The 115,343-nt window shown below is 39.6% G+C and carries 103 protein-coding genes, 1 pseudogene and 1 riboswitch (2 of these 105 only partly in view); of the genes and pseudogenes, 60 read left to right on the top strand and 44 right to left on the bottom strand.

Features of this window, described 5'->3' with window-relative positions; all coding sequences use genetic code 11:
* The 3 genes in view from AC1PJP_RS03690 to fahA are tightly spaced (at most 17 nt apart) and all read right to left on the bottom strand, a layout consistent with a single transcriptional unit that may run on beyond the window.
* A protein-coding gene (locus tag AC1PJP_RS03690; protein ID WP_013196543.1) for a VOC family protein crosses the window boundary here: on the bottom strand, positions 1 to 122 show its start. Its footprint begins 427 nt before the window's first position; 122 of the gene's 549 nt are visible here — the first part of the coding sequence; it begins with the start codon at positions 120 to 122; its stop codon lies beyond the left edge, outside the window.
* A 17-nt stretch (positions 123 to 139) separates the two neighbouring features.
* Complete coding sequence (gene maiA / locus AC1PJP_RS03685) at positions 140 to 772, bottom strand: maleylacetoacetate isomerase (RefSeq protein WP_004790182.1); 633 nt, start codon at positions 770 to 772, stop codon at positions 140 to 142.
* Complete coding sequence (fahA, locus tag AC1PJP_RS03680) at positions 759 to 2,066, bottom strand: fumarylacetoacetase (protein WP_151988786.1); 1,308 nt, start codon at positions 2,064 to 2,066, stop codon at positions 759 to 761. The genes maiA and fahA overlap by 14 nt, the downstream gene beginning before the upstream one ends.
* Before the next feature lie 354 nt (positions 2,067 to 2,420).
* On the opposite strand from fahA, the gene AC1PJP_RS03675 reads away from it, so the two are divergent.
* The 3 genes from AC1PJP_RS03675 (at position 2,421) to zigA (ending at position 6,066) form a co-directional block, all read left to right on the top strand.
* Positions 2,421 to 3,809 carry an amino acid permease gene (locus AC1PJP_RS03675; protein WP_005300436.1) on the top strand — a complete coding sequence of 463 codons (1,389 nt, stop codon included), beginning with the start codon at positions 2,421 to 2,423 and terminating at the stop codon, positions 3,807 to 3,809.
* A gap of 165 nt (positions 3,810 to 3,974) precedes the next feature.
* Positions 3,975 to 4,652, top strand: coding sequence for a D-Ala-D-Ala carboxypeptidase ZrlA (zrlA, locus tag AC1PJP_RS03670; RefSeq protein WP_479766545.1), 678 nt, complete (start codon positions 3,975 to 3,977; stop codon positions 4,650 to 4,652).
* Positions 4,653 to 4,800: 148 nt separating this feature from the next.
* Positions 4,801 to 6,066 carry a zinc metallochaperone GTPase ZigA gene (gene zigA, locus AC1PJP_RS03665; protein ID WP_479766544.1) on the top strand — a complete coding sequence of 422 codons (1,266 nt, stop codon included), beginning with the start codon at positions 4,801 to 4,803 and terminating at the stop codon, positions 6,064 to 6,066.
* A gap of 32 nt (positions 6,067 to 6,098) precedes the next feature.
* On the opposite strand, the gene AC1PJP_RS03660 is transcribed toward zigA, so the two are convergent.
* Positions 6,099 to 7,211, bottom strand: a complete 1,113-nt coding sequence (locus tag AC1PJP_RS03660; RefSeq protein WP_479766543.1) for an acyltransferase family protein — start codon at positions 7,209 to 7,211, stop codon at positions 6,099 to 6,101.
* 353 nt (positions 7,212 to 7,564) lie between these two features.
* On the opposite strand from AC1PJP_RS03660, the gene hutC reads away from it, so the two are divergent.
* From hutC to murI, 10 genes are all read left to right on the top strand, one after another.
* A complete protein-coding gene (hutC, locus tag AC1PJP_RS03655; RefSeq protein ID WP_005066641.1) occupies positions 7,565 to 8,317 on the top strand; it encodes a histidine utilization repressor in 753 nt (250 codons plus the stop codon).
* Complete coding sequence (locus AC1PJP_RS03650; RefSeq protein WP_479766542.1) at positions 8,314 to 8,889, top strand: HutD/Ves family protein; 576 nt, start codon at positions 8,314 to 8,316, stop codon at positions 8,887 to 8,889. The genes hutC and AC1PJP_RS03650 overlap by 4 nt, the downstream gene beginning before the upstream one ends.
* A 259-nt stretch (positions 8,890 to 9,148) precedes the next feature.
* A complete protein-coding gene (gene hutU / locus AC1PJP_RS03645; RefSeq protein ID WP_081399456.1) occupies positions 9,149 to 10,816 on the top strand; it encodes a urocanate hydratase in 1,668 nt (555 codons plus the stop codon).
* Positions 10,817 to 10,903: 87 nt separating this feature from the next.
* Positions 10,904 to 12,442, top strand: a complete 1,539-nt coding sequence (hutH, locus tag AC1PJP_RS03640) for a histidine ammonia-lyase (protein ID WP_005300454.1) — start codon at positions 10,904 to 10,906, stop codon at positions 12,440 to 12,442.
* A gap of 64 nt (positions 12,443 to 12,506) precedes the next feature.
* Positions 12,507 to 13,919, top strand: coding sequence for an amino acid permease (locus AC1PJP_RS03635; RefSeq protein ID WP_107880410.1), 1,413 nt, complete (start codon positions 12,507 to 12,509; stop codon positions 13,917 to 13,919).
* Between the two features lie 51 nt (positions 13,920 to 13,970).
* Entirely contained in the window at positions 13,971 to 15,176 is a 1,206-nt protein-coding gene (gene hutI, locus AC1PJP_RS03630) for an imidazolonepropionase (protein WP_416716245.1), read from the top strand.
* A gap of 10 nt (positions 15,177 to 15,186) precedes the next feature.
* Complete coding sequence (hutG, locus tag AC1PJP_RS03625; protein ID WP_479766541.1) at positions 15,187 to 16,107, top strand: formimidoylglutamase; 921 nt, start codon at positions 15,187 to 15,189, stop codon at positions 16,105 to 16,107.
* Between the two features lie 252 nt (positions 16,108 to 16,359).
* Positions 16,360 to 18,186 carry a DUF885 domain-containing protein gene (locus AC1PJP_RS03620; RefSeq protein WP_479766540.1) on the top strand — a complete coding sequence of 609 codons (1,827 nt, stop codon included), beginning with the start codon at positions 16,360 to 16,362 and terminating at the stop codon, positions 18,184 to 18,186.
* Between the two features lie 88 nt (positions 18,187 to 18,274).
* Positions 18,275 to 18,913: an HAD family hydrolase gene (locus tag AC1PJP_RS03615; RefSeq protein ID WP_479766553.1), complete on the top strand. Its 639-nt coding sequence runs from the start codon at positions 18,275 to 18,277 to the stop codon at positions 18,911 to 18,913.
* A 23-nt stretch (positions 18,914 to 18,936) separates the two neighbouring features.
* Entirely contained in the window at positions 18,937 to 19,737 is an 801-nt protein-coding gene (gene murI, locus AC1PJP_RS03610) for a glutamate racemase (RefSeq protein ID WP_479766539.1), read from the top strand.
* Here the strand turns inward: murI and AC1PJP_RS03605 are convergent.
* Together AC1PJP_RS03605 and AC1PJP_RS03600 are read right to left on the bottom strand one after the other, a co-directional pair.
* The gene (locus AC1PJP_RS03605) at positions 19,724 to 20,347 is read right to left on the bottom strand and encodes a LysE family translocator (protein WP_479766538.1); all 624 of its coding nucleotides are present in this window, start codon (positions 20,345 to 20,347) and stop codon (positions 19,724 to 19,726) included. The genes murI and AC1PJP_RS03605 overlap by 14 nt on opposite strands.
* A 186-nt stretch (positions 20,348 to 20,533) precedes the next feature.
* On the bottom strand, positions 20,534 to 21,754 hold the full coding sequence (locus tag AC1PJP_RS03600) for a hypothetical protein (RefSeq protein ID WP_005300475.1): 1,221 nt from the start codon (positions 21,752 to 21,754) through the stop codon (positions 20,534 to 20,536).
* Between the two features lie 1,196 nt (positions 21,755 to 22,950).
* Between AC1PJP_RS03600 and AC1PJP_RS03595 the strand changes: the two are divergent.
* Positions 22,951 to 23,245 (top strand): annotated as a pseudogene (locus AC1PJP_RS03595) (hypothetical protein).
* Positions 23,246 to 23,483: 238 nt separating this feature from the next.
* Here the strand turns inward: AC1PJP_RS03595 and glmS are convergent.
* The 8 genes from glmS to AC1PJP_RS03555 all read right to left on the bottom strand — a co-directional run bounded on the left by glmS (position 23,484) and on the right by AC1PJP_RS03555 (position 31,745).
* A complete protein-coding gene (glmS, locus tag AC1PJP_RS03590) occupies positions 23,484 to 25,322 on the bottom strand; it encodes a glutamine--fructose-6-phosphate transaminase (isomerizing) (protein WP_479766537.1) in 1,839 nt (612 codons plus the stop codon).
* Between the two features lie 12 nt (positions 25,323 to 25,334).
* A complete protein-coding gene (glmU, locus tag AC1PJP_RS03585; RefSeq protein WP_250375007.1) occupies positions 25,335 to 26,699 on the bottom strand; it encodes a bifunctional UDP-N-acetylglucosamine diphosphorylase/glucosamine-1-phosphate N-acetyltransferase GlmU in 1,365 nt (454 codons plus the stop codon).
* Positions 26,700 to 26,714: 15 nt separating this feature from the next.
* On the bottom strand, positions 26,715 to 27,230 hold the full coding sequence (locus AC1PJP_RS03580; protein WP_013196559.1) for a phosphatidylglycerophosphatase A family protein: 516 nt from the start codon (positions 27,228 to 27,230) through the stop codon (positions 26,715 to 26,717).
* Positions 27,208 to 28,125, bottom strand: coding sequence for a thiamine-phosphate kinase (gene thiL, locus AC1PJP_RS03575; RefSeq protein WP_013196560.1), 918 nt, complete (start codon positions 28,123 to 28,125; stop codon positions 27,208 to 27,210). Before thiL ends, AC1PJP_RS03580 begins: the two co-directional genes overlap by 23 nt.
* A gap of 16 nt (positions 28,126 to 28,141) precedes the next feature.
* The gene (nusB, locus tag AC1PJP_RS03570; RefSeq protein WP_004790142.1) at positions 28,142 to 28,591 is read right to left on the bottom strand and encodes a transcription antitermination factor NusB; all 450 of its coding nucleotides are present in this window, start codon (positions 28,589 to 28,591) and stop codon (positions 28,142 to 28,144) included.
* A 3-nt stretch (positions 28,592 to 28,594) separates the two neighbouring features.
* The gene (ribH, locus tag AC1PJP_RS03565) at positions 28,595 to 29,065 is read right to left on the bottom strand and encodes a 6,7-dimethyl-8-ribityllumazine synthase (RefSeq protein ID WP_002119264.1); all 471 of its coding nucleotides are present in this window, start codon (positions 29,063 to 29,065) and stop codon (positions 28,595 to 28,597) included.
* Positions 29,066 to 29,076: 11 nt separating this feature from the next.
* Entirely contained in the window at positions 29,077 to 30,198 is a 1,122-nt protein-coding gene (gene ribBA / locus AC1PJP_RS03560) for a bifunctional 3,4-dihydroxy-2-butanone-4-phosphate synthase/GTP cyclohydrolase II (protein WP_003654193.1), read from the bottom strand.
* Between the two features lie 239 nt (positions 30,199 to 30,437).
* Positions 30,438 to 31,745, bottom strand: a complete 1,308-nt coding sequence (locus AC1PJP_RS03555) for a hypothetical protein (protein WP_479766536.1) — start codon at positions 31,743 to 31,745, stop codon at positions 30,438 to 30,440.
* Positions 31,746 to 31,804: 59 nt separating this feature from the next.
* Here AC1PJP_RS03555 and serB point away from each other — a divergent pair, with 59 nt between their 5' ends.
* From serB to AC1PJP_RS03540, 3 genes are all read left to right on the top strand, one after another.
* The gene (gene serB, locus AC1PJP_RS03550) at positions 31,805 to 33,028 is read left to right on the top strand and encodes a phosphoserine phosphatase SerB (protein WP_440206572.1); all 1,224 of its coding nucleotides are present in this window, start codon (positions 31,805 to 31,807) and stop codon (positions 33,026 to 33,028) included.
* A gap of 409 nt (positions 33,029 to 33,437) precedes the next feature.
* Entirely contained in the window at positions 33,438 to 33,773 is a 336-nt protein-coding gene (aciT, locus tag AC1PJP_RS03545; RefSeq protein WP_004704819.1) for a ciprofloxacin tolerance protein AciT, read from the top strand.
* A 251-nt stretch (positions 33,774 to 34,024) separates the two neighbouring features.
* Positions 34,025 to 34,504 carry a hypothetical protein gene (locus tag AC1PJP_RS03540; protein WP_013196563.1) on the top strand — a complete coding sequence of 160 codons (480 nt, stop codon included), beginning with the start codon at positions 34,025 to 34,027 and terminating at the stop codon, positions 34,502 to 34,504.
* A gap of 43 nt (positions 34,505 to 34,547) precedes the next feature.
* Here AC1PJP_RS03540 and dtd read toward each other — a convergent pair whose 3' ends face one another.
* Positions 34,548 to 34,991: a D-aminoacyl-tRNA deacylase gene (dtd, locus tag AC1PJP_RS03535; protein ID WP_005300497.1), complete on the bottom strand. Its 444-nt coding sequence runs from the start codon at positions 34,989 to 34,991 to the stop codon at positions 34,548 to 34,550.
* Positions 34,992 to 35,159: 168 nt separating this feature from the next.
* Here dtd and pncB point away from each other — a divergent pair, with 168 nt between their 5' ends.
* The 4 genes from pncB (at position 35,160) to AC1PJP_RS03515 (ending at position 39,868) form a co-directional block, all read left to right on the top strand.
* Complete coding sequence (gene pncB / locus AC1PJP_RS03530; RefSeq protein WP_005300500.1) at positions 35,160 to 36,374, top strand: nicotinate phosphoribosyltransferase; 1,215 nt, start codon at positions 35,160 to 35,162, stop codon at positions 36,372 to 36,374.
* Positions 36,375 to 36,521: 147 nt separating this feature from the next.
* A complete protein-coding gene (locus tag AC1PJP_RS03525; protein ID WP_107880422.1) occupies positions 36,522 to 37,370 on the top strand; it encodes a sulfurtransferase in 849 nt (282 codons plus the stop codon).
* Complete coding sequence (gene asd / locus AC1PJP_RS03520; protein ID WP_004790127.1) at positions 37,367 to 38,218, top strand: archaetidylserine decarboxylase; 852 nt, start codon at positions 37,367 to 37,369, stop codon at positions 38,216 to 38,218. Before AC1PJP_RS03525 ends, asd begins: the two co-directional genes overlap by 4 nt.
* A gap of 429 nt (positions 38,219 to 38,647) precedes the next feature.
* Positions 38,648 to 39,868: an acetamidase/formamidase family protein gene (locus AC1PJP_RS03515; RefSeq protein WP_479766535.1), complete on the top strand. Its 1,221-nt coding sequence runs from the start codon at positions 38,648 to 38,650 to the stop codon at positions 39,866 to 39,868.
* Between the two features lie 29 nt (positions 39,869 to 39,897).
* Here AC1PJP_RS03515 and AC1PJP_RS03510 read toward each other — a convergent pair whose 3' ends face one another.
* Complete coding sequence (locus tag AC1PJP_RS03510) at positions 39,898 to 40,659, bottom strand: AcfC family putative adhesin (protein ID WP_479766534.1); 762 nt, start codon at positions 40,657 to 40,659, stop codon at positions 39,898 to 39,900.
* Positions 40,660 to 40,900: 241 nt separating this feature from the next.
* Here AC1PJP_RS03510 and AC1PJP_RS03505 point away from each other — a divergent pair, with 241 nt between their 5' ends.
* Positions 40,901 to 42,097, top strand: a complete 1,197-nt coding sequence (locus AC1PJP_RS03505) for an alpha/beta fold hydrolase (RefSeq protein ID WP_479766532.1) — start codon at positions 40,901 to 40,903, stop codon at positions 42,095 to 42,097.
* Between the two features lie 111 nt (positions 42,098 to 42,208).
* Here AC1PJP_RS03505 and AC1PJP_RS03500 read toward each other — a convergent pair whose 3' ends face one another.
* The 4 genes from AC1PJP_RS03500 to AC1PJP_RS03485 all read right to left on the bottom strand — a co-directional run bounded on the left by AC1PJP_RS03500 (position 42,209) and on the right by AC1PJP_RS03485 (position 46,183).
* The gene (locus tag AC1PJP_RS03500) at positions 42,209 to 42,745 is read right to left on the bottom strand and encodes a hypothetical protein (RefSeq protein ID WP_192454660.1); all 537 of its coding nucleotides are present in this window, start codon (positions 42,743 to 42,745) and stop codon (positions 42,209 to 42,211) included.
* A 433-nt stretch (positions 42,746 to 43,178) separates the two neighbouring features.
* Positions 43,179 to 44,537, bottom strand: coding sequence for a phosphate regulon sensor histidine kinase PhoR (gene phoR, locus AC1PJP_RS03495; RefSeq protein WP_192454659.1), 1,359 nt, complete (start codon positions 44,535 to 44,537; stop codon positions 43,179 to 43,181).
* A 9-nt stretch (positions 44,538 to 44,546) separates the two neighbouring features.
* Entirely contained in the window at positions 44,547 to 45,257 is a 711-nt protein-coding gene (gene phoB, locus AC1PJP_RS03490) for a phosphate regulon transcriptional regulator PhoB (RefSeq protein WP_000650776.1), read from the bottom strand.
* Between the two features lie 254 nt (positions 45,258 to 45,511).
* A complete protein-coding gene (locus tag AC1PJP_RS03485; RefSeq protein ID WP_031949648.1) occupies positions 45,512 to 46,183 on the bottom strand; it encodes a TetR/AcrR family transcriptional regulator in 672 nt (223 codons plus the stop codon).
* 212 nt (positions 46,184 to 46,395) lie between these two features.
* Between AC1PJP_RS03485 and AC1PJP_RS03480 the strand changes: the two genes are divergently transcribed.
* Positions 46,396 to 47,229 carry an SDR family NAD(P)-dependent oxidoreductase gene (locus AC1PJP_RS03480; protein ID WP_005300520.1) on the top strand — a complete coding sequence of 278 codons (834 nt, stop codon included), beginning with the start codon at positions 46,396 to 46,398 and terminating at the stop codon, positions 47,227 to 47,229.
* 56 nt (positions 47,230 to 47,285) lie between these two features.
* On the opposite strand, the gene AC1PJP_RS03475 is transcribed toward AC1PJP_RS03480, so the two are convergent.
* The 5 genes from AC1PJP_RS03475 to AC1PJP_RS03455 form a co-directional block, all read right to left on the bottom strand.
* Positions 47,286 to 48,653, bottom strand: coding sequence for an MATE family efflux transporter (locus AC1PJP_RS03475; protein ID WP_479766531.1), 1,368 nt, complete (start codon positions 48,651 to 48,653; stop codon positions 47,286 to 47,288).
* Between the two features lie 105 nt (positions 48,654 to 48,758).
* Positions 48,759 to 49,913, bottom strand: coding sequence for a pyridoxal phosphate-dependent aminotransferase (locus AC1PJP_RS03470; RefSeq protein WP_479766530.1), 1,155 nt, complete (start codon positions 49,911 to 49,913; stop codon positions 48,759 to 48,761).
* 28 nt (positions 49,914 to 49,941) lie between these two features.
* The gene (locus tag AC1PJP_RS03465; protein ID WP_479766529.1) at positions 49,942 to 51,252 is read right to left on the bottom strand and encodes a DUF445 domain-containing protein; all 1,311 of its coding nucleotides are present in this window, start codon (positions 51,250 to 51,252) and stop codon (positions 49,942 to 49,944) included.
* Positions 51,253 to 51,265: 13 nt separating this feature from the next.
* Entirely contained in the window at positions 51,266 to 51,829 is a 564-nt protein-coding gene (locus AC1PJP_RS03460) for a CC0125/CC1285 family lipoprotein (protein WP_004790114.1), read from the bottom strand.
* 59 nt (positions 51,830 to 51,888) lie between these two features.
* Entirely contained in the window at positions 51,889 to 52,428 is a 540-nt protein-coding gene (locus AC1PJP_RS03455) for a DUF924 family protein (protein ID WP_005300536.1), read from the bottom strand.
* Positions 52,429 to 52,596: 168 nt separating this feature from the next.
* Between AC1PJP_RS03455 and gshA the strand changes: the two genes are divergently transcribed.
* From gshA to AC1PJP_RS03430, 5 genes are all read left to right on the top strand, one after another.
* A complete protein-coding gene (gshA, locus tag AC1PJP_RS03450) occupies positions 52,597 to 54,174 on the top strand; it encodes a glutamate--cysteine ligase (RefSeq protein WP_151767078.1) in 1,578 nt (525 codons plus the stop codon).
* A 16-nt stretch (positions 54,175 to 54,190) separates the two neighbouring features.
* Complete coding sequence (locus AC1PJP_RS03445) at positions 54,191 to 54,706, top strand: disulfide bond formation protein B (protein ID WP_005300544.1); 516 nt, start codon at positions 54,191 to 54,193, stop codon at positions 54,704 to 54,706.
* 165 nt (positions 54,707 to 54,871) lie between these two features.
* Positions 54,872 to 57,748, top strand: coding sequence for a type VI secretion system Vgr family protein (locus AC1PJP_RS03440; RefSeq protein WP_479766528.1), 2,877 nt, complete (start codon positions 54,872 to 54,874; stop codon positions 57,746 to 57,748).
* Positions 57,749 to 57,751: 3 nt separating this feature from the next.
* The gene (locus tag AC1PJP_RS03435) at positions 57,752 to 59,350 is read left to right on the top strand and encodes a glycoside hydrolase family 19 protein (protein ID WP_416704709.1); all 1,599 of its coding nucleotides are present in this window, start codon (positions 57,752 to 57,754) and stop codon (positions 59,348 to 59,350) included.
* A 15-nt stretch (positions 59,351 to 59,365) separates the two neighbouring features.
* Entirely contained in the window at positions 59,366 to 59,893 is a 528-nt protein-coding gene (locus AC1PJP_RS03430) for a hypothetical protein (RefSeq protein WP_416704708.1), read from the top strand.
* Positions 59,894 to 59,953: 60 nt separating this feature from the next.
* On the opposite strand, the gene AC1PJP_RS03425 is transcribed toward AC1PJP_RS03430, so the two are convergent.
* On the bottom strand, positions 59,954 to 61,297 hold the full coding sequence (locus tag AC1PJP_RS03425; protein ID WP_005300558.1) for an alpha/beta fold hydrolase: 1,344 nt from the start codon (positions 61,295 to 61,297) through the stop codon (positions 59,954 to 59,956).
* 210 nt (positions 61,298 to 61,507) lie between these two features.
* Between AC1PJP_RS03425 and AC1PJP_RS03420 the strand changes: the two genes are divergently transcribed.
* Positions 61,508 to 62,089: a YqiA/YcfP family alpha/beta fold hydrolase gene (locus tag AC1PJP_RS03420; RefSeq protein ID WP_479766527.1), complete on the top strand. Its 582-nt coding sequence runs from the start codon at positions 61,508 to 61,510 to the stop codon at positions 62,087 to 62,089.
* Between the two features lie 14 nt (positions 62,090 to 62,103).
* Positions 62,104 to 63,987: a DNA topoisomerase IV subunit B gene (parE, locus tag AC1PJP_RS03415; protein WP_151767075.1), complete on the top strand. Its 1,884-nt coding sequence runs from the start codon at positions 62,104 to 62,106 to the stop codon at positions 63,985 to 63,987.
* Between the two features lie 123 nt (positions 63,988 to 64,110).
* On the opposite strand, the gene AC1PJP_RS03410 is transcribed toward parE, so the two are convergent.
* Together AC1PJP_RS03410 and alc are read right to left on the bottom strand one after the other, a co-directional pair.
* A complete protein-coding gene (locus AC1PJP_RS03410) occupies positions 64,111 to 64,614 on the bottom strand; it encodes an ureidoglycolate lyase (protein ID WP_174739480.1) in 504 nt (167 codons plus the stop codon).
* Positions 64,611 to 65,621: an allantoicase gene (alc, locus tag AC1PJP_RS03405; RefSeq protein WP_479766526.1), complete on the bottom strand. Its 1,011-nt coding sequence runs from the start codon at positions 65,619 to 65,621 to the stop codon at positions 64,611 to 64,613. The genes AC1PJP_RS03410 and alc overlap by 4 nt, the downstream gene beginning before the upstream one ends.
* Positions 65,622 to 65,820: 199 nt before the next feature.
* Here alc and hpxO point away from each other — a divergent pair, with 199 nt between their 5' ends.
* On the top strand, positions 65,821 to 66,978 hold the full coding sequence (gene hpxO / locus AC1PJP_RS03400) for an FAD-dependent urate hydroxylase HpxO (protein WP_464849102.1): 1,158 nt from the start codon (positions 65,821 to 65,823) through the stop codon (positions 66,976 to 66,978).
* A 52-nt stretch (positions 66,979 to 67,030) separates the two neighbouring features.
* On the opposite strand, the gene AC1PJP_RS03395 is transcribed toward hpxO, so the two are convergent.
* The 5 genes from AC1PJP_RS03395 to puuE form a co-directional block, all read right to left on the bottom strand.
* On the bottom strand, positions 67,031 to 67,756 hold the full coding sequence (locus AC1PJP_RS03395; RefSeq protein ID WP_005300575.1) for an outer membrane protein OmpK: 726 nt from the start codon (positions 67,754 to 67,756) through the stop codon (positions 67,031 to 67,033).
* 121 nt (positions 67,757 to 67,877) lie between these two features.
* Entirely contained in the window at positions 67,878 to 69,245 is a 1,368-nt protein-coding gene (locus AC1PJP_RS03390) for a nucleobase:cation symporter-2 family protein (protein ID WP_479766525.1), read from the bottom strand.
* A gap of 24 nt (positions 69,246 to 69,269) precedes the next feature.
* The gene (gene uraH / locus AC1PJP_RS03385; protein ID WP_416717846.1) at positions 69,270 to 69,593 is read right to left on the bottom strand and encodes a hydroxyisourate hydrolase; all 324 of its coding nucleotides are present in this window, start codon (positions 69,591 to 69,593) and stop codon (positions 69,270 to 69,272) included.
* The gene (gene uraD, locus AC1PJP_RS03380; RefSeq protein ID WP_151821823.1) at positions 69,590 to 70,093 is read right to left on the bottom strand and encodes a 2-oxo-4-hydroxy-4-carboxy-5-ureidoimidazoline decarboxylase; all 504 of its coding nucleotides are present in this window, start codon (positions 70,091 to 70,093) and stop codon (positions 69,590 to 69,592) included. Before uraD ends, uraH begins: the two co-directional genes overlap by 4 nt.
* Positions 70,094 to 70,194: 101 nt before the next feature.
* Positions 70,195 to 71,160 carry an allantoinase PuuE gene (gene puuE, locus AC1PJP_RS03375; protein WP_013196584.1) on the bottom strand — a complete coding sequence of 322 codons (966 nt, stop codon included), beginning with the start codon at positions 71,158 to 71,160 and terminating at the stop codon, positions 70,195 to 70,197.
* Between the two features lie 252 nt (positions 71,161 to 71,412).
* On the opposite strand from puuE, the gene AC1PJP_RS03370 reads away from it, so the two are divergent.
* The 4 genes from AC1PJP_RS03370 to dsbD all read left to right on the top strand — a co-directional run bounded on the left by AC1PJP_RS03370 (position 71,413) and on the right by dsbD (position 75,087).
* A complete protein-coding gene (locus AC1PJP_RS03370) occupies positions 71,413 to 71,763 on the top strand; it encodes an HPF/RaiA family ribosome-associated protein (protein WP_001019316.1) in 351 nt (116 codons plus the stop codon).
* A gap of 153 nt (positions 71,764 to 71,916) precedes the next feature.
* Positions 71,917 to 72,462, top strand: coding sequence for an ankyrin repeat domain-containing protein (locus tag AC1PJP_RS03365; RefSeq protein WP_013196585.1), 546 nt, complete (start codon positions 71,917 to 71,919; stop codon positions 72,460 to 72,462).
* 12 nt (positions 72,463 to 72,474) lie between these two features.
* Positions 72,475 to 73,242, top strand: coding sequence for a transporter (locus tag AC1PJP_RS03360; RefSeq protein ID WP_023274357.1), 768 nt, complete (start codon positions 72,475 to 72,477; stop codon positions 73,240 to 73,242).
* 18 nt (positions 73,243 to 73,260) lie between these two features.
* Positions 73,261 to 75,087, top strand: coding sequence for a protein-disulfide reductase DsbD (gene dsbD, locus AC1PJP_RS03355; RefSeq protein WP_250375024.1), 1,827 nt, complete (start codon positions 73,261 to 73,263; stop codon positions 75,085 to 75,087).
* Here dsbD and AC1PJP_RS03350 read toward each other — a convergent pair.
* Entirely contained in the window at positions 75,082 to 76,275 is a 1,194-nt protein-coding gene (locus tag AC1PJP_RS03350; RefSeq protein ID WP_250375025.1) for a GGDEF domain-containing protein, read from the bottom strand. The genes dsbD and AC1PJP_RS03350 overlap by 6 nt on opposite strands.
* A 174-nt stretch (positions 76,276 to 76,449) precedes the next feature.
* The gene (locus AC1PJP_RS03345) at positions 76,450 to 77,361 is read right to left on the bottom strand and encodes an alpha/beta hydrolase (protein WP_151988755.1); all 912 of its coding nucleotides are present in this window, start codon (positions 77,359 to 77,361) and stop codon (positions 76,450 to 76,452) included.
* A gap of 152 nt (positions 77,362 to 77,513) precedes the next feature.
* On the opposite strand from AC1PJP_RS03345, the gene AC1PJP_RS03340 reads away from it, so the two are divergent.
* Positions 77,514 to 77,951 carry a DUF2147 domain-containing protein gene (locus AC1PJP_RS03340; protein WP_002121971.1) on the top strand — a complete coding sequence of 146 codons (438 nt, stop codon included), beginning with the start codon at positions 77,514 to 77,516 and terminating at the stop codon, positions 77,949 to 77,951.
* 38 nt (positions 77,952 to 77,989) lie between these two features.
* Here the strand turns inward: AC1PJP_RS03340 and AC1PJP_RS03335 are convergent, their stop codons facing one another.
* Together AC1PJP_RS03335 and AC1PJP_RS03330 are read right to left on the bottom strand one after the other, a co-directional pair.
* Positions 77,990 to 78,340 carry an arsenate reductase gene (locus AC1PJP_RS03335; protein ID WP_151827220.1) on the bottom strand — a complete coding sequence of 117 codons (351 nt, stop codon included), beginning with the start codon at positions 78,338 to 78,340 and terminating at the stop codon, positions 77,990 to 77,992.
* Between the two features lie 455 nt (positions 78,341 to 78,795).
* Positions 78,796 to 79,620, bottom strand: coding sequence for an exodeoxyribonuclease III (locus AC1PJP_RS03330; RefSeq protein WP_005300601.1), 825 nt, complete (start codon positions 79,618 to 79,620; stop codon positions 78,796 to 78,798).
* A gap of 38 nt (positions 79,621 to 79,658) precedes the next feature.
* On the opposite strand from AC1PJP_RS03330, the gene pyrE reads away from it, so the two are divergent.
* Complete coding sequence (pyrE, locus tag AC1PJP_RS03325) at positions 79,659 to 80,309, top strand: orotate phosphoribosyltransferase (RefSeq protein WP_049837532.1); 651 nt, start codon at positions 79,659 to 79,661, stop codon at positions 80,307 to 80,309.
* 51 nt (positions 80,310 to 80,360) lie between these two features.
* Here pyrE and AC1PJP_RS03320 read toward each other — a convergent pair whose 3' ends face one another.
* From AC1PJP_RS03320 to AC1PJP_RS03310, 3 genes are all read right to left on the bottom strand, one after another.
* A complete protein-coding gene (locus tag AC1PJP_RS03320) occupies positions 80,361 to 80,828 on the bottom strand; it encodes a surface-adhesin E family protein (protein WP_199945562.1) in 468 nt (155 codons plus the stop codon).
* 147 nt (positions 80,829 to 80,975) lie between these two features.
* A complete protein-coding gene (locus AC1PJP_RS03315; protein ID WP_479766524.1) occupies positions 80,976 to 83,165 on the bottom strand; it encodes a TonB-dependent receptor in 2,190 nt (729 codons plus the stop codon).
* A gap of 229 nt (positions 83,166 to 83,394) precedes the next feature.
* Positions 83,395 to 83,607: a DUF1737 domain-containing protein gene (locus AC1PJP_RS03310; protein ID WP_005066797.1), complete on the bottom strand. Its 213-nt coding sequence runs from the start codon at positions 83,605 to 83,607 to the stop codon at positions 83,395 to 83,397.
* Between the two features lie 160 nt (positions 83,608 to 83,767).
* Between AC1PJP_RS03310 and gshB the strand changes: the two genes are divergently transcribed.
* The 8 genes from gshB (at position 83,768) to lpxC (ending at position 93,003) form a co-directional block, all read left to right on the top strand.
* Positions 83,768 to 84,712: a glutathione synthase gene (gene gshB / locus AC1PJP_RS03305; protein ID WP_009391338.1), complete on the top strand. Its 945-nt coding sequence runs from the start codon at positions 83,768 to 83,770 to the stop codon at positions 84,710 to 84,712.
* A 237-nt stretch (positions 84,713 to 84,949) separates the two neighbouring features.
* Entirely contained in the window at positions 84,950 to 86,047 is a 1,098-nt protein-coding gene (murG, locus tag AC1PJP_RS03300; RefSeq protein WP_479766523.1) for an undecaprenyldiphospho-muramoylpentapeptide beta-N-acetylglucosaminyltransferase, read from the top strand.
* An 11-nt stretch (positions 86,048 to 86,058) separates the two neighbouring features.
* Complete coding sequence (gene murC, locus AC1PJP_RS03295) at positions 86,059 to 87,507, top strand: UDP-N-acetylmuramate--L-alanine ligase (RefSeq protein WP_003654096.1); 1,449 nt, start codon at positions 86,059 to 86,061, stop codon at positions 87,505 to 87,507.
* Between the two features lie 36 nt (positions 87,508 to 87,543).
* A complete protein-coding gene (locus tag AC1PJP_RS03290; protein ID WP_005300616.1) occupies positions 87,544 to 88,470 on the top strand; it encodes a D-alanine--D-alanine ligase in 927 nt (308 codons plus the stop codon).
* A gap of 2 nt (positions 88,471 to 88,472) precedes the next feature.
* Entirely contained in the window at positions 88,473 to 89,327 is an 855-nt protein-coding gene (locus AC1PJP_RS03285) for a cell division protein FtsQ/DivIB (RefSeq protein WP_005300619.1), read from the top strand.
* Between the two features lie 60 nt (positions 89,328 to 89,387).
* On the top strand, positions 89,388 to 90,650 hold the full coding sequence (gene ftsA / locus AC1PJP_RS03280) for a cell division protein FtsA (RefSeq protein WP_004790064.1): 1,263 nt from the start codon (positions 89,388 to 89,390) through the stop codon (positions 90,648 to 90,650).
* Positions 90,651 to 90,814: 164 nt separating this feature from the next.
* Positions 90,815 to 91,990, top strand: a complete 1,176-nt coding sequence (gene ftsZ, locus AC1PJP_RS03275) for a cell division protein FtsZ (protein WP_016139861.1) — start codon at positions 90,815 to 90,817, stop codon at positions 91,988 to 91,990.
* A gap of 110 nt (positions 91,991 to 92,100) precedes the next feature.
* Positions 92,101 to 93,003 carry a UDP-3-O-acyl-N-acetylglucosamine deacetylase gene (gene lpxC / locus AC1PJP_RS03270; protein ID WP_004790060.1) on the top strand — a complete coding sequence of 301 codons (903 nt, stop codon included), beginning with the start codon at positions 92,101 to 92,103 and terminating at the stop codon, positions 93,001 to 93,003.
* Positions 93,004 to 93,100: 97 nt separating this feature from the next.
* Here lpxC and AC1PJP_RS03265 read toward each other — a convergent pair whose 3' ends face one another.
* Positions 93,101 to 93,541, bottom strand: a complete 441-nt coding sequence (locus AC1PJP_RS03265) for a DUF721 domain-containing protein (RefSeq protein ID WP_479766522.1) — start codon at positions 93,539 to 93,541, stop codon at positions 93,101 to 93,103.
* A 107-nt stretch (positions 93,542 to 93,648) separates the two neighbouring features.
* On the opposite strand from AC1PJP_RS03265, the gene AC1PJP_RS03260 reads away from it, so the two are divergent.
* From AC1PJP_RS03260 to AC1PJP_RS03240, 5 genes are all read left to right on the top strand, one after another.
* Complete coding sequence (locus AC1PJP_RS03260; protein WP_005300632.1) at positions 93,649 to 94,341, top strand: M23 family metallopeptidase; 693 nt, start codon at positions 93,649 to 93,651, stop codon at positions 94,339 to 94,341.
* Positions 94,342 to 94,590: 249 nt separating this feature from the next.
* Positions 94,591 to 97,308, top strand: a complete 2,718-nt coding sequence (gene aceE / locus AC1PJP_RS03255; RefSeq protein ID WP_013196595.1) for a pyruvate dehydrogenase (acetyl-transferring), homodimeric type — start codon at positions 94,591 to 94,593, stop codon at positions 97,306 to 97,308.
* Between the two features lie 2 nt (positions 97,309 to 97,310).
* Positions 97,311 to 99,293, top strand: coding sequence for a 2-oxo acid dehydrogenase subunit E2 (locus tag AC1PJP_RS03250; RefSeq protein ID WP_192836163.1), 1,983 nt, complete (start codon positions 97,311 to 97,313; stop codon positions 99,291 to 99,293).
* A gap of 144 nt (positions 99,294 to 99,437) precedes the next feature.
* Positions 99,438 to 99,716 carry a hypothetical protein gene (locus AC1PJP_RS03245; protein WP_192836164.1) on the top strand — a complete coding sequence of 93 codons (279 nt, stop codon included), beginning with the start codon at positions 99,438 to 99,440 and terminating at the stop codon, positions 99,714 to 99,716.
* A gap of 28 nt (positions 99,717 to 99,744) precedes the next feature.
* Positions 99,745 to 99,930: riboswitch (yybP-ykoY riboswitch) on the top strand.
* Between the two features lie 15 nt (positions 99,931 to 99,945).
* On the top strand, positions 99,946 to 100,521 hold the full coding sequence (locus AC1PJP_RS03240; protein ID WP_013196598.1) for a TMEM165/GDT1 family protein: 576 nt from the start codon (positions 99,946 to 99,948) through the stop codon (positions 100,519 to 100,521).
* A gap of 60 nt (positions 100,522 to 100,581) precedes the next feature.
* Here AC1PJP_RS03240 and AC1PJP_RS03235 read toward each other — a convergent pair whose 3' ends face one another.
* Positions 100,582 to 102,720, bottom strand: a complete 2,139-nt coding sequence (locus AC1PJP_RS03235) for a TonB-dependent siderophore receptor (RefSeq protein WP_479766521.1) — start codon at positions 102,718 to 102,720, stop codon at positions 100,582 to 100,584.
* 227 nt (positions 102,721 to 102,947) lie between these two features.
* Here AC1PJP_RS03235 and AC1PJP_RS03230 point away from each other — a divergent pair, with 227 nt between their 5' ends.
* The 5 genes from AC1PJP_RS03230 (at position 102,948) to recJ (ending at position 109,260) form a co-directional block, all read left to right on the top strand.
* A complete protein-coding gene (locus AC1PJP_RS03230; RefSeq protein WP_416684853.1) occupies positions 102,948 to 103,745 on the top strand; it encodes an oxygen-binding di-iron domain-containing protein in 798 nt (265 codons plus the stop codon).
* Positions 103,746 to 103,939: 194 nt separating this feature from the next.
* Complete coding sequence (gene guaB, locus AC1PJP_RS03225) at positions 103,940 to 105,406, top strand: IMP dehydrogenase (RefSeq protein WP_004790042.1); 1,467 nt, start codon at positions 103,940 to 103,942, stop codon at positions 105,404 to 105,406.
* A 148-nt stretch (positions 105,407 to 105,554) separates the two neighbouring features.
* Complete coding sequence (gene glmM, locus AC1PJP_RS03220) at positions 105,555 to 106,892, top strand: phosphoglucosamine mutase (protein WP_005300649.1); 1,338 nt, start codon at positions 105,555 to 105,557, stop codon at positions 106,890 to 106,892.
* A 10-nt stretch (positions 106,893 to 106,902) separates the two neighbouring features.
* Positions 106,903 to 107,559: a pyridoxamine 5'-phosphate oxidase gene (gene pdxH / locus AC1PJP_RS03215; RefSeq protein ID WP_005300651.1), complete on the top strand. Its 657-nt coding sequence runs from the start codon at positions 106,903 to 106,905 to the stop codon at positions 107,557 to 107,559.
* On the top strand, positions 107,560 to 109,260 hold the full coding sequence (gene recJ / locus AC1PJP_RS03210; protein ID WP_479766520.1) for a single-stranded-DNA-specific exonuclease RecJ: 1,701 nt from the start codon (positions 107,560 to 107,562) through the stop codon (positions 109,258 to 109,260).
* Between the two features lie 48 nt (positions 109,261 to 109,308).
* On the opposite strand, the gene AC1PJP_RS03205 is transcribed toward recJ, so the two are convergent.
* Positions 109,309 to 110,076, bottom strand: coding sequence for a putative porin (locus tag AC1PJP_RS03205; RefSeq protein ID WP_004790036.1), 768 nt, complete (start codon positions 110,074 to 110,076; stop codon positions 109,309 to 109,311).
* Positions 110,077 to 110,468: 392 nt separating this feature from the next.
* Here AC1PJP_RS03205 and prfB point away from each other — a divergent pair.
* From prfB to AC1PJP_RS03180, 5 genes are all read left to right on the top strand, one after another.
* Positions 110,469 to 111,564, top strand: a protein-coding gene (gene prfB / locus AC1PJP_RS03200) for a peptide chain release factor 2 (RefSeq protein WP_107880456.1) whose coding sequence is annotated in 2 segments (ribosomal slippage) — positions 110,469 to 110,540 and positions 110,542 to 111,564 — 1,095 coding nt in all. Because the reading frame shifts where the segments join, the coding sequence is not laid out codon by codon here.
* Between the two features lie 221 nt (positions 111,565 to 111,785).
* A complete protein-coding gene (locus tag AC1PJP_RS03195; RefSeq protein ID WP_002121891.1) occupies positions 111,786 to 112,088 on the top strand; it encodes an ArsR/SmtB family transcription factor in 303 nt (100 codons plus the stop codon).
* Between the two features lie 28 nt (positions 112,089 to 112,116).
* On the top strand, positions 112,117 to 113,175 hold the full coding sequence (locus AC1PJP_RS03190) for an alkene reductase (RefSeq protein WP_144732563.1): 1,059 nt from the start codon (positions 112,117 to 112,119) through the stop codon (positions 113,173 to 113,175).
* Positions 113,176 to 113,331: 156 nt separating this feature from the next.
* Complete coding sequence (locus AC1PJP_RS03185; RefSeq protein ID WP_238612268.1) at positions 113,332 to 114,624, top strand: 3-deoxy-D-manno-octulosonic acid transferase; 1,293 nt, start codon at positions 113,332 to 113,334, stop codon at positions 114,622 to 114,624.
* Positions 114,621 to 115,328, top strand: coding sequence for a 16S rRNA (uracil(1498)-N(3))-methyltransferase (locus AC1PJP_RS03180; protein ID WP_323739858.1), 708 nt, complete (start codon positions 114,621 to 114,623; stop codon positions 115,326 to 115,328). The genes AC1PJP_RS03185 and AC1PJP_RS03180 overlap by 4 nt, the downstream gene beginning before the upstream one ends.
* Here the strand turns inward: AC1PJP_RS03180 and AC1PJP_RS03175 are convergent.
* Positions 115,308 to 115,343 carry the end of a mechanosensitive ion channel family protein gene (locus AC1PJP_RS03175; protein ID WP_009391447.1) on the bottom strand. 945 nt of this gene lie beyond the right edge of the window, so 36 of the gene's 981 nt are visible here — the last part of the coding sequence; its start codon lies beyond the right edge, outside the window; the stop codon is at positions 115,308 to 115,310. The genes AC1PJP_RS03180 and AC1PJP_RS03175 overlap by 21 nt on opposite strands.

Below are 115,343 nucleotides of genomic sequence, written 5' to 3'. Positions count from 1 at the left end.
TGGTCTTCAGCAAAAGCTAAAATGAAGTCCATGTTGAGCATTTTTTTATACCACTCAACAGTTTCTTTCGCATCCTTACAACGATATGCAACGTGATGTATTTTTTTAATGGCAAATGTCATATTAAAACTCCTTTTTACTATTCCCAATCTGGTTGTTGTTCTGGTGCCGCGTTATAGAAGGCTGGGATAGACAAACAATGGTGATAAATCGATTCAATTTTTGGAAACGCAGATAAATCAATCTTGAAGCGTTTCGCGTTGTAAACCTGTGGAATCAGACAGCAATCAGCAATTGTTGCTTCGTTTCCAAAGCAAAATTGTCCGTTTGAATCTTGAAGTAGCTGTTCGAGATTTTGAAAGCCTTCAATAATCCAGTGCTGATACCAATAATTTTTTTGTTCGTCCGAAACATTTAAGTCATTTTTTAAATATTTCAGTACACGTAAGTTGTTTAACGGGTGAATATCGCAAGCGATTGCTTGGGAAAAAGCACGGATTTTGGCTCTCTCTTGCACATCACTTGGAAGTAATTTGGTTTCTGGATATTGCTCATCCAGATATTCCAAAATACTTAACGATTGAGACAAGGTTAAATCGCCGTCAATTAATGTCGGAACTAGAGCACTACGGTTTAACTTTAAATAGTCTTCGCTTTGCTGTTCATTTTTTACCAGGTGAACTGGGACAGTCTCATAAGCTAAACCTTTAATGTTTAGACCAATCCGTACTCTGTAGGCTGCAGAGCTACGAAAGTAACTATACAGCTTCATAGTCTGGCTCCGAAGTTTCTGCAAAGTCGAACGTTAATGCAGGAAGAACCGTATTTCGAACTTCACCGAAGCCAATGCGAATACCATTTTTCTCACAGTGGCCTTTCATGATGAGCGTATCGCCGTCTTGTAAGAAACCACGAGTTTCACCATTAGCAAGTGTTAAAGGCTTGGTGGTGTTCCATGTAAGCTCAAGCAAGCTGCCATAAGAGTCAGGTGTAGAACCTGAAATGGTGCCTGAACCCATTAAATCACCAACTTGAACGTTACAGCCTCCAATAGTGTGGTGAGTAAGCTGCTGAGACATAGACCAATACATATATTTGAAATTGGTTTTGCAAATCACATCAGCTTGTGCCGATTTCGGACTTTGAATTTCAACACTCAAATTAATGTCGTAACTGTTGGCGATATTTTCTTGTAAATAAGCTAAAGGTTTAGGCTCTTGTTTTGGACCTTCAACTTTAAATGGCTCAAGTGCTTCAAGTGTTACCACCCAAGGTGAGATAGCACTGGCAAATGATTTTGAATTGAATGGACCTAGAGGCACATATTCCCATTGCTGGATATCACGTGCTGACCAGTCATTGAGTAATACCATTCCAAAAATATGGTCCCACGCATTTTCAATCGAGATTGGTTGACCAAGCGCCGTTGGTTTACCAATAACAAATGCTGTTTCAAGTTCAAAATCGAGTTTACGCGATGCAGAAAAAACTGGGCGCTCTTCATTTGGAAGTTTAATTTGTCCAGACGGACGCACGACTTGAGTGCCACTGACTACAACAGAGCTAGCACGACCGTTGTATCCGACAGGCAATTCAGTCCAGTTTGGCAGTAAAGCATTTTTTGGATCGCGGAACATACAACCCACATTGGTCGCATGTTCTTTAGAAGAATAGAAATCGGTATAACCAGGCACCTGAAGAGGTAAATGCAGAGTAACGCTGTCTTGCTTAACTAAAACTTCTTGGCGTAATGCTTCATTTTCTTGAAGTGTTAAATTTTCAACTGAAAGAAGAGACTGTAGTGTCTTACGAACTTTTGACCAGTTGGCTTTGCCAGACTCGATAAATTTATTCAGTGTCGGTTGATTAAAGTATGTGTCTTGTTCTGAGAGTTTTAAAAGACCGTGCTTTTCAAGAGCAGCGAGATCAATCACCCAATCACCAATAGCTACACCAACCTGACGCTCGCCATCAGCTGTTTTGCTAAAAATACCATAAGGCAAATTATGAATAGTGAAATCTGATTGAGGTGAAACTTCAATAAAAGAGTTTAGTTTTTGTTCCATTTTCGCGTCCTTGTCTTTATCTCGGGTCTTATACAAATAAAAGTTCGGTCTAGGACTGAGCTACTCAATAAGTTTTTAATCTTTGCTTAGATCATTTGTCTTATGAGTTTGATATAGACCGAGCACAACCAATTGCTTCATGTCTCTATAATACTGAATTCATAAAATTACGCAATACATAATTTAATTACACATTTCATAATAATTGTCATTTCTTGTATTTTCTGTTTTCATTCGCGGTCATGAGAAAAGTCACGCAATTATTTTTTCATGAATATCTATGAAAGTTTGATCAATTTATGATATACGTAATTTATTGGAAAAAAATTACGTGACACGGATGAGAATAATCATATGTCAGCACAAGAGCAAGGAAACCTGAAACATGGTTTGAGTAATCGGCACATCCAGCTTATTGCATTGGGTGGGGCGATTGGCACAGGGCTTTTTCTTGGTATATCACAATCGATTAAATTAGCAGGTCCATCGGTCATCCTCGGTTATGCTATTGCAGGATTTATTGCTTTTTTAATGATGCGTCAGCTTGGCGAAATGGTGGTTGAAGAGCCAGTCAGTGGGTCTTTTAGTCATTTTGCCTACAAATATTGGGGACCATTTGCAGGGTTCATGTCAGGATGGAACTATTGGGTACTCAATGTGCTCGTCTGTATGGCAGAACTAAGTGCAATTGGTCTTTATATTCAATATTGGTGGCCGCAAATCCCAACGTGGGCATCTGCTTTAACCTTCTTTGTCTTAATTAATGGCATTAATTTGCTACATGTTAAGTTTTTTGGTGAAATGGAATTCTGGTTTTCTATTGTCAAAATCTTAGCAATTCTTGCAATGATTGGTTTTGGTTCATATTTACTTGCAACAGGCACGGCAGGTCCACAAGCAAGCATTTCGAACCTTTGGGCACTTGGTGGTTTCTTCCCATTTGGTGTTGAAGGTTTAGTGATGGCAATGGCGGTCATTATTTTTGCTTTCGGTGGTATCGAACTTTTCGGTATTACTGCGGCTGAAGCACGTGACCCTGATAAAACTTTACCTAAAGCTGTGAATCAAATTATTTACCGTATTTTGATTTTCTATATTGCGACACTTTTTGTTTTATTCTCGCTATTCCCATGGAATCAAATGGCACAAGGCGGAAGCCCGTTTGTGATGGTATTTGCTTCTTTAGATAGCCAAGGGATCGCAACGTTATTAAACTTTGTGATTTTGACTGCTGCTGTTTCAGTTTATAACGGTACAAGTTATTGCAGTAGCCGTATGCTATTGGGCCTTGCGCAACAAGGAAATGCACCAAAAGTATTTGCACACATTAATAAACGCGGCATTCCAACCAATGCAGTGATCCTTTCTGCTGCTGTGACTATTTTATGTGTACTGTTAAATTATATTTTCCCTGAAAAAGCATTTGGTTTACTCATGATGCTCGTGGTTGCAGCCATTGTGATTAACTGGGTTGTAATTTCATGGACGCATTTAAAATTCCGCAAATATATGCAACGCCAAGGGCAAACAACGAAGTTCCCAAGCTTCATGTATCCATTTAGCAACTATTTATGCATCGTATTTATGTTGGGCATTTTAATTGTGATGTCTTTAACACCAGATATGCGTGTTGCGGTCATGATGATTCCTGGCTGGATCTTATGTTTGATGGTGGCTTATCAATTTAAACGCCGCAAACTAAAAGCTGAGCAGTCTTTAACTGCTGTAGAAGCTGATATTTAATAACAGCGTAAGTTGTAGGTATCAAAAGGACGTATCTCATACGTCCTTTTTTATTTTTAAAATTTAACAACAGAAATTAAAGGACTTTATTGTTGTTATAATATAACATTTGTTCAATTTAATGATGAGCAGTCTTCCCATTTTTGGCGAAGATAGAGCATATTTATGAAACGTTATTTAGGTTTAATTTTATTATCTCTTACAGCGTGTAGTACTCAAACTCCCAAGCCAACAACTCCTCTACACACCCACACTTTGCCGCAGCCTAAAAAAACAGTGGTCAGGATAAAACAGCAACCCGAAGATTATGTGGCTTGGATCGCAACCGCAGATCACGGACAGTCTGTACAAGCTTATAAGCAATTTCTTAAGCAAAAAGGGCTTGCCAATTTAGTTCCAGACCATGAGTTATTACGCTCGGCTCGCGATTGGCAAAAATGTGGAGTTGAACCCTATGCGGTGCCACCAAGAGAGATTTGGTCCAACATCGTTCCGACACTTAGCATTTTAAAAGCATTAGTTGACGAGGGTGTGATTAACGATTTTGAAGTGACATCGGCCTATCGAGCTTTATCTTTAAACCGTTGTGCGGGTGGTGCAGATGCTTCTCGACATGTCTTTAATGCAGCGCTTGATTTTCGAATTGGACCAGAACAGCCTACCGATTTAGACCAGTTTAATATTCAACAAACCAAAACCAAACTTTGTCAGTTCTGGGAAACCAAGGGCCAAGCACTTAATATGGGGCTGGGGGTTTATGCTTCGGGACAAATCCATATTGATAGCCAAGGATTCCGTTCATGGGGACCTGACCATCACTATAGAACCTCGATTTGTCAGTAACTATAAAAGCAATTTTTTCAAAGACTAAATGAATGGGCTTAAATAAAACTGGAATAAAAACTTGATCAATAGTTATGTTATAACATAACATTATTGTGGTTTAGAAATAGATTACGCCTGTGAACTGGCCATATTTAAATGGCCAGCCATGATCAGTTTAAATATTATTCAAAGAGATCAAGCCATGCGCATTGCAATCGCCAACTCATTTGCCAAGCTTCCCGTCACTGTTTTATCTGGCTTTTTGGGTGCAGGAAAGACCACATTACTCAACCATATTTTAAATAATCGTGAAGGCCGCCGTATTGCCGTGATTGTTAATGATATGTCTGAGGTGAATATTGACGCGGCATTAGTACGCGAAGGTGGGGCGGAACTTTCAAGGACAGATGAAAAACTGGTTGAAATGAGTAATGGCTGTATCTGCTGTACGTTACGAGAAGATTTACTGGTTGAGGTTAAACGTTTAGCTGATGAAGGACGCTTTGACCAATTGGTGATTGAGTCGACAGGCATTTCTGAACCGCTGCCTGTTGCAGAAACTTTTACCTTTGAAGATGAAGATGGAAACTCACTCAATGAATTCGCTCGACTCGACACCATGGTCACAGTAGTCGATGCTTTTAACTTTCTTAAAGACTACAGTTCAGTTGACTCCCTGCAACAACGTGGCGAGTCATTAGGCGAACACGATGAGAGAACTGTGGTCGACCTTCTTATTGACCAGATTGAGTTTTGTGATGTGATTATGCTGAATAAAATTGACCTGATTGATCAGGCTCAGCAAGACCAACTCATTGCAATTTTAAAAACTCTAAACCCGCGCGCTCGAATTGAAATTGCTCAATTTGGAAAGATCGCTTTAGATAAAATTTTAAATACACAGCTATTCGATTTTGATGAAGCTGCACAAGCACCGGGATGGTTAAAAGAGTTACGTGGTGAGCATACGCCCGAGACTGAAGAGTATGGAATCAGTAGCTTTGTTTACCGTGCCCGCAGACCTTTCCATCCAGAACGTTTTTATAATTTGGTGCAGGCTGAATGGCCGGGTATCGTTCGTTCTAAAGGCTTTTTCTGGTTGGCTGCTGAACCGACATTGGCTTACTCATGGTCACAAGCAGGTGCGATGGCACGGCACGGATTAGCAGGTTATTGGTGGGCCGCCGTTGCAGAAGAAGACTGGCCAAGTGACTTAGACAGCATCGAACAAATTAAAAAGGTTTGGGATGCTCAAACAGGTGATGCACGTCAGGAGCTGGTTTTAATTGGTATGCAAATGGATGAGCAAGCTTTAATAGAACGCTTAGACCGTTGTTTATTAAGTGATGAGGAAATGGCTTTAGGACCACAAGCTTGGCAGAACTGGTCTAATCCTTTTAAGCAAGAAGATGAAACCATGTTGATCGCTTAATTAAAAAAGCCCCTATTTTAAAGGGGCTTTTTTTATGATTTGTCTTTAATGAAAATCTTTCGAATGTAGCTGTTAAGCGGTGTGGAATAATATTTTTCAATCGCTGCGCTGATAATAAAGGTCAGAACCAGATAGCCAATTAAAAGCATAATTTTTATGCTAGAATCGGTTTGAGCCGGAACAAAAGCAACTTTCATAAGACCCAGCACAACTAGATGAAACAAATAAGTTTCATAACTTCTTTGCCCCAACCAAACCATGATTTTTGTAAAGAGGTTATGCGCTTGCGTTTCGGAAGGATGTTGAAAACACAAAATCAGTAAGCCTGTGGCAAGAGCAAATAAGCTAATACCCCATGTACTGACTTCTTTAATTGGCGCATATAAATATAGAGCAGTCATGCTCAAAATAATTAACCACGAAAGAGGTTTTTTATAGTGCCAATTTGGCTGATATTTATGAGAGAAAATGGCAGTTAAACAGCCAATTGCTATGCCGTCAAAGCTCGAAAAATAATGATATAAATAAGCGCCGCTTTCTTCTCCAAAATGGAGAGACCTAAAATAAGGTCCGTATAAAATGACCCCAATCAGTACAGCAATAAAGACCTTATTACTACGCGTGAACAGGCATAATAATGGAAAAACAAAGTAAAAAACTTCTTCTACAGAGAGCGACCACAACACGCCCAAAGTATAGTTTACCCAACCGAATTTAATAATCAGGATATTCATCCAGAAGGTTAAAGCCGCAAAAATTGTTAGCGGATAGGAAACCTCAATGCCATTCGGAGCTTGGTTCATAAAGGGTTTTAAGTCAAACGAACCGAGTATGCTTACACCTAAAATGAGTAATAACAGGCACGGTAAAATACGCGCTGCTCGTCGGATGTAAAGATGTTTGAGGTTAATTGCGGAGAATTGTTTGTCTCTTTTTAAGGTGTGATGGGTAATTAAAAAACCCGAAATCACAAAAAACATGGTGACGCCATAATTTCCATTTCTTGCGATGACTGTGCTAAATGCTTCACCTAAGAAATCAAAACCTAACCATGTATCTTTAAGTTTATAAGGAATATTAAAATGGTGTAAAAGAACCAAAAGGATAGACATTCCTCGAAGAATATCTATTTTATAATTACGCATTCGATGTGCTTCCAGTTTTATTAATATACTGTGTGGCAGAAGAATACTATCGATGAGTTATTTTAAATAAAAATTTTAAGCAGCATTTCGTAAATCAGAAAAGACAATACTTTTTACATCCTTGAATTGAGCACAGGCATAGCAGAAATAACTATTAAATAAATATTGATAAAGCCTTTATATATTTGAATTTCTCTACATAAAACTTTAAATTAGCTCTTATTGAGCTATGTTTATTTTTTTAACTTTTTAAAATCTATTTAATTCATAAATTAACATGTTGTATGTGGTTGTATATACATAGCATGTCAACTAAAATACCTTTTTGCCTGCCGCCTTTTTGAGTATTTGTTATGCCCAGAACATCAAAACAAGAACATGCTGAGCTTTCGATTGAAGCTGATAGTCCAGTTCCTTTATATCAACGCGTCAAACAGCTGATTTCACAAAAAATTTATGAAGGCTCGTGGGCTGTAAATAAAAAAATTCCTTCGGAAAGTGAGTTGGTCAATCAACTCGGTTGTAGCCGTATGACTGTAAACCGTGCGCTTCGTGAGTTAACGACAGAGGGCTTACTTGTTCGAATTCAAGGCGTTGGTTCGTTCGTAGCTGAAGGGCAAGGCCGAACTGCACTTTTTCAAATTAATAATATTGCCGATGAGATTATTGCACGAAACCATAAGCACCACGCTGAAGTTTTAGTCTTAGAACAAATTTATGCAAATGCAGAGCAAAGCGTGTTAATGCAAACTCGCGAAGGGCAAAGATTATTTCACTCGATTATTGTGCATTATGAAAATGATGTACCTGTTCAGGTCGAAGATCGTTTAGTCGACGCAGCGCTCATTCCAGATTATCTACAACAAGATTTTAAAACCATTACCCCAAATGCTTACCTCATGGCAAAAGCACCTGTCTCAGAAGGTGAGCATATTGTTGAGGCAGTTTTAGCATCACCGCAAGAGTGTAAATGGTTAAAGATCACCAAAGCTGAGCCGTGTTTACTGATCCGTCGCCGCACGTGGTCAAACAAACAACTCATTTCAAGCGCACGTCTGATTTATCCGGGTAGCCGCTATTATCTCGAAGGGAAATTTAACCCATGATTGAATTGATCAGGGCAGATCAATATACAAAAATGCTTTGGAAAAATGGTGCTGGCTTTACTTTAGAAATTGCTCGAAGCCAAGGTGAAGCTGATTTCGATTGGCGTATCTCGATAGCTGATGTGACCACTTCTGGGCCATTTTCTTTATTTCCCAATAAGCAGCGCATTATTAGCGTACTCGATGGACAAGGCATGATATTGCATGTCGATGATCTTCCTGCCAAAACGCTAAACCAAGGTGATATTTTTGCTTTTGATGGTGGGAGTCAGGTTCAAAGTGAACTGGTAGACGGTGCAATTCGAGATTTAAATTTAATTTATGATCCTGCAAAGTTTCATGCCCGTTTTCAGTGGTTGAATGATGCAGCGGAGCAGGCATTTATTAGCTCGGCAGACCTGATTTTCATTTTTAATAGTGGTTCTGAAACGGAAGTAAATGTTGATGATCATTCCGTTCAGCTTGCTGCTCACGAGACGTTAAAAATTGAGAAAACTACTGCGATTACCTCAGTTCATTTCCCTAAAAATTGGGAAAAAACTTGTTATGTTATTGAGTTAATTCAACGTTAAAACTAAATAAATTCTTTTTTAAGAGCACATGTCTAGTGAAAAGATATGTGCTTTTTTTATGCCTAATATAAAAATAAATTAATTTAATTCATAGGCTTATTTAGTTTTTTTAAAAAAATATGAGTAACCCTCTTCACGCCGGAAAATATTTGTGTAGTATATGGATGTATATACAAGTTAATACATTACTATACAAATGCAGAAACAAGTGATGTTCTGCTGATGTAAGCTCAAAGGAAGGAGTCCGCCTGTGACAACAATGACAACAAAATTTCGTGATGTAGAAATTCGTGCGCCACGCGGCACTGAATTAACGGCTAAGAGTTGGTTAACTGAAGCTCCATTACGTATGTTGATGAATAACCTTGATCCGGACGTTGCAGAAAACCCGAAAGAGTTGGTTGTATACGGTGGTATTGGCCGTGCAGCACGAAACTGGGAATGTTTCGACAAAATTGTAGATACTTTAAAAAATCTTGAAACTGACGAAACTTTATTAGTTCAATCAGGCAAGCCAGTCGGCGTATTTAAAACTCATAAAGATGCACCACGCGTTTTAATTGCAAACTCAAACCTTGTACCACACTGGGCAAACTGGGAACACTTCAACGAGTTAGACGCAAAAGCTTTGGCTATGTACGGTCAAATGACAGCGGGTTCTTGGATCTACATCGGTAGCCAAGGCATTGTGCAAGGTACTTATGAAACTTTCGTTGAAGCTGGCCGCCAACATTACAATGGTGATTTAAACGGTCGTTGGGTTCTTACTGCTGGTTTAGGCGGTATGGGGGGCGCTCAGCCTTTAGCTGCAACACTTGCAGGGGCGTGTTCTTTAAACATCGAATGTCAGCAAGCAAGTATCGATTTCCGTTTACGTACGCGTTATGTAGATGAACAAGCAACTGATTTAGATGATGCTTTAGCGCGTATTGATCGTTACACGAAAGAAGGCAAGGTCATTTCAATTGCGCTTCATGGTAACGCTGCAGAGATTTTACCTGAGCTTGTTCGCCGTGGTGTACGTCCTGACATGGTAACTGACCAAACAAGTGCACACGATCCACTCAATGGTTACCTACCAGTAGGCTGGACTTGGGATGAATACCGTGAACGTGCGAAAACTGAACCAGAAGCTGTTGTAAAAGCTGCAAAACAGTCGATGGCGAAACACGTACAAGCGATGCTCGATTTCCAAAAAATGGGTGTTCCAACATTTGACTACGGTAATAACATCCGTCAAATGGCGAAAGAAGAAGGCGTAGAAAACGCTTTTGATTTCCCAGGCTTCGTACCTGCATATATCCGTCCATTGTTCTGCCGTGGCATTGGTCCATTCCGTTGGGCAGCGCTTTCTGGTGACCCAGAAGACATTTATAAAACAGATGCCAAAGTTAAAGAATTAATTCCTGATGATGAACATTTACATCACTGGTTAGACATGGCACGTGAACGCATTAGCTTCCAAGGCTTGCCAGCACGTATTTGCTGGGTTGGTCTAGGCTTACGTGCAAAACTTGGCTTAGCATTTAACGAAATGGTTCGTAGTGGTGAATTGTCTGCGCCAGTTGTGATTGGTCGTGACCACTTAGACTCAGGTTCAGTTGCGAGTCCAAACCGTGAAACGGAAGCAATGCAAGATGGATCAGACGCAGTATCAGACTGGCCTTTATTAAATGCATTGTTAAATACAGCAGGCGGCGCAACTTGGGTATCTCTACACCATGGTGGTGGTGTAGGTATGGGCTTCTCTCAACACTCAGGCGTTGTGATTGTGTGTGACGGTACAGATGAAGCTGCTGCACGTATTGCTCGTGTACTGACCAATGACCCTGCAACAGGTGTTATGCGTCATGCCGATGCCGGTTATGAAATTGCGATTAACTGTGCGAAAGAGCAAGGCTTAAACTTGCCAATGATTACGCAATAAAAATACATGGAAGAACTGGCGGTGCTTTTTGCAATTGTGAAAAGCACTGTCTCAGCAGAATATAGTGCAAAAAATTAGGAAGCCAACATGGAATTACTGATCCAACCGGGAAAATTAACCTTAGCTGATTTACGTCAAGCTTACCTCAACCCGATTAAAGTTAAATTAGATGAAAGTGCTTCAGCTGCAATCAACGCAAGCGTGGCTTGTGTAGAACAGATTGTAAATGAAGGGCGTACAGCTTACGGCATTAACACAGGTTTTGGTTTACTTGCTTCAACCAAGATTGCTCCTGAAGATTTAGAAAAGTTACAACGTTCATTGGTTCTTTCCCATGCAGCAGGTGTAGGTGAAGCACTTGATGATGCAATGGTTCGTTTAATTATTCTATTGAAAGCAAATAGCTTGGCACGTGGCTTCTCAGGTATTCGCCGTAAAGTCATTGATGCTTTGTTGGCTTTAATTAATGCTGAAGTTTATCCGCACATTCCTCTTAAAGGTTCAGTCGGCGCTTCAGGTGACTTGGCACCACTTGCACATATGTCTTTGATTTTACTTGGTGAAAGTAAAGCGCGTTATAAAGGTGAGTGGTTACCAGCAGTTGAAGCTTTAAAAATTGCAGGCTTAGAACCAATTTCTTTAGCAGCGAAAGAAGGCTTAGCGCTTTTAAACGGTACACAAGTTTCGACTGCTTATGCTTTACGTGGCTTGTTTGAAGCTGAAGATTTATTTGCTGCTGCGACAGTTTGTGGTGGCTTAAGTGTTGAAGCAATGCTGGGTTCACGCTCACCGTTCGATGCACGTATTCATGAAGTACGTGGCCAACGTGGTCAAATTGATGTAGCGGCAGCTTATCGCGATTTATTGACGGATTCGAGTGAAATTGCACATTCACACGAAGACTGTAGCAAAGTTCAAGATCCGTATTCTTTACGTTGCCAACCACAGGTGATGGGTGCATGTCTAACTCAAATCCGTCAGGCTGCTGAAGTTTTAGAAATTGAAGCAAATGCTGTATCTGATAACCCACTTGTTTTCGCAGAACAAGGTGATGTGATTTCTGGTGGTAACTTCCACGCAGAACCTGTAGCAATGGCGGCAGATAATTTAGCATTGGCAATCGCAGAAATTGGTTCACTTTCAGAACGTCGTATTTCGATGATGATGGACCGCCACATGTCACAGCTTCCACCATTCTTGGTTGCAAATGGCGGTGTGAACTCAGGTTTCATGATTGCTCAAGTGACAGCAGCAGCTCTTGCGAGTGATAACAAAGCACTTGCACATCCAGCGAGTGTTGATAGTTTGCCAACTTCAGCGAATCAGGAAGACCATGTATCAATGGCTCCAAATGCAGGTAAACGTCTTTGGTATATGGCTGATAACGTCCGTGGCATTTTAGCTGTCGAATGGTTAGGCGCTTGTCAGGGGCTAGACTTCCGTGAAGGCTTAAAAAGCTCGCCTAAACTTGAACAAGCTCGTAAAATCTTGCGCGATCAAGTTCCTTACTACAGTGAAGACCGTTTCTTTGCTCCTGATATTGAACAAGCAAGTGAATTACTTTCGAGTGGCTGTTTAAACGAGTTACTTATTCCAAAACTACTCCCTAGTTTATCTGAAGTGTGATTGATAAAACGGTCACATGGAGTGGCCGAATCTAACTAAATTTCCTCAAGGATTGGAGATTATAATGTCACAAAACTCCACACTACAGCGGGGATTGAACACCCGCCATATTCGTTTCTTGGCATTGGGCTCAGCAATTGGAACTGGGCTTTTCTATGGTTCGGCTACCGCCATTAAAATGGCGGGGCCTTCAGTATTATTGGCGTATATCGTTGCAGGGATTGCAATTTATATCGTTATGCGCGCACTGGGTGAAATGGCTGTCCATAACCCAGTATCCGGTTCATTTAGCCACTATGCATCACAATACATTAGTCCTCTGGCAGGTTTTACGACAGGCTGGACTTATGTTTTTGAAATGGTGATTGTAGCGATTGCCGATGTCACCGCTTTTGGTATTTATATGGGGTTCTGGTATCCCGATGTGCCACGGTGGATCTGGATTTTATCTCTGATTATGTTCTTGGGTGCCATTAACCTGATTCACGTTAAAGTCTTTGGTGAACTCGAATTCTGGCTTTCCATCATTAAAGTCAGTGCCATTGTTGCCATGATTTTAGGCGGAATAGGGTTAATGTTCTATGGCTTCCACGCTGACCATAGCAGTGTGGTGCCGGGTATTCAAAACTTATGGATTTATGATGGCTTTATGCCGCATGGTATTGCAGGCTTAGTTGCATGTTTATCTGTGGTTGTATTTGCTTTCGGTGGTATCGAAATTATCGGTTTAACCGCTGGCGAGTCACAAGACCCTAAAACCACTTTGCCAAAAGCAATTAATGCTGTTCCAGTACGTATTTTACTTTTCTATGTACTGACCATTTTTGTTTTGATGTCGATTTTCCCATGGAATCAAATTGGTAGCCAAGGTAGCCCATTTGTACAAATTTTTGAAAATTTAGGCATTAAATCTGCCGCGAATATTCTAAATATTGTGGTGGTGACTGCTGCGATTTCGGCAATTAATAGTGATGTATTTGGTGCTGGCCGTATGCTTTACGGTATGGCAAATCGTGGTCAAGCACCTCGCATTTTCCAAAAATTATCACGTAATGGTGTGCCTTGGATGACTGTTGTGGTTATGGCTGGTGTGTTGTTAATTGGTGTGGTGCTGAACTACCTAATTCCTGAAAATGTATTCATGATCATTGCATCAATTGCTACTTTTGCAACGGTTTGGGTATGGCTCATGATTTTGCTTTCGCAAGTTGCGATGCGCCGTAAATTATCTGCTGCTGAAATTAAAGCACTTGATTTCCCTGTATGGGGTTGGCCAGTTGCACCTGCGTTCGCGATTGGTTTCATGGTGTTCATTTTAGTGATGATGGGTTATTTCCCTGATTCACGTCCTGCAATTTATGTCGGAATAACATGGCTTGCACTCTTAACTATTGCTTATCGCATATGGGTAAAACCACAGCAAAACTTGGGAAAGGAAAGTAATCCTATCCAGCAAAATGTTGAGATAGAAAGCTAACAAATGAACTGCCCAATGGTTTACCTATTGGGCAGTTTTGAGGAAAGGCTCATGAAAAAACTTTGGCAGAATTGCCACATTGCGACCATGCAAAATGGGCAATACTCCTACATTGAAGATGCTGCAATTGTCACAGAAGGGCATCTCATTCAGTGGATTGGAAAACAACAACAACTTCCTACCGACACATATTCCGAAACAGTTGACTTAAAAGGCGCTTGGGTCACCCCAGGGTTCATCGACTGCCATACGCATAGTGTATTTGGTGGCAACCGTAGTGTTGAGTTTGAAAAGCGCTTACAAGGTGTAAGTTATGCTGAAATTGCAGCAAGCGGTGGCGGTATTGCTAGTACAGTACGTGCAACGCGTGAAGCAAGCGAAGAACAACTATTAAATTCAGCACTTAAACGTATTCGTTGCATGCAACAAGACGGTGTAACCACCATCGAAATTAAGTCTGGTTACGGACTCAACTACGAAAACGAGCGCAAAATGCTGCGTGTGATCCGTCAAATTGGTGAAGCTTTACCAATGACGGTCAAAAGTACCTGTTTAGCTGCTCATGCTTTACCGCCAGAGTACAAAGACCAAAGCGATGCTTATATCGAGCATATCTGTACAGAAATGTTGCCTAAACTGCATGCTGAAGGTTTAGTCGATGCAGTTGATGCGTTCTGTGAGCATTTAGCATTTTCACCTGCTCAGGTCGAACGTGTTTTTAAAACAGCACAATCATTGGGTCTACCCGTTAAGCTTCATGCTGAACAGCTCTCATCATTAGGTGGCTCAAGCTTGGCAGCACGTTATCATGCTTTGTCGGCTGACCATTTAGAGTACATGACCGAAGATGATGTCAAAGCAATGGCAGAGTCGGGTACGGTTGCTGTGTTACTACCGGGCGCCTTTTATCTATTACGTGAAACACAATATCCACCGATTGAAAGTCTCATTAAACATGGCGTGCGTATTGCGCTTTCGAGTGATTTAAATCCGGGCACATCTCCAGCACTTTCTTTACGTTTAATGCTCAACATGGGCAGTACGTTATTCCGTTTAACGCCTGAGCAAGCCTTAGCTGGTGTCACCATTCATGCTGCACAAGCACTTGGTTTAGAGCAAACGCACGGCAGTCTGGAGCAGGGTAAAGTCGCTGACTTTGTGGCTTGGGATATTGAGCATCCATCTGAAATTGTTTACTGGCTGGGCGGAGATTTGCCTAAGCGAGTCGTTCAGCATGGACAAGAAGTTATTTTTTAAACGGTGTCACATGAATCACACATTTAAATGGCAAGGTCGCCATGATGGCGAGGGTGAAGCACACCAACGTATTCACCATATTATGAATAAAACCCAACATGCCGAATTTGCGCTGATTGGTTTTAGCTCTGATGAAGGCGTGAAACGTAATAAAGGTCGAGTCGGTGCTGCCGATGCGCCAGATGCAATCCGTAATCAGCTTGCTAACTTACCGATTCATCGTCCAGTCAGTATTGTCGATTTGGGTACAGTGACCTGCGAATATGACAATTTAGAGCAAGCCCAAACCGAGTTGGCGGAGCAAGTCGCAACTAGCCTACAAAATGGTTTAAAGCCGATTGTACTTGGTGGTGGGCATGAAGTTGCATTTGGCAGCTTTAGCGGTCTATTCCAATATGTACAAGCCCACGCACCAGATAAAAAAATAGGCATTATTAATTTCGATGCCCATTTTGATTTGCGTGAAGCAGAGCATGCAACTTCTGGAACACCTTTTTTACAAGCAGCGCGACTTTCAGAACAGCATCAAAAACAATTTAATTATTTATGTATTGGGGTCGCCAACCATGCCAATACTAAAGTTTTGTTTGATACAGCCGATGCTCTAAATTGTTCATATTTACGTGACCATGAGGTTAATATTTTTAACCTACCAAACGTGCTTGCAGCGGTTGATGCTTTTATTGCAAAAGTAGACTGCCTGTACGTTACGATTGATTTAGATGTCTTCGCGGCTGCGGTTGCACCAGGGGTCAGTGCGCCAGCCGTAAAAGGAATTGATTTAGCCACTTTTGAAGCAATTTTTAAGCATATTCAAGAGACTGGCAAAATCAAACTTTTAGATATTGCCGAGTGCAATCCAAAATTTGATTTGGACAATCGAACAGCAAAACTGGCTGCATACATTGTTTATCAATATTTGTTTTCTTGAGAAACAATTTTTAATTTAGAAATAAAAAAGTGCACTGAGATCGCTCATGTGCTCTTTTTTTGACTTTCTGGTAAATTAAAGTCAGATTCGGAATAAAGATAGCAACTATAAATAATTTAATTAAAAAGAAAATTAATTTATAAAATCATTGAGTTAAAAAATACTCGATTTTTACACCATTTTATATGCTGCTTGGCACGTAATTTGTTTTGTCTTTATTTTAAACTTCGTTAAATATTTCTGGATAATTAAATGAAAAACAGAACCTTACATTTTGCTTGTATCAGTGTTTTATTTTGGATGTCTCATTCTTCTAATGCTGCAAGCCCCGAAATAAATACAAATACCATCGAAAAATCACAATCTAAACAAAACAGTGATGTCTCTGTTCGGGTGAAAGCTTTAAACCAGCTTTTACAAGAACAATGGGAATATACTTTGAAAAATAACCCTGAAACTGCAACGACTTTAGGTGATTTACGCTACAACGATCGATGGACCGAGTCTTCAAAAAATCAGATTGAGAAAGATAAAAAAACTACTCAAATTTTTTTAAAACGTTTTGAAGCAATCGATAGCACAGGGTTTTCAGCAACTGATCAATTAAATAAAGATTTAATGATTTATCAGTTGAAAGAGACGCTTAAAAATTATGATTTGAAATTGTATGAGATGCCTTTCAATCAAATGTGGGGACTACATTTACAATTTCCGGGATTTATTAGTTCGATTCCATTTAATAATGCGAAGCAATATCAAGATTATATTGCTCGTTTAAAACAAATCCCACTTATTCTTGATCAAGGTATTCAGTTAGCAAAACAAGGACAAAAAGATGGTTTAATGCCACCGAAATATTTACTTGAAAAAGTGGTGAAGCAGGTTGATAGCATTGCAACTCCGGCAGGGAAAGACAGCGTGTTTGCTTCTCCATTAAAGCAATTTCCAAAAAACATTTCGAAAGCAGAACAAGAGCGTTTAAGCCGTGAAATACTACAGGCCATAGATCAGAATGTTCGCCCTGCTTATCAAAAACTCGGCACGTTTATTCAGAAAGATTACTTACCCTATGGACGACAGCACGAGGGTATATGGAGCTTGCCAAACGGTGATGAGCTCTATCGTTTTTATGTAGAAGATAATACGACAACCTCAGAAAGCCCTGAAACTATTCATCAGCTCGGATTAAAAGAAGTTGCTCGTATTGAAGCGGAAATGCTTAAAATTGCCAAAGCACAAGGTTTCAATGACTTAAAAAGTTTCCAACAATCTTTAAAAACAAATCCAGCTGTTTTCCCAAAATCTCGTGAAGAAATTTTAGAGATTTATCGCGGGTATATTGCCCAAATGCAACCAGAGTTACCGAAGCTCTTTGGTTTATTGCCCAAAAATAAAGTCGAAGTTTTGCCTGTAGAGCAATATCGAGAAAAAGAAGCGGCAGGTGCGGAGTATCACCAAGGCACGCCTGATGGTTCACGCCCCGGACAGGTATATGTGAATACTGGAGACTTCTCTGAACGTTCCAAAATATCAATGGAAGCGACCGCTTACCATGAGGCTATTCCCGGCCACCATATGCAGATTGATATTGCCCAAAACCTGCCAAATTTGCCGATGTTCCGAAAGCAACCCAACGACACCGCCTACATTGAAGGGTGGGCACTTTATGCCGAGCAATTGGGTAAAGACGTTGGTTTCTATAAAGATCCGCTTTCAGACTATGGAAGACTATCGAGCGAGTTGTTCCGCGCTTGTCGTTTAGTGGTGGACACTGGCGTACATTATAAAAAATGGACCCGTCAGCAAATGATTGATTTTATGAGAGATCACTCTGCTTTAGATGAACCTGATATTCAGGCAGAGGCAGACCGCTATATTGCTATTCCTGCCCAAGCATTGGCATACAAAATGGGACAACTCAAAATTTTAGAGCTACGGGAGTTAGCGAAGCATGAGCTTGGAGACCGTTTTGATATCAAAGCATTCCATGACATGATTTTAAATGCAGGAACATTGCCTTTAAATATATTGGATGCACGTATTAAAAATTGGATTAAGGAACAAAAAGCGGCAGCTTAAAATAAAATTCGAAATTTAGGTCAGGTCCTCTTTGGACCTGATTCAAAAACATAATATAATAATGAAAAATATACTTTTAAAATTAGAAATGGAAAAAACCTTCAAACAATATCAAGCGATTATTTTTGATTTAGATGGCACTTTAGTCGATTCCTTTCATTTTTTTCTAAACGTTTTAAATCAACTTTCCGCAAAGTATAAGTTTAAAACGGTAAGCCTTCACGAAATTGAGTACTACAAACAACTTACGCCTAGAGAAATTATGAAAGAGATGAATGTTTCTCGGTGGAAACTGCCTTGGATTGCGAAAGACTTTATTCGGTTAATGAAAGATAGAGATGAAGAAATTCATCTGTTTGAGGGTATGCGGGACCACTTAATTGAACTGCATAAGCAGGGGTATACGCTCGCAATTATTACTTCAAACTCTAAAGAAAACTGTCAAAATGTACTGGGTAAAGAACTCTGTGAGCTTTTTAGCCATATTGATGGTGGCTCGTCTATATTTGGCAAAGCTAAACGAATTAAGCATGTTCTCAGCATTTTGGATGTAAGTAAAAACCAAGCCATTTATGTCGGCGACCAAACCACGGATGGCGAAGCTGCACATAAAGCAGGTATTGATTTTGCTGCGGTAGGTTGGGGTTATACATCGGCTGAAAAATTAAAAACCATTCAGCCCAAAGTCGTGCTAACAGACTTAGCAACCATGAAAGAATTTTTCTAAATATATGAAATGCAGGATAAACCATGAATAACAATAACAACCCGATTGGAATGATTGATTCTGGTTTAGGCGGGTTGTCTCTCTTTAAGCACATTCGGCAGGCCCTTCCAAATGAAGATATTATCTATTTCGCTGACTCGAAATATGTCCCGTATGGAGACAAAGAAAGCGACTGGATTGTTTCACGAACCACGCATTTAATTTCAAACCTAGTTACTCATGGCAAATGCAAAGCGATCGTGATTGCGTGTAATACGATGACGGCTGTAGCGATTGAAACAATCAGAGCACAAATTAGTGTTCCACTTATTGCAATAGAACCGGCCGTAAAACCCGCAGTGGCAATCACTCAAAGTAAGCATATTGCTGTTTTGGCAACGGCAACCACGGTGAAGGGCAAAAACTTAAAAAGTTTAATTGAAACGTATGCGCAAGATATTAAAGTGTCTTTGGTGCCGTGTATTGGCTTAGCTGAAAAAATTGAAACAGGTAAAGCGCATACAGCGGAGGTTAAGGATTATTTAAGAAATATTCTGGCGCCGTTGGTCGAGCAAAAAGTCGATACGATTATTTTAGGATGCACGCACTACCCCTTTGTCTCGGATACGATTCAGGAAATTGTAGGTCGTGATATACAAATTATTGAGCCTTCGGAAGCTGTAACAGCGCAATTAATTCGGCAGCTTAATCAATATCATTTAAGTTCTGAAAGTCCAAATGAGGGAAATCATATTATTTGGACCAGTTCAGACCCGTTGGAAGTTGCGGATGTTACTTTTTCTTTGTTAGGTAAGCATTTACCTGTAGAAACTACTGGTTTTTAAAGCCAAGAAAAACGCCAAGCCCCATAAAAATGAGTCCACCCATCACGGACATAGATTTTTGGGGCTTGTTCGATTTAGTTAATTTTTGGCTAATGTAATTGGCTAAAAACACACAAACCACATCAGCAGAAACAAAGATCAGATTCACAATCAGCCCTAAAATAATGAACTGAGACCAAACTGGAAAATCTAATGAGGTATTAATGAATTGGGGTAAAAAGGCGATATAAAAAATAGCGGTTTTAGGGTTTAAAACTTCGACCAAAATGCTCTGCTTCAAAGATAACTGACCATTTTCAACATTTTGCTGAATAGTAGGGGATGAGGTCGATCTAATTAACTTAATGCCTAACCAAACTAAATACAAAGCACCTAAAATTTTAATAATATCATAGAGTTTTGGAATAATTTGAAAGATAGTCGTTAAGCCTAAAGAGGCCGCGATGATATGAAAACAACCTCCTAAGAAAATTCCAAATGCTGCCATCAAACCAGATTTTCTGCCGCGAGAAAGCGTCTGTGCAGCGGTATACAACATTGCTGGGCCCGGAATATAAGCAAAAATAATTGTAGTAATTAAAAAGGTAATGAAAAGCTCTAAAGAAATCATGTTTGACCTATCTTATTGTTACTATTTTTTGAATGAATTTTAAACAATTTAAAGTATAAGAAATTTATAAGTATTTCAATTTTATAAGCAGATTTATTTCTATAAAACTAAAAATCATCCAAAGAATGATTTAAATTCTTTGGATGATTGAAAATAAGCTTATTTAGCTTTTAGAGTCACTGTCTATTAAGCACTTTTAAGTTCCCAGCGCTGTTTTGGGTCATTAGATCGTTGACTAATACCTACAGATGAACCCCAAGTATGTGTCAGTACAGCATCTGGTTGGCCTTCCACAAAGATATAACCATCTTCAAATGCCCACTTAGTTTGGTACTGGCGACCCGCACCTTGCAAGAAAACACGGCCACTATGCCAATTAATTGGTTTTATTTCTTTACCATTGGTACTGTTTAATGCGGTTTGGAGTTGTTCAAAAGACTCATTTGACTGTAAACCTGTCTGCAAAATCTTTTTGACCGTATCCATATTTTTTTCATTCGTATGTAAATCTAGAGTTTTTCTAAGCTCTAAAAGAACTTTTACGGCTTCTTTTTTAAGGTCTTGAGTATTTTCATATTCTTTAAATACTTTTGCATGAAGCTCATGAATGCTCTCTTTCTTGATTTTTTTTAGAAGAGTATCAATATTTTGATGGTGTAAATGCAATCGGAACTCTGACCTTGAAGTCCAATCTTTTTGATCCAAGACATCTAATTGCACCGCGGCAAGAATGATCTTATAAAGTTGTTCATTATGCTGAGCGAAAGGATTCACAGACAAATTTTTAAGTTCAGGAATATCTAAACCTAGAAACGGAGATTTAGCATATTCATGGAACTTGTGTTCGATGCTACGAATTGAATTATGAGCCAGTACCGTATTTAAAGAATCATTCAGCTTAGTTTCATCAAGTTTGCCAATGAGTTCGGATTTAATTGTTTCTTCGCCGTTACTATGAATAAATGTTTTTAATAAACGAACAATATCAAGACCTTCACTTGTTTGTAAATGGGCTAGTGTTTCTTCATCTTGTTTTGGCAAAAGACTAAGGAAATGTTCTAAGTCTTTGTCTAATAATTTATATGCAACCGCATTTGTCTTAACATGAGCACCGAGCACCCAACGAGAACGGATATCTTTAACTTTGTTATAAAGCATATTCACTCTGTGACCCCAACTGTCTGCACTACTGTCAAAATACCAAAGCTCTTCGTCTATATTTTTAACCTTGTCATGTACCGTAAATTCACGGTCATTTGTATGAGAGTAAGCTAACTTACCCGTTTCACCACGCGCAGTTACTGCATCTTGTACACCATGGGTTTGACCACCATACAAACTTGAAATACATGCACCTGTTTCTTTGTTAACGATTCTAAAGTTTCCTTCTGGAAAGCCATTAGCCATGATATGTCGCTCCTTATAATTAGAAAGTTTTTGTAATAGTCGAAATTAATAGTTATCAAGTAAATTTCGAAGCGTGATTTATACCATAATTTTTCACATATAAATCCAAGTGTTTTTGTTGGTTTTTGTATTTAACATTTTGATTTTATTGTATTTATTAGAATTTCTTAATAAAAGCATGAGACTATACTTTAGAGCTATAAGAACACAATAAAAAAGTCCAATATGTATTTCAAAGACATATCTAGTTTTTTAATAGATGAGTTATCAAAGTTATGAATGCTTTGATAACGAAATACTTTTAAATTACTTAACGGTTACTGATTTAGCCAAGTTAGGCTGTTGGTTAACGTCTGTACTATGCAATATAGAAAGATGTTGACGGCCTAGGATTAGGACAGCATTCACCTGTAAAAGCTTAAAAATAAGCTCTCAAAAAGATGGTAAGAGGTGGGGCGCAGCATCTTTGGAGTAAGTGCTTTCTATAAGTTGTTTCTATGTCTCGCTTTTTCTCATCTTATATATTTATATAAACTGTTAAATTAAAATTAACGATCAATTTATTTTATTAACTAAATATATACAACCCAAGTTTTTATTTTAAATTTAATTAAAATCCGCAAATATAATAAAGACAATAATATTATTTAAATATGAATAAAATTATTATATTTAAACTTTTTCATTAAAATAAATTGACGTTCTTTATTATACCAATTATGATTTCGTTGCTGGCCTACATTGCCAGTCGGTTTTAGCAGACCGTATCCTAGCGAATGGGTTATACTTTCTGAGTATTTCCCATGTGGAACCTTTGTGCCCCCTTTTTCTCTATGGTAGGGCGGAAGGGGGACGCGTTCGCGCGTGCTGGTCGCTAGGTCAGTCTGCTAACCCTCTTTCGTTCTGCCACCCTAATCAATTGACGGTGATTTGGTGGTAGGACTCCATTTTTAAGGAGTTGGCCATGCCACAATTTAAACTCATTTTCTCTCTTATTTAACTATTTTATTTATTTAAAATTTGGGTTTCTTTAACCTGATTTTTTAAATTTATAAATTATTTTTATTTTAAAATCTTAATTATTTTATTTTCCTATTTTTTGTGGGAGGATTAATTATTATTTAAAAAATTATTTTAATATTTAAGCGAATAATATTTCTGTTTTATTTAAAGATATAAATAATCATGAGAATAATATGAAACTTCATAAATTTATATTGTTTTTAAACCTTGTGGTCGGTGCTTACAGTATTACAAATGATGATGCCAATGCTCAGCAGGAATTTAAAAGAATTTGCTTGTCAGGTGAACACATGCAAGCCAGTTGTAATTGTGTTTGCCAACAGCTTGCACAGGCGTATTCGCCTCAAATTGTACAACGTTTAAAACATGCCAGTTTGCAAAGTCCTGATCTCCCACAGGACTTTGCCCCTAATTTGTTTAGCAGCATTCAACGCTGCGACAAAAATGGAATGGGCTAAGTTCGCTTAGCTCCTTTATCTCTGTGTCGCAATGATCTCTCAAACTTTAAATCAGCGCAAAAGTAAAAGTCCATTGTGACATAGGGTCCTAGGGGATTTCTCTACTATCAAACTCGGTTTTCTTTCGTGGGAAAGCCTCTGTGTAGCGGTATGAAGGCAATAAAAAAGCCCGATATGCACTTACACATATCGGGCTTAATCAATCAGTTATTAAAGCAGGGGATGCCTTAATAATGATCTTTTTTGAATTACTCTACAGTTACTGACTTCGCCAAGTTACGTGGCTGGTCAACGTCTGTACCACGTAATACAGCAACGTGATAAGACAATAGCTGAACTGGTACGCTATAAACAATTGGAGCTAACCATTCGTTTACTGCTGGAATATGTACAACGTGTTGACGGTCTTTTTCACTGATTCCGCTATTTTCATCCGCGAAAACAAATAATTCACCACCACGTGCCTGAACTTCTTCCATATTTGATTTTAGCTTATCAAGCATTTCATCATTTGGAGCTAGAATCACGATTGGCATTTCAGTATCAACAAGTGCTAATGGACCGTGTTTTAACTCACCAGCAGCATAGCCTTCTGCGTGAATATATGAAATTTCTTTAAGCTTTAATGCGCCTTCTAATGCGATTGGATAATTCGTACCACGGCCTAAGAATAAGCAGTGATTTTTTTCAACGAATAATTCAGACAAACGCAAAATTTCTGAATCATGTTTAAGCGTATCAAGAATAACTTTCGGGCTGTGCCATAGCTCACGTGTAATTTCTTCAAGAAGAGCAGGGCTAATACGTTGTTTCACTTGACCAATTTTCAAGATTAACAACATAAGCGCAGCGAGCTGAGTCGTAAACGCTTTAGTTGATGCAACACCAATTTCAGGACCAGCAAGAGTCAATAAGTGATGATCAGTTTCACGAACCATTGAAGACGTAGCAACGTTACAGATAGTCAAAGTCTGAATATCGATATTGTTTGCTTTCGCACGCTTTTGAGTTTCACGTAGTGCAGCTAAAGTATCAGCAGTTTCACCTGACTGTGAAATACAAATATAAAGTGTATTTTCAACAATTACAGGGGTGCGATAGCGGAATTCACTTGCGATTTCAACTTGGCACGGCACGCCAATTAGTTGTTCAAACCAATATTTCGCAATCATTCCTGAGTGGTAACTTGTACCACAAGCAATGATTTGTACGCTTTGAATTTTGTTGAAATCTGCATCAGCATTTTTCAAGAAATCATCACGTAAACTATTGCCATCAAGTGCTTGAGAAATCGTTTGCTTGATTGCTTCTGGTTGCTCATAAATTTCTTTGAGCATGTAGTGCTTGTATTCACCTTTTGATGCACTGCTTACGGTTGCATCAAGCTCTCGTACTGGACGTTCAACGCGCTCGCCGTTTGCGAATACTTCAATTGAAGTGCGAGTAAGACGTGCAATATCGCCTTCTTCTAGGTACATAAAGCGGTTAGTCACTGGTAAAAGTGCAAGTTGGTCTGAACTAATAAAGTTTTCACCAATACCTACACCAATGACTAAAGGTGAACCTTCACGTACAGTAATGAGTTCATCTGGATAATCGCTGTGGATAATACCTAGCGCGTAAGCACCTTTAAGCTGAGGTACAACAGTTTCAACAGCATCTAAAAGGCTATCTGTGCTTTTTAGAGCTTCAGCAACTAAGTGTGCAACGACTTCAGTATCTGTTTGAGAAGTAAAAACGTAACCTAAAGCTTGAAGGTCGTCTTTTAATTCTTGGTAGTTTTCAATGATACCGTTATGTACAACAGCAACCTTACCCGACATATGTGGGTGAGCATTATTTTCAGTTGGTTTACCATGTGTTGCCCAACGGGTATGCGCAATCCCGATAGCCCCTGTAAGCTGGTGTTCAGCAACTGCATCGGCAAGATTAATAACTTTACCTACACGACGCTCACGTAAAATTTGTTGGTTATTCAGTAAAGCAACACCCGCAGAATCATAACCGCGGTATTCAAGACGTTTTAAACCTTCAATTAAAATCTCGGTTACACAACGCTCTGCAACGCCTCCGACGATACCACACATACTTCAATCCTCTTATTTTTTAACCTTTTGGGGACGTTGATAATTTGCTTTTGAAATTTGTTGCGCACGTTCAAAGGAGAGACTTTGTTCGGCTACATCTTTCGTAATCACAGAACCCGCACCAACTGTTGCGCCATTCCCAATGGTCACCGGAGCAACCAGCGAGCTATTAGAACCGATAAAAACGGCATCGCCAATAGTGGTTTTGTGTTTATTTGCACCGTCGTAATTACAAGTAATAGTACCTGCCCCAATATTTGATTCAGCACCGATTTCTGCATCACCTAAGTATGTGAAATGGTTAGCTTTACTACCTAGTCCAATCGATGTGTTTTTAACTTCAACAAAGTTGCCAATATGCACTTCATTTGCCAATTTAGCCCCTGGGCGTAAGCGTGCAAATGGTCCAATTTGAGCATTTTCACCTACAACTGCGCCATCAAAAACGCTATAGGCCTGAACTTTAGTGCCTGCTGCAATTTTGGTGTTCTTTAAAATACAGCCAGCGCCGATTTCTACAAAATCACCAAGCTCACATTCACCTTCAATAATAACATTGATGTCAATACGAACGTCTTGTCCAACTTTTACAGAACCACGTAAATCAAAGCGTGCAGGGTCAAAGAACATTACACCTTGCTGCATAAGCTTTTTGACTTGCTCTTGTTGGAACTGGCGTTCTAAAGCTGCAAGTTGTAAGCGGTCATTAACCCCTTCAACTTCAAAAGCAAGCTCTGGTTCAACAGAGGCAACTTCTAAGCCATCTGCAATTGCCATTGCAACGATGTCAGTTAGGTAATATTCACCCTGTGCATTTTCATTTGAAAGTTTAGGCAACCACTCATGGAGTTTTGCGTTGCTCACACAGTAAATGCCTGTATTGAATTCTTTAATTTGGCGTTGTGCTTCGTTTGCATCTTTATGTTCAACAATGGCTTGAATTTTGCCATTTTGGCGCACAATACGGCCATAACCTGTTGCATCATCTACAGTAAGCGTAACTAAGCCAATTCCTGTCTGAGTCGATGCATCTAATAATTTTTGCAACGTATTTGCATTAATACATGGTACATCGCCTGATAAAATCAGTGAAACACCTTCTTTAGGAAGTACAGGTAAGGTCATTTGTACTGCATGACCTGTACCAAGTTGTTCAGCTTGCTCAACCCATTGAACATTTTCTTGGGCAAATGTTTGTTGTACGCGGTCACCACCATGACCATAAATCGTAATAATATTTTTAGCTTGTAATTGTTTTGCTGTTTCAATGACATGCCCTAATAGTGGGCGACCCGCTAAAGGTTGTAATACTTTAGGAAGCTGAGAACGCATACGCGTTCCTTTACCAGCAGCAAGAATAATGACGGTAGTTGACATGAATAACTCTAATGATTAAGTCAAATGGATAATAATTAGTGTACAAAGAGCAGCCCATACACCGGCAATAATATCGTCAAGCATAATACCAAAACCACCATGCACTTGACGATCAATAACACGGATAGGCCAAGGTTTCCAAACATCGAAAATTCGAAATAATATGAAGCCGACGATCACCCACATCCAGTTCATTTGTTGTAAGTAAATGAGAGGAAGAAAGGTAATAGATTGCCCTGCAAATTCATCCCACACAATTCGACCATCATCGTGTACATTTATGACTTTCGCAGTTTGACCACAGATATAAATCCCGACCAAGGACATGATAATTATCGCGATTAAGCTTAAGTTAAATCCAAGCGATAACCAGATCGGAACGAAGAGTAGGGCAAAAGCAGAGCCAAAAGTACCAGGGGCTTTAGGTGCGAGACCAGATCCGAAACCAACTCCACAGAAAACGATGCAGCGGTTGAACCAAGACATGTCTTTAAAATGAATCGGCGGCTTATGCAAAGTGTTGGTATCCATGAATTTGCAATGGGTAATCCGAACCCAAATGCTCAAAAGTTAGTTGTGTTTGCTCAACGATCTGTCCGATCATTGTAAACTTAATGTCTAGTTGTTTTTGCAAAAGTTTTTCATAATTTTGCGGTGTTATTGTAAAACATAATTCGTAGTCATCACCACCAGCTAGCGCATATTGCCAACGCTGCTGTTCTGGTAGTTTCTCTAGCGTTGAATCAATCGGTAACTTTTCTAAAAATAATCGGGCACCGACCTTTGAAGCTTTTAAAATATGGCCTAAATCTTGGGCTAATCCATCAGAAATATCAATCATGCTAGAAGCAAGGCCCTTTAACTGTTGTCCAAGCTGACAACGTGGCGTCGGGTAGTCTAGTCTTTTTTGTAATGGATGACCTAGGTGTTGTAAACCATATGCTGCATCTCCAACTTGACCGCTCACACACACATAGTCTCCGACTTTTGCGCCCGAACGTAACACCGCTTGTCCAGCTTCAATCCAGCCCATAGCCGTGACAGTAATGGTCAGATGTGGACCTTGGGTCGTATCTCCACCAATGAGAGCAACACCAAATTGATTACAGCAGTCATAGATTCCCTGACTGAATCCTTCAAGCCATTCATGGTCAATGGTAGGGAGACTTAACGCAAGTAAAATACTATGGGGTTTAGCACCCATGGCAGCAATATCTGAAAGATTTACAGCCACACTTTTCCAGCCAATTGCATGCGCAGAGGTATTAAGAGGAAAGTGACGACCAGCAACTAGCGTATCTGCACAGATCACCAATTGTTGATTTTGGGGAGGGGTGATTAAGGCTGAGTCATCTCCAATACCTAAGGTGACATCTGTGTAAGATTGTCTGTTAAAGTATTGGTCAATAATAGAAAACTCAGCCATATCAACTTCAAACCTATTAGTTTGCTTGTTGTTTTTCAGCACTACGTAGTGTTGAACTTAAACGATCTAAAACGCCATTAATGTATTTATGGCTATCTGCTCCACCAAAGTGTTTGGCGAGTTCAATGGCTTCATCAAGAACTACACGATAAGGTACTTCTAAATGATCACGTAACTCATAAGCACCTAAACGTAAGGTTGCGAGCTCAACGCCATCAAGTGCACTAAGTTCACGGTCAAGTACCGGAATGAGTAATGCATCAAGATCGTCGCGCAGTGCAATCACTTGCGTTAGTAGTTCGTGATAGTAATTTAAGTCTACCTTGTGCATGGCATTTTCAGCACGAGTACGTGCTTCGATTTCATGTACAGGATTGTGACTCATTTGCCACTCATAAATACCTTGTACAGCAAAACGACGTGCTTTGCGTTTTGCTGCATAAGCGGCTTGCAGTGTTTGAGACATGCTTTAAATTGCCTTTAATAAATTAACCATTTCAATTGCAGTTAAAGCAGCTTCGCTACCTTTGTTTCCTGCTTTTGTACCTGAACGTTCGATGGCTTGCTCGATGCTATCAGTAGTTAATACACCATTGATGACAGGCAAGCTGCTTTCTAACGCGACTACACCTAAACCTTTTGCACATTCACCAGCAACGAAGTCAAAGTGTGGTGTGCTACCACGAATAACTGCGCCAAGTGCGATGATTGCATCAAATTGATTTGATGTAGCTAATTTTTTAGCAACAATCGGGAGTTCCCATGCGCCAGGAGCATGAATAACAGTAATGTTATCTTCATTTACACCATGACGTTTTAATGTGTCGATTGCACCATCCAATAAGTGTTCAACAACAAAACTGTTGAAACGACCCACTAAAATCGCATAACGACCTTCGCTTGCGAGATGTAATAAACCTTCAATACGGCGAATTGCCATAGCAACCTCGATTATTTCGTTGTGATTTGATCAGCAGTGACATATTCCACTACTTCTAAATTAAAGCCAGATAAAGCATTGAAACGTAATGGTGAGCTAAGAAGCTTCATTTTTTCAACACCTAAGTCACGCAAAATTTGAGCGCCTACACCAATGGTTTGATATTGGTGTGAAAGTGCTGCATTGGATTTCACCGGTTTTGGTTTATTTAAATCATCCAACGCTGGTCCCAAGTCTTGCAAATGATCTTGCCCGATCCAGACTAAAACACCGCGATCACTCGCTGCAATTGTCTGTAGTGCACGGTCTAGATTCCACGCAGGTTCACCATCAGCTTTATTGAGCTTAAGTAAATCGCGAATTGGACTGAAACCATGTACACGTACTGTTGTAACACCTTCTTTTGGCTCGCCTTTGACTAAAGCCAAATGGATGTCCGGGTTACCAATCTCACGATAACGATAGAGTTCAAATGAACCATATTCTGTTTGAATCGTTTTTTGATCCAGACGTTCAACCGTTTGCTCATTGGTCATGCGGTAGTGAATCAAGTCCGCAATTGTACCAATTTTTAAGCCATGCTTCTCGGCAAAAATTTCTAAATCTGCACGGCGCGCCATTGTGCCATCTTCATTGATGATTTCACAAATGACAGAAGCTGGTTCAAGACCTGCTAATCGTGTTAAATCACAGCCTGCTTCGGTATGACCTGCACGATGTAGAACACCGCCTGGTTGTGCCATTAACGGGAAAATATGGCCCGGTTGTACAATATCACTTGGCTTTGCATGCGCTGCGACAGCAGCTTGAATTGTATGTGCACGCTCTGCTGCTGAAATACCAGTTGTAATACCTTCAGCGGCTTCGATTGATAAGGTAAAGTTTGTACTATGCTGAGCACCGTTTTGGTCAACCATCAACGGAAGGTTTAACTGCTTACAGCGCTCACGGCTTAACGTTAAGCAAACTAGACCACGTGCATGGGTAATCATGAAGTTAATATCTTCAGGACGAACATGCGTTGCTGCAATGACAAGATCACCTTCATTTTCGCGATCTTCGTCATCCATCAAGATAACCATTTTGCCTGCACGAATATCGGCGACAAGATCTTCAACACGACTCAGCGGCATTCGCTCTCACCTTTTTTTGTCGTTAGACAATTTCTATTTAATAAATTTTGCATAGTTTACGCTGTTTAGAGAATTTTGCCTATGATTCTGATTTATCCAACTTTGCAACCAGATAGAATAGATCCAGCTTTATTTATACAAATAAATCATAAGAAAATGGAATAATTTAAAATAAAAACAATGAATTTAAATAAAAAAACCTAGCCAAAAGGCTAGGTTCTGATATGCGCAGTTATTTTTTATGAAGCTGCACTGCTTGGACTATCATTTTGTGGGATTGATTTTTTTCCCATCAAAATCTCAGTGCGAATATTTTGAGCAAGTTCAGCGCACTCTGCATTCATGCCATTGATCATAAATGCATGACGAGTCATGACATTGCTTGGGTTTGGCATTGCAACAAGTTGATAGCTGTCTTGAATTGCCTTGAGTTGATCATTCTCAAGATATAAAGCAGATTCTTTCGCATGAAGATGCTGTGCTAAACGTTGAGCAGCTTCTTTCGCATCAATTTGCATTGCTTCCACAGCATTACATGTTGCACTACGAGTTTGCAGCGCAAAGCGTTTATCTTCGCGATAACGTTTATATAAAACGTCAGAGAGCAACTGGAATACGGTTCCAACCATAAGCAGACACTCTACAGCGTGAGTATGCGAGGTTGAAATCGCAAGTGTAGCGCCGTCAGCATTAAATTCATTTACGACTTCAATGTCCGCTAACTTTAACTGGTAATGCTTCACGCATAACTCAATACTCTTGTTTAAAAAGAGCTGACAGAGTTTAAAGTACGGAACAGATACCGATTGGTTAACACTGCTTAATAACTGTTTAGGATCATAAAACTGAATATTGAGTGCCAACATATGTTGGTCAGCTGAATCTGCTGTTTTCTCTGGTTGAGGACGAGCCGCTGGTTTACCTTTCGCTTGTTGTTGAGCTTGAGCAACCAACGTTACTGTATTTTGTTTTTCTAAAGCCAATGCCTGAGTTAACTGCTGAATTTCATGTTTTAAGCGGTTTTCTTCGTTAATACGTGCCAAATATTCGCTACGGGTTGGGCGAGCAATCGCGCGATAGGCAAGCCATAATAAAACATGCAAAAACAGAGAAGCTAAAATTGCTAGCCATTGAGTACGCAGAATTTCACCAACACTTGGTTGAATCAGCGTAATTTCAATAGAGCCCACTTTCTTTTCATTTTGCAGAGCATCGCGAGCAAAAATCTCACCTTGGCGAGTTTTTGAAATTCCACTCGTTGCCAGCACTTGTTTGTTGGCATCAAGAATGCGAATAGACGCAACGCTTGGATTGGTCGCATAGCGATTAGCAATCAGAGCTAAAGACACCGTATTGGCAGGTTCTAGCTCAGATAAGCTATCTGCAACGAGTTGACTGGTCATGAGCTGACCTTGACTCGCACGGTTTTCATTGAGCTGGTGTGTCGTTGCAATCACCATTAAAAAGGTATGCAATGCAAAACTAACGATCAGTAGGCTAGCAAATAGCCCTTGTCTAGGCGCAATCAAGTTAAACTTCCAAGGCAATTATATTGAAATTCGATTATGATTCTTACAATAGTTGTCACTCAGACTAGAGTCAATTCATGCGAGAAATCATTCTTATATCCTTTTTAGGACCAGACCAACCAAACCAGTTTACCCGATTAATGCAAGTACTATCCGTACATTCATTGCAAATACTGGATGTAGGTCAGGCTGTTATTCATAATCAACTCACATTGGGCATTGTAGTCGCTTCCGATAATGAAACTGCGACTGCATTGGCAATGAAAGAAATTCTGATTTTAGCACATGATATTGGCTTAACAGTGCGCTTTAAACCAATCACAGGCGCAGAATACGATCAATGGGTAACTGAAGGTGGCCGTACTCGTTATATCGTCACGGCTTTAGCCCCTGAACTCACTGCTGCACACTTACAAGCCGTTACACAAATTGTGTCTAGCCAAGGCTTTAACATTGAAACTGTTACCCGTTTATCAGGCCGTGTCGACTTTGAAAAGGATAGCGCATTCCCGCGTCGTGCATGTGTACAGTTTGGTTTAAGCAGTGGCCCAACTCTAGATGCTCAAGCTATGCGTGCAGCATGTTTACTCCTTTCAAGTGAATTAAATATTGATGTCGCTGTTCAAGAAGACAATGCTTATCGACGTAACCGCCGTTTAGTTTGTTTTGATATGGACTCAACACTCATTGAACAAGAAGTGATTGATGAGTTAGCGATTGAAGCAGGGGTAGGCGTACAAGTTGCTGAAATCACTGAAAGAGCGATGCAAGGTGAGCTTGATTTCCAGCAAAGCTTCCGTGCTCGTGTTGCATTATTAAAAGGGTTAGATGCTGCTGTTTTACCTAAAATTGCAGAGCGTTTAACTATTACTGAAGGTGCAGAGCGTCTCATCTCGACCTTAAAAGCGCTTGGTTATAAAACGGCAATTTTATCTGGTGGATTCCAGTATTTTGCTGAATACCTACAAGGTAAACTTGGTATTGATGAAGTTCATGCCAACATTTTAGATGTGCAAGACGGTTTCGTAACAGGTGAAGTTAAAGGCGCAATTGTTGATGGCGCTCGTAAAGCTGAGTTATTACGCGAACTTGCAAATAAAATGGGTATTTCTCTAGAGCAAGCGATGGCGGTCGGCGATGGTGCAAACGATTTGCCAATGCTAGCGATTGCAGGGCTTGGTGTAGCTTATCGCGCTAAACCTTTAGTTCGTCAAAATGCAAATCAGGCTATTTCAAGTGTGGGCTTAGATGGGGTTCTATATTTACTTGGTATGCATGACAAAGATTTAAACCGTGCTTAATCTATAAGGCTAAGCTTTAAGCGCTACTTCAGAGTAGCGCTTTTTTTATGCAGAATCGTCATAAAAACAAGCATGTTATGCTCAAATCATGCACAGAAAAAAGGCAATAAAAAAATCTGAAAAAAACTTATTTTGGTCCTTAAAAACAGCATATTTTTTTGTAATGACACGCCAGAATTGATGCCATATAGGGAATCGAACTTTTTGAATTTTACAAAAATGTAATGACAAAAGAATGTTGCGACAAAGTATGTCGCATTAAGAAAAAACGGGTCTTTTTTTCTAAAAAAAAACATCCATAATGCATCCTAAGCTTCAACACAAATTATGAATTAAAGTTGTTTTTGGAATGAGGTCGGGTTTTTAAGACCGAATCTTTTTAGACGTTTTCATTAAGACGGAGGTTTCTATGGTAACAGCGAATTTTGCCGCTATCGCCGGATTCAGCTTGATCGCTGTCGCGCTTGTTGCTGTTTTCTTTTCTCCTTACCGTCGTTGGCTTGGTTTTATGCTTGCAGGGATGTTCTTTTGGGGGCTATTGGAAGTGGTCCGTTTTGGAGTTCAAGTCACTTTTGAAATGCCAGTCACATATAGTTATTTAACTGCACTAAGTCTAGCGATGGTAATGGTTACATTTGTTTTGTTACGTGAGGATAAACAGGCACAAAAGGCTTTGGCAAATCGCCAATATATAGAACACACGCCAGTATATGAAGATGATCAGCAGCAATGTTCTAGCCGATAATTAAATTGTTATCTAACGGTAAAAAGGTATGCACAGCATGCCTTTTTTATTTACGAAACGTGATTTTTATTATACAAAGCATTTATTAAAAAATAGCCAGTTATGCTACGATAGACGCGTCTGTTGACGTTTCATCTAGATTGCGTTGCCAGCTAAAAATTATCAGTTGATGCACAAAACACAAGCAATGGTATGTCCTTGTTGAGTTTTGCTCTAAAGTTTTCATAAAAATACAATAGGCGTGAATGTTCATGAAACTTTCTTCTATACCTGTAGTCAAGTTACCTCTCGTTGATGTCAGTACAGACCCGTTAGATTTATTGGTAGCAGGTTTAGTGCTGCGTATGAAGCAATTGGCACGTACTAGCCCTAAGTTTATTGAATTGATTCATGACCGCGCTTTCCGTATTCAGATTGGTACGGACTTAGGTGTTGCACGTCAGATCATTATTAATAATGGACAGATCGATACTGTTGCAGGTGCACCTGAAAAAGCTGACTTTATCTTACAGTTTGCAGATAGCGAACAGGGTGTAAAAACTTTAATTAAAGGTGACCCAACTGCATTTATGACAGGCATGCAAAACGGCAGTATTAAAATGGAAGGAGACTTCAGCCTACTTGTTTGGTTTAACCAAGTGGCTAGACTCATCCCACCTAAGTTGCCAAAACCAGTTAAAGAGAAAGTACGTCAAGCACGTGCTTTTATTAAAGAGAAAACTGGTCGCTAATCGCCAGATATAAAAAAACTCCCAAATGGGAGTTTTTTTATATCTATGCTTCAACTTCTAGATTGAACGTCACCGGACCATCATTAATGAGATGAACCTTCATATCGGCTGCAAAAATGCCAGTTTGAACTTTTTCAAATTGTGAATGGGCATATTCAACTAGCTGTTCATATAACGCTTTGGCATCTGCTGGAGGCATGGCTGGACCAAAATCTGGACGTAAACCTTTTTGCGTTTGGGCCATCAGGGTAAATTGTGAAACAAGCAGGATTCCTCCATTTGCTTGAGAGACATTCCACCCCATTTTGCCTTGTTCGTCATCAAAGATGCGATATTTCAAAATCTTATCAATAAGCTTCTGGCCAATTGCTAAAGTGTCATCACGGCCAATGCCTAAAAAAACCAGTAGTCCGTGTTGGATTTCACCAGTAGTCTCACCGTCAACTACCACTTTGGCTTCAAGAACTCGTTGTATTAAAGCGCGCATAGTTAAAGCAAATTTCTGCAATTAATTGAATTGGTTTAGTTTAGCAGAATTTAAATTAAATGATTTTTAAAAGGAAATTTCATGGAATTGCAACAATGGTCTAAAAGCTCGCAATTGATTTATAAAAATATGCTTTAATGCTAAGAAGCAAGCGAATAATCATTGACTATGTCTCCAATTATCCATTCTTTACTAGATACAGACTTGTACAAATTTACGATGTTACAAGTGGTTTTGCATAAATTCCCGCAAACCCATAGTGTCTACCATTTCCGCTGTAGAAATTTAGAAGATACTGTCTATCCACTAGTAGATATTTTGGATGATTTAAACGAACAACTCGACTATTTGTGTAGTCTTAAATATAAAGAAGACGAGCTTCAATATTTACGTAAATTGCGCTTTATAAAAAGTGACTTTGTCGATTATTTAGAACTGTTTCAACTGAAGCGACGCTTTATTCGAGCTAGCATCGATGCGGAAGGTCGTTTGGATATTCATATTGAAGGTCCAATGGTCCAAGCCATGATGTTTGAAATTTTTGTATTGGCAATTGTAAATGAACTTTATTTTAGCCGTATCAAAACCGATGAAGTATGGGCTGAAGGCGAGCGCCGTTTAAAGGCTAAGCTTGAATTGATTCAGGAATATGAAAAAACACAAAAACCGAATGACCCGCCATTCTTGGTTTCTGATTTTGGTACACGTCGCCGTTATAGCTTCGTATGGCAAAAACATGTGGTAGCAGCCTTTCATAAAACAGTACCAAATGTGTTCCGTGGTACAAGTAATGTCCTGCTTGCAAAAGAGTTAAACATTACGCCAATTGGAACCATGGCTCATGAATTCCTACAAGCTTTTCAGGCACTTGATGTACGACTGCGTGACTTTCAAAAAGCTGCTTTAGAGACGTGGGTTCAGGAATATCGCGGAGATTTAGGAATTGCCCTAACTGATGTTGTTGGTATGGATGCGTTCCTCCGAGATTTTGACTTGTATTTTGCGAAACTCTTTGATGGCTTACGCCATGACAGTGGTGACCCTTACGAATGGGGCGATAAGGCCTATGCGCATTATCGTAAATTAAAAATTGATACCAAAACCAAGATGCTGACTTTTAGCGATGGTCTTAATTTGCCAAAAGCATGGGAATTACATCAATACTTTAAAGATCGTTTTCAGGTGAGTTTTGGTATTGGAACTAATTTGACTAATGATATGGGCCAAAAGCCGCTCAATATTGTGTTGAAACTAGTCGAATGTAATGGTCAGTCGGTTGCAAAAATTTCTGATAGTCCCGGTAAAACCATGACTGATAACGATACTTTCTTGGCTTATTTACGTCAGGTTTTTGAAATCGAAGAACTTGAAGAAGTGGTTTAAGTAATAAATAGTCTCGCTATTTTGTATTTTTAAAAGTAAGAATGCTGATATCTGATTTTCTGCTAAAGAGTTGCAGAAAATCAGAGTTTGTTAGATATAAGCTTATGCTAATATGAAATTAAGCTGGTATAAAAAGAAACCATGACGATGACACTCCCGGATTTTAAACTCGATTTATTAATAGAAGCAGAAGAATTAGTGCCTTATCTAGGCAATGAATATATTCGCATTGTAGATTTGAGCCGTGCTTCTGTTTATGAGCAACTTCATATTCCGCATGCTATTCACTTACAACCTAAATGGTTAGTGTCTCAACACGAAGAAGCCACTGGCATTTTGCCAGATGAAGCAGGTTTACAAGCACTGATTGAAAAATTGAATATTTCACCTAATCATCATGTTGTGGTCTATGACGATGAAGGCGGAGCATGGGCTGGACGTTTAATCTGGAATTTGCATTGCTTAGGATTCACTCGTACCAGTTTAATTAATGGCGGTATCCATGCATGGTTAGGAGCAGGGTTACCAACGACAGCAGAAGTCGAAGAAGTTTCTCCTGTTGCAGACTTAATTCAGATTGATTTATCGCATGCCGCTCAGTTCCGTGTGAACTATGAAGAGCTACGCAAACAAGTAGAACAAGAAAATGTTCAATTGTGGGATTGCCGGACGAGTGATGAATATAGTGGGATCCGTTTAGCAGCGCGACGCGGCGGTCACATTCCAAATGCACTCCATTTTGAATGGAGTACTGCACTTAATCGTCAAAATCATCTAAAATTGCATCCGCTTGAACGCACGCGGCAGCGCCTTGAACAACTTGGGTTCGATTTACAGCAACCTGTAGTTGTGTACTGCCAGTCACATCACCGTTCCGGTTTGGCCTATATTTTGGCTAGGCTCTTGGGCTGGGAAGCAAAAGCCTATGATGGTGCGTGGAGTGAATGGGGCAATCGCCTCGATAGTCCTATTATTACTGGAGAATCACCGTCGTGAGTTTCACATCTCGATTAAAAAAAGAATTATTTATTAAGGCACAAAACCTTGTACCACAGCATCAATTGAGCCGTGTGGTAGGTAAAGTTGCTGCGAGTGAAAATCCAGTTGTGAAAACTGCTGTTATTCATGCATTTAAAACCAAATATGGGATTGATTTATCGATTGCTGAACAAGGCAACGCACTAAAATATAAATCTTTTAATGACTTTTTTACTCGTGCTTTAAAAGATGGCGTGCGTCTCGTTGACGAAAATGCAGATAGCATTGTGTCACCTGCTGACGGTGCTATTTCTCAGATTGGTAAAATTACTGCGGGTGAAGTATTTCAAGCAAAAGGCCAAAGCTTTTCTGTAGAGAAACTCATTGGCGACCCACAACTTGCTCAGCCATTTCAAGAAGGTGAGTTCGCGACAGTCTATCTATCTCCACGCGATTACCACCGTGTACATATGCCGTTTGCAGGGACATTGACTGAAACTTTGTATGTACCGGGTGAGCTATTTTCGGTAAATCAGGTGACGGCTGAAAATGTACCGGGACTATTTGCTCGTAATGAACGCATGGTGTGTTTGTTTGATACTGAACTTGGCCGTATGGCTGTTGTGTTAGTGGGTGCAATGATTGTTGCTGGTATTGAAACTGTGGCAACAGGTAAAGTGAAACCTTCAGGTCGTATCGAATTACAGCATCATCAGTTAAAGCTAGAGAAAGGTGCTGAGCTTGGACGTTTTTATTTAGGTTCTACAGCGGTTATTTTATTTGAAAAAGATAAGATCGAATGGGAACAACGTTTTAAAGCTGAGTCTGTGGTTGTAATGGGCGAGCGCATGGGACATACAGTTTAGTAAACGATATAGCCCCTATAAGATAAATAAACCCTGACTTTAATTATTCAGGGTTTATTTTTTTGATTTAAATTATATAAACGTAAAATATATAACTATGTTTGTATTTATATTATATGGAAATATAATTGTTATTAAGTGATCTGAAATAGGACATTATAGAAGCTGGTTCATAAATATGTGTCTGAAGAGAGCAAAAATATTAATATGATTGAAAATTAATAAATAAAAATAGAAAGAAATATTTAAGTTAGACTTAAGTCGTAATTTTAATTTTATTTGAAGATAAGTTATTAAATCTAAAAAAATTATTTAATTTTATAAATGTGAGGCGATTTTTAGATATTGCACAGCCTTTAGCCTTGGCACAATGCTTGCTAACTATTGAGGACCTTACTGTAATTTTCATATTTTTTAGGTTCTGAAATCATGTTAAAAGTTAAACGCCTGACAGCTTCGGTTTTATCTGTACTTTGTATTTCACTTAGCCATGCCAATGATTTTAAAGTTTTAAATCAAATTTCAAAACAGCCTACTCAACTTCAAAGTGGCGAATATAAAGGTAATTATTACGTTCCATCTACTTTAAAAACCATTACATGGGGTTATTTACCGAATCGGGATGCCAAACCCGTCCTTACCGTTCCGTCGGGTAGTATTGTGACATTTGATACGGTTTCTCATGAAGGTTTGCTTGAAGACCAAGGGCGTAATGCTGAAAAGTTCTTTCAATCGAAAGGTGTCAAATCTAATGAAATCTTGGAAGATGCAAAAACAATTACGCAGTCAAATTTAAAGCATGATTTTCATAAAGATGGGCCACATATTGTGACAGGTCCTGTTGCAATTGAAGGCGCACAGCCCGGTGATATTTTAAAAGTTGAGGTACTTAAAGTTGAGCCGCGTGTACCTTACGGTGTTATTTCAAATCGACATGGTAAAGGTGCTTTAGTAGGGGAATTTCCAAAAAAAGCAAAGCAAGAAAATGCATCGGCTGAACATCCTGAACGCTATGGAAATGTCTCAATTTTCACCCCAATTGAAAAAAATGCGAAAGGTGAGTACGAAGGTGTATTAAAAACAGAATCGGGTAAATCAATACGTTTCCCGCTTTATCCTTTTATGGGAATTATGGGGGTAGCAGCCAATACTTCTGAGCCTGTTCACTCTGTACCGCCTGCAATGTATGGTGGAAATATTGATATTAATGAACTAGGTGCAGGTTCAACAGCCTATTATCCTGTTCAGGTCAAAGGCGCATTATTCTATACGGGTGATAGCCATTTCGCGCAAGGGGATGGTGAAGTAGCATTAACTGCACTCGAAGCTTCAGCCCGCGCCACGCTGAAATTTACCTTACTCAAAACAGGTAAAGATAAAATACCGGGCAAAGATCTAAAACAACCTTTAGCTGAAAATGCTGAGTTTTGGATTACACCGGGTCTTGATGAAGATTTAGATGAAGCGATGAAAAAGTCTACACGTGAAGCCATTCGTTTCTTAAACCAAGAATACGGTATTGATGAAGCAACGGCTTATGCGTATTTAAGTGCCGCAACTGATTTTGAAGTTTCACAAGTTGTAGATAAAACCAAAGGGATCCATGCAAAAATTAGAAAAGCTGATTTTAAAGAGTTTGAGAGTAAATAATTAAAAAGGGAGCAATGCTCCCTTTTTAATTATTTAGTCCAACCATATTTTTTGAAAATAGTATTACCTTGTTGAGACGATAAGAACTCTACAAAACGTTTAGCTTCAGCATCTTTTAAACTATGCTTGGTTAAGGCTACACCTGTATCTCGATAGACAACTAGCTCTGGTTCAATCGGTATAATTTGCCCAACATCTGGGTTACTAATTCCCCAAATATTAAAAACTAACCAAGCATCATAGCTACTATTTTCTTCCCAGTTTTTCTTGGCAATTCCTGTGTTAGCTGCATAGGTGGCAATATTTTTTCGAACAGATTTGGTTAATTGAATATTGCCAGTTCTACCAGCGATATCCTCCCACATACCAACTTGACCTGCACCATGAGTAACTAAAACTTTAATGCCAGATTTAGCTAGGTCTTTAAATCCTTTAATATTTTTAGGATTTCCTTTGCGTACTAAAATGGCTGCAGGGCGTAAATATAAAGGTTCCACCGATTCTTTTATAATTTGTTCAGAAAAAGTATTTTCAAAATCAGACATCATGGCTTCTGAACCACTATAGATAACATCGGCATCTAGTTTCGCTTTGTCAGACCATTGAGAAGTAGGCCCAGACGTTACATGGACTGCTATGCCCGTTTTATTGGTGAATTGTTTGGCTGCTTCTTTCATGGCGGGTGCTGGTCCACCAGGACCATACACTTGTACATCTGCAAAGCTATGGATAGGTAGAGAACCGAGAATAAGACAAATCAGGTACGGTATAAATTTATATTGTTTTGACATTCTAATCGCTATATTAATTAAGAAAATATCAGCATATATTTTTTATTATTTAAACGGGATTAATTTTTGCAACGATATTTATAATACATTTCTTTAAAATATATTTTAATTAGATTTTAAGTGACTGTATAAATGTAAATTCTTTTGAAGTAAATATAACTATAGAAGTTTTTATGGTAATTTATATTTTATAAATTGATTATTTGAATAGATATATTGTAAATAATAGAGGAGTAATCCCTTGATTAAAAAAAGTAATTCTTTTTTAAAAATTTTATTTAGCAGCGCTTGTTTGGTTTCTGGTTCTGCTATGGCTGCTCCCATTACAGATTTGGGTAAGCAAATTGTGAGCGAAAAACCAGGCTCAATACTCTCTATAGCACAACAAGATGTGACAGATTTATTTCCTCATGCTGATCAGCGCTTGTTGGTTAATTATCGTAGTCGAGGTATTCAGGGCGAGCCTATTGTTGTATCGGCTTTTATTTTATTACCGAAAGGAACACCACCAAAAAATGGCTGGCCGATACTGGCTTGGGCGCATGGTACGACTGGAGTTGCTGATACTTGTGCACCTTCGGGTGACTATGTGGGTGGACCAGTTCACTCATATCAAGAAGTTGCTTCTAAAGCTTTAGATGGTTGGCTTGCACGTGGCTATGCAGTTGTTGCACCTGATTATCAGGGTTTAGGTACACCGGGTGGGCATCCTTACATGAATGCAAAGAGCCAGCTTCATACGGTTGTTGATGCAGTGCGTGCATTACATTTGCTTAAGCCCAAGAGCTTTAGTAAACAGTGGTTGGTGATGGGGCACAGTCAAGGTGGAGCTGCGGCAATTGCAGTGTCTGCCTATGGTCAAAAAGACGCTCCCGAATTAGATTTAAAAGGGGCAATGGCTCTTGCGCCAGGCGGCTATCAATATGAAGGCATCGCAGAATATGTGAAAACTAATCCGAACCCAGAACCTAGTGTGGCAGCATTTTTCCCGATTGTTTTATTAGGAGCACAAGCAGCAGAACCAAGTATTGTTCCTGAAAATTTAGTCAGTCCAGAAATGAATGCAGTACTGACTCAAGGGCGCAGTCGTTGTTTATCTGAACTTCAATCTGATTTGAAAAAATCTCCTTCTAGCATATTTCGATCTGATGCTGATTTAAAACCTCTTTTGGCTTATCTGAAACAACAGTCGATTGAAAATATGGTGCCTACCGTCCCATTAATGATTGTTCAAGGTTCTAAAGATCATTTAGTCGACCCGAGAGGCACATCTGCTTATTATCAGCAGCTATGTAAATTAAAAAAACCAACGGTATATCAAACGATTGATGGTGGAGATCATCGTGATGCACTACGCCAGAGCAATACTTTTGCTACTCACTTTTTAAATGTAATAAAGAAAAACCAAAGTAAATCCTATTGCTCGACTTCTAAGTAAATTGGTTTAAATGCTAAAAAAGCCGACTTTTCATGAGCCGGCTTTTTATATTTGAAGGGGTGACTTTAGGTCAGGTTATACAGTCTTTCTTTAGGGAAAACTGCGTTAAAATCAGCCTTCATATTCACGCCCATTTTTGCGCCATTTTCCATCAGCACCTTTATACCAGTCTGGGGCTACAGCTGGGCCTCGTGCTCCTGAGCCTTCTCGTGACTCATCTATATAATCAATTTTATCAATGTACACTGTATCTTCTCGGCCTTCATAAACTCTGCTGCGCAACAGTATTGTACGGTGCTTCCAATCAATACTTTTAAGTTCTCCCTGTTCACAAGTTTGATTTATTGAACCACCAAAATGTCCCCAAACCATTAAATACTTGCCCATAGGTATACATCTTAATTGATCATCAATAGTTTCTATATAAGGTTCTTCTTCGATTGGCTCAAGTGACTCAATTTTATCAAAAGAGATTAGTCCAATTGATTCACCTTCTATGAATACTCGAATTGATACAAGAATAGTCTGTTGATCTTTATCAATATGAAGAACTTTTACTTTTAATGATTCTCCACTTTTTAAACCGAGAATAAAGCAATCAGTTATTTCTGCATTATTCGATATTATTTCTACAGGGTTAATAGTCATTTAAGCCTCGCTTAATTATTATGTTAGCTGTTCTTATGGGTTAAGTTATTTGTAGCGATTTAATAATACTGAATTATTTTTAAAATAAAAGTTGTTTTTAAAATTGTTAATTTATTAATTAAATAATATTTTTTTATTTTAAATATTTTTTAAATTATCAATGATATTAATTATATATATTGTATAAATTGGGTGGTTTTGTATTTTAAAAGTACAGTTGGTATATCTATTTCATAAATTCTAATCTATGAAATAGATACGAGGAAAAAGAAGATTTATTAAATAACTTATATAGGCTGACCATAGGTTATATTTGATATTATCAATGACAAAAAATTAAAATCATGTCCATAATAAATTATATATAAAAAATGGCTAAGTATCTTTCACTGCGTCTATTTAATATCCACCCTTTATGTGGAATGAATACTTTTTAAGCCATGTTATATAGTCTTTCTTTTGGAAAAACTGCGGTAAATGTTGATCCCTCGTTTTCTTTAGACTGTACATCTAAATACGCGCCGTGTTGCATCAGCACGTGTTTTACAATCGCAAGGCCTAAACCTGTACCACCTGTTTGGCGACTACGGTCACTGTCAACTCGATAGAAGCGTTCAGTTAGTCGTGGCAAATGTTTTGGGTTAATTCCAATGCCTGTGTCTTGTACACTAAAGTACGCATGTTCACCGTCATCATGCCAGCCAATGGTAATGGTTCCACCTTTTGGCGTGTACTTGATAGCATTCGTAATTAAGTTACTAAATGCACTGGCAATTTCCATGTCAGAACCAATTAGGTCACAGTGGCTATCAATGTGTAAATTGAGCGTATGTCCATAATCGGCATTGTAGGCCTGAGCATCATCAAAGAGTTGACTCATTAAACTCGGCATTTCAATAATCTGATTCTTTGCAATTTTCTTATTATTTTCTAAATTCGATAACAGCAGTAAGTCATTCACCAAAGCATTCATACGCTTGGTTTGTGACTGCATCTGATCAAAGGCACGTTTCCAGCGCGGACTAATATCTTCTTGATCGGTAAAGGTCTCGATATAACCACTCAGTACAGTTAATGGTGTACGAAGTTCATGAGAAATATTATCGACGAAGTCTTTACGCATTTGTTCAAGGTTGTGCATACGCGTAACGTCGTAAGCCACCAATAAACGACTTTCTCCACCAAATCTTGTGAGTTTAACCTGTACATAGCGGTCATCATCAAAATTTGAATGAAGCTTAATCCCGTCGGGTGCCTGATCAATATTGTTAAAATATTCAATAAAGGTCGGCTGACGTAAAATCGTTAATAAGTTACGACCACGGTCAAGTGGGCTGATCCCTAACAAACGTTCAGCAGCAGGGTTCCACCATTCGATTTGATGTTGGTCATCAATTAAAACAACGGCTTCAGCAAGTGCAACCAAAGATGACTGAGCTCGATCAATTAAACCGACCATTTCCGCCTGAACAATTCGTTCTTGGCGCTGAGCACGGTAAACATTAAATAATAATGCCCCCCAAATCCCATTAAGATTTGGAGGAACGTCATAAGGTTTATTCGCAATCCAGTCATTGACCAGATATAAAGAACGCAACTGGAGTGCAAAAAACACCACGAAGGCGATAAAAATACAGCTCCAGAAATACCCAACGCCTAAACCGACTAAACCGGCAATAATTAGAAAAAATAATAAGAGCCGTAAATCTTGTTTGGCAAACGTCCATAAACTACTGTAGCGGGAAAGTTTTTGTTCACGTACCTGTTCGGGGACGGGGTAGGGTTCATACATAAATCTTGGTTAACCTGCGGCTAAATCTGCACGTGTTGAGAAACGGTAGCCAGTTCCACGCACAGTCTGAACAAATCGGTCTACACCAAAAGGTTCTAAAACTTTACGCAAACGGCGAATGTGCACATCGATAGTGCGGTCTTCGATATATACATTACCGCCCCACACCTGATCGAGCAACTGGGCACGTGTATATGCACGCTCTGGATGGGTCATAAAAAATGCAAGTAAGCGATATTCAGTTGGACCCATATCTAAAATGCTGTTGCCAAAGCTAACACGCTGGCTTACAGGATCAAGAATTAAGCCATTGGCATCAATGGTTTTTTCGCCACTTAATGCATTAGCACGACGCAGAACTGCCTTAATACGTGAAACCAGTTCACGTGTTGAAAAAGGCTTAGTCATGTAGTCATCTGCACCTGCGTCAAGACCTTGTACTTTGTGGTCTTCTTCTCCGCGGGCAGTCAACATAATGACTGGAATTTCTGCTAGGTTTTCATCTCGTTTTAAGCGGCGACATAAATCGACACCACTTACGCCTCCAGGTAACATCCAATCAAGCAAGATAAGCGCCGGACGTTGGTCGACGATAATTTGATGAGCTTGTTTGGCATCTTCTGCCTGTAAACACTGAAAGCCTGCCATGTCCAAAGAAGTATGGATCATTTCGCGAATAGGAAGCTCATCATCGACAATTAAAATATAGTCATCTTTCACAGCGCAATATCCTATAGATTTAACGGTGAACCGTTTTGTAGTTATGACAGGCTTATTACAAAGATTAATTATGACAATTTCATTGCAGAAAAGTCTATAAAATTAAATTTAGCAATAATTTGTGACAAAACTAAGGCAAAGGTATGACCAAATTGTGACATGAAGACTTTAATTTTCTTAAAATCATTCAATAGGTTATCACTTGAATCGCTTAACTCATTTTGCACATTTATGGCTGTCAAAAAACTTTAATATTATTTTGAAACTTGCGCTAATAAAGATAAGAAAACGATACGGCATGCGGTTAAAACCTGTTCAAGCGACTGTTCAAACCCTCCCATGACCCATCGAATCGCAATTTGAGTGACATATCCATTTAAGCCAGTTGCGATTAAAGAGAGCTCATTTTCATGGTGTTGAATTTGCGGCATGGTCAGCATAACAAAGGCTTGAATCATGCGATCAAATTGCGCAAGTGTTTCTTGAATTGTGGCCTGATTATGTAACTCTTGTACCAAAACGGCATCGACATAGATAATACGAGCTAATCTTGGGTCGTCTTTTAAGGTCGTCAGCAGTGCTCTTAAACCAGCATCCACCATTTTTTCTGGATCGGGTGCAGCTTTAATCACGGCTTGCATCAGATTTTGCTGTAATTCTTCAATCATTTTTAAAAAGATGGTTTGGAATAAATCTTCACTCTTCTTAAATGATTCATAAAAATAACGTTCTGTGAGTTTTGCCTCTTGGCAGACATCTTTTACCGTCACGGAAAAAAAACCGAGCGTTCCGTAAGTCGCAATACCTGCTTCAATCAGTTTTTCACGGCGGGCCTCTTTACGTTCTGATAGAGATAACCCTTTGAACTGACGTTCTTTACTCACACTTTTTGTTTTCTTTTTACTGGTTGAGTCGTTAGTCGCCATAAATAAGTCGTTTCCTAAAGATTGGTTTCCTAATTTATAGGTTTTGGCCAAATATGCTCACTATGATAAAGCTCTCAGAAGAATTGTGCCATTCTATCTGAAATTACAGTGTACTATATTGACAATGGATATTGTCAAAATTATATTGAAGATGTCTGAACTGCACATGCAATGAACCGGTTGTGCAAATATCGAAAAACAAAGGATGGACAATGAAAAATTTTAAAAACAAAGTCGCTGCAATTACGGGCGCAGGTTCTGGCATTGGGCAACAGTTAGCAATTCTTTTGGCAAAACAGGGCTGCCATCTTTCGTTGAGTGATATTAATGAAAAAGGATTACAACAAACTGTCGAGCTTTTAAAACCGTACAGCAATATTACGGTTACCACCAAAAAGCTTGATGTGTCGGATCGGGACGCGGTAAAGCAGTGGGCACAAGAAACTGTGCAAGATCACGGTTCTGTTAACCTAATTTTTAACAATGCTGGTGTTGCTTTAGGCTCAACTGTTGAAGGTGCGACCTACGAAGATTTAGAGTGGATCGTTGGGATTAACTTCTGGGGTGTCGTGTACGGAACTAAAGAGTTTTTACCGTTCATTAAGCAAACTCAAGATGGCCATATTATTAACATCTCCAGCTTATTTGGTCTGACTGCTCAACCGACTCAGTCTGGTTATAACGCGACTAAATTTGCTGTACGTGGTTTTACCGAATCATTACGCCAAGAGTTGGATATTGAAAAAAGTGGTGTAAGCTCGTTGTGCGTACATCCAGGTGGAATCCGCACCAACATTGCTAAATCTGCAAAAATGAGTGATAGCTTGAATAGTTTAGGTATGGACCCGACTAAATCAATTCAAAACTTTGACAAGCTACTACGTACTCCACCTGAAGAAGCAGCTCGTCAAATTTTACAAGCTGTCTTAAAAAATAAACGCCGTTTATTGATTGGTAGTGATGCAAAAATTCTTGATGCATTCCAGCGTTTATTCCCAACGGGATATCAACGTGCTTCAACCATTGTGACCAAATTAATGAAATAATTTTTTAATGTAAAAAAGCCATCAAATGATGGCTTTTTTATGTGGTTTAGTTAGTTCTAAATAAGAACTTTGATCTTCTTTTTCTTCCAGATAAATTGATAATACAGGCCTTGAATAATACATAAACTGACAAATGCCAAGGCATAAGCAACCCAGATTCCTTTAAGGCCCCATATTGAGCTGAACCAGTAAGCACATGGAATTTCAATAAATAAAATAGCAGAAATATTAAGTAGCATTGGAACAGTCACGGTTCCGCTGGCACGCATGATTGATGCAAAAATGGCACCTGCACCAAAGAATAAAATTGCCCACAGCACAATAAATAAAAGTTGCTGCCCTAACACCACCACAGTTGGGTCGGTAATGAATAAAGCCATTAAATATTTTGAAAATAGATAGCCAAGTGCAATTAAGGTACCTGTAAATAAAAAGTTCATTCCCAAAGCTGTGCGGGTTACCCGTGCTAACAGATCTGATTTGCCAGCACCAATTGCTTGTGCTGCAAAAATTGAAGCTGCAATTGATATCGACAAGGCAGGGAACTGAATGTAGTTGAGCACCTGATTCACTGCACCATAGGCTGCTGTAGCATGCGATCCGTAATGGTTAACCAACCCAACAATAACCAAGCCAGCCATTGAGGTAGTAATCATTTGAATGCCGGTTGGTACGCCTAAGCGCAAAATGATTTTGCTCAGTTCTGGATTGTGACGGATATGTTGCAGAAGCTGCCGATTCGGCCGAAGTGGATGATTTTTCTTGTTGAGATAAATTGCCAGAAAAATCAAAATAGCAACATAACCCGTGATCGTTGCAATTGCAGGAGCGATAATTCCCAGAGCGGGTAAGCCAAAACAACCTTTAAGCAATATCGGGGTAATTACTAAGCCAATTACACTGGTTAATGCCAATGCAAGTAAAGGCGTGGTACTGTCGCCTACACCACGTAAAATTGAGGTATAAATAATATAAACAAACAGAAGCGGGCTACCCGCCAGCATCCATTGCACATAAGGCAAAGCAAGATGCATTACCTTAGGGTCAGTACCTAATAACTCTAAAATATCATGGGCAAAAAACACGCCGATAATCGCGGTAATTACCCCACCAATCAGTGTCATAAACAGGGTAGAACCGACCACACTTTGGACTTTCTCTATATTTTGTGCGCCCCACGCTTGCCCTACTAAAACAGTAGTACCCGTTGAAATCCCGATAATAAAAGCGAGAAGCAAGAATAAAATAGGGAAGAAAACCGAGACGGCAGCAATCGCATCAACTCCCATCATTTGGCCAACAAAGATGGTGTTAATCGTTCCCGACAAGTTCTGCAAAATATTGGTTGCAATGAGAGGCAGTAAGAAAACAAAAAATGTTTTCCATAGATTTTGCTGGTGAATTAAAGACTGTCTTGGTGGCATGTGTTCTCCATCGCCCATCTCTTTGATGAGCGGGGCAGACATTCAACTTAGCATATTTAGGTGAAATTTCTTGTAGTGTTTTACTATGCTAAGTTTCTAAATTTATTAACATTCATTCAAGATTTCTCCTGCTTTTTGCAATGTCTCATCATTTTTAGCAAAGCAGAAGCGAATCAGGCGTAAAGACTCTGGCGCTTGCTGGTAGAAAACTGAAACAGGAATAGCCACAATTTTATGTTGCTCGGCAAGAAACTGGCACATTTCTACATCGTTTAAGTCAGGTCTAATCTGACTGTAATCAAGATTTTGGAAATAGGTCCCTTGAGATGGTTTTAGTAAAAAACGGCTATTGTGAATTGCCTGATTAAAACGATCTCGCTTAGTTTGGTAAAACTGCGAAAGCTCTTGAATATGTTCCGGATGTTGCTGCATATATTGCGCTAGGGCAATCTGACAAGGTGTCGTACCACAGAAATTCGCATATTGGTAAATCTGGCGAAATAAACGCATTAACTCAGGTGAAGCCACGCAATAACCTGTTTTCCAGCCGGTCACATGAAAGGTTTTCCCAAAAGACCCAATCACAAAACTACGCTCTCTGAGTTCTGGAAAATGCAAAGCACTAAAGTGTTGTTGACCATCAAACACTAAGTGTTCATAGACTTCATCAGATAAAACCACAATGTTTTTATCTTGAATTAGTGCAATAAGCTCTAACCAATCCTGTTTTGCCCAGATGGTACCTGTTGGATTATGGGGAGTATTCACCACAATCATACGGGTTTTGTCATTAATCAAATCTTTAACTTGCTGCCAGTTCACTTTAAAGTCTGGAGCTTCAAGAGCGATATGGATGGCTTTACCACCAGCTAATTGTACTGAAGGACCATAACTGTCGTAACTTGGATCAAAAATAATGACCTCATCGCCCGCATTAATACATGCCTGTATGGCACAAAAAATTGCAATGGTTGCGCCGGGAGTAATGGTAATTTGCGTGACAGGATCAAGTTGAAGTTGGTCGCGTTGCTGAAATTGTAAAGCAAGCTGTTCACGTAAAGCGAGAATACCATCGCCGGGTGGATATTGATTATGCCCAGCTAAAGTCGCCTGAGATAAAGCTTCCAGTAAGGCTTGTGGTGCCGGAAAATCTGGAAAGCCTTGTGACAGGTTGAGAGCACCTAAACGATGTGCCATTGCCGTCATGGTACTAAAAATAGTCACGCCTTGAGTGGCCAGTTTTGACTGTAGCTGTAGCATATTGTTCTCTTATTAAAAATATTTAAAGTTATAAAATTGATTCAATCACTGCTCGAATTACACCGAGGGTTAAACCAATAAATGCACCGACTACAACGCCATTTACTCGGATCATATGTAGGTCGCCACCGACTTCATTTTCAATTTTCCCGATCATTTCGCGTGAATCCCATTCATGAATGCGTTCACTGACATAGCGTATGATTTTATGGCTATATTGATCTGTAAAAGTCAGCGCAAGTCCTGTCATTTCTTTGTTGAGTACTTCACGTACTTTGGCATTTTGAACAAGGTTTTCACCTAGTTGCTGAATAGCTGCTCTTAGGTTCATTGCAATGCCAGAATCTTCTTTCATTAAATCTTCTTTAATGGCATTACACAAAATCGTAACAGCGCCACTGATGAAATTGAGGACTTGTGGACTATCGAGAAGGGCATCTTTACCGCTGTTGAGACGTTGGCTAGTAACGCTGTCTGGTTTTGCCAGCTCAAGCATGAGAGAGTGGGCAATGGTTTCAATTTCTTGTCGCCATGGGTGTTCAGGGTCTGCCAACATCGATTCTACTTTTTCAACGAGTGAATCGATGGTGCGTTGTTGAACATCAATACCAATCCAGCTTGCGCCTTTTGCAAGTGACCAGACACCAAGTGCTTTAAACATTTTTCGGGTTAATTCACGGGTTTTATCTGGGTTTTGTACCACCCATTCATGCGCGATATCGAGTCCACGCTGTAAAACGTCTTGATGGAAATCATTTTCCAATACTGCGCGTAGCATTTCACTTGCGAGTTTATTGACCTCGGTATTACGCACCCATTGCACACTATTGTTTTGCACAAAATTGGCAATTTGATCTTGACTAACAAACTCAAAAATTTTCGGAACAGTTTGCTGAATAAGCTGTACCACTTGCGTGTTGTTTTGTGGACTTGCTAACCATTGACCAATTGCGAGGCTTAAGTCAGTTTTTTCTAAGCTTCGTTCGACCACTTGAGGCGAAAGAAAATTTTCCTGTACAAAACGGCCCATTGACTCTGCAATGCGTGCTTTGTTGCGTGGAATAATCTCGGTGTGGTCCCTTAAAAATTTAGGAATGGGTAACTTACCAAATGGGTTCCGAAACAGAACCGTAATCGCGTACCAGTCGGCTAAACCACCGACTACACCGGCTTCTGCCCCTAACATTAAAATATGAATAAAACCCGTGTACTCTGGCAGAAAACGATCAGCCACCATCAGTGCAATCCACAGCACAACGACAATAATAAGCGCCAGAGTAGCAAAATATTTGCTACGTTTTAGACTGGGCACGTGGTGAACTTCTTCTGCCATGTTCATAAACTTATCCTATTCATTTTTGTTTTACTGGAGGCTCAGGCGGTGGCAACAGCTCTCCTGTCGGACTCAATCCATATTTTTGTCCGATTGATTTCAAGATCAAGGTTGCATCAAAAGCATCCTGTGGAGCCTGCTTTTGATCCCGATAACATTCAATAGTATACGACACTTGAACAGGGTCGATATTGACCACTTGTGGGTAATCATAGAACGGATCATGCCAGAAACCTGGGTAGCGACGACCATAACCATATGGGTAAAAGCTTGGAGCTGATGGATAAACCACAGCCTGACGTGGCGGTTTCTGGCTTTGATTGCTTGGATCATTTTGCACTTTAAAAAAGCGGAAACCTTTTTGTATCGTCGTTTGTGCCGCTTTCACCAAGGTAATTTCTTCAGCTCTGCCATAACTCATATTTGGGTCGGCTTGAAAACTAATACGGAACGTTTGAGCATTTAGAGGATATGCTGAAAACTGACCAAGCTGATCAAAGGTTCTTGGTTTACTTGGAGTCGTTGCACACGCAGTTAAAGTTAAGGCAGTGCCTAAGGCTAAACAAAGAGAGAGATATTTCATGATGAACTCCCAGCTGAGCATTAAAAAATAGATGACTCAGCATTAAAAATTAAGAAGTTTTAAAAACTACTGTTCGGTTCTAATAAAAATTCGGTTTCCTCTGGAGTGGAAACACGCCCGAGAATGGTATTTCGATGAGGATAGCGTCCAAAGCGATCAATAATAACTTTATGCTTTTTCTCAAAACTTAAATTAATTTCATTGCCGAGGCGTTGAAAGAGTTTTAAGGCAAATTCATGAATCAATTTTGATTCACTATGCATAAACGGCATATATAAAAAAGAACGTTGCTCTGGATTAAGCTGTGCATCGAGTTGTAAGCTAATCGTTTCTTGTGCCAAAGCTAATGCCAAACTGTCATAGGCAAAAGATTCGGGTTGATCACGATAAATGTTGCGAGAAAACTGGTCTAGTACAATAATCTCTGCCAAACGGCCTTCCGCTGTTTTTCGCCAAGACCACAGTTCTGCTTGAGTTGCCTGTCGATGAACGTCAGAAAAATTTTCACGGATTTTTTTGTCAAAATCATCACTTTTTGCAAACCAAAGTGAACGGTGTTCAGGAGAAAACCAGAAGTTTAAAATGTCTTGTTCGTTCATGATATTGACAACTCTTTAGCAATTATTCTTCAATAAAATCACAATTCTTTCGTGTCTTAAATAACAAGATTGTGATAAAAATTGCCAAACTGGAATGATGTGAGTATATAAATAGCCGTATCATCTCACGATTTTGTATATAGTGATCTTTAATAAGCGAGCAAATGCATGAGTCAACCCACTACACCCTCTCAATCAGTTATTCCTGCTTGGGTGGATTCGTCGCTACTACAAGGCATGTTACGTGGAATAGAGCGTGAAAGCCTACGTATGCAAAGTAATGGGTTCTTATCACAAGAGTTACATCCAAAGGCATTGGGTTCGGCTTTAACACATCCACAAATTACGACTGATTATTCAGAAGCATTAATGGAGTTTATTACCTCACCTAAGCCAACCATTGGTGAAGCTTTGAATGAGCTTACCGATATTCATGCGGTTGTGCATCGTCATTTAGAAAATGGTGAGAAACTCTGGCCGCTGTCTATGCCATGTATGTTAGATGACAATGAAGAACGGATTCGTCTAGCACAATACGGCACCTCTAATATTGGTCGTTTTAAAACACTATACCGCCGTGGGCTGGGAATTCGATATGGTCGCCGTATGCAGACCATTTCAGGCGTGCATTACAATTTATCTTTTCCAGATACGCTTTTCGCCGAGCTACAAGCTCATGAAACTGACGAACAATTAAAATCATTAAGTTTGCAGGATTATCGTAGCCATCGTTATTTTGGTCTTATTCGTAATTTTATCCGTTTAACACCGTTAGTTATGTTTTTAGTGGGTGCTAGCCCAACAGTATGTCGTTGTTTCTTAACTGGACATAAACATCAGTTGTTGCCTTTAATCAAAGGTTCATACTATTTACCGTATGCTACAGCACTCCGTATGGGACGATTGGGCTATCAAAACTCAGCTCAAAAAAGCTTGGGTATTCATTACAACAATTTGTCTGGCTATCTGGATGGTTTACAAAAAGCCGTTCATTCTCCTTACCCACCATTTAGCCGTTTAGGGTTAAATGATGCCTCTGGTGAGCCGTTGCAAATTAATGATCATGTTTTGCAGATCGAGAATGAATATTACAGTCTCGTACGTCCAAAACAGGTGCCTCAAAAAGGTGAAACGCCGTCTCAAGCTTTGAAAAATCGAGGAGTGGGATATGTTGAGCTACGTGCTGTTGATGTAAACCCATACTCGGCAATTGGCGTTGATGAAACGACAGCAGGCTTCCTTGAAGTGTTGGCACTTTATTGTCTGTTAAGTGATAGTCCAGACTTGTTAGGTCCTGAGCAAGACTTGGTTGAGAAAAATCAGACCGAGGTGGTAAACCGAGGTCGAGCCCCCAACGCAACCATTACAGATTTAACAGGGTCATATCACATCGAAGATTGGGCACGTTTATATATTGCAAAAATGCAAGATTGTGCACAGCTACTCGATCAGACCTACGCAACGGACTTGTATGGTTCAGCATTAGCGATCATGCAAGCACGAATTGATGAAGTTGATGAGACTTTATCTGCCCATGTTATTGACGATACGTTAAAACATGGTGGAACTTGGAGTTTTGGTAGCCACATGGCGCAATTACATGCTGAAAGTTATGAAGAGCATGAGCTTAGTGTGGAAACCTTGAAACATTTTGAACAATTGGCTGCACAGTCGTTACAGCAGCAAGAACAACTTGAGCAAGATACTCAGGTCAGTTTTGATCAATATCTTGAACAATATCGATAATAAAACGAGGTTTTACATGCGATTAAGTTACCGTTTGGTGAGTGGGCTACTTGTTTTAGCAAGTATTGTCGGCATGTCTTTTGCGTTGTATCTGGAACATGTAAAAGGTTTAGAGCCATGTCCGCTCTGTATTTTTCAACGTGTTGGCTTAATGGCGATGGGTTTTGTGGCGCTCGTCGCTTTTTTGCATAACCCAGTTTCCAATGCGATTAAACGCTTTTATGCATTTTTGGCTGGCATCGCAATTTTATGGTCAGTCGGTGTCGCAGGGCGTCATGTGTGGATACAGCATTTACCCGCAGATCAAGTACCGAGTTGTGGACCGGGTTTAAATTATTTAATTGATGCTTTACCTATGAAAGCAGTTTTGCAAGAAGTGCTTTCTGGTTCAGGTGAGTGTGCTGCAATTGATTGGACCTTTTTAGGTCAATCTTTACCAGTTTGGTCGTTGGTTTATTTCGTTTTGCTCTTACTGGTCTGCTTATGGCAGTTATTCCGTTTTTATCCAGTGTTTAAGACTGCTAAAAAGTAAGTTTAAACAGATTAAAAAAAGCCCAAAATTATATTGGGCTTTTTTTATTGTTTTATAATTAATCAAACTATAAAAAAACAAATTGAAAAAAAGAATAATGATGTAGACAGATAGGTCTGTTTTTTATAAAGTGCAGCCGTTTATATATCCTTATGATTATAAAAAATGTTTTTTAATATCTTTAATGTTTTGGAAAAAATAGGGTTAAGTGCACAGAAACGCGCGATTCACGTGCAATTTTCTAATGAACTACTCAATAACCAGGTTTTTTTACAGCGTATCGAAGGCCAACACCAGCTAAATGGGGAAATTGAAGCTGAGTTGATTTGTCTTTCAACGAGTGCACAAATTGCATTGAAGCAGTTTATAGGGGTGCAAGTTGCTGTTGATCAGGTCACCGATTCAGGACAATTATTCCGAACTACAGGAATTGTAACGGAAGCCAGTTATGGCCAAAGTGACGGTGCTTTAACGCTTTATAAACTTACCATAAAAGACGCGACAAATTTATGGCATAAACGCCGTAATAGCCGTGTTTTCATGAATAAAAGTATTATTGAAGTCACGGAAGTTTTATTTAAAGAGTGGCAAGAAAAAAGTCAGCTTTTTGCGACAAGTTTAAGTCTCGATCTTAGTGGGTTAAGTCAGAGTTATGATATTCGCCCATTTATCATGCAGCACAATGAGTCTGACTATGACTTTCTGACACGCTTATGGCGAAGTGAAGGCGTTAGCTGGCTAATTGATGAATCTGAGCTTTTTGTACCTCATTTTACTGCGCCAATACAGGCTCAAAAACTAAGACTCATTGATGACAATAGCCAGTACCAAGCTTTAGCACGTCGTAGTATTCGCTACCACAGAAGTAGTGCAACAGAATATCAAGATAGCATTACGGGTTTTGTAGCGGTGCGGACTTTGCAGCCGACTGCGGTACATGTGCAGCGCTGGCAACCCGATGCTCTGGCACACGAAGAAGGTGTAGGTTCAGTTATTACTACACACATACATTCAGACCAGTTTGATTCAGCGAGTTTGAGCCTTGAACAAGCATGGCACATGAGCCCAGCTTGGATGCAAGATTTAAAAGGGGAAGATCAGGCTACTGCTTCAAGTAGTAATCAGCTAGAGAAATTAAATCAGCACTTCACGAATATGTATGCGAGTCAGGCCAAATACTTTAAAGCCTATAGTAGTGTCCGTGATAGCCAAGTTGGTTATTGGTTTAATCTACAGGAGCATCCTGAAATTGATCAGCATGAAGGGGCTGATCAAGAGTTCCTGATTATTGCTAAAAATTTCTATAACCAAAATAACCTACCGAAAGATTTGCATCAGCAAGTTAGCCAGTTGTTAACCCAAAGTCGTTGGGATAAACATGGTTATGAAGATATTGAGCGCCAAGGTAATGAGCTGACCTTAATACGCCGTCAAATTAAAACTGCACCTGAATATAATCCAGAAGAGCATCGACCAATTGCCTACCCACAAAGAGCGAAAGTCGTGGGGCCAGAGGGAGAGACTATTCATGTCGATGAATGGGGGCGTATCAAAGTACGTTTTCTATTTACCCGTAGTGATGATCATGGACATGACGGTGGTGCAGGGAGCAATGACAACGATACCGACTCGGCTTGGGTTGATGTACTGACTCCTTGGGCAGGTGAGGGCTATGGAGCACGGTTTTTACCACGTATTGGTGAAGTGGTTGTCATAGATTTCTTTGATGGCAATATTGACCGTCCATTTGTGACAGGGCGTATCCATGAAGCGCAGCGTTCGCCAACCAAGTTCGATGTAAAAGGGCAGCTTCCTGCGACTAAAAAACTAAGCGGGATTCGCAGTCAGGAAATCAGCGGTAGTGGTTTTAACCAATTACGTTTTGATGACACAACAGGGCAAATCAGTACCCAACTACAAAGTAGTCATGCAGCGACGCAACTGAACTTAGGTAACTTAAGCCATCCGAAAGAACAAGCGACGAGCCAAGGACGTGGAGAAGGTTTTGAGCTGAGAACAGATGCTTGGGGAGCCGTGCGTGCTGGAAACGGCTTATACATTAGTACTCACAAACAAGATCAAGCTCAAGGACTTCACCTTGATGCGAATGAAACCAAACAACAGCTTGAAGGCGGGTTAAACAATAGTAAAGCTCTAAGTGAAGTTGCTAAAAATCAGCAGACAGATCCGTTGGAAGTTCTTGATGATTTAAAAAACTTTTTAGATCAGATTGAACAGCAAGACAAAGATAAAGCTACTGCATTTAAACAAGCGATTATGGTGTTAAGTGCGCCAAATAGTATAGCGGTTGCAAGTAATGAAGATATTCATCTGAGTGCAGATGGACAGATTAGCCAAACTGCTGGTGATAGTATTAACCTGAGTACTCAAAAGAATTTGATTGCTTATGCCCAAAATAGGATAAGTTTTTTTGCAGCTCAAGATGGAGCAAGAATGTATGCGGGTAAGGGCAAAATTGAGTTACAAGCACAAAGTGATGGTACAGATATCATTGCACGAAAAGGGATAAAGATTATTTCAACAGAAGATAGAATCGAAATAATTAGCCCAAAAGAAATTATACTCACTGCGGACGGTTCACAACTCAAGATTAATAGTTCAGGTATTTTTCCTGTAACTGGGGGCAAGCTTGAGGTTAAGGCAGGTCAGCATTTATTTATTAGCGGCGCGAATATTGTTGTTCCAAAGATAAGCTTACCTACTATAAAAACACCTTTTAGTAATAAAATTAACTATAACTGGAATATAAATTCGGAAGATAAAAAAGAACTATTTATTATAAATAAAAAGAATAATAGCCTTATAAAAGCCCATAAAAATGAGCTTGATAATAAAAATAATTTAAGTTCATTACGATTTTATACACCAGAAGAAGCAGACTTTACTGCAATGATTTTTAATTCGGATTATATTCAGTTAAAGCAAAATATGCCTGATAGTGAAAATATTGATGAGCTTTTAGAAGAAACACTTCTGTATGACGAAGAAAATGATGATGTTTATACAGAAGAGGAGTTTTGATTAATGAGTAAATTAGTCACTATTACTACTAAGTTTTATGATAAATCTGGAAAGCAGATTATTAACTTAAATGTACAATCTAGGTATAAAGATTCATTAAATGCTAATACCCAAAAAACTGATAAGCTCGGTCTGTTTGTATTTCAAGCTTCGCCAAATAGAATTGTTGAGATATTAGCAAAGCCTCCTAATCAAAAAGATTATGCAGTATTTAAAACGATAAACTCTTCTATTCATTCCTCAGAAAAAAATCCTATTAAAGTCCAGTTACCAAAAACAATTGATGAATATCAACAAGTAAAGAAAACCAGTTCAATCAAAGGAATTGTAAGCACTTTTTTTAAAATTGTTGATATGAATGGAAAAGTTATGAAAAACTTTCCTGTTCAATCACGACCAAAAGGTAAAGGAAATTCACCCGATAAATATACAAATGATGAAGGCATAGTAGAAGTATGCTCATCACCTAATAGAGATATAGAGGTCTTAGTATTAACATCAAAGGATACATTTGTTTTAAAAAGCTCAATAAATTCTGCTAACGGTAGTTCCCAACCAAATTTTATTAAATTAGATGAGCCTTATGAAAAATTTAAAAGTGCATCTACGATTAAAATTTTAGATCGAGATGGAAGTGACTACATTATAGAAAAAACTAATGTGGAAATATTAGTTGTAGAGAATGGTAAAAAACAGCTTTTTAGTATATCGAATGGAAAATTACCATTACAAAGCATGGTAGGGCAGAAACTAGAATTTACGGTGTATAAGCCTGATGGTAAGCCTTTAAAGACACAAACCTATATGGCAACACGAGTTAAAAACAACCCTGTTGAATTCCATTTGGATGTAGATATAACAAAAGGCAGTACGGCACAGAATGATCCAGAGATTAATAAGAAAGTTAAAGTTGATATATTAATTACAATGGACCAAATGAGAAAAATGTGGCCAAAAGCTTCAGCTACAAAAATTCAACCAATTTTAGATGAATTAAATAGCGATTTAATGGGCTATAAATTGGATACTAGATTGAGACAAGCCCATTTCATGGCTCAAGTTAGGCAAGAAGTTGGTAGCTCTTTTTCATTGAGAGAACAAGTGGAATATATGGGGCCAACAGCATTGAAACAAATTGGCTATTATAGAACTCATCATAAACAAGCAGATATTGATGGATATAAAAGAGGACAAGGACCAGCAAATGGAGAAGTAATTGCTAATCGCATGTACGACGACAATTATCGTAGTGCTAAATATAAATTAGGTAATACTTCTCCTGGTGATGGTTGGAAATATTTAGGCCGAGGACTAAAACAATTAACAGGGAAGAATAATTATCAAGATTTAACTAATATGTACTCAACTATATGGCCTGGAGAGAAAGTCGATTTTGTGAAGAATCCTGAATTAATTGAACAACCCAAGTATGCAGTTAGATCTGCTATTAGATTCTGGTTGAAATTTAAGCTTTATGATGTTGCTGATAAGGGTGCTAATGGAGAACAGGTAGATGCCATCACAAAAGTAATTAATGAAGCTACAAATTCATATGCTGATCGACGAGCACATTTTGTTCAGGCAAGAAAGATTTTTATTTAAAATAGTGTTTATGAAATGAAAAAATATTTTACTATTATTCTGTTTGTCATATCATCTCTAATATATTCTCAGAATTTATTTGCAAGGGATCAATGTAATATTGACCAACAAGTAAAATTAAATATATTTAAGAAAAATGATTATAAATTTTATAATTATATATGTGAGTCTTCAGAAGGTTCATATCTTAAAGGTTATTTTGGAGATCAAGAGAAGAAAATATTCGTTGGTGATTACTCTGATTTTGCAGCTAAAGAAAGTCCTAAACTTTTAGCTGTCAGTATCTATAAATCAACTAAAAGAAAACCTCCAATATTGATTACTATTAATTCAGCATATTACTGTTGTACTCCACAAATAGAAGGGGAAATGTATCAAGTTAACCTATATCAAATTAGTGAAAATAAGATTTTAAATCTGAAAAATATAACAAATATATTAGGTAGTAATGCAGAGGGTTTTGAAGGGATTGCGGAAGGGAAAGTCTATTATAAATATAAAACCATTTCTGAAATTAAAAAATGGTTAGATAAAAATTATTGATGGACTTATGATCTTGAAAATAATTTAAATTAAAAAGCCCAACTTAAGTTGGGCTTTTTTTTATGTCTCTACAATTCCTTCTAAATCTTCGAGCGTATAGTTCGGCATATCAATAATATGAGTTTGAATACCTTCTTGCACATAATCATTAACATTAGGGTAGAGCCAGCGAGTAATCTGTTCCGCAACACTCGAGTGATACTGAATTTCAAAGTGATTTAAGCCATAAAACACGGCTTTATGAGAGTCTGGAACTTTGAGCTGAAAACGTGGATTTGGATGTTCGCCTAGCGCGCTTTTTACACTCACCAAGTAATCGCCAATTACGGTCAACGCTTTGTTGCGTACTTTTTCAAATTCGAGTGTACCTGCCACTAAAAAGGTATTGATATGGGAAGGTAACGGAGCTGGGGCACGGTTATCATCCATCATGCCAATTCGGGCATCCATATATTCCCAGTCGTCATCACGCACGCTACCGTGGCGTAAGTCTAAAATGCCATTACTACGAATATTAACCAGTTGACCGAGTAAACCCACAAAAGGGAAGGCCCCGAGTTTATCTTGTATGGTAAAGCCAAAGCGCTCCAACACTGCACCATGATGTGGAGAGCCAATGCAGACTAGATTCTCGACCATGTGAATCCATTGATACATATTTTGTTTGCCATAAAACAAGGCGCTGCGAGAAACCAGTCCGCCCATACTATGGCCAATGATATCAATACTGGTAATTCTTGGATTACGTTGTACCAAATCTTCTAATAAATTTGAAAAACTGCGTCCATTGGCTGAAATGCGTCGACCTGTGTTGTAATTTAAATATAGCATCGTGTTATGGTCGCGCTGTGCTAACAGACGCTCCCCAATACCGCCATAATGTGCATTTGACCAACTCAGATGATTCATACACAAACCATGAACCAAAATTACAATACGTCCTGCAAGTTCCCCTTGTTGTATTGCACCGTAGTGATCGTATAGCACCATTGGTAAAGCGAGTGGACTATGCTGTTTAAGTAGGTAATCCCCAAAAATTCCATTCAAAATTCCGACTAAAAAATGTAAGCTCGGGGTGAGTGGTTTTTCGTGAAGTGTGGGATATTTTTCAATAATGTGACGTAAGCTTGGCGCTAAAAAGTGGCTACCATATTTTTGTAATGCGCCATAAGAAAATTGATATGCCTTTTGCACAAATGGTCGTTTTTGAAAGTTTTTAGCATTTTGTGTGCTTACACCAAAAGCATTTTTTAATACTTCAATATTAATAACTTGTATTAATTCATGTACACCATTTAAGCTGGTACTGAACAGTTGAGCTAAACCTTCTAGTACGTCTGCCTGACTCGGTGGCGTACGATCCCATTTACAATAAGTTTCATGTAGTGGTGTTAAGCTCGGCATATCTTTTCCCCATATACGTTATAACCGACGTTTTAAGCTGTACTTTTTATCAACGGCAGTAAACGTTTCCATCTTAGTAGTTTAAATAACACATGTTTTTAAAATACTGATGAATGGTTAGTTGAGTGGTTTTTCTTGTCTGACAATAGTGTTTTTATATACAAACTGAGAACAAAAATGTGAGTTTATTCTCAATTTAGAGGGAAATATATGAATATTATCTACCTCCATGGCTTTAATAGTAGCTCTCTTTCAATTAAAGGGCTAAGCCTTAAGCAGTATTGTAGCGAATTAGGCATAAATGTGCATTTGCCAGACCTAAACAGATCTCCTAATCTAGTGGTAGAGCAAGTTTCAGCGCTTATTGAATCGTTGCAAGACGTGGCTTTAGTTGGTAGTAGTCTCGGCGGGTTTTTTGCGACATATTTTGTCGCGAAATATAATATTCCGGCTGTACTGATTAATCCTGCTATGCAACCATGGAAGTTGTTTGATGAGTTATTCCAAGTTGAAAGCATGCCCTACATGGTGAATGATCAATGGTCAATTGACCATATTCAGTTGCGACAATTACAACACTTGGAACTGAAACAACCTGAAAATGCTGACAAAATACTCGTCTTGTTGCAACAAGGCGACGAAATTTTGGATTATCGTCAAGCACAACGCTATTATAGTGCTGCAACGCCATCCTCATTGATTTTGACGGATGCTCATGGCAATCATGCTATGGAAGATTTTGAAGAAAAATTACCGTTAGTGATCGAATTCTTTGCGCACACCATCAAATAAGGAAAACGTACAACGTGACACAATATACGGCTCAATCGCTTGAAGTCCTTTCTGGTTTAGACCCTGTTCGTCGTCGTCCAGGGATGTATACCGATACGACTCGACCTAACCATTTAGCCCAAGAAGTTATTGATAATGCTGTTGATGAAGCATTAGCTGGTCATGCCGACAAAATCTGTGTCACGGTTTATAAAGATGGTTCATTGTCTGTTGAAGATAACGGCCGTGGTATGCCAGTGGATATTCACCCTGAATATGGCCAAAGTGGTATCGAAATCATTCTGACCAAGCTCCATGCGGGTGGTAAATTCAGTACCGATAACTACCAGTTTTCAGGTGGTTTGCATGGTGTAGGTATTTCAGTTGTAAACGCGTTATCAACACGTGTTGAGGTCGAAGTTCAACGTCAGGGTAACCTATACCAAATGGCCTTTGAGCAAGGTGAACCAGTGGCACCTTTAGCTGTTCTCGAAGGTAAAGCTCCAAAGCGCGCGACAGGTACAACGGTACATTTTTGGCCAGAAGCGAAATATTTTGATAGTCCAAAATTTGCTTTAAAAGCACTTAAACACAATTTAAAAGCCAAAGCTGTTTTAGCGGCTGGTTTAAAAATTATCTATATCGATCAAATTAACGATGAAAAAATCGAATGGCAGTTTGAAAATGGCCTTGTCGATTATTTGATGGATGAGTTGCAAGACCGCGAAATTTTGCCAAATCCCGCTTTTGTGAGTAATGGTCAGGCAGACCGTGCGGCGTGTGAATTTGCGATTTGCTGGAATGTAGAAGGCGGTGAGCAGGTTCAAGAAAGTTACGTCAACCTGATTCCAACCGCACAAGGCGGTACTCATGTGAATGGTTTACGTTCAGGTGTAACAGAGGCATTACGTGAGTTCTGTGAGCTACGTAACTTGTTGCCACGTAACCTTAAACTTTCGGCAGAAGATGTTTGGGATGGTGTGAACTATATTTTGTCACTCAAGTTCCAAGAACCGCAGTTTTCAGGTCAAACCAAAGAGCGTCTTTCTAGTCGGGAAGCATCCAATATTGTTTTAAATATTGCTAAAGATGCTTTCGCACTCTGGCTAAATCAGCATGCTGAAATTGCTATGCAATTGGCAGAAATGGCGATTTCTAAAGCAGGTCGTCGTTTAAAAGCCGCGAAAAAGGTTGAGCGTAAAAAGATTGTTTCTGGCCCAGCTTTACCGGGTAAGTTGGCAGACTGTGTGGGACAAACTCGTGAAGACAGTGAGCTATTCATTGTCGAGGGTGACTCTGCGGGCGGTAGTGCCAAGCAAGCACGTGATAAAAACTTTCAGGCGATCATGCCAATTCGTGGAAAAATCTTAAACACCTGGGAAGTTTCTTCAGATGAAGTATTGGCTTCTCAAGAAGTTCACGATATTGCGATTGCCATTGGTGTAGACCCTGGCAGTGATGATTTATCAGAGCTGCGTTATGGCAAAATCTGTATTTTGGCCGATGCTGATTCGGATGGTTTACACATTGCGACTTTGCTTTGCGCTTTATTCGTAAAACACTTTCCAACATTAGTTGAAGAAGGGCATTTGTATGTGGCAATGCCACCATTGTTCCGTATCGATATTGGTAAAGATGTCCATTACGCACTTGATGAAGATGAGCTTGAAGTCATCTTGAAGAATGTAAAAGGCAATCGTAATCCGCAAATTACCCGATTCAAAGGATTGGGTGAGATGAACGCGATTCAGCTACGTGAAACGACCATGGATCCAAACACGCGTCGTTTAGTTCAGCTCGATCTAGATGATGCTCATTTTACAGCTGGTTTACTCGATAAATTGCTTGCTAAAAAACGTTCAGCAGATCGTAAGCAGTGGCTTGAGCAGAAGGGTAACCTAGCTGATATCACTGTTTAAAATAGAATTAAAAAATCCCCGCTCAATAGGTGGGGATTTTTTTATGTAAAACTAAGTTATTGGAAATCACCACAACGGTTTTTGCCATAAAATTAAAAAATATACAGATCTGTATATTTTAATTTAGGTCGTAATTTTTATAGTCTGTGGAAATTGAAAAACATCACAATTCGCTCCACCTCCAATTCGATCTACCACTGCAAAATCACTTGGTGCCTCAAAGGTAAGCAAAGGATGATGCCATGTGCCTGCCCGATAATTGATACTTTGCTTCCCATTTGAAACAAATGCACATAGCTTTGAAATGTCGGGAGTATTCTCGTCTAAAGCGGGCGCGACAATAATTAAAAACTTTTGTTGCTGTAATGGAATAAATGCCTGAGACCCCTTGGGATGGCGCTCTAGCATTGAAATTTCCAGAGGTAGCACACTGGCCTTAATATTACGGAAAATACTAATTCCTGCCTTTGCTTCCCCTTCAATTTCAGTTTCAACGAGCGCATGGTAGCGCTCGGTGTGGGCATCGTTAATATGAAAAAAGTCATGCCCGTCGCAACAGATGACCTCTCCGAAGGGCTGAAAGTTTTCAATTGTTAAGGGCTGAATTTGAACATTCTTCATGATCATGACTTGGCAATTTTTCCCCATAAACGAACACGACTAATACCACCGTCTGGAATCATGTTAATGCGAATATGAGAGATTTTTTCATGCTGTAAAATCTCATTCACATATTCATGAATATGGTCCATTTGCATCGGTTGAGCTTCAAGTAAATAAGACCAGAACATACTTTGTGGAATTAGTTGTGCATCGGTTGCATTTTCAAGGTAAACCGCTTGAATGGATACTTGGGCAGGGAAGTTCCCTTTAAAGTGAGCCGTATCAATTTCAAGTTTCTCAATTTTTCCGCTTTTACCCAACGCAAGAATACACCAGTCATAACCCGGAGCTCGGCGGCGTTTGGTTTCCCATCCATCGCCCATGTTGACGCCACGACCGGGGTTAATCAAATTACGTGGATGTCCAAAGTGCGCATCGCTATAGGCAATTACACGACCACCATTTTCAAGGGCTAATAAATCCAGAGTTTGTTCGCTATCAGTCACCTGAATATGAACATCTCCATAGACACGTAAACGAGCAATACCACCATCTGGGAAAATATTGAGGCGTATATGAGTGAAAAGTGCATCATTATTGACCATAAAAATATGATGCTGGCTTGGGCCGAGTTCCGTATTTCCTAAAAGGCTCTCCCATTTTGCCCCTGTAAGGTCACCATTTGGTGCATAACAAGCTTCTAATGATGCAGATGCAGGATAATTTCCTGTAAAAAAGCTGGTATCAATATCAAGTGCACTGATTTTTCCACTTACACCTAGTTTTACGATGCACCAGTCATAGCCCGCATGACGTTTACGACGCGTTTCCCAACCGTCCATCCATTTGCCGTTGTCATCGAATTTATCTTCAACAAAAATAGGTGCATCAAATTGCAGCATACGCTTTGCTTCTGCAAAGAAATCATCTGAACACTCAATGACTTGTGCACCAATTCGGGCATCAGCCAAATTGGTTTTCGTATTCAAAATTTCAGGAAGTTCAAATGCTGGAGCGTGCAATGTTGCCATAGTGGATTATCCGTATTTCTTGTTAAAAACATGATTTTTCATTTAAAACTGCGCCAACACGGAGCGTGCTGAGACGAGTTTTACACGTAAATATATAAGCATGGTGCATGCCAGTTTTGTGGAAAAGCTAAATAAATTTTGAAGGATGGCATGTTTTTAGCATAAGCACTCTATAGGTGAATATCTATAGGAGCGTGTTATGAATGTGGTGATTATTGGTGCGGGAATGGGAGGTCTAACCACAGGCATTGCATTAAAAAAATTTGGTCACCAAGTTCGTATTTTTGAGCAAACTGAAAAGATTCTTCCAGTCGGTGCTGCAATTTCGCTGTGGTCGAATGGTGTCAAATGTCTAAACTATCTGGGATTAACTGACAAAATTGCCAAACTTGGTGGACAAATGGATGATTTGGCCTATGTGGATGGTCTAACTGGAGATGTGATGACACAATTCAGTTTACTACCATTAATTGAAGAAGTAGGCCAAAGACCTTATCCAGTTGCACGTGCCGATTTACAAAATATGCTGATGGATGAATTTGGCAGAGATCAGATTTATTTAGGCAAAAAAATGGTCAGCCTTGAAGACAAAGCTGATTATGTTGAGGCCCATTTTGCAGATGGTAGTTCAACACAGGCTGATCTATTAATTGGGGCTGACGGTACTCACTCACTTACACGGACCTATGTATTGGGCCAACAGGTACAGCGCCGTTATGCGGGTTATGTGAACTGGAATGGCTTGGTTGAAATATCTGAAGATTTAGCTCCAGCTCAGCAATGGACGACTTATGTGGGGGAAGGCAAGCGAGCTTCTTTAATGCCAGTTGCAGATGGTAAGTTCTATTTCTTTTTAGATGTGCCTTTGCCAGCAGGATTAGACAATAATCGAGATGACTATAAAAAACTTTTAAAACAATATTTTGCGGATTGGTGTTTGCCAGTACAGCAACTCATTGAGCGCCTAGACCCGCAAAAAACCAATCGGGTAGAAATCCATGACATTGAACCGTTTACTCAGTTTTATAAAGGTCGTGTAGTGATTTTAGGTGATGCTGCACACAGCACGACACCTGATATTGGTCAAGGCGGTTGCCAAGCGATGGAAGATGCGATTTATTTAGCGCGTTCTCTGCAAATTAACACTTTAGGTGTTGAAGATGCTTTACGTCGCTATCAAAACAAGCGTAATGAACGTGCAAATGAGTTGGTACTTCGTGCGCGTAAACGCTGTGATGTGACCCATATGAAAGATGAAAGCGTTACACAAGCATGGTATGCAGAATTACGCCGTGAACAAGGTGGACATATTATGCAGGGGATTATTAGCAATATTGTGGGTAATCCACTCGATTAAAACAAAAACAGCAAGGAATTACCCTTGCTGTTTTATCTTCTAAATCATAATTTTAGAAGTGGTATTTAACCAATGCGCTGACGTTATTTTCGTCTGCACCTTTAATACCGAATTTGTTATTCCACACAGAGTGCTCAATACCGAGGTATAGGCGTGTGTCAGGAGAAATGTGTTTACCTACATTCCATTTCCATTGTGTTGTCCAGTTCAACTCGCTGGCATGGTCGCCTTCAGCAGTTGACCAGTCAAGGAAACCATCTACCAAGAAATCTTCAGATCCTAATTTTAATGGAACGCCGTAAACGAATGTCATTTGATAATCGTCGTCAGTTTTCTCATTATTCGCGCGGTAGAAGTTTAAATTCGCATATTGGAAATATGGGATATCTAAGTCAACTGCAAAACCATAAAGGAAGTTGTCGAAGTTATTGCCGTTTTCACTGTTACTTTCCCAAGTGGTACTAATTAACACATCTTTAATTGGACCATACGCCAGTTTTTTCCCAGACACTTCGCCTAAGCTTAAACGTGGTGATAACTCAAAGTAAGTACTCTTGTGGTCATTTTCACCGCGCATGCGGTCCATGAAGAAAAATACATCAGCGTATTTAACTTTCGCAGCATATTCCAAAGTAATCGTGGTTTCTTTGTCATCTACAACTTCATAGTTCTCACCATAAAGTCCAGTCACACTAAAATCTTGCCAAATTGGTTTTGCCTGAACCATGGCAGTTGCAGATAACAAGGCACAAGTCGCCGCAAGTTGCTTTAATTGCATTTAAATGATCTCCCCCCAAATAAAGCACGCTAAGGATACAGGGTCTTAAGCAAAAATGAAGCCAAATTTGATCAACGGTTAAAAAAAAGCCCACCGAAGTGGGGCGCTAAAGACTAAATCTTTAATGAGTATTTCTTGTGTTTATTGTTTGGGTTAAATGCGGGGTACGCGAGCTGCGAAATGAGGGTAAATGATTAAATAATAAATTCAACAAGATAGCAAAGATACATGTTGAACTAATGCCCGAATGGAACAAAGTTTGTACCCAAACTGGAAAATGAGCATAAAACTCATGGTTAATAATTGGGATCATCCCTGCTGATAAAGCAGTCGCGACAATAATCAAATTTTTCTGATCGTTATAATCTATTTTTGCCAAAGTGCGAATTCCACTCGCTGCAACCGACCCAAACAAGACCAAACCTGCACCACCAAGTACGGGCATTGGAATCGCGGCAATCAAACGACCCATAATGGGGAGTAGGCCCAAAATAATGAGAATGACACCACCTGCTGCGACTACAAATCGGCTTTTGATGCCCGTAATTGCAACTAACCCAACATTTTGGGCAAAAGCACTTTGCATGAACGAACCAAAAATAGGCGCAAAAGCACTCGAAAACATATCGGCACGAACACCATCGGCGATCCGTTTCGAATCGACTTCAGTTCCTACAATGTCTCCGACAGCAATAATATCGGCTGTGGTTTCAGTCATAATCACTAAGGTAACGATCAACATCGACAAGATTGCACTAAGCTCGAAAGTCGGCAAACCAAATGCAAATAAGTGTGGGAATTGGAGCCATGCGCCTGAACTGACCTGAGTAAAATCACCAAAACCCATAAAGTAGGCGAGGGTGGTACCAGCAACAATAGCCAACAAAATCGATAAGCGTCGGATGCTTGCTTGCGGCAGCATATTTAGAAAAATCACAATACCTAAGGTCAGTAAGGCTAAAGAGATATTTTCTACACTACCCCAGTCAGGTGCTTTGTTGTTACCACCCATCATCCAGCGAATCGCAACGGGTAACAGAGATAGCCCAATAATCGTGATGACGCATCCAGTCACAACGGGTGGAAAAAACCGAATAATTTTTGAAAAGTAAGGCGCAAGGCACAGTCCAATCAGAGATGCGACAATCACCGCACCATACACAGCAGGTAAGCCGCCACCTGTAGTAATAATGGCGACCATGGTAGCCACGCCAGCAAAAGATACACCCTGAACCAAAGGTAATTTTGCACCTAAATATTTCGTTCCAATGGTCTGAATTAGTGTTGCCAATCCCCCGACAAATAGGGCAGCTGCAATGAGCATTCCGACTTGTGCTGAGCTTAAGCCAGCTGCTGTTCCAATAATGAGAGGCGGGGCTACAATGCCACCATACATGGTCAGCACATGCTGTAAGCCGTAAGCAAAACTTTTGGAAATTCCTAAATATTCATGCTCTGGAGAAATCGCATTTTTTTGCTGATGATTCATATTTTTCTCCTAATTATATTTGAATTAACTACCGCGATAAGTGGAGTAAGCAAACGGGCTGATTAGTAATGGAATGTGATAATGCTGATTGACGTCTTCTACAAAAAATTGAATACAAACACGTGGGAAAAAAGTTTTAATTTGCAGCGATGAAAAATAAGGTGCAATTTCAAATTCAAGTTGATAAGCACCTTCTGCAAAGTCGGTTATTCCAAAATCACCCACTCGACCGTCTGGATTAGTGGTTGCGGTCGCAATCAGTTCATGGGTTTCTGCATGAAACAACTTCACTTCTACGTGTGCAGCTGGTTTGCCTAAATTCGTATCTAAAATATGAGTGCTGATCATGCTTGTATTTCCTGAGATAGACGTAATAGAGCAATCGCTGAGAGTTGCTGATGTACAATTACTTTTTCGATAGCTAAGTCATGTTGTAAACGTTCGTGCAGCTTTTTTAAAATCTCATTGCTACTGAGGCCCGCTGCTTTAATTAAAAAAATAAAGCCAAACTTTTGTTCATAATCGAGGTTGCCTTGTAGCAGCGCTTGTTGCGTTTGTTCATCTAAAGAAATGCCAGCTTGTTCCTGATTTGAAAAATGTTGCTCTCTTGCATTGAGTTGCTTTTCTGCTTGCCGCTCACCAATTTTTGGGTGGGTTGCTAAAGCAGTTTTAATGTCTTGCCATGACCACATTTGACTTAAATTTTCTGCATGCTCTAAAAGAGATACTTTTGATGAATACGGACGTCCTGAGATGATTTTCTCGGCCCATGCTGGAATGTGGACACAGTTTTTTAACAAAGTCTTGAGTTGTTCGGGTGGGGCTTGATTAAACTCGGCTAAAAACACTGTTATTCCTAAACTTGTTGTCGTGATACAGAGTTTTAGCAATAACAGTGCCAATAGGGGTTCATGATTCGTTTATGAATTTGGAAAATTAAAAAAATCAATTATTTAGTTATGTGATTTTTATACCAATGTTCAGCAATGTCTTGACGACTACATATCCAGACTCGATCGTGCATTTGAATATAGTCGAGAAACTTTTGTAGTGCTTTAAAACGGCCTGGGCGCCCTAAAATACGGCAATGCATTCCAATCGACATCATTTTTGGTGCATTTTCTCCCTCTGCATACAGCACATCAAAACTATCTTTTAAATATTGAAAAAATTGTTCTGAACTATTAAATCCACCCGGTGAGCAGAATTTCATATCGTTACATTCCAGAGTATACGGAATAATCAGATGAGGACGTGATGCACCCGCAGCATTGGTGAGAGTCGTCCAAAAAGGCAGATCATCGCCATAATAATCAGAGTCGTATTGAATTTGTGGGAATTCTGCAAGTAATTGACGTGTATTAGGGCTATCACGTCCGGTGTACCAACCGATCACTTTATTTCCAAACAAGTTTTCTAAGACAGATAAAGCTTGTTCTATATGCTGTTTTTCTAACTCAATATCAGCATCTTGATAGTGAAGCCAACGGTAACCATGAGAAACCACATCATAATCAGCTTGCTTAATCGCTTCCACAATATAAGGATTGCGGACAAGTGCCATTGCAACTCCAAAAATGGTCATTGGAAGTTTGCGCTTTTGGAACTCATTATGAATGCGCCAAAAACCAGCACGTGAACCATATTCGTACATCGAGTCCATCGACATATGTTTGGCTGGGTAACTTGCAGCGCCAATAATCTCCGATAAAAACTGTTCTGAGCCATCATCGCCGTGCTCAATATGTTTTTCGCCACCTTCTTCATAATTAAGAACAAATTGCACTGCAATCTTGGCATTGTTAGGCCATTTAACTTGTGGAGGCTGTCCGTGATAACCGATCAAATCACGTGAATAAGGAGACTTTTGAATTTGCTCAATGAGCTCGGCTCCAGATAGATAAGATTTGGACACGATTGCTCTCCTTTTGTTCAATTTTTCATAAATATTTAAAAAATCAGCTTGCATATTTTTATAGATGGACTGATATTGAAGATATGAAGATCTTCAAAATAAATTAAAACCAGTACGTTTAAGTCAGGAGATAACAAACCATTACACCATCAAAATGTACAATTGAAGTCAGTTCATGCATGCTTAAAACATGCCAACATAAAAAAGTTTTGCATAGAAAAGATCCACAGTAAGAAAGAGAGGATGGTATTTATGAATATTGAAATCCGCACAGATAAAAACATCCATAACAGCGAACGTTTAATTACTTATGTACGTGCAGAACTTACTCAAGAATTCCAACGTCATAGCGAACGTATTACGCATTTTTCGGTTCATTTTAGTGATGAAAATGGGGACAAAGGTGGTGACAAAGATATCCACTGTATGATTGAAGCGCGTCCTTCAGGTTTAAAACCGGTTGCAGTGCACCATAAAGCAGGAAATATTGACGCTTCAATTCATGGCGCGATTGAAAAATTAAAACGTAGCCTCGAACATACTTTTGAGAAAAAAGAACACCCGAGAGGTGGGCAACCAGAATTCATTGATGATGAAGTTTAATTGAAAATGCTAAAAAGCCCTTCGGGGCTTTTTTTATATTTGATGAAAATAAAACTATTCACAACATTAGGTTTGCAATGCGATGCAATCAACCTCTAAAATCTGGAGAAGAGATTAGGCATAATAGCCCTAATATATTTTTGAGAGATGGTCATGTTAACCACCCAGCAGCAAGCTTTAATTAAAGCCATAGAAGAATTAGAACTCGCGCAAGTGCAGAAATTACTTGCTGACGGACTTGATCCGAACTTTATTGATCCAGAGCAAGGGCCACCTGTATCAATTATCTGTGACGGAATTTTTAAATGGTGGGAAAATGTATCGGAAGCTTATGAAGCTGGTACACCATTATCAAAAGAAGAGAAGCAACAATCGTTACAAGTTTATCTCGATATTCTTGAAGCCCTAATTCAAGCTAAAGCCAATGTACACCTTTGGGATGCAGAAGAGTTTTATGGCCCGTTATGGGATGCAGCAAGCTCGGCATGTGCTCCTGCTGTTCAACGTTTACTCGATGAAAAAGTTGATCCAAACTCACGTGATGAAGAAGGACTCACCGTTTTATCTTCAATCAGTCAGTTGTTCTTTGATTGCGATTTTGATGAAATAGATTGGTCAGAATCACTTGAAGAAGAGCGTGAAACATTAGAGTTATTGCGCCGTCATGGGGCTAAAATGACAAAAGAATTAACTACTTGATTGGACATTAAAATGAAAATAGTACAAATTTTAACTTTTGCCCTTACAACTGTTGCTGCTGGAAGTACTTTCGCAGCAGAGTTTTCCTTTGACCGTCCTGGAGCAGGCTTCGGAACAGGTATTACACCAGTGGGTAAGTTAGCTTGGGAACAAGGTTTACCTAGCGCGACTTATACAGAGTCGACTGTCGACGGCGTTAAAGAAAAGACCGTAACTGTAAGTGAAGATATGCTATTCCGTACAGGTTTGGCTGATGGCTTAGAATTACAATTAGGTTGGCAAGGTCCAGCATGGACTCAAACCAAACGTGCTGGCAAAAAAACTGACAATTCAGGCTTTGGTGATGTAAGCATCGGTTTGAAAAAAGCAATTGATCTAGATGATGAAAACTTATCAATGGCTGTGTTAGCTCAGGCTGTCATTGCAACTGGTAATGATGAATTTACTGCGCATGATGATATTTATAGCCTAAGCTCAGCAGTGGCTTATAAGTATGATGACTTGATTGATACCTCAATTACCATGCGTTACGAAGTGCAAAACAGTAATTGGGCTGTGACTGCAATTCCAGCAATCAACTATAAGATAGCTGGTAAACTTTCTGGATATTCTGAATTCATTTACCGTAAAGCTGAAAGCCAAGACTATGAATACGGTTTAGGTACAGGTTTAGTTTACGCTGTAAATAATCGTACTCAGCTTGACGCAAGTATCGGGGTCGATTTAGAGGGTCAAGACAAGAGCTACAATGGTGGCTTAGGCGTGGCGTTCTTGTTCTAATCGAAGCAATTTAAATTTATGTTAATGAAAAAGCTTATTCATCAGGGAATTCTTTATTTTCTAGCAGTCGCTGTTTGTGTGTTTAGCCAGTTGGTTTCCGCACAAGATAAGCTGCTCTCGCCCGAACAAGCTTTTTCATTTTCGGTTGAATCTTCTGAGCCGCATACTGCGAGTTTATCTTGGCAGATTCAGCCAAATTACTATCTATATCAGCATAAATTTACCGTACAACAAGGTACTCAACCTTTAGCTTTAAAATTACCTAAAGCGATTGCTCAATATGATGAAAATTATGGGCAAAGTCAGGTTTACTACCATCAAGTTAATTTCAAAATTAAAACAAAGCCTTCAGAGCACTATAGTGTGACTTGGCAGGGCTGTGCCAAAGATCGTATTTGTTATCCGCCACAAACCATTGAGTTTCAAACTGATGCAGATGGCTTGGTCGGTGTGCAAAACCAAGCAGGAACAGCGCCAAAACGATTGCTAGATTTGGCAAATACTCAACCGGAAGCTTCCTCAGATTCAAAACTTTTAGAAAAAGAGCAGAGTATAGAGCCTGTAATAGATCCATCTACGCCACAAATTGCACAAGATCAGATCTGGTCAGCTAAGTTAATTGAGCACTCGCTTTGGTATGGAATTTTATTATTTCTCGGTTTAGGCATGTTGCTCGCATTTACGCCATGTTCTTTACCGATGTTGCCTATTTTAACTTCGCTAATTATTCGAGAACATAAAGGTCTAAAAGCTTGGACCATTGCACTTACTTTTGTTTGCAGCATGGCATTGGTCTATGCAGGTTTAGGTTTAATTGCTTCTTCAGCAGGCTTAAATTTTCAACGCTGGTTACAACAGCCTGCGACTTTAATTGCTTTTAGTTTGTTGTTTATTGTATTCGCTCTGAACTTATTTGGCTTATTTGAAATTCGTTTACCACAAACATGGTTAAACAGACTTGACCGTATTCAGTCAATGCAACAAGGCGGCACTTTAGTCGGTGCGGGAGTCATGGGTGTGGTTTCTGCACTCTTGGTCGGTCCTTGTATGACTGCACCTCTCGCTGGAACTTTATTATTTATTTCTCAAACACAAAACCAATGGCAAGGTGCTTTGCTTTTATTTTGCCTAGGTTTTGGAATGGGAATTCCGCTACTGCTGGCAAGTATTTTAGGGGCAAAATTTTTACCTAAAGCGGGTGACTGGATGCATCAGATTAAAGTGATTTTTGCTTTTCTGATGTTGGGGTTAAGTCTCTACTTTATTCGTCCTTTATTGCCAGATTGGAGCATGCAAGTACTTAGTCTAGTACTAGGCCTCGCTTTTATAGCATATGCTGTTTATCAGTTTTTCTGGAAAAAAGGACAGCTACAATGGCTCTACGCGATCTTATTGTTAGTCGTTACCCCTTTTGTAGTCTATAACCAATATCAACATATTCAAAATCGAAATTTGCAAAGTTCCGAGCACATGGCCGAGTGGCATGTTGTGACTAGCGCGGCAGACTTCCAAAAGATTTTAGCAGCAGCGCCTACTGATCGAGCTATTGTGGTTGATGTATATGCCGATTGGTGTGTTGCTTGCCAACCAATTGAGCACCGTATTTTAAAAGCACCTGAGGTTCAGTCTGCTCTTGCACCTTACTATTTAATTAAGCTTGATTTGAGTCATTATGACCAGTCACATGAAGCGCTACTCAAGCAATGGAATATTTTGGGACCACCGACCTATCTATTTTTAAGCCCAGAGCAAAAAGAGATTCGTGCTCTACGCTTAACGGGTGCTTTTAGTCAGCAAGAACTTTTGCAACAACTTGCGAGTTTGGCAAAGCTCAAAGAATCATAAGGTATCAATAGTTTCGGTCTGATGAAATGTACGTACCTGATTACGGCCTGAAGCTTTTACCGCATAGAGAGCTTGGTCAGCCTGTCGAATAACAAGATAAGGGTCCTGTGCAAAAGCTGAACTGCTTATTCCAAAACTTGCACTAATATGAATAGGACTATTTTGAGCACTACAAACAGGTAATTCTTGTAAAGCACAGCGACAACGCTCAGCAATTTTTTCTGCTTGAATAATATCGGTGTGGGGGAGTAATAAAATAAATTCCTCTCCACCAAATCGACCAATAATATCCTCGCTACGCAAGTTCTCAGAAAGACATTGAGCGATTTCAATTAAGACCTGATCACCTTGGTGATGGCCATATATGTCATTAATTTTTTTAAAATGATCGATATCAAGAAGTACCACAGCATAATCAAATTGCTGTTGGTGTAGCGACTCTAAATGCGTATTTAAACTACGTCTATTTAATACATTAGTTAATGGGTCGATTTGGCTTAAGCGTTGAATATAAGTTTCGCGCTGACGCCATTGGGTGAGTAATATTTCAAATAAAATAAAACATGCCAATAAAATGGGCATAATAAAAAAAGCCATGCTTCCTAACCAAAAAGGATTGGTTTGAGCACGTTGCATGGCAATCAGATTAAATAAGGGGGCGTAAGGCACAACACCTTTCATACTCAAATAAGTACATACGATTAAAATAATTGTTGCAGGTATAAGGGCGCTATAAACAATTTTTCGGTCAAATAACACCAGACCTACCCCAATCGTGCCGACATAACCGACCATAGTGGCGGGGCTAATGCTGCCAATTAAATATCCATCGTGGCATAGCATGAGCGTAAAAAATTGCACGCTCACTAAAGGAATAATTCGTTGAGCCCATTCATCATTTTTGTAACGATAGCAGGGGATAATCAAAAGAGCCAATAAAAATAAGGTTAATAAATTGAGCCAGATTTGCGACTCAACTAAAGGTAAATGTGTCCATTGCCAGACACTCGGAGTAATTAGAATATAGCCTTTCCATAAAATCCAACTGAAATTCATTGCACAGGCAAGTGTAAGCATCAGTGCGCTTTTTTGTAGTGGTGTCCAGTTGATGATGTGATTATTGTAGATGAAATCGATTATCACCTGTTTTATTCTATGTATTGGCTGAGTGATGAAACGACTTTTCATAATAAGTAAGGCCTCCTAAATATAGATGCCTCTTTGTTGGACCATCCTAAAATTGGATTGTTTAAATAATTTATATTTTAAACATAACATGATTTTCATTTTATATATGATGACTTTTTATAAAGAAAATGATGTGAAAAGTTTTATTCACTGTTCACACCATTTATAGATAAATTAAGTTTTATCAAGTTCGTGAGCAAATTCAGCAATATCTGCCAATGCTTGTTTAGCCTCATCAAACCATGCATTAAACATCTGGAAGTTATGCCACATGCCTGTATAAAGTTTGAATTGAACTTTAACGCCAGCATCTTCAGCTTTCTCTCTAAAACGTTTGGCATCGTCTAATAAGATTTCTTTAGACCCCACTTGAACCAAAGTGGGCGGTAGACCATGCAAGTCATCGAAAATAGGCGAAACACGTGGGTCATCAGCTGCAATATGATTGCCTATATAGTACTGAGTTCCTGTTTGCAGCGCTTCAATAGAGAGTAAGGCATCATGTTTTTTATTAAATCTGAGCGACTCGCTGGTTAGGGTTAAATCTAAAAATGGAGATAGCAAAATCAGGCCACTTGGCATGAGCTCAGGTTGTTCTTTTAAACGTAAGCAAAGTGCTAGCGCTAAATTTGCTCCACATGAATCACCTGACAAAATAATATCTTTAGGCTGAACACCTTGTACTACTAAAGATTGATAGATGTCATATAGGGCTTCAGTTGCCTCAGGATAAGGATGCTCTGGTGCAAGTGGATAGTCCACATGAATAATCTGCATTTGAGTACGGGCAGCTAAATCCGTCATGAAAGCATGGTGTGTTTTGACACTGCCAAGAAAAAAAGCGCCGCCGTGAATATGAAAAATCAGTTGAGTGGCAGAATCTTGTGGTTTGATTTCTTCACCTTTAATGCCTGCTAACCGAATTGGGCGTACAGAAACATTTTTTTGCCTTGGGAAAGCACGACAGATCTGATCTAGAACGGGACGTAAGGCGGTAGCCGGCAAATTTAACTGACTTGGCTTGCGAATTGTTGTTTTAAGAAAAGTTTCTGTAAAATAATATTTCCAAACATTTGATATATTCATAGAGCATCCATTTTTATGCTAGTTTCTTGTTTTCTTGTAAATTTTATTTTGCAAGATTACAAGGTTACACGAAACAGTCACATTCAAAAATTGCAATATCTTTGCGACTTCTGAATACTAAAAATCTTGAAAGACCCAAGGATATTACAAAAATGAAAAAGATTGCTTTAGCTTTAGGACTCATTGGTATGGCTGCATTTGCCAATGCGGCTGATTCACTCAATGGAACGGTATGGAAAACGATTGATGATCAGACCAACAAGCCAAAAGCCGTAGTGAAATTTACGGAACAGAAGGACGGAACCTTAACTGCAACCATTCAAAACATTTTGACACCGGGCGAAGAAAACGCTTGTACAAAATGTGAAGGTCCGTATAAAAACAAACCACTTAAAGGTGTCACCATTGTACATAATTTAAAAAATGTAGGTGGTAACAGTTATGAAAACGGTACGATTTTAGACCCAAAATCTGGTAAAACTTACAAACTGAAAGGTGAGTTAACCGATGGCGGCAAAAAGCTTAAATTACGTGGTTATATTGGCGTTTCTGCACTTGGTCGTAATCAAACATGGATTCGCGCTAACTAAAAGTTTTAATAAAAAAACGAGCCATATGGCTCGTTTTTTTATGCTTGGATGTTTTGATAGGTAGATTCATCAAAACCTACAATGAAACCTTGTGAGGTTTGTAAAACAGGTCTTTTAATTAAACTAGGTTGAGCAATAAGTGCTTCAATAAGGTTATCTTCACTGCTTAAAGCACGATTTTGTTCTTCTTCTGAAAGCTTACGCCAAGTCGTTCCTTTTTTATTGAGAACTGTATCTTGCCCAATTTCTTTTAACCAGATCTTTAGAGTATCTGCATCAATGCCTTGTTTTTTATAATCGTGAAAATCATAGTTAAGCGATTTGGCTTGCAAAGCATCAAATGCTTTTTTCATTGAATTACAGTTTTTAATTCCATAAATTTTTAACATTTTATCGGACCATGTCAAAAAGAGAGAGCACACAGCCTAACCCAAAAAGCTTTTAAGCACTACTTTATACCGATACTTTTAAAACAAATGAAAATTAATGATTAATCGAAAGAGAAATGTCATGTTATTGTCATAAGACAAAGCGATAATGAGCTTAATAAGAAGAAATTAAAACTAAAAGAACTTAGCGCAAAAAATAAGAGACTTAAAAAGAGAAAACCCGCATTTAATCATCCTGATCATGCGGGTCTCATTTCAACGTCCAATGTCACATCCTTGCAAATAAACTTATCATAAGTTTATTTTATCTTCCTACGGCGTCCTATCCTTTTGCGTCATCCTGACTGCTTCCCTGTGCCGTGCAGCTATAATGCCGTTAAAGCTGTGTAAGAAAAATACTCAAAAACGACATATGCTGTAAGCGAAAACGACAATGCAAGTGAACAAGTGTTCACTTACTCTTGAATTTTATAGTCGATGATAACAGGCGCGTGATCGCTAAACCATTGATCTTTAAAGACCCATGCATTGGCTACACGTGTTTTCCAGTCTGGTGAACACGCTTGATAGTCAATACGCCACCCTACATTTTTTGCACGAGCTTGACCGCGATTTGACCACCATGAATAAAGTTCTGCTTCGGCGCGAACTACACGGAAAGTATCGACATAGCCAAGCTCATCGTAAATATGGTCAAGCCAAGCACGCTCATGTGGTAAACAACCAGATGATTTCTGGTTACCTGACCAGTTTTTGATATCAATTCGTTTATGAACAATATTGTAGTCACCACAAATGATGACTGACTTGTTTTCATCACGCCATTGTTTCAAGATTTTTGCGTATTCACCTAAAAATAAATCTTTACGTGCTTGCGCTTCTTCACCACTTGAGCCTGAAGGTAAGTATAATGATGCAATATGTACCGGATGTGACAAACCTAAATCGAATTCCGCAGAAATAAAGCGGCCTTGACTGTCAGCTAGTTCAAACCCTAAACCATCTTTAACAGAGACGAAGGGTAGGCGGCTATATATCGCAGTTCCCGCGTAACCTGCACGCTCTGCTGGAAAGAGATGGGTATGCCATCCTTCGGGTCTAAATTTTTCAGTCCATTGTTCATGGGTAATGCGGCTTTCCTGCATGCATACGACATCGGCATCTGATTGTTCTAACCATTCAAGTAAGCCTTTCGTTACTGAAGAACGTAAGCCATTTACGTTAATGGAAACGACTCGAAGAATTTTTACATCACTTGGATACTGATCCTTTGGTATCATGCGAAAATTTAACCTCAATTGTGAATTTGGAGCACCTCATGACAACGCCTGTGTCATTTCACCCGCAAGCATTTATCGAACTCGCATTATCACGCGGTGTGCTTAAATTTGGTGAGTTTACTTTAAAATCTGGACGCGTGAGTCCTTATTTTTTTAATGCAGGCCTACTCAACGATGGTGAAGCTTTATCTCTTTTAGCGCAAGGCTATGCCGATAAATTAACACAATGCCAAAATGTTGATGTGATTTTTGGACCAGCTTACAAAGGTATTCCTTTTGTAGCAGCGACTGCTGTTGCTTTGTCGCAAGTCCATAACAAAAGTGTGCCATGGGGCTTTAACCGTAAAGAAGCGAAAGATCATGGTGAAGGCGGTGTTCTAGTTGGTGCTGCGGTTGAAGGTAAAAAAGTCTGGATTATTGACGACGTAATTACCGCAGGTACAGCGATTCGTGAAGTTGTAACGATCTTGAAAAATGCTGGTGCAACTATAGCGGGCGTTTTGGTGGCATTAGATCGTCAAGAACGTGGTCAAGGTGAGCTTTCTGCAATTCAAGAAGTTCAAAAAGAATTAGAAATTCCTGTACACGCACTGATTACCATGAAAGATTTAATGGATTATTTAGAAGCGAAAGGCGAAACAGAAGCGCTAGCAAATATGCAAGCTTATCGCGAGAAATACGGGATTTGATTTTTAATAATATAAAAGGAAGGAGCGCTTGAGCTCTTCTTCCTTTTATGACTAATTATTTTTTATGTAGTTCAGAACACATGCCATTTCTAAAATTCTATTTGCCATAGAATTAGGAATAGCTGGTACTTCTTTTGGAAATTCTACTTCTTCTATCGAAAATATTTTAGAATTCGTAATTGAATAAGTTGCTGTAGACAACAACATCATTTTTTTATTTTTGCAGTCAAATTGCCATAACCCTATAGAGTTTAAATCTCCTAGATTGACTGATGTAGTTTTAACTGGGGCTACTACGATGGAATCTGAAATAGATTTAATTAGTTGATAACTCAAATAATGAATTTTTGTATCATCTCTAGCATAACTGATCCATCCTTTATTGAGGTTGTCTTTAATACTATTTTGCTGTTGTTTTGATAAGTCTTGATATGTATCAATTGAAAGAGTAATGATTTTTGCCTCTGTTGATAGCGATAAAAAAAATAATAAAAAAGTTAAAATAAACTGTTTATTCATATTGTTGATTTAATTGGTATCTTTAATGAGAAAAGTATAATCTAAAAATTAAATATTTTATTTATTGAAGATAAAAAACTTGTTTCTTTTATTATTAAAAACAAAAGGCATACCTCTAAATAGAGGTATGCCTTTTTAATATTTTACTTAGAACTGATAATTTAAACGCAATAACACATTACGTGGTGTGCCTGGCATGCTGTCTGAACGCCAGTACTCTTTATTGGTTAGATTATTCACCGCAAGTGTGACATTCCATGGGTCTGCACTATAGCCAATTGCCGCGTCGACACGGTTAAAGCCTTCCATTTTTACTTGATTATTAATATTTGGATAATAAGAGCCGACATAGGTCACGCCCACCTCGGTATACCACTGCTCGGTTGGTAAATAACGAACAAATAAATTACCAGTGTTTTTAGATGTGTTGGCTAAATAGTTGCCTTCTTGTTCAGGCTTTTGTTTGTCTTCTTTTACTTTTGCATCTGTGTAGCCATAACCACCGCGAACAAAGACATTATCTAGTACACGGCCAATAAAGCTAAATTCAAGACCACGAGATTGATGTTGACCTGCAGTTGCCCATACGTCTGGTTGCTCATTAGGGTTTGGTTTATAGCGGATATTATTTTTACGAATATCAAAGACAGAAAATTGAGTATTTAAACGATTATCTAACCATTCGCTTTTTACCCCAACTTCATATTGCTCGTTATATTGAGGTTCTTTATCCATTTTTGTGACATCGGTGCTTCCAGTAACTTGGTTAACACCCATTTGTCCGCCAAATGGTGCAAAGCTCTTAGAGTAAGATGTATAAAAGCTATGTTCAGGAAGCGGTTGCCATACCAAACCAACGTTTGGGCTAAAGCTGCCATCTTTTACATTACGGTGTTCATTAGTAAGTTTGTTGGTGGTTGAAAAATCGAAGTAATCGTAGCGGACGCCCATCATCAGTTTAAGTTGGTCATTTAGACCAATTAAATCTTGAATAAATACACCATAAGTTGTGCCTTCATTATAGTTATGCTGTCTCATCTTTAATGGGCCATTGCCACGGCTATATTCACGTTCGCCTGTGAATGGATTAACGTAGCCGTAAATAGAACCATTCTGAGCTTCATTTGCTAAGCGTGGCTCTCGTTGTTCATATGTCCAGTCTGTACCCATCATGATTTGATGTTCAAGTGAGCCTGTTTTGAACTTGCCCTTAATATCAAATGTATTGGTGGTGGTCTTATTGCTGGTTTGTTGCCAGTAGTAAATTTGATTGATGTAGCCTTTTTTAGTGTTGCATTCTTTACCTTTTAGGTCGTTTCCATCTAACCCACAATAAGTTCCAAAGTAAAAGTGATCAAAGTTTTGTTCTGCTTGTCGGTAACTTGCTGCCCAGTGAAAGTTCCAATCAGGCGCATATTGATAATTCACATCGGTGCGGACTACTTGCAAAATATCATCAACATAATCGCCGTCTTGGGCAAATCCCATTTTAATGGAGGTTCCCGCAGGCAAGTTTTCATATGCTGGACCACGATCAGGCACACGACCTAATTTGTCATAGGTATATTGTGTAGTCCAAGTGAGAGTTCCATCATCATTTTTATAAGTGAAACTTGGTGAAAACATTTCAATTTTATTTTCAATGCCAGAGCGGAAGCTCCCTGACTCACCATATTCTCCAGTCAAACGTATTGCTAAATTGTCATTAATGACTTGGTTAATGTCAGCCGTTGTTCCGTAGTTGTCGTAAGAACCTGCGTATGCACCAACTGAACTTTTAGAGTCAAAATTGGCGAACTTACTCACCATATTCACAACCCCACCACCAGCGCTACGACCATATAAAACAGAAGCGGGGCCTTTTAAAATTTCAATACGCTCGATATTTGCTGTACTACGACGTACTTGTCCGCTTTCACGTATGCCATCACGGTAAATATCACCTGTATCGGCACCAAAGCCACGAATCGTGATCCCATCACCGCGCATATCGTAACTGGTTGATACGCCTGGGGTGCCTTGTAACATAACGCTTAAATCATTTGATCCATAAATTTTATATTTCTGAACATCAATCGTATCGACGGTTTGAGGAATATCTTTTTTGTCTAAACCATTGCGTGTGACATTGGCTTTGTCATAGTCGATATAACTTTTAATTGGGTCGAGTTCACTCATGGCCTCAATTTTTATGGTAGGCATAGTGGCTGCCACTTTCGATGATGAGTCACTCAAGTCTTCTGCGTAGGCACCTTGAATATTCAAGATCATTAAACTGAGTAAGCTCAGCGGGAAAAGACGCTTAATTTGGGGAGATGATATAGAAATTCTTAACATAAAAATAAAAGCAGTTAACAAAAATAAAAGTATAAATGATAATTATAATCATTTAATTGTTTAGAATAAAAGAACTATTGCCTTAAAAAATGACATATTTATTTTTTAATAACTATTTTTTAGGAATGTAATGAGTGAATTAAGCAAACTATGTGAATTAACTCATTAGTTTTTCTTGTTAATTTGGTTTTGGAGAGGGGCTTTTACCAATAAAAACTCCTCCTTGGAATTAAGTGTTATTTTTCAGAACATCTAAAATATCCATTTCTGGATCATAATTCTCGTCAATTGTTTTGCAAATTGCTTGTCCAACAATGACATGCGTGCCATTAAAGGTCATGGTTGGTGCTTCATATAATTCCCAACCATGATTCAGTGCTTTAGTCACTCTTGCACAAAAAGCAGAGTCATCAGGACCAGTTAAATAGCGATAAAGTTTCATGTTTAGCCTTTAAATATAATGTTTTATGGTCATAGTTTAACTGAATTTACTTAAATTCCAGATCAAGAAATAACAGATAAGGTTTTACTGAAATTAAGAAAAACCAGTGAAAAATCTCAGCTATACTCATGTTAATTTAAATTTTAAGAAGAGCTTGAGCATGCGTGTACTTGTCGTCATGGATCCGATTGAAACCGTAAACCTTAAAAAGGATTCAACCATGGCAATGTTGTGGGCGGCGAGCCGTCGTGGACATGAATTAGGTTATGCATTACAGCAAGATTTATATATCGATCAAGGTAAGGCTTACGGTCTAATTTCACCGTTAAAAGTTTTTGAAGATTACAATCATTACTATGAGCTTGGCGAAAAGAAAAAAGAATCTATCGCGGCTTATGATGTAGTACTCATGCGTAAAGATCCGCCATTTGACATGAATTTTGTCTACACGACTTACGTGCTTGAGCAAGCTGAGCGTGAAGGTTCATGGATTATTAATAAGCCTCAATCATTGCGTGATTGCAACGAAAAACTTTTTGCAACGCAATTTCCAGAGCTACAAGTGCCTACACTTGTGACATCACAGCAAAGTTTAATTCGTGAATTTATTAAAGAACATGGTGATGTGATTGTTAAGCCGCTTGATGGTATGGGCGGTATGGGGATTTTCCGTTTATACCAAGACGGTGTAAATATTGGTTCTACCTTAGAAATGCTTACAGAGCTAGGCAACCGTCCAATTATGGCTCAGCGCTATATTCCTGAAATTGTAGAAGGGGATAAGCGTATTTTAATGGTAAATGGCGAACCTATTCCTTACTGTCTAGCTCGTATTCCACAAAATGGTGAAGTGCGCGGTAACTTGGCGGCAGGTGGTTTAGGGCAAGCGCGTCCGCTTACTGAAAACGATAAGCTGATTGCTGCTAAAATTGGCCCTTTCCTACGCGAAAAAGGTTTGATTTTTGTGGGCTTAGATGTAATTGGTAATTATGTCACTGAAATTAATGTTACTAGCCCAACCTGTATTCGTGAAATTGATGCTCAATTTGGTACATCAATTGCAGATGATCTATTTGATGTTTTAGAAGCTGGTCGTACAGCTTAATTAGTTATTTCAGGTGGTTTTCCACAGTATTTATGGGAAATCACCTGAAAATATATGAATTAATAAAATAACAATACTAAATACACCACAGCTTTGTAGGCATATTTTCAAAAAAGCACATCTTTCTGTTATAAACGAGTGAAATTAGCTTTTCGTTAATGAAGCTTTAGGATTAAAATAAACGGCTACAAAAATAGATGACAATTTCCATTGTTTTTTGAGTTGAAGAATTAGACCGTGACCGATTCACAGCAAAGCAAACCTAAACATGTCATGATGATGGCTGCCGGTACAGGTGGACATGTTTTTCCAGCCCTCGCCGTAGCCAAAAAACTTCAACAACAAGGTTGTCAGGTTTCATGGTTAGCCACGCCAACAGGTATGGAAAATCGATTATTAAAAGATCAAAATATTCCAATATATCAAATTGATATCCAAGGTGTTCGTGGCAATGGATTAGTCCGTAAAATTGCTGCACCTTTTAAAATTTTAAAAGCCACTTTAAGCGCAATGCGTTATATGAAACAGCTTAAAGTTGATGCAGTTGCAGGCTTTGGCGGTTATGTTGCGGGACCGGGTGGTTTGGCAGCACGCTTGTTAGGTATTCCTGTACTTATTCACGAACAAAATGCGGTTGCTGGTTTTACCAATGCGCAGTTGTCTCGTGTTGCTAAAGTCGTGTGTGAAGCATTTCCAAATACATTTCCTGCTGGTGGAAAAGTCGTTACAACAGGAAATCCTGTACGTCATGAAATCACAGATATTTTAAGCCCAAAGTGGCGTTATGATGAGCGTGCGCAAGCAGGGCAGCCTCTAAATATTCTAATTGTTGGTGGTTCTTTAGGTGCCAAAGCACTCAATGAACGCTTACCTCCAGCATTAAAACAATTACAAGTTCCACTTAATATTTTTCACCAGTGCGGTCAGCAACAAGTTGAGGCAACTCAAGCACTCTATGCAGATGCTCCAACTAATTTAACCGTACACGTTTTGCCGTTTATTGAAGATATGGCAAAGGCTTATAGTGAGGCAGATTTAATTATTTGCCGAGCTGGAGCACTCACGGTAACAGAAGTTGCAACAGCAGGTGTGGCCGCAGTTTTTGTACCACTTCCTATAGCAGTTGATGACCATCAAACTGCAAATGCCAAATTTCTGGCGGATTTCGGTGCTGCAAAAATTTGTCAGCAATCGACTATGACACCAGATGTTCTAAATGAATTGTTCACTTCGCTGATGAACCGCCAGTTACTTACAGAAATGGCAGTGAAAGCGCGTCAACATGCCCAACCAAATGCGACTCAGCATGTGGTTGATCTTATCCAAAAAATGTAATCGGATTTACTATGTCTCCATCAACAGCTGCGAACCAAGCAAAAAAACTGATTAAAGTGCCTGAAATGCGCCGTATCAAACACATTCATTTTGTGGGGATCGGCGGTGCTGGGATGTGTGGCATTGCAGAGGTATTGGGTAACCAAGGTTATAAAATTTCCGGTTCAGACATTAAAGCATCTAAAACTACAGAACAATTAGAGCAAAATGGCATCAAGGTTTATATTGGCCATCAAGCGGAAAATATTAAAAATGCCAATGTGCTTGTAGTTTCTACAGCGATTGATCCAGAAAATCCGGAAATTAAAGCAGCGATTGAGCAACGTACTCCTATCGTACGCCGTGCAGAGATGCTAGGTGAGCTTATGCGTTACCGTCATGGTATTGCTGTAGCGGGTACACATGGTAAAACGACAACCACAAGTCTTTTAACGACCATGTTGGCTGAAGAAAACCTTGATCCAACTTATGTTATTGGTGGTTTACTTAATAGCACAGGCGTAAATGCTGCATTAGGTGAAAGCCGTTTCATCGTAGCTGAAGCTGATGAATCAGATGCATCTTTCCTTTATTTGCAACCAATGGCAGCGATTGTAACGAATATCGATGCTGACCATATGGATACCTATGAAGGTAGCTTTGATAAGTTAAAAGATACGTTCGTACAGTTCCTTCATAACTTACCATTTTATGGTTTGGCTGTCGTTTGTGGTGATGATGCCAACATTCGTGAAATTATGCCACGTGTAGGCCGTCCAGTCATTACCTATGGTTTTAACGAAGACAACGACATTCGCGCAATTGATGTTGAACAAGATGGTATGCGTTCACACTTCACTGTGTTACGTAAAGGACGTGAGCCGCTACGTTTAACGATTAATCAACCGGGCATGCATAATATTTTGAATGCTTTGGCTGCGATTGGTGTTGCGACTGATGAAGGTGTTTCTGATGATGCAATTAGCCGTGCTTTAGCAGGCTTCAGTGGAGTTGGTCGTCGCTTCCAAGTACAAGGTGAATTCGAACTTGCCGATGGTAACGTTAAGTTAGTTGATGACTATGGACACCATCCGAAAGAAGTAGAAGCAACTATTAAAGCTGCTCGTCAGAGCCATCCAGATCGTCGTTTGGTGATGTTATTCCAACCACACCGTTACTCTCGTACCCGCGATTGTTTTGATGACTTTATTGAAGTGCTTTCTCAGGTCGATCAATTATTATTATTGGAAGTTTATCCTGCCGGTGAAAAGCCTATTGTAGGTGCAGACAGCCGTACTCTAGCGCGTAGTATTCGTTTACGTGGACAGGTGGAACCGATTTTGGTTGATCCGGTTGAAGGTAATTTGCAAAACATCATGCAAAATGTGTTACAACCAAATGACTTGTTATTAACGCAAGGTGCGGGTAACGTGGGAGCAATTTCTGTAGAACTTGCACAACATCATTTGTATGTGAAATAAACAAAAATATTGAATTATCGGGTTAAGGATTTAAACGTGTCAAATGCTACAAAATTCGGCAAAGTTGCCGTGCTATTTGGTGGGAAATCGGCTGAGCGTGCTGTGTCTTTAGATAGTGGTCAGGCAGTTCTGGATGCTTTATTGCGTTCGGGCGTTCAGGCTGAAGCATTTGATCCGCAAGACCGCAGTGTGACTGAGCTTGTAAATTATGATCGTGCATTTATTGTATTGCATGGTCGTGGTGGTGAAGATGGCCAGATTCAAGGCGTACTTGAATGGTTAAATCTGCCTTATACAGGAACTGGTGTACAAGGTTCTGCGATTGGCATGGATAAAGTCAAAACCAAGCAAATCTGGCAAGGTAGTGATTTACCTACAGCGCCATATCGCATTATTACTAAAGAAACAGATTTAGATGCGGTGATTGCTGAGTTAGGCTTACCTGTCATTATCAAACCTGTACATGAAGGCTCAAGTGTCGGCATGAGTAAGGTTGAGAAAGCAGAAGATTTTGCAGCTGCAATTGAGAAGGCGACTCAGCACGATGCTGTTGTGATGGCAGAAAAGTGGATCACAGGTCGTGAATTCACAATCTCATTCCTAAATGGTCAGCCTTTACCGGTTATTCGTTTACAACCACCAGCAGATGTTGCTTTCTACGACTACGAAGCGAAATATCAACGTAATGATGTAGAGTATGGTATTCCTTGTGGTCTAAGTGAGACAGAAGAGAAAAACCTGCAAGCATTGTGCTTACGCGCTTTTCAGGCAGTTGGTGCAGAAAGCTGGGGCCGTATTGATGCGATGCAGGATGAGCAGGGTAATTTCTGGCTTTTAGAAGTAAACACTGTACCAGGTATGACCAGCCACTCTTTAGTTCCAAAAGCTGCGAAAGCTGTTGGCTATAGTTTTGATGAATTGTGTGTTGCCATTCTTGAGCAAACATTGGAAGGTACGGCTTAAATATGGCACAACTTCCGGCTTCCATGCGCCGTAAACGTGCGGCCATCACCTCTATTCATGATAAACCACCTACACGTAAGCAGAAGCTTGCAAATGCTGGTGGATGGGTGCTGTTGGTTATTGCTTTTGTAGTGCTGGCAGTCGGAATTTATGGGCTATATAAAGTTATTACAGATGCAACAGTTGCAAAGCTAGAAGTTGTGGGGTCGACGTCTTCAGTTGAAACACAACAAGTGATGCAGCATGTTGCTCCAATTATAAAAGCGAATTATTTCACATCTGATTTAGAACAGATTCGAGATAAAACATTAGAAATTTCGTGGGTAGACCGAGTTGTCGTTTCTCGTGCTTGGCCCAATGGTATTCGTGTTCGTGTCATGCCTCGACATGCCATCGCCCGTTGGGGAACAGGTCGCTTGTTAAGCGATGGAGGCGATGTATTCAGTGAGGCAGAGCCGACAATTCATCCTGAGCTTCCGTTACTCCATGGTCCGGTAAGCCAGTCGAAAATGATGATGCGACGCTATAATGAAATCAATCAATTATTCCACCCTGCCAATTTGCGTCTAAAAGAGTTATATCTGACAGAGCGAATGACTTGGTTTATGCAGTTTGACTCAGGTTTACGAATTATTGTTGACCAAGATCAAACAATGAATAAGTTGCAACGTTTAAGCCATCTGGCACAATCTGACTTAAAACCGGTGTGGTCGAAAATCTCAGCCATTGATTTGCGATATCGTAATGGATTATCTATTCAATGGAAGAACGCAACACCACCTAAAATTGTGAATGGTCAGTTTGTTGTAACGATTGATGACACAAGCATTGCAGGTGGAACAAAAGCAAAGCCATAATACGTGGCTTTAAAATAGGCAATTTGCCTGGTATTAAACAACAAAGAAATGGTATGAGTGATGAATGAAGCTGTTCCCTCAGTTGTTGCGATTGACATTGGGACGCATAAAGTTTCAGTTTTGATTGGAAAAATTCATGCGCCGGATAACATTCAAGTTATCGGTATGGCAACTGCTCGCAATCGTGGCATGAATAAAGGAAAAATCGTAAGCCTCGATAAAGTTATCGCTGCGATTAAAAATGCTGTCGCTGAAGCGGAAAATATGGCCGAATGTCGCATTCATAGCGCATGGGTATCGATTCCGAGTACCGAGTTGCAAAGTTTTTATGCCTCTGGCCGCACACCAGTTGCTAATCCAGCACATGTTATTACAACAAATGAAGTCGTGCGCGCGTTAGAATTGGCAAAAGCAAGTCATGTGACTTCTGATTACTATTTAGCAAGTGCAGTGCCGTTAGGCTTTGAATTGGGTGATTCTGCTGAATGGGTGCAGAATCCAATTAACATGACTGCCCATAGTATGACCGGACATTATCAGTTAATGATGATGCCGATTGCGACTATGCAAAACCTTGATCGCGCTATGAAAGGTGCAAATATCGGGGTTGAAAAAATGGTGGTATCTTGTCTGGCAACCGCTGAGGCAAGCTTGCTTAAAGATGAAAAAGAGTATGGTGTTTGTCTAGTCGATATTGGCGCAGGCATTACCAATCTTGCAGTTTATCTAGATGGACGTTTGGCTCTGGCACGTACATTGCAACGCGGTGGTGAGCATGTTACGCGTGATATTGCTGCTGTATTGCAAACTACGACAGAAGAAGCTGAACGTATTAAAATTCTGTATGGTTGTGTTGATTTAAGCGCTGTTAAGCCAGATCACATGATTCAGGTAGAAGGAATTGATGGCCCTCAAACGATTAGTCGAATTGAGTTGTCAGAAATTATTATTGCCCGCTATGAAGAGATCTTTAGCCAGATTCGCGATGAGCTCGAGAACAGCGGTGCAATTCATGGTTTATACCATGGTGTAGTGTTGACAGGGGATGCTTGTCAAATCGAAGGTATGGTGAGTTTGGCTCGCCGTATGTTGGGGGTATCTGCCCATTTGGGTAATCCGCCGTTACAGGTTTATGCTGATGATCAACATCAGGCAGCATTACGTCGTTCGATGTATGCAACAGCAGCTGGTTTGCTCATGTTTAGCCAAAGTGAGTTGCAAGAAGCTGTTGAAGAGCCTGAAGAGGCAAATGACCGTTCGGTATGGGAGCGAATGGTAAATGGCTGGAATGCATTTAATAGCAAGCTAAAAGCCATTTTTTAGGATGTATGGATTTATTGGTAGAATTGTTAGGAAGTTGTAAGAGAAAACCACTGTACTTGACAAGGTTTGTATTGCACAGCATTCTTAAAATTAGTTATTTTTGAAAATCAAGGCAGTATACGGGCTGAAGTGACTGCCATAATGTATTAGGAACCCTAAAGGTCATGGCCTCATTTGAATTTATAGAAGATGAACTAAACGATGGCAACGGTCAAGCCCGTTTCACTGTATTTGGTGTAGGTGGTGGTGGCGGTAATGCCGTTCAACATATGGTGCAGTCTGATATTCAAGGTGTTAAATTCGTTTGTGCCAATACAGACAAACAAGCACTAGACTGTATGAATGCACCTTTCAAAATTCAGTTAGGCGAGCAAAGTACGCGTGGTTTAGGTGCTGGTGCTAACCCTGAAGTTGGGCAAGTTGCAGCAGAAGAAAGCCGTGAAATTATTCGTCACCATCTTGAAGGTACGGATATGGTGTTCGTTACCGCTGGTATGGGTGGAGGTACGGGTACGGGCGCGGCTCCTGTCGTGGCTGAAGTTGCCAAAGAAATGGGTATTTTGACTGTTGGTGTTGTAACAACTCCATTTAACTTTGAAGGCCGTCGCCGTTTAAAATCTGCTGAGCGCGGTATTGAAGCGCTTGAAGCACATGTTGATTCATTGATTATTATCCCGAACCAACGCTTACTTAGCGTATATGGCGATATTTCAATGAAAGATGCTTATAAAAAAGCTGATGATGTATTGTTAAACGCTGTACGTAGTATCTTTGACTTGGTTGTTAACCGTGGTCACATTAACCTTGACTTCGCCGATTTGAAAACTGCAATGAGTACTCGTGGTTACGCAATGATGGGTGCTGGTTTAGGTCGTGGTGAAGACCGTGCACGTCAAGCAGCTGAACAAGCGATCCGTAGTCCATTACTTGATAACGTTAATATTATTAATGCCAAAGGCGTGTTAATTAATATTACGGGTGGTGATGATATTACTCTACGCGAAACTGAAATCATTACTGATGTTGTGAACCAGATTGTTGACCTTGATGAAGGTGAAATTTTCTACGGTACAGTATTTGATCCAGATGCGCGTGATGAATTACGTGTAACAGTGATTGCGACTGGTTTAACTCGTAATGCAGCAGATGCAGAGCCGAGAAAACGTAATACAGTAAGTCATGCATCGTCTCAAGCAGCTCAATCTGTTGATGAAGACGACGTTCCTGCGATTAATAAGCGTCAAAATGCAGACAATGAAGTGAGTAGCAACGCAAGTTCTTCTCCACGTTCTTCTCCGATGAGTATTCAAGATTACTTGAAAAATCAGCAACGTAAGTAAAAAATTATTAAATTTAAAAAAAGGCAGTGTTTAAACGCTGCCTTTTTTTGTTTTTGATCAATGACTAAATATGCTAACGTATAGCGGTTTTAAAAAAGAAGTTACAAAGCATGGTGAAACAACGTACTCTCAATCGTGTGGTAAAAGCGAGTGGAATAGGTCTTCATAGCGGTCAAAAAGTGATGATCAATTTCATTCCACATACCGCGGATGGAGGTATTGTATTTCGTCGTATCGATTTAGACCCGCCTGTTGAAATCCATGCGAATGCTTTGCTCATTCAAGAAGCTTTCATGTGCTCCAATTTAGTAATTGGAGATATAAAAGTTGGAACGATTGAGCATGTAATGAGCGCAATTGCAGGCTTAGGAATTGATAACCTTATTGTTGAGGTATCTGCGTCCGAAGTTCCGATTATGGATGGAAGCGCCGGCCCATTTATTTACCTGTTAATGCAGGGTGGATTACGTGAGCTGGATGCGCCGAAAAAATTTATAAGAATATTAAAACCAGTTGAAGCATTAATAGATGATAAAAAAGCGATTTTTAGCCCGCATAATGGTTTTCAGTTAAATTTTACGATTGATTTTGACCATCCGGCATTTGCTAAAGAATATCAATCTGCCACTATCGACTTTTCTACTGAAACTTTTGTATATGAAGTCAGTGAAGCTCGTACTTTTGGTTTTATGAAAGATCTAGATTATCTCAAAGCAAATAACTTAGCCTTGGGTGCAAGTTTAGATAATGCCATTGGTGTAGATGACACAGGTGTTGTGAACGAAGAAGGCTTACGTTTCGCTGACGAATTTGTAAGACATAAGATTTTGGATGCAGTAGGTGATTTGTATTTACTTGGTCATCAAATTATTGCCAAGTTTGATGGCTATAAATCGGGACATGCTTTAAATAATCAGTTGTTACGCAATGTTCAAAGTGATCCGAGTAATTATGAAATTGTAACATTTAATGACGAGAATGAATGTCCAATTCCATATGTCAGTGTGACATAAGTCATTGTCTTTACTTGGCTACGTTATATTGTAACGTTTCAAAGTGTGATTATTATCACATAATAAGAACGATTCTAATTAAGAAATAGAAAGCTCATCATTTTTTATTGCTTGCCAAACGTAGTAAAGCTTGGCTAAGCTTAGGGTCGCTCACAAAGTCGGCTGCACTACGTAACATTTCTTGTGTTTCCGGGGGGATGGGTTTAGATGACTCAGATGAGGGTATATTGGGAGTGTTTTTATTTCTCAATCGAACCTGAATTCTTTGTAAGTCTTTTAACCCTTCAAGTTGAGATAATTTAGATACATATTGGTTCTGTAAATAACTGAGTTGACTAATCATCGCCTGATTTTCACCAGTAATGATTAAAGAACCATTTTGATAACACACGACCTGCCATTGTTCCGGTTGGGGCAATAAGGGTTGGATTATTTTCGTAAGTCTTTGCCATTGCGCGACTTGCGTTGTTAGAAACGTAAGGTTTCCTGTTTTTATGTGTTTTCCGGTTTGTTGAAAAACGTTATCGGGTTTAGACATGGGTCATTCTCGGATAGATTCTTGTCTTCATCTTAAGCGTTCATTTCGATTGATATCAAGGAAGAGATCATAAGGAACTTGAGTAAGAACAGTTTCAAGAGGTTTTTATGCACACGCGTCGTATTTTATTAGCGTTTTCACTTGCCGCTTCGGCAGCATCAGTTGCTTTTGCAGATTATCAAACAATTAACCAATCTACTGATTCAGATCGATTGGAACAACTATCAAAAACATTATCTCAAGGTTCATACACCCATCCTGATGATTTAGATCTTCCGGCGAGTGCGAAAGTTTCAGTGACCTTACGCCAAAAAACGGTTGAGCTCAACAATGAATCGCTCGCAAAAAAATATGGCAATACGAGTGCAAAGAATTCTTTTAATGCCTCTTCTTCAAATGCTTACTCTTGGTTAGTTTCTCATCCTCTTCCTGATACTGTACGAGTTTCTTCGAACTTCGGTGGTCGCACAATGAGCGGTCGTGCCGAACATCATGGTGGTTTAGATATGGCTGCTCCGAGTGGTACGCCAATCTATGCAACAGGCCCAGGTATTGTAACGAAATCTGGCTGGGGCACTGGCTATGGTCAATATGTTGAAATTAACCATGGTAATGGTTACTTAACACGTTATGCTCATGCTTCGCGCTTAATGGTACGTGTAGGCGACCAAGTATCTGCAGGTGAACATATTGCCAATGTAGGCTGTACTGGTCGCTGTACTGGCCCACATTTGCACTACGAAGTAGTAAAAGATGGTCAACGTAAGAATCCAACTACTTACTTGGCGATGCTTCCTTAAAAGCATGGTTAAAAAGTTAAGGTTATTAAATTTATGAATCTGAAATTAGCCTAAACCTTTTTTAACGTAAAGATTGTATAAAAAAACGCCATTATTGGCGTTTTTTTGTTATTTTGTTTAATGCTCGGTCAATGACTATTCATTCAGAAAATAATAGGCCCCCCTCACATTCACCCGTGGCAATAACTAGAGAGGGGTAAAACGTGGTAAAAATACAAAGTAGATTAAAGAACAAGGAACAGGTGAATTATGGCGTTTTACGGTGACTCCGATGCACAAGAAACCCAAGAGTGGCAAGATGCATTCGATTCAGTTTTACAACATATGGGAACTGAGCGCGCAGCATTCTTATTGGAAAAACTTTACCAACAAGCAATTGCTAAGCATGTTCCAATTCAACGTCTCAATACACCTTACTTAAATACAATTTCTGTTGAAGAACAACCTGCAATGCCAGGCGACCAAGATATGGAACGCCGTATTCGTGCATTGATTCGTTGGAATGCCTTAGCAATGGTACTTCGTGCGAATAAAACAGGTGATGATTTAGGTGGACACTTGGCGAGCTTCGCATCAAGTGCAACATTATATGACGTAGGTTTTAACCATTTCTTCCGCGCAAACAGCGATAACTTTGGCGGAGATATGATTTATTACCAAGGACACTGTGCTCCTGGTATTTATGCACGTTCATTCCTTGAAGGACGTTTAACTGAAGAACAGTTAAGTAATTTCCGCCGTGAAGTTGGCGGTAACGGTTTACCAAGCTATCCACATCCATATTTAATGCCGGACTATTGGCAATTCCCAACTGTATCAATGGGTCTTGGTCCAATCATGTCGATTTATCAAGCGCACATTCAAAAATATTTGATGAACCGTGGCTTGATCAAAGAAGAAAATCGTAAAGTCTGGGCTTATCTTGGCGATGGTGAGATGGATGAGCCAGAAAGTACTGGTGCAATTTCACTTGCTGGTCGTGAAAAACTTGATAACTTGATCTGGGTTGTTAACTGTAACTTACAGCGTCTAGATGGTCCTGTACGTGGTAACGGTAAAATCATTCAAGAATTAGAATCTTTATTCCGTGGTGCGGGCTGGCGTGTCATTAAAGTGGTATGGGGCCGTCATTGGGATCCTCTACTTGCAAAAGACAACACAGGCGCTTTAAAAGCGGTAATGGAAGAAACTGTTGATGGTGAATACCAACGCTATCAAGTGAAAGGTGGTGCATATACACGTGAGAAATTCTTTGGCAAGTACCCAGAAGCTGCGGAACTTGTAAAAGATTTAAGCGATGAAGACATCGATAATCTCAACCGTGGTGGCCATGACCCTTACAAAGTTTTTGCTGCCTATGCAGAAGCAATGAAAGCCAAAGGTCAACCAACAGTTATTCTTGCGAAAACTGTTAAAGGTTACGGTTTGTCTGAAGAAATTGAAGCGGTGAACAAAACTCACCAAATCAAAAAAATGCAGATCGACTCTTTAAAATATGTACGTGACCGTTTTAACCTGCCATTTACAGATGATAAGTTAGAAGAGCTTCCATTCTATCGTCCAAGTGAAAACTCTCCAGAAATGAAGTACATGAAAGCGCGTCGTGAAGCGTTAGGTGGTTACCTGCCAGCACGTCGTCGTGAGAGTGAAATTTTAGCGATTCCTGAATTATCTGTATTTGATGCAGTATTAAACGGTTCAGGTGGTAAAGAGCAATCTACTACGATGGTGATGGTTCGTTTAATTGCTGCTTTACTTAAAGAAAAAGCAATTAAAGACCGCGTAGTGCCAATCGTTCCAGATGAAGCACGTACATTTGGTTTAGAAGGTATGTTCCGTCAGCTTGGTATTTATGCTGCTCACGGTCAAAAATATACCCCAGAAGACCAAGAACAGTTAATGCATTACCGTGAAGCAAGTGACGGTCACATGCTTCAAGAAGGGATTAACGAAGCTGGTGCGATGAGCGCATGGGCTGCGTTAGCAACAAGTTATTCAACGAATAACTTGCCAATGATTCCAATGTACATGTACTACTCAATGTTTGGTTTCCAACGTATTGGTGACATTGCATGGGCTGCGGGCGATGCACAAGCTCAAGGTTTCTTGTTAGGTGCAACTGCTGGTCGTACCACATTGAATGGTGAAGGTTTACAACACCAAGATGGTCATTCACATATCTTGGCGAACACGATTCCTAACTGTGTATCTTATGATCCATGTTTTGGTTACGAATTAGCTGTAATCGTACATGACGGTTTACAACGTATGTATGTGAACCAAGAGCGTGTGTTCTATTACCTCACTGTAATGAACGAAAACTACGAGCATCCTGCAATGCCTGAAGGCGCTGAGGAAGGCATTAAACGTGGTATGTACTTATTCGAAAAAGACGAAAAAGCAACTGTCCAATTACTTGGTTCAGGTGTAATTCTTCGTGAAGTGATCAAAGCTGCGAAAATCTTACGTGATGAATACCAAATCCATTCAAACGTTTGGAGTGTAACAAGCTTCAACGAATTGTCGCGTGATGGTATGGCATGTGAAGAATACAACCGCTTACATCCACTTACTGAAGAAGTAAAAGAGTCTTGGGTATCTAAACAGTTACGTGGTACAGAAGGTATTGTTGTTTCAGCAACAGACCATATGCGTGCGTATAGCGAACAAATCCGTGCTTATCTTCCAGATGGCCGCCCATTTGTTGCATTAGGTACAGATGGTTATGGTCGCTCAGATACACGTGCTAACTTACGTAGTTTCTTTGGTGTTGATGCTGCACATATCGTTGTTGCTACTTTGAAAAAATTAGCTGACGAAGGTGAAGTAGATGCACGTTTAGTTAAAGATGCAATTTCTAACTTTGAGTTGGACACTGACCGTCCAGTGGCATGGGCTCCACAAGCACATCCAGAAGTTCAGGCAGTTGCTGAATACAATGAAGCGCAAACTGGTGAGGGGAACTAAGCATGCAAATTAAGACCCCTGATATTGGTGTAGATAAAGCAGTTGTTGCTGAAATTTTGGTAAAAGTTGGTGACAGCATTGCTGAAAATGACAGCCTTGTTTTACTTGAGTCAGATAAAGCATCTGTTGAAGTGCCTAGCACTTCAGCAGGTGTCGTAAAAAGTATCTTAATCAAGGAAGGCGATAGCGTAACTGAAGGTACGGTATTGTTTGAACTTGAGGCTGAAGGTGCTGCACCTGTAGCTCAAACAGAAGAAGTTGCAAAACCTGCTCCAGCAGCTGAACAAACAGCAGCGCCGGCAGCGGTACAACAGACTTCAACTGCTGCACAACCAGCAGCGGCAACCACTAGCCAAGTGGTTGAAGTTCAAGTTCCTGATATTGGTGTTGAAAAAGCACTCGTTGGTGAAATCTTAGTAAAAGTTGGTGAGCAAATCGATGTTGAGCAAAGCATCGTTGTTGTTGAATCTGACAAAGCAACTGTAGAAGTACCAAGTAGTGTTGCGGGTACTGTAGAAAGCATTCAAGTTAAAGAAGGCGATACAGTTAAAGAAGGTGTTGTGCTCATTAAAGTGAAAACAACATCTGCATCGAGTGCGCCAGTTGAAGCTCCTGCTTCTACAGCAGCGGCAGCGGCAGCGCCTGCACCAGTTCAAAAAGAAACTGTAGCTACGGCTGCTACTCAATCTGGACCAGTTGATATTAACGTTCCTGATTTGGGCGTAGATAAAGCAGTTGTTGCTGAAATCTTGGTTCAGGTTGGCGATAAAGTTGATGTAGACCAAAGCCTTGTTGTGGTTGAGTCAGATAAAGCGACTGTTGAAGTTCCAAGTACTGTTGCGGGCATTGTGAAAGCGATTCACTTGCAAGCAGGCCAACAGGTTTCACAAGGTATATTGCTTGCAACAATTGAAGCTGAAGGCCAAGCACCTGCTGCGGCACCAGCGGCAAAAGCAGAAGTAGCTCCAGCTCCACAGGCAACAGCACCTAAAGCGGCAGCTCCTGCTCCGACTCAGGCAGCATCTGCTCCAGCGTCTGGTAGTGACAAGTTAACCAAAGAGCAAGAAGCAGAAAACGCTAAAGTTTATGCAGGTCCTGCTGTACGTAAGCTTGCTCGTGAACTTGGTGTGATTTTGTCACAAGTTAAAACTTCTGGTGAGCATGGCCGTGTTGTTAAAGAAGATATCTTTGCTTATGTGAAGACTCGTTTAACTGCGCCACAAGCTGCACCAGTTGCTGCGGCTGCACCAGCGGTTTCGGGTTTGCCAAAGCTTCCTGACTTTACTGCGTTTGGTGGCGTGGAAGAAAAAGTACTGACGCGTTTGCAGCAAGTATCAATTCCGCAATTGTCATTGAACAACTTTATTCCGCAAGTCACCCAGTTTGATTTGGCTGACATTACTGAGTTAGAAGATTGGCGTAATGAACTGAAAGGCAACTTCAAAAAAGAAGGTATCAGCCTGACGATTATGGCATTCATTATCAAAGCGGTTGCGTATTTGTTGAAAGAAGAGCGTGAGTTCGCAGGTCATCTATCTGATGACGGTAAATCCGTGCTCTTGCGCAATGAAATCCATATGGGAATTGCAGTAGCAACACCTGATGGTTTAACTGTGCCAGTACTTCGTAACCCAGACCAAAAATCAATTAAGCAAATCGCAGTTGAATTGGGTGTGTTAGGTCAAAAAGCACGTGATAAGAAATTAACACCGAAAGACTTGCAAGGTGCGAATTTCACCATTTCAAGTTTAGGCGCAATTGGTGGTACAGCATTTACACCACTTGTAAACTGGCCGCAAGTTGCGATTTTGGGTATTTCACCTGCAACGATGCAACCGGTTTGGAATGGTAAAGACTTTGATCCACGCTTAATGTTGCCGTTGTCGTTGTCTTATGACCACCGTGTAATTAATGGTGCGGATGCCGCTCGCTTTACTAATAAACTTACGAAACTTCTTAAAGATATTCGTACTTTATTAATCTAATATTTGAAATGAATCATTAAAACCTCGCTTCGGCGGGGTTTTATTTTGGTATTTAATTTAATTGATTTTAGGTTAATCTAAAGATTATGAGGGAGTGGTCGAGAGAGGAAAAATTTCTCGTTTTAGGTAAGGGAGAAATAATAGATGGCGGGTTTTTTAAAAATCATGTTGCCGATTCTGTTGGTTGTATTTTTATTGATGGGATTGTGGGTCAGTTTTTTGCACTTTCCTTGGGAGTGGATGACCTACGTTGCAATCGGTTTGGAAGTATTTGTGGCAACGCTTATTTTGCCATTTGAATTTCAATCCCAACATATAGCTGGCATTAACAATTTTGTTTTTATTAACTTAAGTATCTGTTTAGCTTTACTATTAGGTTTAGGGCGGCTGTTAGTGTGGGCATGGATAAAATTTTTTGTTTGAAAAATAGAACTGCTCGAATATAATGAGCACATACTTCATTGGGGAGTAGCCGCTATTCATTTCTGAATGAATAGGTGATGATCAACATAATTGTTCAACAGAACATGGTCATCATAGCTTAAACGTCTCATCGTTTCCGAGTTGGCAAGACCTTTGATTTACCACTCTGCAGATATTTGGCTAGCAGGAGCGGTAGGTCATGGGCATTTATGCTAGCCAGAGAAACGACATGCAAGAATTTCTGATTTCTACCTCGATTGTTGCCCTTGCTGAAATGGGTGATAAAACTCAATTGTTGGCCCTTTTACTGTCTGCACGTTTCCGTAAGCCAATCCCTATTCTCATTGCGATTCTTTTAGCCACTTTAATTAACCATGGTATCTCTGCTGTGCTTGGACAGTGGATTACAACCGTGTTGAGTCCCGAAATTTTAGTTTGGGTACTTGCGGGTGGTTTCATTGGTATGGCGTTCTGGATGCTTATTCCAGATAAGCTAGATGATGAAACAGATAGCATTAACAGATGGCAAAAATTTGGTGTTTTTGGTGCAACCTTTATCCTGTTTTTCTTAGCAGAAATTGGTGATAAAACTCAGATTGCGACAGTTGCTTTAGCTGCACGTTATGACAGCATTTTCTGGGTAATGCTAGGCACAACCTTAGGTATGATGATTGCCAATGCACCAGCTGTATTTATTGGTAATAAATTAGCTGAACGTTTATCTATCTCTCTCATTCATAAAATTGGTGCTGCTATTTTCTTAATTGTAGGTATCTCTACTTTAGTACAGCATTATTTCTTCTAAAGCATTTAACGTTGCCATAAAAAACGCACTCAATTCGAGTGCGTTTTTTTGTAGGTCATTTTAGTAGTTAAATTTCACTGTGAAGTTAATTTGGCGTGGGTTGCCGAGCGTCACCAAATTCTCGTTCAGTGCACCTGCATAGTAATCTTTATCAAATAAATTACGAATCGCAAGTTGAGCACCCCAATGTCCAGCGTCATAGCCAGCTTCAGTGTCAAAGACTGTATAGCCCGGAATGTGGACATCTAAGCCATCGACAGTTTTATATGTTTCACCACGGAATCCACCACCAACATACCAACCAAGTTTTGATGCTGGGTCAAATTTATAGCGCGCTGACAAACTATAAGCATGCTCAGGAATATTATCGAGTGCTTTTCCTACATTGCTTGAGTTTGCATCTTTACTAATTTCAGCATCAATGGTGTAAGTATATGCAGCTGTTAGTTTTAAGCCTTCTAAAATTTCTGCGCTGAGCTCAGTTTCAATACCACGTGTTAACTGTTCGCCACGCTGAGCTTTATAGCCACTATTCGCAGTATCAGTGACTAAAACATTTTGACGTTTTAAATCATACCAAGCGATAGCACCTTGAATTCGTTGATCAGGGCTTTGTAATTTCATTCCGACTTCAACCTGTTTTCCTTCTTCAGGTTTGAACGGATTATTATTTACATCAGTACCACTGTTAGGTGTAAATGAAGTGGCATAGCTGACATAAGGGGCAATAATGTCATTAAGGGTATACATGACAGAGGCGCTACCCGTAAATGCATTGTCTGATTGTTTACTCGTACTACTTGTAACTAAGCTTGTGCTTTGGGTTTGTGCCCAGTCTTGGCGTCCGGATAAGCTTAAAAGCCATTGATCATTGAGTTGAATGCGGTCACGTAAATAGAGTCCCAAATATTTGAGACGATTAATATCCCGAACATTTTGCTTCAATGTCACGTTTTGACCATAAACGGGGTCATAGATATTTAAATTACCAATATCGTATTTATCATTGGTGTAGTCACTTTTTTCCTGAAAAGCATCTACGCCAATATTAATGTCGTGCTGCATGCCATATAAATCAAACTGTTTGTTTAAACGGTTATCGATGGCGAAACTTAAGTTATCAATCACTTGATGCCGACTATTATTAGCTCGGTTAATGGTTGTGTAAGATGTGTCTGCCCAAAACTTTTTAGTTTGAGCAAAAACCGCAGTGCCATCCATTTCGGTTTTTTGGACGGCAAAATTCTGGTTAAAGTTCCAGCCATTATCAAAGGCATGTTTAAACGTATAACCAGTGCGGTAAACATCTGCTTCATATTTACCAAAATTAGGATCGCCAATATATAAACTTCGGTCTATAGCGCCGTTAGGATTGTCTTTTAATGTGCCAATTACAGGCAAGCCTTGCTGACGAATATATTCGCGATGTTGATAACTTGCGATTACAGAGAGGTCAGTTTTATCACCTAAGTCGAAGTTGTAAGAAGGGGAGATATAGTAATTTTTAAAATACACATAATCTGTCGGGTCATCTTGGTCAGAGATGCGGCCATTTAAGCGAAAAGCACCTTTCTCACTATTATTAGGGCTATAGTTTAAATCGAATGTACCTTCTTTTAAGTTATAGCTGCCATAAGTCATGCTAGCACGTGCAAAGTTTTCTGCTTCTGGGCGTTTAGTCACTAAATTGACCATACCTCCTGGTGCAACCAAACCGAAATTAATAGAGGCAGGGCCTTTTAAGACTTGGACCTGATCCATGCCTGATAGTTCAGTGGCAACATAAGTATTTTGTCCAACTCTTAAACCATCTACGTAAACCGAATCGGAAGAGGTCTGCCCTCGAATAACAAAATCATCCCAACCACGACGACCAAGTTTTCCAGCTTCGACACCTGCAACACCTTCAAGTGCATCTGCTAGAGTTCTAGCTTGTTTCTGGTCGAGCTGTTCACGAGTCACCACAGAAACCGATTGAGCCGTCTTAAATAAGGGTGCATCTGATTTTAGGGCAGAGGTTGCTTTTGTTGCGACATAGGGAGAGCTGGGTTCTTTTTGCGCCTGAATAGAAATTGTGGGTAGCACATTGGTCGAATTCTGTTGTTCTGCTGTTTCATCAGCATGACCTGCTGTCATTAAGCTAAAAATAGCAACTGCTAATAATGTTTTAGAGCTTGAAAAATAAGGTACTTGATTCATGGGAGGCCTAGACAGCGCAAAAGACAAAACTGATAATGAGAATTATTTTAATTTATTGTATGTGAATTTTAAATAACATTATGATTCATTTATAAAATAAGAAAAGCAAAAGCTATTTTAAAATATTATGAGAAAAATAAAGCAATTCATTGCAAGAGTTATCGAATCCCTTTATTTTAGTATGGATATAAAAATATCTAATATTTAAAGTTTTTTTGGGGAATTGTATGGGGTTTGAAAAAACAACATCGCAGATATTATTTGATAATGGCGTACATAAATGTATTAGTTTTACCAGTTTGGTCAAAGGGGAAGGTATCCAAGCCAATCAATTTTTAATTATTGATCATGAGCGTGCTGCTGTAATCGATCCGGGTGGCGATTTGACCTATGTTCCATTAACGATGGAATTAAATAAATATACGCGTTTGAAAAATCTAGACTATGTGATGGCTTCCCATCAGGATCCAGACATTATTACCTCAATGCCGCGCTGGTTAGTCTATACCGATGCTAAAGTCGTGGCGTCAAAATTATGGGCACGTTTTCTACCGCACCTAAATTCCTCATTTATGAGTGAACGTATGAAAGGGAATTGGGAAGACCGTCTTATTGAATTACCTGACCGCGGCCAAGTGATTCAATTGGGGGAATCAAAGTTAGTTGTAGTTCCTGCACATTTTCTACATTCGGTCGGTAATTTTCAGTTTTATGATCCAGTTGCCAAAATCTTATTTTCTGGAGATATGGGTGCTTCGATTGTTGAGGATGCCAATCAACCTTTGACAGATTTCGATACGCATGTTTCGAAAATGAGAGCTTTTCACCAACGCTATATGTGTTCCAATAAGGTTATCCGTTTATGGGTAAACATGGTCCGCCAGATGGACATTGAAATGATTGTTCCACAGCATGGCAGTCCATTTATTGGCAAAGAAATGATTAATCAGTTTTTGGACTGGATTGAGGTTTTACCTTGTGGTGTCGACTTGATGACAGAACAAGTTTTTAGTTGTCCTGCCTAAATATGATGTCTAATGATCAACCCAGATAAAATTCTGGGTTGCAAAAACATGGGTTAAAAAATAACGTTAAAACGATAATAAGTAGGAATTATTTAGAGCAGCTCTACATCTATTGCTGAAAAAGGCAAAGATAATATGAAAATTGCATTGAAATTTGTTTATAATAGCTCACGGAATTTACCAGTGAGATTGTTATGCTGACCATCGTTCAAGAAGCGCTAACCTTCGATGATGTCTTATTACTTCCTGCCTACTCTACTGTTCTCCCAAAAGATGTCTCTTTAAAGACACGTTTAACTCGCGGCATTCATTTAAATATCCCATTAGTTTCAGCTGCAATGGATACAGTGACTGAGTCACGTATGGCGATTGCGATGTCACAAAATGGTGGTATCGGGATTTTGCATAAAAACATGGATATTGCTGCTCAAGCTGCAGAAGTACGCCGTGTAAAGAAATTCGAAGCGGGTATGGTGAAAGACCCTATCACTGTAACGCCTGAAACTACAGTACGTGAACTGATTGCAATTACCACTGCTAATAACATTAGCGGTGTACCTGTTGTTAAAGACGGCAAGGTTGTTGGTATTGTGACAGGCCGTGATACGCGTTTTGAAACTAATTTAGAACAACCTGTTAGCAACATCATGACAGGTCAAGATCGTTTAGTCACTGTACGTGAAGGCGAGTCTAAAGAAAATATTCAAGCATTATTGCAAAAACACCGTATTGAAAAAGTCTTGGTCGTTGGCGAGAGCAACGAACTTAAAGGCTTAATTACAGTGACTGACTTCCGCAAAGCTGAAAGCTATCCAAACAGTTGTAAAGATGATCTTGGTCGCTTACGTGTTGGTGCTGCAGTAGGTACAGGTGCTGATACACCAAGTCGTGTGGAAGCCTTGGTTGAAGCTGGTGTTGACGTCATTGTTGTTGATACAGCACACGGTCACTCAGCTGGTGTAATTGAACGTGTACGTTGGGTGAAACAAAACTTCCCTCAAGTACAAGTGATTGGTGGAAACATTGCAACTGGTGATGCTGCATTAGCATTATTAGATGCTGGTGCAGATGCTGTAAAAGTGGGTATTGGTCCTGGTTCTATCTGTACAACACGTATTGTGGCAGGTATTGGTATGCCACAAATTTCTGCGATTGACAGCGTTGCTAGCGCACTAAAAGATCAAATTCCTTTAATTGCAGATGGCGGTATCCGCTTCTCTGGCGATATGGCAAAAGCGATCGGTGCGGGTGCAAGCACGATCATGGTTGGTTCACTTCTAGCTGGTACTGAAGAAGCGCCGGGCGAAGTTGAGTTTTTCCAAGGTCGTTACTACAAAGCATATCGTGGTATGGGTTCATTAGGTGCAATGGCGGGAGCAACTGGTTCTGCTGACCGTTATTTCCAAGATTCAAAAGCGGGTGCTGAGAAGTTAGTACCAGAAGGAATCGAAGGCCGTGTTCCATATAAAGGCCCAATGGGTAACATCGTTCATCAAATGATGGGTGGTTTACGTTCATCAATGGGTTATACCGGTTCAGCTGTGATTGAAGATCTTCGCCAAAATGCGAAATTTGTGAAAATTACTTCAGCAGGTATGTCTGAGTCACATGTTCACGATGTAACGATTACTAAAGAAGCTCCAAACTATCGTGTTGGTTAGATTTTGGTAACCAAAACAATGAAGAAAGCCGTCATTACACTGACGGCTTTTTGTTTTTGGTGTAAAGTAAATCCGAGAAAAGAAATATGGCGGAATTGCCATATATGAAGTGAGCCACCGCTGAAGTGGCGTAAGAATGAGATAAGCTATGAGTTATTTTGGAACGGATGGTATTCGTGGAAAATTTGGGCAAATGCCTATTACTCCAGAGTTTGCTTTAAAACTCGGTTTTGCTGCAGGGAAGGTATTAAAACGAACGAGTCAAAAAAATAAACCACTCGTTGTATTAGGAAAAGACACTCGGTTATCTGGTTACATTTTAGAATCTGCTTTGCAGGCGGGCTTAAACGCTGCTGGCGTATATGTTCATTTACTTGGTCCATTACCAACACCAGCCATTGCACACCTTACTCGTGCTTTGCATGCACATGCAGGTATTGTTATTTCTGCATCGCATAACCCATATTATGATAATGGGATTAAATTCTTCTCAAGTGAAGGCAAAAAATTACCGGATTCGTTACAAGAAGAAATTAACCGCGAATTAGAAAAAGATTTATTCATTGAGGACACTGCAAACTTAGGTAAAAGTGTTCGTGTAAATGATGCAAATGGTCGCTATATTGAATTCTGTAAATCTACATTCCCTTACCACTTTGATTTAAATAATTTAAAGATTGTGTTGGACTGTGCTCATGGCGCTGCATATAGCGTTGGGCCTTCAGTTTTCCGTGAGTTAGGGGCAAAAGTTGTAGCTTTATATAATGAACCAGATGGCTTAAATATTAATGAGAGCTGTGGTTCAACACATCCTGAACACTTGCAAAAAGCAGTAGTTGAGCACGAAGCAGATTTAGGTATTGCCTTTGATGGTGATGCTGACCGTGTTGTGATGGTTGATAAGTTTGGTAACTTAATTGATGGCGACCATATTTTATATATTTTGGCGACTCAAGCTCAAAATAAGCCAGCGGGTATTGTTGGTACTGTCATGAGTAATATGGCACTTGAAGTTGCACTTGAAAAAGCAAACGTTAACTTTGTTCGTGCAAAAGTCGGTGACCGCTATGTATTACAAGCTTTAGAAGAAAATGGTTGGGTGATAGGCGGCGAACCTTCTGGTCATATTCTAACTTTAGACAAGAGTACGACTGGTGATGCTATTATCGCCGCTCTTCAAGTTTTAACTGTGATGGTCGAGCAAAATAAGGCTCTTCATGAATTGGTTCAAGACTTTAAATTATTCCCACAAGTTCTTTTGAATGTACGTTTAGAACAAATGCTTGATCCGTATTCTATTCCGGCATTGGTTACTGAATTTGATAAAGCAGAAGCACAGCTCAAAGGCCGTGGACGTATCTTGATTCGTAAGTCTGGAACAGAGCCTGTGATTCGTGTCATGGTTGAAGGTGATGATGAGCAAGAGGTGAAAGCTTTAGCTCAGCATTTAGCAGATTCAGTTCGTTCACAAGCACAAGTCGCATAAGGTGCATGACATGAGTGATGTCATCAAAGATTTAAGTGAATTACGCTTAAGTTATGAGCAAGGTGAGTTGCATGAGGGGCAGGTTGAATCTAACCCTCATCAGCAGTTTCTGGGTTGGTTTAACCATGCTCTAGCAGCCAATTTGCATGAACCCTATGCAATGTCATTAGCAACTGCAAGTGCAAATGGCAGACCTCATGTTAGAACAGTTTTGTTACGTGGGGCCACAGAAGCTGGTTATGATTTTTATACGAATTATGACAGTCAAAAAGGTATTGATTTGGCAGAAAACCCATATGCCGAATTATTATTTTATTGGCCAAGTCTAGAGCGTCAGGTGCGAGTGGGTGGTCGTGTAGTTAAAATTGCTGAGCAAGAATCTACAGATTACTACCTTAAGCGACCACGTGATAGCCAGATTGCAGCGCATATCAGTACTCCCCAAAGCGGTAAAATTGAAAGCCGAGAGCTGTTACAGCAACGTTTTCAAGACTTACAACAGCAAGTTGAAAGCCGTGAAGTGCTTGATAAGCCGGAGTTCTGGGGCGGTTATCGTCTGCAACCAGATTATTATGAATTTTGGCAAGGACGACCAAATCGTTTACATGACCGCTTGAGTTATGAAAAAATCGACGGTCAATGGACGCTGCACCGACTGATGCCTTAAATGACAAAAATACAAATCAAACAAAGACCTTTATTGACACGCCCTGAACAATTTCAGGGCGTGCCGCCGTTTATTGCCGAAATTTTGGCAAGGCGGGGAGTAGAATCTGAACAGGAATTAGAGCTAAAGCTTAAGAATTTATTGGCCCCACAGCTCAAGGGACTAGAGACAGCTGTGGCATTAATAGATCAAGCTATTGATGCACAGAAAAAGATTGTTATTGTCGGTGACTATGATGCTGACGGTGCAACCAGCACAGCGTTAATGGTATTGGTGCTTCGCGATATGGGAGCACAAGTCGACTATCTAGTTCCAGACCGATTTAAATACGGTTATGGGCTTACCCCCGCAATTGCAGAGCTTGCATATCAAACTTATCAACCCGATTTATTAATTACAGTTGATAATGGAATTTCCAGCCATGCTGGAGTTGATACAGCCCATGCGCTGGGCATGCAAGTTATTATTACCGATCACCATTTAACAACAAAAGAAACGCCTCTAGCAGAAGCGGTAGTTAACCCAAATCAATTAGGCTGTGATTTTCCAAGTAAGGCGCTTGCTGGTGTTGGTGTTGCATTTTATGTGCTGGCCAATTTGGCAAGTTTACGTACTACACAAGGTAAAAGCACAAGCAAAGTCACTCAATATCTAGATTTGGTTGCTTTGGGAACTTATGCGGATGTTGCTGTATTAGATTATAACAACCGCATTTTAGTGGATGCAGGCGTGAAGCGCATTCAGCAACATCAATGTCGAGTTGGAATATTGGCACTGTTGGATATTGCTGGCCGAGAGGCGTCGTCTTTGCGTGCACAAGATCTAGGTTTTGTTTTAGGTCCGCGTATTAATGCTGCTGGGCGTATGGAGAGCATGCGAATCGGTATAGAGTGTTTATTAGCAGACTCTATGGAAACAGCTTACCCGATTGCTCAACAATTAAATCAGTTGAATATAGAGCGGCGACAAATTGAAGGAGAGATGAAGCAACAAGCTTTATCTGCTTTAGATAGTTTGCAGCTCTCAAAAGAAGATATTCCCCCAGCTCTGGTGCTCTTTGAAGAAAACTGGCATCAAGGCGTGATTGGGATTGTCGCAGGGCGCTTAAAAGAACAGTTTCATCGCCCAGCTATTGTCTTTGCACCAGATGAAGATGGTATCCATATTAAAGGATCTGCACGTTCAATTGATGGTGTGCACATTCGAGATATGATTGAACAGGTTGCTGAACAACATCCGGAATTGGTGAGCCATTTTGGTGGACATGCAGCAGCGGCAGGTTTAACGATACGTAAAGAAAACTTTGATGCTTTTAAAACAGTGTTTACTACCTGTGTTGCAACTATGGAAGAATCTTTGTTTCAAGCAACGCTATGGACGGATGGGGAATTACCAGCTTCGGCTTTGCAACTAGACACATTGGACTGGATAGAGCAGCTTGGGCCATGGGGGCAAAAATTCCCTTTTCCTCAGTTTGAAGGACATTTTAAAGTTGTCGATTATCGCTGGCTTAAAGAAACACATCTAAAACTTAGATTGGCCCTTGATCAATATACTTTTGATGCGATTGCTTTTAATGCCGCTGGAAGATTTGAATTTAATCCTATGCGAGATGAAGTTCATTTGGTCTATGAGATTGACCGTAATGTATTTAAGGGTAATGTAAATTTACAATTGCGTATTGTGCATTTAAACCAATAAAAAAATCCGCTCATTTGAGCGGATTTTTTTATAAAATTTTAGGTAAGATTAGAAGCGGTAGCCTGCACGAACACCATAAGTGTTATCGTTGTCACCGAAACCAATACGACCTTCAAGACTTACTTGTTGATTTAAGAATTTTTTAGCATTAATACCAAATTCATCTTTATCAGTTAAGTCGTTATTGTAGTAATCTACACCAAGACTTAAAGTTTTATCGATGTAGTAGTCACCACGAACTTTATATTCGTCTAGGTCACCAAACGCACCGAACGCTTCAAGGTTTACGTCATGTTGACCTACTTGAGTTACGTATTTAGCACGAACTGTTGGATCAGCGCCGTCTTTACCATCTTTTTCGTCGTAACCTTTAACACCTAACGCAAGTAATAAACCTGGAGCTGGTAAATAACCTACTTCAGCTGCATAAGTAGTTACTTTGCTATCAATATTGGTGTTGTCAATTTCACGCTCATTACGGCCTACATCACCGCTAAGGTAGAAATCTGAGTTAGGAACATAGTATTCAACACCTACGCCATACTGAGTATCTTTAGTACCGCTGTTATCGCCATAGTTGATAAGTGCGTTAACATTACTTGCACGGCTTAAAAATGCTGCTTCTGCAAGTGGAGCGTTACGAGTTTGAACAGGATTAAAGTAATAAGTCCCGTCAACACCGAATTTACTTACGCTGCTACCGTTGTCTGGATCAAGATAATTGTAAGAACCACCAACTTCAGCTTGGTAAGCGTTTGCTGCGCCACTTACTGCGAGTGCAGATAAAAGAGCTGATGCAATTGCTAGTTTTTTCATGGAATCTCTCCCCTCTAAAAAGCGATTTTATAAATGTTTTGTTACAACTTTTAGTCTAGAGGAAAATCGGGTAGCGTCAATCTTGCACAAGTAACCGCACTGTAACTATGTGCTTTTTTTGTAAATATATTTAACTTAAATATTTGATTCTAAACTATAAAAATAGAATGTTTAATTTTATTAAAATTGAGGAGATTTTGTGTAGATCATAAAAAATGCTGTAAAAGTACCCAATTTTGTATGAGGATGTTACTGGTTAAGCTTAAAATGAACTGAAGAAAATTTAGAAATTAGATGAGTGAAATATAATGAGAAATACAAAGCAGGTTCGAAGATAACCGCAGCTATGCTAAAATAATTGACTGTTTATCTGCTCTTATGGGAACACTCGCGTGGAAATTAATCCTTATCTAAACCAATTGAAAGACTTAACTGATCGTAGCCAAACACTACGGGGGTATCTTTGACTACGATCTGAAAAAAGAGCGTTTAGAAGAAGTTTTACGTGAGTTAGAAGACCCTGCGATTTGGAATGATCAAAGCCGTGCTCAGGCAATGGCGAAAGAAAAGGGCGAACTAGAAAACGTTATTAATGTATTGGATGGGTTGTCAACACAACTTGAAGATGCAAAAGCGATGTTAGATTTGGCTGTAGAAGCTGATGATGAAAGCTTGCTTGAAGATGTTCAGTCAGAGCTTAGTGCTGCTGAAGATGAACTGGCTAAACTTGAATTCCGTCGTATGTTTAGTAACCCAATGGACCCGAATCCTTGCTATGTCGAGATTCAATCAGGTTCAGGCGGTACCGAAGCACAAGACTGGGCATCTATGCTATTACGTATGTATATGCGCTGGATTGAACGTCATGGCTTTAAAGCAGAACTCATGGAAGTATCTGATGGTGACGTAGCTGGTATTAAATCTGCAACAATTCGTGTTGAAGGTGAATATGCCTATGGTTGGTTACGCACAGAATCAGGTGTCCACCGTTTAGTTCGTAAATCACCATTTGACAGTGGTAACCGCCGTCATACTTCATTCTCTGCGGTATTTATTTCACCAGAAGTTGATGACAATATTGAAATTGATATTAATCCTTCTGATGTTCGTACCGATACTTACCGTGCATCTGGGGCAGGTGGTCAGCATATTAACAAAACCGACTCTGCTGTTCGTTTGACCCACACTCCAACAGGTATTGTGGTGGCGTGCCAGAACCAGCGTTCGCAACATGCTAACCGTGACCATGCATGGAAACAGTTACGTGCACGTTTGTATGAATTGGAAATGCAAAAACGTAATGAAGCAGCTCAAGCTCTAGAAGACTCGAAGTCTGATATTGGTTGGGGAAGCCAAATTCGTTCATATGTATTAGATGATTCGCGTATTAAAGATTTACGCACGGGTGTTGAAAACTCTAATACAGGTGCTGTTCTTGATGGTGACCTTGATCGCTTTATTGAGGCGAGCTTAAAACAAGGTTTATAAGAGTCTGCTGAACTTTTAGTTTAAATACAGTTCATCTATGAATATGTAGAACTCTTGGATTTTTAGCGATTAAAACGGCAAAGCAATTCAGCCTTCGAATCTTAATCGAAAAAAAGCGATATGAATATCGAAAAAAATAGATATGAATATCGCAGAAATGCGATATGATGTTTTCGAAATGCTGAATAAAGCTTTGTTCGTTTAAAAGACGTGTTGAGCCTATGGATATTGATGCAATTAGCAAAGCCCTTTCCAATCCGCTACGTCGGCAGATTTTGCAATGGTTGAAAGAACCTGCGCATTATTTACCAGTGGAAGAGTGTGGTGGTAGTTTTGAGAAGGGTGTTTGTGCAGGTCATATTGAACGATTGGGCAAAGTAGCACAGTCTACAATGTCGAATCATTTGTCTGTTTTACAACAGGCGGGTCTGATTCAGGTCCAAAAATATGGTCAATGGTCTTATTTTTCACGTAACGAAGCTTTGATTCAGCAATATATCGAACATTTAAAACAAACACTTTAACAATATTAAAGTGTAAGTCGAGGCGACTATGGCTGAACTCAATACTCCTTTAACGGTTGGTGATTTTGAAATCAAAAATCGATTGGTAATGGCTCCATTAACGCGTGCGCGTAGTGGTGAAAGCCGAGTACCTAATGATTTGATGGTTGAATATTATCAACAGCGTGCAAATGCTGGTCTTATTTTGACTGAAGCAACAGTGATTGGTTCAAAAACTGTAGGTTATGCAGAAACCCCAGGATTATGGTCACAAGAGCAGGCACAAGCTTGGAATAAAATTATTGAGGCAGTTCATGCTCAAGGTTCAAAAATTGTAGCTCAACTTTGGCATGTTGGCCGTATTTCGCATCCTGAACTTTTAGATGGTGATATTCCTGTTGCACCAAGTGCAATTCAACCTGCGGGTGAAGTGAGTTTATTACGTCCTAAACGTCCGTATGTAACGCCACGCGCACTTTCATTAGAAGAAGTGAAAGAGGTTGTTGCTCAATATAAACATTCAGCAGAATTGGCTAAAGCAGCTGGTTTTGATGGTGTTGAATTACACGCAGCGAATGGTTACTTAATTGACCAGTTCCTTCAAAGTAATACGAATCAACGTGATGATGAATACGGTGGCCCTGTTGAAAACCGTGCACGTTTATTATTAGAAGTCGTTGATGCATTTATTGAAGTATGGGGCGCTGGCCGAGTAGGTGTACATATTGCACCACGTGGTGATTCACACGATATGGGTGATGAAAATCCGTTAGCAACGTTTGGCTATGTGGTTGAACAATTGAGCCAACGTAATGTTGCTTTCATCTTCTCTCGTGAATATGAAGCTGCTGATAGTATTAGCCCTAAACTTCGTGAAAAATTTAATGGTGTATGGATTGCGAATGAGAACCTAACACCAGAGTCAGCAAAACGTATTTTGCGTGATGGTGAAGCTGACGCAGTATCTTTTGGTAAAGCATATATTGCCAACCCAGATCTTTTACAGCGTTTAGAGCAAGATTTACCCTTAAATGAACTTCAACCAACAACTTTATATGCAAAAGGTGCTGAAGGTTATACAGACTATCCAACGCTAGAAGCTTCGTAATTTTTTAAACTGATAATTTACTGACCTCATTCATTTATGGGTTCAGTAAATCGCTTTTCTTGTAATGGTAGAGTTTAGGTATCGAAACTCTGCCATTTTTTCTATCTATGTTATATTTTCCCCAGTTTTAAACTTTGACTATTTGAGGCAAACCGCTTGGCGACCCCATTTTGGTACAACACCGCACTCCATTTATTAAAACCTTTTTACCACTGGCGGATAAAAAAACGTGCAGAAAGCCAGGAATTATATAATCAGGAATGTCTGGAAAGATTTGGGCCGTTTGAATCTCCAAAAAATGTGAGAGCAATTTGGTTCCATGCTGTTTCGGTTGGAGAAACCAATGCTGCGCAGCCTTTAATCGAGCATTATCTTAAACTCGGACAACCTGTGCTAGTTACTAATACGACTAAAACTGGGCAGGCACGTGCCAAATCATTATTTTTAAAAGCACCTTATTTAGATTTATTTCAAGCAGTTTATTTGCCTGTTGATCAAAAGCATCTTTTAAAACAATTTTTTGAATTGTATCAGCCAAAACTTTTAGCATTGGTTGAAACTGAACTTTGGCCAAATTTAATTGATCAAGCCAAGCTACAACAGGTTCCTTGTTTATTGTTAAATGCGCGGTTATCAGAAAAATCAGCTAAAGGTTATAGTCGAGTCTCAGGTCTAACAGCAGGAATGCTCAAACAAATTGACTGGGTGTTGGCACAAGATAATGCTACTCGCCAACGCTATGTCGAGCTTGGTTTAGATCAACAAAAAAGTCAGGTGGTTGGAAATATTAAATTTGATATTCACGCACCAGAAGCATTTATAAATCAGGCAGCAAAGTTACATCAGCTATGGTATTTGGGCCAACGAAAAGTACTGACAATTGCCAGTACACATGCACCCGAAGAACAACAAATTTTGCAAGCACTTCAGCCTTATTTAAAGTCAGATCCAGAGTTGGTTTGTATTGTCGTACCTCGACATCCTGAACGTTTCGACGAAGTATTTGAAATTTGCCAAAACCTAGATTTAATTACTCACCGTAGAAGCTTGAATCAAAGTATTCATACGAGTACACAGGTTTATCTAGCCGATAGTATGGGAGAGCTTTGGTTATGGTACGCCTTAAGTCAGGTGTGTTTTGTTGGTGGTTCTTTAAATGAGCCGGGTGGTGGACATAATATTTTAGAGCCTATGGTTTTGAATGTACCGACTGTAATAGGACCTCGTTACTTTAATTTCCAAACCATTGTCGATGAATTCATTGATGAAAATGGTGTGCTCATTGCCCAAGACGCTGAGCAAGTTGTGGCAATCTGGATGGCATGTTTAGCTGAACCTGATCAGGCCCAACAAGTGGTGGAACAAGCACATAAAGTCTTACAACGTAACCAAGGTTCATTGCAAAAACATATTGGCGTAATTAATCGGTATTTGGCCGACAAACCATGAATATTGTTTTGCTAGAGCCTGAAGATATTCAGTCAGACACGTGGTCAATTCACTCAAAGCGCCAATTACAACATTTACGTGAACATCTTGATATTACGGTTGGCCAAAATCTAAAAGTTGGTGTTCGTAATGGCGCACGTTATACCACTGAAATTATGTCGATTAACGAGCAAGAAGTTTGTATACGACCTATTAGTGAAGAAGCTGCCCCTACAAAACTTCCGGTTCATTTAATTGTGGCTTTACCAAGACCCAAAGTTTTACGCCGTTTAATTATGGATAGTGTGACTTTAGGTGTTGAAAGAATGAGTTTGATTCATAGTTATCGCGTAGATAAAAGCTATTGGCAAACTCCATTTTTGCAACAACTCGATAACTATGTGACTTTAGGGCTTGAGCAAGCAGGTGACACGATTGTTCCTGAAGTTCACATGTACAAACGCTTTAAACCTTTTGTTGAAGACGTTCTGCCAAGCTTGATCTCGAAAGAAACACCCGCCTATGTGGCTCACCCTTATGCCGAGCAGAGCATGCCTGTTAATATTCCACATGCTTGTAGTGTAGTCGTGGGTCCCGAAGGTGGCTTTATTCCCTATGAAGTTGATTTGCTCACAAAAAACGGCTGCCAAGCTGTGAGCTTAGGCAACCGTATTTTAAGAACTGAAACGTCTATTTCTTATATTTTAGGTCGTCTCTTTAGTTGATGCTTCGGGGTTTAA

The sequence above is a fragment of the Acinetobacter sp. V116_7 genome (assembly GCF_056735735.1).
Note: the sequence above shows the minus strand (reverse complement) of the source record. Positions and strands in the feature narration are given on the sequence as shown.

What these genes read in the sequence shown, in the direction of transcription:
- AC1PJP_RS03205 (WP_004790036.1), bottom strand. Translation starts at nt 110,076, where the DNA reads ATGAAAAAACTAGCAATTGCATCAGCTCTTTTATCTGCACTCGCAGTA.
- lpxC (WP_004790060.1), top strand. Translation starts at nt 92,101, where the DNA reads ATGGTGAAACAACGTACTCTCAATCGTGTGGTAAAAGCGAGTGGAATA.
- AC1PJP_RS03250 (WP_192836163.1), top strand. Translation starts at nt 97,311, where the DNA reads ATGCAAATTAAGACCCCTGATATTGGTGTAGATAAAGCAGTTGTTGCT.
- AC1PJP_RS03410 (WP_174739480.1), bottom strand. Translation starts at nt 64,614, where the DNA reads ATGATCATGAAGAATGTTCAAATTCAGCCCTTAACAATTGAAAACTTT.
- AC1PJP_RS03420 (WP_479766527.1), top strand. Translation starts at nt 61,508, where the DNA reads ATGAATATTATCTACCTCCATGGCTTTAATAGTAGCTCTCTTTCAATT.
- AC1PJP_RS03675 (WP_005300436.1), top strand. Translation starts at nt 2,421, where the DNA reads ATGTCAGCACAAGAGCAAGGAAACCTGAAACATGGTTTGAGTAATCGG.
- AC1PJP_RS03330 (WP_005300601.1), bottom strand. Translation starts at nt 79,620, where the DNA reads ATGATACCAAAGGATCAGTATCCAAGTGATGTAAAAATTCTTCGAGTC.
- thiL (WP_013196560.1), bottom strand. Translation starts at nt 28,125, where the DNA reads ATGGCTGAGTTTTCTATTATTGACCAATACTTTAACAGACAATCTTAC.
- hutG (WP_479766541.1), top strand. Translation starts at nt 15,187, where the DNA reads ATGAATCACACATTTAAATGGCAAGGTCGCCATGATGGCGAGGGTGAA.
- AC1PJP_RS03390 (WP_479766525.1), bottom strand. Translation starts at nt 69,245, where the DNA reads ATGAATCATCAGCAAAAAAATGCGATTTCTCCAGAGCATGAATATTTA.
- gshB (WP_009391338.1), top strand. Translation starts at nt 83,768, where the DNA reads ATGCGTGTACTTGTCGTCATGGATCCGATTGAAACCGTAAACCTTAAA.
- AC1PJP_RS03230 (WP_416684853.1), top strand. Translation starts at nt 102,948, where the DNA reads ATGGGGTTTGAAAAAACAACATCGCAGATATTATTTGATAATGGCGTA.
- AC1PJP_RS03650 (WP_479766542.1), top strand. Translation starts at nt 8,314, where the DNA reads ATGATTGAATTGATCAGGGCAGATCAATATACAAAAATGCTTTGGAAA.
- AC1PJP_RS03310 (WP_005066797.1), bottom strand. Translation starts at nt 83,607, where the DNA reads ATGAAACTTTATCGCTATTTAACTGGTCCTGATGACTCTGCTTTTTGT.
- AC1PJP_RS03605 (WP_479766538.1), bottom strand. Translation starts at nt 20,347, where the DNA reads ATGATTTCTTTAGAGCTTTTCATTACCTTTTTAATTACTACAATTATT.
- recJ (WP_479766520.1), top strand. Translation starts at nt 107,560, where the DNA reads ATGACAAAAATACAAATCAAACAAAGACCTTTATTGACACGCCCTGAA.
- AC1PJP_RS03435 (WP_416704709.1), top strand. Translation starts at nt 57,752, where the DNA reads ATGAGTAAATTAGTCACTATTACTACTAAGTTTTATGATAAATCTGGA.
- AC1PJP_RS03635 (WP_107880410.1), top strand. Translation starts at nt 12,507, where the DNA reads ATGTCACAAAACTCCACACTACAGCGGGGATTGAACACCCGCCATATT.
- gshA (WP_151767078.1), top strand. Translation starts at nt 52,597, where the DNA reads ATGAGTCAACCCACTACACCCTCTCAATCAGTTATTCCTGCTTGGGTG.
- glmS (WP_479766537.1), bottom strand. Translation starts at nt 25,322, where the DNA reads ATGTGTGGTATCGTCGGAGGCGTTGCAGAGCGTTGTGTAACCGAGATT.
- hpxO (WP_464849102.1), top strand. Translation starts at nt 65,821, where the DNA reads ATGAATGTGGTGATTATTGGTGCGGGAATGGGAGGTCTAACCACAGGC.
- uraH (WP_416717846.1), bottom strand. Translation starts at nt 69,593, where the DNA reads ATGATCAGCACTCATATTTTAGATACGAATTTAGGCAAACCAGCTGCA.
- hutU (WP_081399456.1), top strand. Translation starts at nt 9,149, where the DNA reads ATGACAACAAAATTTCGTGATGTAGAAATTCGTGCGCCACGCGGCACT.
- murC (WP_003654096.1), top strand. Translation starts at nt 86,059, where the DNA reads ATGTCTCCATCAACAGCTGCGAACCAAGCAAAAAAACTGATTAAAGTG.
- AC1PJP_RS03620 (WP_479766540.1), top strand. Translation starts at nt 16,360, where the DNA reads ATGAAAAACAGAACCTTACATTTTGCTTGTATCAGTGTTTTATTTTGG.
- aceE (WP_013196595.1), top strand. Translation starts at nt 94,591, where the DNA reads ATGGCGTTTTACGGTGACTCCGATGCACAAGAAACCCAAGAGTGGCAA.
- AC1PJP_RS03335 (WP_151827220.1), bottom strand. Translation starts at nt 78,340, where the DNA reads ATGTTAAAAATTTATGGAATTAAAAACTGTAATTCAATGAAAAAAGCA.
- murI (WP_479766539.1), top strand. Translation starts at nt 18,937, where the DNA reads ATGAATAACAATAACAACCCGATTGGAATGATTGATTCTGGTTTAGGC.
- AC1PJP_RS03485 (WP_031949648.1), bottom strand. Translation starts at nt 46,183, where the DNA reads ATGGCGACTAACGACTCAACCAGTAAAAAGAAAACAAAAAGTGTGAGT.
- AC1PJP_RS03340 (WP_002121971.1), top strand. Translation starts at nt 77,514, where the DNA reads ATGAAAAAGATTGCTTTAGCTTTAGGACTCATTGGTATGGCTGCATTT.
- hutC (WP_005066641.1), top strand. Translation starts at nt 7,565, where the DNA reads ATGCCCAGAACATCAAAACAAGAACATGCTGAGCTTTCGATTGAAGCT.
- AC1PJP_RS03500 (WP_192454660.1), bottom strand. Translation starts at nt 42,745, where the DNA reads ATGACTATTAACCCTGTAGAAATAATATCGAATAATGCAGAAATAACT.
- dtd (WP_005300497.1), bottom strand. Translation starts at nt 34,991, where the DNA reads ATGCGCGCTTTAATACAACGAGTTCTTGAAGCCAAAGTGGTAGTTGAC.
- AC1PJP_RS03240 (WP_013196598.1), top strand. Translation starts at nt 99,946, where the DNA reads ATGCAAGAATTTCTGATTTCTACCTCGATTGTTGCCCTTGCTGAAATG.
- AC1PJP_RS03460 (WP_004790114.1), bottom strand. Translation starts at nt 51,829, where the DNA reads ATGAAATATCTCTCTCTTTGTTTAGCCTTAGGCACTGCCTTAACTTTA.
- guaB (WP_004790042.1), top strand. Translation starts at nt 103,940, where the DNA reads ATGCTGACCATCGTTCAAGAAGCGCTAACCTTCGATGATGTCTTATTA.
- AC1PJP_RS03180 (WP_323739858.1), top strand. Translation starts at nt 114,621, where the DNA reads ATGAATATTGTTTTGCTAGAGCCTGAAGATATTCAGTCAGACACGTGG.
- glmU (WP_250375007.1), bottom strand. Translation starts at nt 26,699, where the DNA reads ATGTCAACTACCGTCATTATTCTTGCTGCTGGTAAAGGAACGCGTATG.
- AC1PJP_RS03350 (WP_250375025.1), bottom strand. Translation starts at nt 76,275, where the DNA reads ATGAAAAGTCGTTTCATCACTCAGCCAATACATAGAATAAAACAGGTG.
- pdxH (WP_005300651.1), top strand. Translation starts at nt 106,903, where the DNA reads ATGAGTGATGTCATCAAAGATTTAAGTGAATTACGCTTAAGTTATGAG.
- dsbD (WP_250375024.1), top strand. Translation starts at nt 73,261, where the DNA reads ATGTTAATGAAAAAGCTTATTCATCAGGGAATTCTTTATTTTCTAGCA.
- AC1PJP_RS03430 (WP_416704708.1), top strand. Translation starts at nt 59,366, where the DNA reads ATGAAAAAATATTTTACTATTATTCTGTTTGTCATATCATCTCTAATA.
- AC1PJP_RS03470 (WP_479766530.1), bottom strand. Translation starts at nt 49,913, where the DNA reads ATGCTACAGCTACAGTCAAAACTGGCCACTCAAGGCGTGACTATTTTT.
- AC1PJP_RS03345 (WP_151988755.1), bottom strand. Translation starts at nt 77,361, where the DNA reads ATGAATATATCAAATGTTTGGAAATATTATTTTACAGAAACTTTTCTT.
- AC1PJP_RS03475 (WP_479766531.1), bottom strand. Translation starts at nt 48,653, where the DNA reads ATGCCACCAAGACAGTCTTTAATTCACCAGCAAAATCTATGGAAAACA.
- AC1PJP_RS03445 (WP_005300544.1), top strand. Translation starts at nt 54,191, where the DNA reads ATGCGATTAAGTTACCGTTTGGTGAGTGGGCTACTTGTTTTAGCAAGT.
- AC1PJP_RS03480 (WP_005300520.1), top strand. Translation starts at nt 46,396, where the DNA reads ATGAAAAATTTTAAAAACAAAGTCGCTGCAATTACGGGCGCAGGTTCT.
- fahA (WP_151988786.1), bottom strand. Translation starts at nt 2,066, where the DNA reads ATGGAACAAAAACTAAACTCTTTTATTGAAGTTTCACCTCAATCAGAT.
- zigA (WP_479766544.1), top strand. Translation starts at nt 4,801, where the DNA reads ATGATCAGTTTAAATATTATTCAAAGAGATCAAGCCATGCGCATTGCA.
- hutH (WP_005300454.1), top strand. Translation starts at nt 10,904, where the DNA reads ATGGAATTACTGATCCAACCGGGAAAATTAACCTTAGCTGATTTACGT.
- AC1PJP_RS03320 (WP_199945562.1), bottom strand. Translation starts at nt 80,828, where the DNA reads ATGAATAAACAGTTTATTTTAACTTTTTTATTATTTTTTTTATCGCTA.
- alc (WP_479766526.1), bottom strand. Translation starts at nt 65,621, where the DNA reads ATGGCAACATTGCACGCTCCAGCATTTGAACTTCCTGAAATTTTGAAT.
- pyrE (WP_049837532.1), top strand. Translation starts at nt 79,659, where the DNA reads ATGACAACGCCTGTGTCATTTCACCCGCAAGCATTTATCGAACTCGCA.
- AC1PJP_RS03660 (WP_479766543.1), bottom strand. Translation starts at nt 7,211, where the DNA reads ATGCGTAATTATAAAATAGATATTCTTCGAGGAATGTCTATCCTTTTG.
- AC1PJP_RS03190 (WP_144732563.1), top strand. Translation starts at nt 112,117, where the DNA reads ATGGCTGAACTCAATACTCCTTTAACGGTTGGTGATTTTGAAATCAAA.
- glmM (WP_005300649.1), top strand. Translation starts at nt 105,555, where the DNA reads ATGAGTTATTTTGGAACGGATGGTATTCGTGGAAAATTTGGGCAAATG.
- AC1PJP_RS03580 (WP_013196559.1), bottom strand. Translation starts at nt 27,230, where the DNA reads ATGGATACCAACACTTTGCATAAGCCGCCGATTCATTTTAAAGACATG.
- aciT (WP_004704819.1), top strand. Translation starts at nt 33,438, where the DNA reads ATGGTAACAGCGAATTTTGCCGCTATCGCCGGATTCAGCTTGATCGCT.
- serB (WP_440206572.1), top strand. Translation starts at nt 31,805, where the DNA reads ATGCGAGAAATCATTCTTATATCCTTTTTAGGACCAGACCAACCAAAC.
- maiA (WP_004790182.1), bottom strand. Translation starts at nt 772, where the DNA reads ATGAAGCTGTATAGTTACTTTCGTAGCTCTGCAGCCTACAGAGTACGG.
- AC1PJP_RS03265 (WP_479766522.1), bottom strand. Translation starts at nt 93,541, where the DNA reads ATGTCTAAACCCGATAACGTTTTTCAACAAACCGGAAAACACATAAAA.
- AC1PJP_RS03370 (WP_001019316.1), top strand. Translation starts at nt 71,413, where the DNA reads ATGAATATTGAAATCCGCACAGATAAAAACATCCATAACAGCGAACGT.
- AC1PJP_RS03440 (WP_479766528.1), top strand. Translation starts at nt 54,872, where the DNA reads ATGTTTTTTAATATCTTTAATGTTTTGGAAAAAATAGGGTTAAGTGCA.
- AC1PJP_RS03615 (WP_479766553.1), top strand. Translation starts at nt 18,275, where the DNA reads ATGGAAAAAACCTTCAAACAATATCAAGCGATTATTTTTGATTTAGAT.
- AC1PJP_RS03360 (WP_023274357.1), top strand. Translation starts at nt 72,475, where the DNA reads ATGAAAATAGTACAAATTTTAACTTTTGCCCTTACAACTGTTGCTGCT.
- AC1PJP_RS03510 (WP_479766534.1), bottom strand. Translation starts at nt 40,659, where the DNA reads ATGTCAAAACAATATAAATTTATACCGTACCTGATTTGTCTTATTCTC.
- AC1PJP_RS03260 (WP_005300632.1), top strand. Translation starts at nt 93,649, where the DNA reads ATGCACACGCGTCGTATTTTATTAGCGTTTTCACTTGCCGCTTCGGCA.
- ribH (WP_002119264.1), bottom strand. Translation starts at nt 29,065, where the DNA reads ATGGCAATTCGCCGTATTGAAGGTTTATTACATCTCGCAAGCGAAGGT.
- phoR (WP_192454659.1), bottom strand. Translation starts at nt 44,537, where the DNA reads ATGTATGAACCCTACCCCGTCCCCGAACAGGTACGTGAACAAAAACTT.
- AC1PJP_RS03465 (WP_479766529.1), bottom strand. Translation starts at nt 51,252, where the DNA reads ATGAACATGGCAGAAGAAGTTCACCACGTGCCCAGTCTAAAACGTAGC.
- AC1PJP_RS03365 (WP_013196585.1), top strand. Translation starts at nt 71,917, where the DNA reads ATGTTAACCACCCAGCAGCAAGCTTTAATTAAAGCCATAGAAGAATTA.
- AC1PJP_RS03245 (WP_192836164.1), top strand. Translation starts at nt 99,438, where the DNA reads ATGGCGGGTTTTTTAAAAATCATGTTGCCGATTCTGTTGGTTGTATTT.
- AC1PJP_RS03195 (WP_002121891.1), top strand. Translation starts at nt 111,786, where the DNA reads ATGGATATTGATGCAATTAGCAAAGCCCTTTCCAATCCGCTACGTCGG.
- AC1PJP_RS03235 (WP_479766521.1), bottom strand. Translation starts at nt 102,720, where the DNA reads ATGAATCAAGTACCTTATTTTTCAAGCTCTAAAACATTATTAGCAGTT.
- AC1PJP_RS03525 (WP_107880422.1), top strand. Translation starts at nt 36,522, where the DNA reads ATGACACTCCCGGATTTTAAACTCGATTTATTAATAGAAGCAGAAGAA.
- AC1PJP_RS03395 (WP_005300575.1), bottom strand. Translation starts at nt 67,756, where the DNA reads ATGCAATTAAAGCAACTTGCGGCGACTTGTGCCTTGTTATCTGCAACT.
- ribBA (WP_003654193.1), bottom strand. Translation starts at nt 30,198, where the DNA reads ATGCCGCTGAGTCGTGTTGAAGATCTTGTCGCCGATATTCGTGCAGGC.
- AC1PJP_RS03515 (WP_479766535.1), top strand. Translation starts at nt 38,648, where the DNA reads ATGTTAAAAGTTAAACGCCTGACAGCTTCGGTTTTATCTGTACTTTGT.
- AC1PJP_RS03600 (WP_005300475.1), bottom strand. Translation starts at nt 21,754, where the DNA reads ATGGCTAATGGCTTTCCAGAAGGAAACTTTAGAATCGTTAACAAAGAA.
- zrlA (WP_479766545.1), top strand. Translation starts at nt 3,975, where the DNA reads ATGAAACGTTATTTAGGTTTAATTTTATTATCTCTTACAGCGTGTAGT.
- pncB (WP_005300500.1), top strand. Translation starts at nt 35,160, where the DNA reads ATGTCTCCAATTATCCATTCTTTACTAGATACAGACTTGTACAAATTT.
- nusB (WP_004790142.1), bottom strand. Translation starts at nt 28,591, where the DNA reads ATGTCTCAAACACTGCAAGCCGCTTATGCAGCAAAACGCAAAGCACGT.
- AC1PJP_RS03315 (WP_479766524.1), bottom strand. Translation starts at nt 83,165, where the DNA reads ATGTTAAGAATTTCTATATCATCTCCCCAAATTAAGCGTCTTTTCCCG.
- AC1PJP_RS03425 (WP_005300558.1), bottom strand. Translation starts at nt 61,297, where the DNA reads ATGCCGAGCTTAACACCACTACATGAAACTTATTGTAAATGGGATCGT.
- hutI (WP_416716245.1), top strand. Translation starts at nt 13,971, where the DNA reads ATGAAAAAACTTTGGCAGAATTGCCACATTGCGACCATGCAAAATGGG.
- ftsZ (WP_016139861.1), top strand. Translation starts at nt 90,815, where the DNA reads ATGGCCTCATTTGAATTTATAGAAGATGAACTAAACGATGGCAACGGT.
- AC1PJP_RS03455 (WP_005300536.1), bottom strand. Translation starts at nt 52,428, where the DNA reads ATGAACGAACAAGACATTTTAAACTTCTGGTTTTCTCCTGAACACCGT.
- AC1PJP_RS03285 (WP_005300619.1), top strand. Translation starts at nt 88,473, where the DNA reads ATGGCACAACTTCCGGCTTCCATGCGCCGTAAACGTGCGGCCATCACC.
- ftsA (WP_004790064.1), top strand. Translation starts at nt 89,388, where the DNA reads ATGAATGAAGCTGTTCCCTCAGTTGTTGCGATTGACATTGGGACGCAT.
- AC1PJP_RS03540 (WP_013196563.1), top strand. Translation starts at nt 34,025, where the DNA reads ATGAAACTTTCTTCTATACCTGTAGTCAAGTTACCTCTCGTTGATGTC.